This is a genomic window from Hymenobacter jeollabukensis, assembly GCF_005771675.1.
Classification (GTDB): Bacteria; Bacteroidota; Bacteroidia; order Cytophagales; family Hymenobacteraceae; genus Solirubrum; species Solirubrum jeollabukense.
This window is the reverse complement of sequence record NZ_VAJM01000018.1, coordinates 1-92784: the sequence shown is the minus strand read 5'-3', so window position 1 is coordinate 92784 and position 92784 is coordinate 1. Positions and strand designations below refer to the sequence as shown.

Genomic DNA, 92784 nt, shown 5'->3' with positions numbered 1-92784 from the left:
GGCTCCCTTAAAGGACGCCAACGGTGCAGCGATTATGTCCCCGCTTCTTACCTACGTGCAGGCCGCCGTGATGGCCCGCCCGGCAGCCCTCACCGAGCAAGCCACGCTGGATGAATTGCAGAAGCCCTACGTAGTGGTTGCCCGCTCAGCCGCAGCGCAGTTGTCGGATAAGGCCATGCTCCTGCGCTACTCCCAGGCAGTTGGCCAGGCCGTGAAGGTCTTCCGGCCCCAACTCAACCAGCAACAGCACGGCGTGACGTTGCAGCAGCCAATTACGCAACATGAACCAAAGGGTGAAAGGGCCTTGTCCAATCCAGCTCCTCCCAAACAACAAAAAGCCCCCGAGCCAAAGCGACGAGGGCCTAAATTAGGCTAAAGCAGGAGCAATACTTACTTATTGGTCCACCGGTAACCCCGGCTATAAGACCAGTCCATCAGGTCCGGGGCGCTATGCTCGGTGAAGCGGTAGCGGCCGAAAGCGAACAAGGCAAAGGCCAGGCCCAGACCCCATCCCCACAGCGGGCCAGCGGTAGGAAACGAGCTGATGACCAGTGACCGAACCAGCCAGCCCGGCAGCAGGCAAGCTACACTAACGCACAGTGCGAAGGGTAGCAGCCAGAGCCGGCCCGGGCGGTGCCGCAAAGCCACTATGCACCCCTTAAGCCAGTATAGACCCGCGAAAGCCAGGAAGGCTACCAGAACCATGCCGGTCACGCGCACGGCCCCGAGCATTGGACCAAGGAAGTCCAGCGGAGCCATTACAACAAAGCCGAGAATTAGAAACGGAGCTGCTACCAAGACTTCAACTGCAATCCGAGTGCCCGCGATAAATGCCCAGGCAATGAGAGTGCCTAAGCCTTTCCCGAACTGGCTGGAGGTTTGAGCAGAGTAACGCTGAGCAGAGCGGCCATCCTCGTAGCCTTGTTGGTAGTTGGGCATAGCAATCAGAATTATAATGGGGGTATCAAATTACTTGTACCACTCTATATTATCCTCGCTCCTACAGAGAACCTGCTTATCTACGTAAACGGAAAGCGTAGAGATGAGCTTGACAATGCTGCATTAATACTTTCATTTAAGTGTGACCTTCTACCCTATTTGGTACTCAAAGATTTAAGACGCTTTTCTACTTTGCGTTCAAAGTCACTCAGACTGTCGGCCGATTCACGGAACAAGGTAGACTCCTTCATGATTGTTGCGTGCCAGCGCTTAACCGTGTCCAACAAAATAGCGTCGCGGACCAAGAAGAATTCGGTAGCTGCGCACGCTAGCGCGTGCTGGCAATCAAGTGCAAGCCCCCCTGTTGGCAGTTTCCCTTTATTGAGAGTGCGTTCCATCTCGTTAAAAACAGCTGATGAATACAGCTTTGGTACATCCAAAAAGGGTGAAAAGCGTGCTCCTAGAGCTTTCAAGACTACATATCTATCGTTCCTGGTAATTCGGCCAGACGCGAAGGCAGCAGTGAGGGCTTGCGGAAGTGGCGTTGGTTGAAAGGCTGGATTTGTTGACTCGAGGGGATGCACGGTGGCCCATCCCCGAACAACCTGTTCAACACCAGCAAAACACACCTCCAGGTCTTCAGAATAGAGAAATACCTGGTAGATGGACGAGCGAAGCTCATCTTGTGCGTAGCCCTCAATAAACTCGGCTTTATTGTCCTTGAGAAACTTGATGGCTCTTTTATCGACCTCAAAGGACTCCTCCAACAGGCTGTCCTTAAGGTCAGTTAATTCGTCAAGGCTTTTGTTATCATATGCTGCGAATGCGTCTTGCGCCTGCACCGTTACCTGGCGTAATCCTGCCAGTCGTTTCTGTAGTTCAGCCAACGGGTTCCTGAATATTTCTCCCTGTATAAGCTGGCTGATGATTTTGGGGGCGATGATGCCCGCAAGACCTTTTGAGCAGTCGTAGTCTCTCAACGCCGCTAATTGACCTAGCAACGCTATATACGTGCGAGATGATTGCCTCGAAATCCTTTGAAACCGCGATTCATTAATGGTGCCCGGCCAGTTTCCATTAACATGGCGGAGTAAGTTATGAACGATGATAAATTCATAGGTGGGCAACATGCGATGCCCGCTGATAAGCGTATTGAGCGCCCGTGCCATGTTATGACGATGGTCCAAGTCCTTGGTCAGCGCGATTTCAAGGCAGTTGGTCGGGCTGGCGTAGACTTCTATGTGGCCTTTTTGAGTCTGGTCCAGAAGATAAGCTCCCCATTTGGTAGTGGTCCACTCTTGCTTAGGTGGGGCAACATCATTCAGAATGTTATGGTCAAGGTAAACGCTAATTGGCTCCAAAGTCGAGGGATAATGCGAGAGAAAGGGACTTGAAAGTTTAAGGATGAAACACAACCTCAAAGGCTACGCACTCATTACCATGAGTGCCACGTCAAGCATCAATACCAGGGAAATCAGACCTACAGTCACATACCAAAACGTGCGCAACAGGCCAGCATTGAACAAGCGTGATACTCCAAGCATGGTCAGCAGCATAACTGAGTGCACAATGGGTTCTGGTACGCGGTTTTCCCCAAACACAACCGTAGCGCCGGCTACTAGCACCAGCATTGCCATCAGCGCATAATTTGGGCTAGGATTCTCAAATAGGCTAGCTAGTAGGGCCGCTAATCGGGGCGATTGAGTGATTTTCATGGCGCGAAAAAGCATAAGGTAAAGCCGAACTTATTGGAACGTTCGGGCCTTGAGCAGGTCCGAATTCGCAAGGTGGAGCTTGACGTTACGCCCGCCCCCCTTCTCATAAACTTCGATGATGAGCTGCTTTTGGTCCGGGATGGTAAACTTCTTGAAAACGTACACCTGTTCCAGTTTGCCTTTTACGTCAATCTTCTTTTGGGAGCCGTTGTAAACGTAGATAGGGGTGATTTCAATGGCTTGCTCGGCTGTGCGCTTCGCTACTTTCTTATCCTGAATGTAGAACTTCACGAAGTCGACGTCATAAGTCACGTTCGACTTGTTGGCAACGTGCAGGGGGAAGAACAGCGTTTCTTGCTTGTAACCAACGTCGCCACACTTAACGGTGAGCTGGTTTTTGCTTTCGCCGGCCGACGAGCCGCCCCGTGCCAGTGCCTGCTTGGAGTAGGCATCCAAGTTGCCTTGGGGAATGGGCGAGTTTGATAGAATGGCTTCCCCTGATTCACTGCTGGTAACCTGCGAAGATGCTGCGCCCATGTCGAGGCTGAGCACCTTGGGGTCGTGCTGATAGTTCACCGTGAACATATACAGCTTGCCGTTCGAGGTGAGCACCGTGATGTTGGTCTCGGGAAAGCGGGTACCCGCTGATTTTACGCGCACGATATTCTCCGCGCCGGTAGCCTTGGCCGCGATGATGCCCGAGTTACCCAGGTCCACATAGGTAACCGGATAAGGAAAAACCAGGTGCGTTGTTTTCTGGTCGCTCACATACAGCGCCGTAGTGGGCAGCTTGCCCTTATCGGCGCTGCCATTGGCCGTGCCCAGGTCGATGCCCACCATGCGCGGGCTCCGCTGATAATTCACCACAAACGAGTAGAGCTTGCCGCCCGTCGTTAGCACGGTCATGTTGGTTTCCCCAAAACCCGCGCTGGCTGCCTTCACGCGAACGATGTTTTCCGAGCCGGTTGCCTTGGCGGCAATCAGGCCGGTACTGCCCAAATCGACATAGGTAACCGGACTGGGAAAGACCAGGTGGGTCGTTTTCTGGTCGCTCACATATAGTGGCAAGGTGGGTAGCTTAGTGGCTTCGGTCGCATTGGGTAGCTTCTGAGATGACGCGGTAGTTTGAGCCACCGCACTAGTGGGGCGAACGGTGAGCAGCACCAGGGTCAGCGCCAGACAGGAGGTCGTTTTCATAAGGAAGAGTTATTCTTTGTCCACTTTGAGCATGATATTGTAGCCAGCCTTCAGACGGACTTTCACCATCCGAATCTTGTTTTTGCCGAGGCCTTTGGCGGCACTTACCGCCACCCCCGCCGCGGCCATTGCCGGGTCGGCACTCATCGTCATCATATCGGCCGCGTCCATGCTGTTGGCGCCGGCCTGCTTGGCTGCGTCCCGCGTGATAGCGCCGGGAATGTGCAGCCCTTCTAGGCCGTCCACGTCGTACACCTCCAGCGAGGCCGGAAACACGTTGTTGCCGGATTTAAGCGTTTCAATGGCAATGCTGAGGCGTTCGCCGGCCAGGCTGCACTTGCCGTAGATAAAGGTGTTGGCCGGCAGCTTGTGTCCGTTAATGACGGCCGGTTCCGTCAGGCGCATCTTCACCAGGGACCCCGAAACGACCTCCTGCGATTCGTGGATGACCGCCGGCAGGGTGTTGGCTTCCGTACCCGCGTTGCCTTCCGAATCAAAGCCCTGGAAAGAAGCCGTGCGCTTCCGGCCAGTACTATTTGAGCCCAGACGCGACACGACCGCGTCCTCGTCAATGGCCCGCACCTTGGTGACCGGTTTTTTCTTTTTGGGAACTGCGGCCATCGTTCGAGGAGCTGCACCGCCACTGGCTGCGTTCGACTGCGCCATAAGCGTAGCCATCTGCGCCTGCGCCCGCGCTTCCGCTAATTCCCGCTCGTGCTCCGACCGCATCAGCTCCATTTTTTCCTCCGGGGTGAGTGAGCCAGGCTGCGAACCGGCCTGCGCGGTCGTGTTGGCCGCCATGCCCCCGTTGAGCTGCGCCTGCTGCGCGGCAATGAGCTGCGCTTGGGCCGCGGCGACCGAATTATCAACCGAGCCGTTCGGGCCGGCTTTACCGTCGGCCTGGATGCCATAGGAAAGCCCTCCACCTGACGCGGTATCAATCCTGGAATCAACCAGGCCCCGGTTGCGCATGGAGTCAACCGGGCTGGCGTAGGCTTCCAGCTTACTATCCGTTATCGTAGCCTTCTCAGCAGTCGGCAATTCGGTATTAAAGCCGGATTCGACGTTTTGCGCTTCAGCCGGGGTGCCTTTGCCACCGCCACCCAGGAAGAACATGACCGCCATAAACGGTACCCCTACGATGGGTAGGAAGGTCGCCATTTTACGGGTTCGTAAGAATTGCGCGTCGTGTGGTTTAGCAGGTGTTGCCATGAGAATAGGTACTAGCGGGGGGTAGTATTCAGGTCTTTGTTTTGCAGTACCCGCCAGTTTTCCATCAGGAAGCCGTGGGGATTGTTCTCCGAGCGCGTCACGTCGCGCAGCGAGCACTCCGAAATGAGATTGCGGTTGGTTATCGACGTGGCTCGGATAACGCGCTGATGCGCGAAGCAGCGGGCGGTAAGGGGCCGCGAGCCGCTTATTACCACGCTGTCCACAGTCGTTTCCAGGCTGATGTTTGCCGCTATCAGGTCGTTGTAAAAGCCCTTCTCTTTGAAGTTCTCATACTGCTTCTTCGCCGAGTTGTCCGCCAGGTACAAGGCCTTGTTGACGTTGTTGTTGATGGCCTTCTGGTCCGGGTCTAGGGTGAAGAACAACTCATGAAACCGGGTGACGTGGCTGCGGGCCTCGACGGGCCGGTTGGCCCGCGCATCCTGCGCGCCGGCGGTGAGCAGCTGGCCGTTCTCCAACACGTAAATGCGGTTCGCTGCCGCGTTGGTCGTTTTGAACGCGAAGTAGGCAATGGTGCCGGCCAGCAGCAGCACCGCGACAATGAAAATCAAGGCCAGCGTTTTGACCTGCTGAAAAGCAGAGTCGATGGTTTTAAGGGAAGCAAACATGAAGGATAGAGTTTGAGGTGAAGGGTAGAGCCGCCCCGGTTAGCTTTGCTTGCGGGGCGTAAGCCGGTCCCGCACGTAAGCGCCCGCCCGCTGACCAAAGGCTTCTCCCCGCGTCGCATTCTCGCCGGCACCTGCCCGGCCGAGTATTCCCTGACCAGCCCCTACCCCAGCGCCGAGTACATCCGCGCCGGTCCGAACGCCAGCACCACCCGCAGCACCGGCAACGGCCGCCGTCGTGGCCGTCGTGGTCGTAATGAACGACGTGGCAGCGTTACCCACGCCCGAGCCGTCAATGAGCATATCCGCTGCTTTGGGAACAAAAATGTAGCCCACGATAGCCAGCACGAGCATACACAGGTAGGCGATGTCGGCCGACTCCACACTGCCGCCGGCCTGCAACTGCCGGATGTTCTCATTGAGCATGGTTACCTGCACATGCGCCAGTACCGCCGCGTAGATGTTCGCGACGGGCACCCACAGGGAAATGGTGAGGAAGTAGCCGAACCACTTCATTAGTCCGCCCCCAAAACCGGGGATGATGGCAATGCCGAAGGCCAGCGGTCCGGCGACGCTGAGCAGCACCAGCAGGAAGGTGGAGATAAGGCTGATGGCCAGCTTTGCGGCTAGAGCGCCCAGTTCCAGGATGGATTTGGTCCACTCCCGGAAATTCTGGCCCACCGAGTACTGCACCTGGTTAAAGGCCAGGCTGGCCTTGCGGCCAACGTCCAGCGCCCCAAGCTTGCCTAGCTCCTTCTCGTATTCCTCGTTGATGGCCATATCCGACTTGGCTTTGGCGTCGGCGGCTAATTGGTCCCTGGTAGCGGTGAGCCGGTTGACTTCGGCTATCTGTCCCATCCGTATGTCATCGGTGCCGTGCGCCACGGCCATGGTTATGCCCCGCAGCGCTCCGCACAGGGGCACGAACAGCAGGATAGCCAGGCCGATAGCAAACGGCCTGAGCAGGGGAAATAAGTCGATGGGTTCAGCCCGGGCAATGTTGCCCCATACCCGGCTGCTGATGAACAACAGGGCTCCAATGCCGCCAACGGCGCGGCCCAGGTTGATAAACAGGGAGGTAAACGTGAGCATTTCCGTGTAAATGGCTTCAAGCTTTTGCTCATAAGCCGCCATGTTCAAATCAATAGCGGTAGGGTCCATTGGAGAGAAAGGAGAATTCAGGATGGGGGTAAAAGGGCCAGAGCGGGCTTATTGGGGCAGGTAATGCTCGTTGTGGATGCCAGCCAGCTTTTTCTTGGCCAGGTTCAGCACGCTGGCCTGCTTTTCGGCTATTTCCCCGACCAGGGCGACTTGCGCCGGGTCTTGGGCTTTGGCAGGGTCGAGTTGGTCGAGGGCGGTAAGATTGGCCTGGCTTTGTCCGATGAAGTAGGTGTAGTCCTCTTTGGACTTTTGCACCCGCTTCGGGCTCAACTTCTCGTTGCCTTTGAGTTGGCCGAGCTGCACCAGGTATTCTTGTTGGATGCTGAGCAGCCGCTGGTGCTGCTGGCGAACGGTATCTACGCGGGGGTCCGGGTTGGCACTGGCTGCAGAAACAGTATCGGCCGGAGCCGTCGTTGTTGCCGTGCTGGTCGTTGCGTCCGAGCCGCAGCCAGCCAATAGTATCCCAAGCCCCAGGATAAGGGAGGTTTTCATAACACAGAAGGAGATAGGTGGGTGAAGGACTGTGCCCTTAGCGGGCAGTCATAAAGGCACTCATGGCTTCGCGGTCCTGCACCTGCTGGGCCTGGTGCTGCGCGATGGCCCGGCACTTGTTGCTGAAGTAGTTCATCAAGTGGTGCTGCCTGGCGATGCGGTCGGCGATGTTGTCGATAAACTCTATCCGCTCCGGGTCCGTCATTTTGGCCCGGCTGGCACTGAGCACCCCGGACAGCTCCCCCAGCAAGGCTACGTTCTCTTGCAAAAGCGCCTGGTACACCGTTGAGGCTTCGCTAAGCTGCGCGGGCGAGAGCTGCTTGGTCCGCAGTTCCGGGATAGCGGTAGCGAACTGATTAATCATCTCGCTTTGGTGCGTGTAAATCTCGCGTACCCGGCGATAGTTGCGGACCCCGGCACTGATTTGCAGCAGGCTGCTATACCATTGGTCGTGCAGCTGCTGTGTTTTGTCAATGATGCCCTTAATCTTGCCGCTGACCACTTTCATGTCGTTGGCCAGCAGTTTGCCCTGTCCCAGTAGGGTGGTAGAAACGCCTTGGTGAACGACCTGCTTACGGGATTGGCTTTCCGCAATCGGCGCCGAGATAACTGATTGGGCATAAGCCGGAGCGGCAAGTAGGGCTAGACCCAGGGCGAATAACTTGGTAGTTGCTTTCATGGCAGTAGAGGGAAGTAAGGAGTAAACAGGACTAGCGGGCACCCATGAAGGCGTTGAGTGCCTGTGTGTCCTGCGCCTTTTGCTCAGCCATGTGCATCTGCACGAAATTTCGCTCCGTGTAATATTGAATTAGGCCCAACTGGTCGGATATTTTGGTGTCCAGCTTATCGATGAAGCGCATCCGCTCGGCATCCGTCATTTTGAGCATGGCCGGGCTGACGATGGTTTGCAGGTCAGAAAGTGTGTTGGCGCTTTCGGTCAGCATCTTGGTATAGGTAGCCGTCATGAGCGAGAGCTGTTCCGGCTGCACGTAGCGCGACTGCCGCAGCGTTTCAATGGCAGTTGAGTAGGTCTGGATGATTTTTCCCTGCTTCTCAAACACAGATTGAACGCGCCGGTAATTCCGAACGGCCGAGCTGACCTGCAGCAGGCCGTCGTACCAGGTCTTGGCCAACTGCAGGTTTTTCTCCGAGAAGACTTTGGTCAACTCCTGCTCCTTCACGCCGGCTTTCACCAGCACGTTAGCGGCTTTGGAAAGGCCTTTCATGGTGTTCTGCAAGCCGGTCTGTACGCCCGACTGGACTTCCAGCACCGGGGCGGTTACGACGAGCTGCGCGGAGGCTTTGCCAGCACTCAGGCACAGGATAGCCAGGCCAAGGATGGTGACTTTCGTTTTCATGTTTTTCCCCTTTTGTTGAAGTGAGACTTACGCCCGGCCTTCGCGGAGGTCGGCGGCAAACAACTTGATGGCCGTGGGCATGTCCCCGGTCTGTTTGAACTTCTCGAAAAGCTTCACCTTTTCGGTTTCCTCGGTGGTGTAGGTCACGTATTCCTCCTTCGACACCTCGATGGCATAGACCTTCGATACGACTCCGCCCAGGGAGATAAACACCTCCGTGTAGCGGCCCCGCGTAGACTTGTTATCCCGGTTGATGCTCAACACCAGGTCCTTTTCCTTGGGCGTCAGGGAGAGCAGCGCCTGTATCTCATCGAAGCGGTTGATGAACTTGCGCTGGTCGAGCAGAATCTTGCAATCCGAGTTGTTGATGATAGCATCCTTCACAATCTCGTTGCCGATGATGTCATCTATCTCCTGGGTTACCACGATGGCTTCCCCAAAGAACTTCCGCACCGTTTTGAACAGGTACTTGATGTAGGCCGCCATGCCCGGCGTGGTGAGGGCCTTCCAGGCTTCCTCAATCAGAATCATCTTGCGGATGCCCTTCAACTTCCGCATCTTGGAAATGAAGGTTTCCATGATGATGAGCGTGACCACCGGAAACAGGATGGGGTGGTCCTTGATGTTGTCCAACTCGAAAACGATGAAAGGCGCGTTCACCAAATCCAGCTCCTTTTCCGAGTTGAGCAGGTAGTCGTACTCTCCGCCCCGGTAATAGGGCTTCAGTACATAGATGAAGTTGTCGATGTCGAAATCTTTCTCCCGGACCTTGTCTTCTTCCAGCAGCTTGCGGTAAGGGCCCTTCACGTACTCGTAAAACGAGTTGAAGCTAGGCTTAACGGCCGGGTTGGCTTCCAGCATCACGTAGTAGGTGCTCACGGCCGTAGAGAGCGAGACGTACTCCGACTGGCTCACGCTTTCGTCGTCTTTTTTCCAAAGCGCCTGCAGCAGCGTTTTGATGGATTCCTTTTTCTCGACGTCCAGCTTGCCCGAAATCAGGAAGGGGTTGAATGCGATGGGGTCGTCTTCCTCGTAGGTGAAGTACACGCCGCCCACCAACTCACACAGTCCTTTGTAAGAGTTGCCGGTGTCGACCAGCAGGACGTGCGCGCCCTGCTCGTAGTACTGGCGCACCATGTGGTTGGTGAAAAACGACTTGCCCGAGCCCGAAGGACCGAGCACAAACTTGTTGCGGTTGAAGATGATTTGTTTCTTCATCGGCTCATCCGAGATATCGACCAGCACTGGTTTGCCGGTGAGGCGGTCGGAGAGCTTGATGCCCTTCGTGGCGCCCGTGGAGCGGTAGTTGGTCTCGCTGGCCCAGAAGCAAACAGCCTGCTCGATGAAGGTGTAGAAGGTCTCTTCCGAGGGGAAGTCGCCGGCGTTGCCCGGGATGCCGCCCCAATAGAGCGCGGCAATGTCCACGGTGTTCTGCCGCGGCTTGCAGTTCATGGCGTTGAAGGCCGCGTTCACCAGCTTGCGAACTTCCGTCAGCTGGTCCTCATTCTGGCCCCAGGTGAGCACGTTGCAGTGCACCCGCGCCGGGCGGCGCTTGGTAGCAATCAACTCGTTGAGGAAAGAGTTGTAGTACTCGAAGTTGATGGCGTTTTGCCGCGAGTAGAGGGACAGCGAGTTGAGCCGGTCCTTCTTCTGCTCAAACATCTTCACGGTCTTGGCCGTGTTATCTAGGAACACATACTGGTTCAGGATGTGGTTGGCCCCCAGCAGCAGCCCCAGAGGCGCGGCAAAGCTGATGGGAAAGTCCGATTGTTCGGTGCTGTATTGCTCGTAGCGAATATCCGTTTCTACGCCAATGGGTAAATCATCCAGGTTGGCGACCGAGAACATGTTGCATATCTCCGCGCCTACCTTGAGCCCTTCGGTCAGGTCCAGGTCCACTTGTACGGCCTGGTCGGACAGGTCCAGCGCCAGGTACTTTTCTAACAGCCCCGCCGCCTGCTCGGTGCCGGCCAGTTCGTCGGACGTGAGCCGGTGCGACTTGATGTAGGGAGCATTCGTGGGCCCCACTCCTTCCAGGGTCCGCACGAACTGGCCGACGCTGTCAAAGAAAGATTCCAGCTCCTTCGTGTCCAGCATTTCCTTGGGCACGATGTTGCGCCGGGCCAGCAGCCCCGAGGCACTTCCCCAATCCGGACGCTCCGAAGCGCACTTGGTGATGTAGATGTAGCAAAAGTGGTTGAGGAAGGGCCGCTCGTTGAAATGGCGCTCGTAGGAAGCCGAGAGCAACGTTCTTTCCGCCTCGAAGCCCGGCGCGTACTTGTCTTCCACGTACCAGTCCTGCTTGTGCACTACGGAGTGGTCCGGCAACAGGCGCACGGCCTTGACAAAGGCCGACTGCAGCTGCGCGTAATCTTCCCGGGAGAGGGTGAAGATTTCGGGCAGGTCCAGCCGAAAGGCTACCGTAACATCGGCGTTCTTCGAGATGAGGCAGTCCTTTTCAACCTTGTAGATGGGCTGCTTGGATTCCAGGGAAACGGAAGGCAGAACTTTGTTGCTCATGCGGTAGAGAGTAACCAAAACCGGGCGCTATGCGCGCCCGGTCCGGTCCTCGTTGAGATGTTGGAATAAGCGACTCTGCCGGTTCGTAATGAACTTGGGCGATGAGCGCCGAGCACTGGCTTTCATCAGGCCGTGCTCCCCATACTTGCGGTTGAGGGCAAATACCCCAGCCCACATTCCCCCGCCCACGGCGAAGGTTACCAGCATCGTAATCACTAGCGGGACACCGGCCAGGTACATGGCCACGAACAGAACGAACGTCAGGCCGATGCCAGCCACTAGGAAGTAAATGTTGCTTCCCACCAGCCCCTTGAATTCGACGGGCTTGTTAATGCCCCGGTTTAGGTCATAGGCAGGCATAGCCCAGGGCTACAGGAAGAACGAGCGGATGACCGTAGCCACAATAACCAGGAAAATCATCGAGCCAAACCACGACACGGCTGTTTTCTGCGTGTCCTGGTCGCCTGAGTTCCACTTGCTGTACACCTTAATGGCCCCAACCAGGCCCAGTACCGCGCCAATGGCATACATCAGATTGGTTAGCGGCTCAAAGTAGCTTGTTACTTGCGTCGTAGCATCTTGGATGCCAGCCGTGCCGTTGCCGCCCTGACCATACATTACGTGGGTAGCCAGTAATAGTATGGCGGTAGAAAGGGTGCGAACAGTGCGTTGGTTTTTCATAGAAGATGGTAAGGGAGATGGTGTTGGTAGGAAGGGAAAAGGAAGCGCTACGAATCGTCTTCTCCGAACAGGGCATTCAATTCCTGATTGCTTGCTGAAACCTTGTCTGCAATTAGAGTAGCCAGGGAAGTTTCATTCAATGCAACTGGTCCAGCTGGCCGGTTGCCAGCTCGCGCCTGAGCGATGAAGTCCACCACTGAAGTAGCCGAAAAGAGCTGTTCAGCAGCAGGTAATACATCGGCGGTTGAACCGATGGGTTCCTGAAACTCATAGAGCAAGTCTCCAGTGGTTGGAGAGCCATGCTCATAAGCTGTCTCGTCCTCTACGTGACTGAAGGTACTGATGGTTTCAATATCGCCTGTTTCGTTATTGTTTTTTTCAATAACGTCTTCCTCATCCACATTGGTTTCCTCGACCGGCATCTGAGCAGCTAGTTGCCGTGCCCGGGCTGCCAGTTCGGTATCTACCTCGTCCAGTTCCTCGGTGCGCTGCTCGTCGTATTCGGCGGCTGTGTCGGTTTCTGTTTCCGCTCCACCGGCTGAATCCATTGGCACCGCGGCGGACTCACCATCATCCAGGCCGGTAGCCGCTGCCGTAGAATCCGGCAGCGACCCGGTTACTTCCGCTACCTCCGGGCCATCAGGCAGGTTTGAAGCAGCGCCGTCCTCTACTTCCGGGGTTTCTACGTCGGCTTTCGATTCCGTTGCGGTAGGGGTAGCTACAACAAAAGCTGACTGAGTACGGACCAGCGAAGGAGGAACTGAGGCTGCAGAGGCAGCCCCCACCCCGGCGAGTTGTGCCCCTCCCCTACCCTTCCGGGTTAAGAAATCTGTCAATTCTTGCCGGTAATACAGGAAGCCGACCACTATGTAGTAGAGGGTGACCACTACCAGGACAAAAAGGGCAAAGTCACCCCAGGTATACTGATTAAGCATTTTGGAAAGGAAATGAAAGGTTGGGTTTTACTTTTTGGCCTGGCGTTGTCGCAGCTGCTTCGCGATGGCCTTCTGTATCTGTTGGTCGTTTTTGTCGATGAAGTGCTCGATGATGTTATGCACGATATCGGGCGCGGATGCCCCATTGCCTACGATGGTGCCTAGCAGTAGGAGATATTGGTAATGGGCATCTGTCAGCCGCATGGTAAATACCTTTTTGTCGGCTGAGGGCTTGAAAAGCGACGCCAACTCCACTGCCCCCACCTCTACGGTAGTCACTGAGTCAGGTATAGCCCCTGGCGACGGTTCTACGGCCGAGTCGTTGTCTTTAGTTGCGGCAGCCGCCGCTGGTGCGGGTGCTTTCGGTTCAGGTTCGGGTGTTGGCACCGGCGCCGGCGTCAAAGCCGTGGGCTCCGGAGAAGGGACTTCCAGCGCAGGGCTAGTCGCCGGCTCAGAAGCAGCCGGAACTGCGGCTTCAGGGGTTGGTGCCACCGAAGCATTTTCTCCCTTTTGTTCCTGATTATCTGGGGTAGTTGCCGGTGTAGGTGGTGTTTCCTGCACACTCTCTGACCCAGCATGTGCTGCAGGTGCTGCACTGGTGAGGTGATTTGTGGTTTCGGCTAAGCTGAGCATTTGAGAAAGCGCGGCTTTCTTCTCCTCGTCGCTTTTTGGTTTAGGTTTGGCCATGGGTCTGTAGGGCTTTTAGAGGGTGTGCGTGCACTAGGTGTTAAAGCGAATCATCCGAAGCCGCGGCCTCGACTGCATTAATAGCCGGCATCTCAATGGCTTTGCCGGAGGGTGTTGTTTTACCAGGCCCCAGGACGATATAGAGGATTTCCATTATCAGCTTGCCCAGACCCAGCTTTTCCAGTTCACGCTCAGGAAGCGCGAAGAGCGTCGAACGCTTCTCTTTGTAGCCAATCAGCAGTTCTACCCGGCTTTGCAGCAAGGGCAAGCCCTTCTCCTTGAAAAAGCTCTCTATGTTGTCGTAAGTGGCTTTTTTCTCCGCTTTTACATAGCGATTCCAGAAGGCGTAGTACCCGAGTAGGTTGGATTCGTCGGGGTCTGGTTGAGCTGACTTCAGGAAGCTCGCCAAAACCTGCATGTAGCCCACCGTAGATGCTACGGTGCCTTGGTCGGCTTCCATCGGCAGGAAGATGTACTGCACCATGCGGAGCAATTCGGGCAGGCCGGTGATGTTGATAGTACCAGGCGTATCTACCAGAATGAAATCGAAGCCCTGCTTTTCCAGCGCCTCAATGGAATCTACCGCCTTTTCCACGCTCGATATGCTGACCGGGTAGGGTGTGATTCCCTGATTGAGCAGTCGGTTACTGAACGACTCGTCCGTCTTGATTTTCTGTAACTCGTTGTTGCGGTATACCTGGACAGTGTTTTGGGGATAGTCACAGTCCAAAACAGCCACCTTGTAGCCATAGACATAGGCCAGGGCTGAGGCAACGTGTACGCCGATGGTGGACTTGCCCGCACCCCCTTTTTGAGTGGCAAAGGCAATTACTATTGGTTCGCTCATGGGTCAGTTTTTTAGTTAGGGAATAAACAAAGATAGACGGAACTATGAAACCTCAAAGCCTCATGGCCTCAAAGAAACTTTGAGGCTGCGCCCCATGATGCCAAGGCCTCATAGCCTCACATTATCACAGCGTCATAACCTCAAAGTATCATAGACTCAAAAACTCTTTGCGTCATAGCCTCAGAGCCTCAAAATATCATAGGCTCTAAGCCTCAAAGTATCGCGGCCTCAAATAGCCAAAACCCCAAAGCTCATTAGCCTCAAGGCCTCAAAGTATCAAGTGGGGCTCGTTGTTTTTAGTACGGGTATTAACCAATGTAGTTTCAGCCTCAAAGCCTCGCGTTATCACAGCCTCACGGCCTCAAAACATCTTAGCCTCACAGCCTCAATAAACCATTGCCTATAGCACTCACTTATCACCCAAGTAGCATACCCCTTCCCTCCTACTCGGAAGCCTAATTGAGATTGGCAAATGAGCCTCATAGCCTCAAAGTATCAAAGCGTCAAAGCCTCATTCTATCTTAGTCCTAGCCTCGTTCTGGAATCGTTCAACGGCCCCGTTCTGATAGCTCGTTCTTTCGTCCAGCAAGCCATGCCATTGTATATACAAACTTCGTTTGCATCTTACAATGGCACCGCCAAGTTCGCAGGCTCACTTGGCTTGGCTTGCTAAAGCAGACGACCTAAAAAGTAGCCTTAAAACTGAATTTGCCGTAGTTAGGCTCAACTAGTCTACAAAACAGAGAATGACTGTCGATAACGCGCCCGAACCAAAGGAACCCGCCCGCGACAAGATGATACCCGTTCGCGTCTCGGAGGATGAGAAAAAAGCAATTGAATTGAAGGCTAGTCTGGCCGGTTACAAAAGCGTATCCGCATACCTACGGGACTTGGGCCAGGGCACCGAGATAAGAGAGAAACTACCATTGGAAGTAAGGCGTCAGTTGGTCGGGATTGGAAACAACCTAAATCAGATTGCCCGAATGGCTCATTCCGGCAAGCCATTTCACAGCCACGAAACCCAGCTAAAGCAGGCCCTGTCTACAATCCTTGGCTTCCTAGCATGATAGCAAAGACAGTTACTGGCAGCGACTTTGAAGGAGCCCTGACTTACGGTGCCGGCTTGCGAAAAGGCAAAGCAAAAGAGCCAGGTGAAGTACAGCCCTTATACATTTCAAACCTGGTAGGAGCCACGCCGCAGCTCATGGCCCAGCAGATGCAAAGCGTAGCTTCCGAGAGCAGGCGCATACAGAAACCAGTGTGGCATACCGTGCTCTCCTGGAAGGCCGGAGAGGTGGTAACCGAAGCGCAAAAGGTTGCGGCCGTGAAGCGGTATTGTGAGCTGATGGGCGCTCCCGTGGCGCGGCACCAGGTGGTCGTGTATGAGCACAAGGATAAGCAGCATGCCCACGTCCACATCTACCTGAACCGGGTTCCGCTCGATGGAGGCCCCGCCCTGCGCACGAGCAACAACTTCTACCGGCAGCCGGCTATCACGAAGCAGATAAGCGAAGAACTCGGGATGCAGCCGCTACCGGAGCGCCGGCAGAGCATCAAGGACGTGGACCCGAGCAAGGAGTTAGCGCGGGAGGCCATCCGGGAGGCCGTGCAGCGCCTGTTGACTGAGCAGGGTAGGAGAGGGGAGTCCTGGTTCCAGGAACAGCTCCGGCGGCAGCAGATAGCCGTACGCTACACCCACGACAAAGGAGGAGTGCTTCGCGGGGTGAGCTTTGAACTGAACGGGGTAGCCGTAAAGGGCCAGGAGGTCGGCTTTAAAGGGGCCGAACTGCGCGAGGCATTGCAGGCCGCTCCAACCCCGGCCCAGGTGCAGCAGCAAGTAGCCCCAGTCCCCAGGCAGCCCACCCCAGAACCAAAAAAACGAGGCCCACGCCTCTAAAATGTATTTTCTACCTATCAACCTACCCCCACTACCCAGCAATGGAAGATGAAAAAGGACTAAAGAAGATAATGGAGTTCATGCGCCTACTCGCCATTGCGCTCCTGGTTGTAAACATCTACTACTTCTGCTTCGGCTACTTCAAGTCGATGGGATGGAGCCATAAAGTCATTGAGACGATAATGGGCAACTTCACCCGGAACACCTTTCTGTTCAAGGCTAGCTGGATAAGCAAGGCAATGGCAGCGGTCTTTCTGCTGCTGAGCTGCCTTGGCACCAAAGGGCGTGCTGATGAAAAGCTGCAAGGCAAGACGATTCTGGGCTATGCCGTGATAGGCGTTGCGCTGCTGTTTGGCTCCGATGTGGTACGCTCGATGAGCATGAGCCCAGGGCTGGCTACCATCATCTACGTGGCGGCCGTCAGCGGCGGGTTTCTGCTGCTGTTGAGCGCCGGGGCCTGGCTGAGCCGGTTGTTTAACAACAACCTGATGAAAGACATCTTCAATAAGGACAACGAGAGTTTCCCCCAGGAGGAACGCCTGATGGAAAACGAGTTCTCGGTGAACCTGCGCACCACTTACCAACTGCGCGGAAAGATGCATAAGGGCTGGCTAAACGTGGTAAACCCCTTCCGGGCCACGATGGTGCTCGGCACCCCGGGCAGCGGCAAGAGCTTCGCTGTCATCAACGAGTTCATTCGCCAGCACCTGGCCAAGGGCTTCTGCATGTACATCTACGACTACAAGTTTGACGACCTGAGCCGCATCTGCTACAATGAGCTACTGAAGCACCAAGACAAGTTCGATAAGCCGGTAGGCTTCTACGTTATCAATTTCGATAACCCACGCAAAAGCCACCGCTGCAATCCGCTGCTGCCGGAGATGATGACGGACATTGTAGACGCCTACGAAAGCGCCTCTACCATCATGCTGAACCTGAACAAGAGCTGGATTCAGAAGCAGGGCGACTTCTTCGTGGAGTCGCCCATCAACTTTGTGGCCGCTATCATCTGGTTTCTGCGCCTGTTTGAGAAGGGCAAGTACTGCACCTTCCCCCACGTCATTGAATTTCTAAGCCGGGACTACGAAGAAATCTTCCCCGTGCTGGCCTCTTACCCGGAGATTGAGAACCTGGTGAAGCCGTTCGTGTCGGCGTTCCAGAAGGATGCGATTGAGCAGCTGGAAGGCCAGATTGCCAGCGCACGGATTCCGCTCGGCCGACTGGCCAGCCCGCAACTGTATTGGGTAATGTCGGGCAATGATTTCACGCTCGACATCAACAGCAACGAGGAACCGAAGGTGCTTTGTGTCGGCAACAATCCCGAGCGGCAGGCCATCTACGGGGCCGCGTTGGGGCTCTACAATGCCCGCCTTGTGAAGCTGGTCAACAAGAAGGGCATGCGCAAATCCTCCATCATCATTGACGAGCTGCCGACGATTTACTTCAAGGGCCTCGATAACCTCATTGCTACAGCTCGTAGCAACAAGGTGAGTACCTGCCTTGGCTTCCAGGACTTCTCCCAGCTAGAGCGCGACTACGGCCAGAAGGAAGCCGAAGTAATTAAGAACACGGTAGGCAACGTTTTCAGTGGCCAAGTGTCCGGTAATAGTGGCAAGTGGCTGAGCGAACGGTTCGGCAAAATCTTGCAGCAACGCCAAAGCCTGAGCATCAACATGCGCGAGACAAGCACCAGCTTATCCACGCAGATGGACAGTATGATTCCTCCCAGTACCATTGCGAACCTGACCCAAGGCAATTTTGTGGGCGCCGTAGCGGATAACTTCGGGGAGGAAATCGACCAGAAGGTATTTCACGCCAAGATTCAGGTGGACGTGAAAGCCGTAACGGCCGAGGCCAAAAACTACCAGCCCATCCCGGACATTACCAGCTTCATTAATCCGGCTACCGGAGAGGATGAAGCCGAAGAAATGATAAAGGCTAACTTTAATCGGATTAAAACCGATGTGAAGGAGCTTTGCCAGCGGGAGCTAATCAGGATAGGGAATGACCCGAACTTGCAGCACCTCATCAAGAAAAAGAACGAATAACCATGACAAAGGATAAGACCAGTGGCCCTACGGAGCACCCCATGACGGCGCGGGTCGGTAAGCGACTGGTCACAATCCGGGAGGAACTAGGCCGGTTCCAGGGGGAACACGCCTGGAGCCAGGCGCGGGTAGCTCAGCGGACCGGCCTAACCCAAAACATCATCCACCGGATGGAAAACGGCAAGGGCGGGCAGATTGAAAACTGGCTGAAAGTGATGGCCCTCTATGAAAAGGAGGGCTATAACCTTAACTGGATACTAAGCGAGAATAACAGCCTTGTTAGTAAGCTTCAGCTTACGGAGGCGACCCAAGATGCCGGAGCGTGTGTTCGGGCCGAGCTGCTCAAGAAACTGGACCAGTACAACGAGGTACATATTCGGGAGTTAGCCGAGTTGCGGGCATTGCTGCTAAATGGCAAGCTTAATTGGTGAGGTCAATAAGGTAACCCATTTTCAATAATGGAGTAAATCCGTAGGTAGGAGCCGACTAGGCTCCTGCCTTTTTTATTGGAAAATCCTCCCACCAAATTCCTTTCTTAATGGCAGAACAAGCAGAAAATCCGACGCCGGCCCCCACGTCGCCTAGCATTCGCTACGTGAGTTCGGTGCCTACCAGCAACGGCAACATCAGCGGTCAGGACGTAACCGACCAGGCCGAGCACTACTCCTTGTATCAGCTTCAAATCAACCCCGACAATCCCAGCCAAGGCGCACTTCTCCCGGCCCCTGGTGCTGATGGAAAACTGGCTGCCAGCTTCAACGACGTGCTGGCACCGGCCTATCAGATAAATGGGCTGCCTAAACCCGGCCAGGACTTTATCAAGGTAGACAAGCCAACGATGGTTGAGCTGATTGAGGGCAATTGGAAAATCATTGACATGGGCAGGCTCAGGTTCAGTGACACGCCGGTGCCAGCGCTTAACGTATTTTGTGAGGCAGCGCCCCAGGCCCGCGAGCAGGCCGCGCAGACCGTCGAGGCCGAAGGCCTGGCCAGCGTGGTTGCGAATACCCAAGGCTCTACTCGCACCGAGGCTGCAGCGGATTTGGGAGTGGTAGCCAACCAAGCAGAACAAGGGCCGGATGCCGGAAAGGCCGCTTACGCCGACGAGCTGCGCGACAAGAGCCAGGCGCTACCCAGTGAGAGCACTGTGGTCCAGCAGCCCCAAGCCGCTACCGCAGCAGTCCCAGGAGCCACAGACGCGCCCACGGTAGACCCGGTAGGGGAGGTGCAAATCCAATGGAAGCAGAAAGGCGACGAAGTTGCCCCGCTGATGGAAATGCGCGCTTACCTCGACCAGCTCAAAGATGCCGGAGTTGCCGTCGGCACAATGAAGATGGAACGCGGCGAAGATGGGAAGCTGACCGGCAGCTTCGGCGTGAGTTACGACCCGGAATCCAACAAGCTGGCCCAGCTCGAAGGGATTTTGCAGGGTTTTAAACAGGTGGGCAATGGCTTGGAAGTGGTTGAAAAGCCAGCACAGGCCGCCGCTCGTCGGCAGGAAGTCGGCTACGACGACGACTACGAGCCTACGCGCAGCAAGCAGGTAAAAGAAGCTTTTGGCGCGAAGCAGTGGGACGCGCTGAGTGCCAACTTGGCCGACGTGCCGAAAACCGCACTCACCGTGCCGGAGCAGATGCAACAGAGCGCCGGAGAGAAGCGGGTAGAGCAACTAGCCGAGCAGCAGGGCAAGACTAAGGAGCAGGTGCTGAAGGAAGGGAAAAGCATCTTTGATATCGACACCAGCGGCAACCCCGCATCTGCCTTTCTAAAGAACTTCTATCAGCACCTGACCGGGAACCCCAAAACCCGCCAGACTTTGGAAGTTGACTATGATAAGACCCGTCAGGAGTTGCAGGCTCGCTTATTGAAAAGAGCTGGCTCCGCGCAGCTGGACCAGGGCGTCGAGCAGATTAAGCAGGCCCCCCAGGGCAACGTGCTCCCCGGCCCCGGAGCGCCGGCAGTGGCCGGCGCGTCAGCTGCAGCACCAGGTACCGAAGCTGCTCCCGAGCAGTCGGCCCCGGCCAAAGCCCCGGCACTGTTTCAGGCATCCGACGTGCCGCAAAAAGTACTGGCTTCACTTGGCCTGAGCACCGCTGACCTTGAGCAGAACGGCCAGCTGCAAAAGCTGCTGAATGGACAGAAAACCGACTTGCTGCCCATGCAGGTTGCCGGCAAGGATGGGGAGGAAGTCGTGAAGTTTGAGGGCAAGATGGTGCTGCACCGCGAGGCCGATGGTACGGCCACCCTCAAACTGGAACTGCCCCAGGAAAAGCTCGTGATACCGAACGAGATTGGCGGCCAGCCCTTCACGCCGGAGCAGCGCCAGAAGCTCGAAACGGAAGGGAACGCCGGCCTCATTCGCGGCCTCAAAGACGAGAAAGGCCAGGAGTACAACGGCTATGTAGCCGTGGATAAGGCAATGAACAAAGTTGTCATTCTGCCGGAGAACAAGGTTACTTTGCATGAAACCATCGCCGGCGTAAAGCTGACTCCTGAACAGAGCCACGACCTGAAGGAAGGCAAAGCGGTTGACCTGGCTAACATGGCCAGTGGCGACGGTGGTAGAAAGTTCGATGGGACCGTGCAGGTAAACGCTGCGAAGGCGTGTATTGAAATTCGGCCCGCCGCGCATGAGTTACAGCAGCGCCAGGCTCCCCGCGTCGAGCAGACGGCGCCGGGTGCCCGCCCAGCCGCTACTGTGGAAACGACCAGGGTAGAAGCGCCGAAAGTAACGAAGCGCGCACCGCGCCTCTAATGAGTTGGCCCCCCAGCAGGCCGTTTGAACCTCGTAGAAGCCCGGAAATCCTTTTCGGGCTTCTATCATTTTAACTTATCCTCCCCACCCCACCTAATGCCCCCTGCATGGACCACGCCCTGACTTTCCAGAAGATAAAGGAGCAAGTAGAACTTCCTGAACTGCTGACTTACTACGGCTATACCCTAAAAAAAGGGGAGGACTTAGGCAAGGGCAAGTGGCACGTTTTCGAGGGGGATGATACGCTCGTCGTGTTCAAGGGACGGGGGAACGACTGGATGTACTTCAACAGTCACGACGACCGCGATAAGGGGAGCGTCATCGACTGGATGAAAAACCGGGTCAACTCGGGACGTATCGTCGGTATCGAGCAGCAGCCGGGCCGCAACGTTTGGCAGACAGTGAATGACCATTTCCGGGCTTACCTGAATTTGCCCGAGGACCAGCGTCCTAAGCTGGAATTGCCCCCCATCAGCGAAACCGCGCCCGGCGAAAAATTCCAGAGCATCTACACCAAGGACTGCCGGCCGCTGGAAAATACCACCTACCTGGAAAGCCGGGGTATTACCAAAAGCACGATAGCAAACCCGCAGTTCGCCGGTCGTATCCTGAACCAGTTCCATACCGTGCAGAAGGAGGGGATGCCGGCCAAGACTTTTGTAAATACTGCCTTCCCGGCGTACCACGAGGGCCGGGTAGTCGGGCTAGAGTTAAAGGGCGAGGGGTACAAAGGCCAGGCCCCGGAGAGCGAATTCTCCCGCTCCCTTTGGCTCAGCAAACTGCCGGAGGGCCGGCCGGCTGCCAGCATGGTAGTAACAGAGTCGGCACTTGATGCGCTTTCCTACGCGCAAATGCACCCTGCCGAAAAAGCGCTCTATGCGTCCACGGCCGGTGTACTTACTCAAAACAAGATTTTTGAGATGAAGCGCCTGCTTGGCGAGGAGCGCATCTGTACGGTAAAGGCGGCTTTTGACAACGACACCCAGGGCCACCACTACGATACGCGCTTACTCGCGGGCTTCGCCAGCGGGCAGAACCCGATGAAAGTAGTTCGCGAGCATAAGCACCTCTTAACCGTCGAAGTCACGGCTACCAACCCGGCCGGGGTCCAGGCGCTGACGAATCACTTAAAAACGTACAACGACCAGACAGCCCGTCAGTATGGTCAGCAGAGTGGTGAAACAAACACGCAGGCCGTGAGCCAGACCTTACGGGACGAGTTGATTAGCTCGACCAAACTAGGTCCCCATACCTACCAGTTTCACGTTCCGATGAACCGCGAAGCGTTGGGGGCCTTCAACCAGGGCGCGTCGCAGCACCTGGCCTTTGAGCACAAGGTTGAGATTGTTAAGAGTCAGGGCAAGGATTGGAACCAGGACTTGAAAGAGAAGCAGATGCAGCAGGTAGTAAAGCGGGAACTAGGCGCGGCTGCAGTTGATGAGGACCAATACGGTTTTGGTATGGAGTACTGGAAAAATGACCCGATGCAGGGCATAGGCAAAATCGCGGCGCAGCACCAGGCGCAGGCCGAAGCCCGTGAAAGAGGGGAGCGCCTGCTAGTGGTAGAGTTCCGCGAGAGCCGCGACCAGGTATCACAACTGCCCATATTGCAGGAAAATATAGAGAAGGCTGGGCTGAGCATTGACCACTCGATTAACCGGCCAGCTGGTGTTACCCCCGGCCAGCCCGACAAGCGCGAGATAGAAACCGAGCTAACCCTACGCTACCGATTGGATTCGCCCCACCTCCCTGCCATTAGCGCGGCCCTTGACGCGCTGGCTACAAACCCCAAGGCTACGGTCATTGAAGGGAGGGCAGAGCAGGTTGAGCGCCGGCAACTCGCCGTTGAGCAGGAAGAGTTTCGGCAACAGAAACGGGCCGAGCAGCAGCAGATACACCCAAGTGAATCGCCCAGCCATGACCAGGCCCGGCGCGTGTTTATTGACGCTGCAGCGCCGCTAGCACAGTCGCTACGCGAGAACGGCGGAGGGTTACAGGCTGCCTATTTGCAGCAGGTCAGTAAAAGCTTGCTCAGGCAGCCGGAAATTAAAGCGATGGACCAGGAGAATCTAGCCAAGGTACTCACCAAGATAGACCAGGTGCCGGCACTTAAAGATAGTCCCAGCGTAGGCCAGCTTCGCCAGGCTATGCAGGTGCTCAATACTCCGACAAAGCAAGCGCAGGCGCAGACCCAGCAGCCAGAGCGCAGACGTGGCCCCAAGCTTACATAGTAAAGTTTGGATGACCGATTTATAGCCCCTATGCAGTAGTAGCTTCATAGGCAACGACATAGTCGGCGGTATAGTCCGATGCCGTTACTTGTTGTCCAAAGCAAATGAGACGCTCCCGGAAGCATAAGCCCCACGGGGTATGCATTTGCTGCAGGAACTCACTCAGTGCTTGTTTATAGTCATTTCCTAGCTCATACTGGTTTCCGTCCTCATCGAGCACTATGCCGCGCTGCTCGTCATAGGGGAATATAATCGGATTAGCGAAGTGCCCCTGCACGAGCTGCTGGCCAGCAGCTAACCGTCGCTGCACATCGGCAAAGAAGTCCCATTCATTTTTCATCGGTGACTGGAAAAGTATTCACAAGTGACAATGTACGCTGATTTTACGCCTAGCCTAAGACTAGCTTCAGCAGTAGCTAGTACCATCTAAGGAAGCAAAGTGCCCAATATTAGCTAGGCTATTAACCGCTGAAGGCTACCTTAAGACCCCATTCGCATCAAAATAGCACCATGTCCCAACCTTCTGCCCATCTTTATAATACCCGCTTTCTGATACGAACCCGTTATAATTGAAATTTAAATATATGCCATCTAGGGTGCCATTGTAATAGCTTTCAATCTCTCTTAAGGAGCCATATGAGAACTTGCATGATTGCCCATGCTTTTGCAGTTCCTCATTGCATGATTCTACCAAGACCTTATGGCCATCCTTGTCATAGCATTCCTTGATGCTATCTCTGATTTGAGTTATCAGCTCGCCCTTCTTATTTCTTGATTCAAAGTTGTGTAAAAGCCTTGGGTAAGGAGCAAAGTCAAAGTCATTGTTTACATAGTCATACAGCTTGTCGGAGAAGTAGTGGTCAGCATATGGAATGCCATACGTATTGCCAAGGTTGCTATAACCGTCTGGTGCTAACGGGGTCGCTATAACTCTCTTTTCGAGGGCATTGGAAAAGCCCCAGGCCTGGATATCCCCCTCTTGGCAAACTTCCCCACTCCTGTAGTAACAGATGCCATTCCCAACTCGGGAATCAGGAGGGAATTCTGCTTTTATGAATGGGCTTCCGTCTTCGTAATAGCATTCATAGTGACCTCGCAACTGTCGATTAACAATCTCTCCTTTTTCACAGAGTTTGCCATCCTTGTAGTAAGTCTCAAACTCCCCTGCTATATAGTTCTTGACAGAAAATATCTGTCCGGGCGCGACCTGTATGCGTTTGCATAACTGGCCGTTTTTGTAAAACTCCTTGAAGACGTTTGTTGGTACGCCGTTTACTACTTCTTCCTCCCCATGACTTTTCTCAAAGGGCGTAGAGGCGTATGAGTTCTCAACGTATTGAGAGAATACTAGCCCAGTAAATAAATCGCCGTTATAATATATCTTCTCATCGGCCGTGGTGAGTTTGGTATAAGCAACCTTTTGCATATAAGCTAAATGGGTCCTGTAGAGGCGGGATTACAGCTTGGAAACCAATTCGGTTTCTTGAAATTGGTATTCTTCCGACTTGTCCAGTGAGTTGAGCAGAAGCATATACCCGTTGCTGGAATTGCTCCAGGCCACCAAAAGCTTGTGTGTTGCACTACCGGCCTCGTCGCCCAACTTGAACTCCTGCATCTTCATTTCCTCGTTGTATTTAATGCCGAGGACCTTATAAGACTTGTTGATGCCCGATTGGCTCTCGATATCAACTGCGTCAGCCGAAAGAGAGAAATTGAAAACCGCTGTATCATCCAACGCCATTGCTTTGCCAGGGCGTTGGTGCAGCACTCCGGTGCTCTTTAGGTTCAAGGTTTTAAAATCCTTGTCATGGATGGCAGGCTTGGTGCCCGGCGCTACGTACTTTTCCGGGTTTACCGGAATCGTTAAATTGGAAACCACTGCCTTCTTTGCAGCGGCAGCAACGGCAGCTTTTTTCTGCGCAGCTGCAAGTTCCGTAGCACTCATGTTGTACTCGGTCAGTTCAATACTGGCCATGCAGGTAGCCACAAAGACCACCTCGCCCGCACGAAAGACAACTTCCTTAACACCGACATCTTCCGCCTTCTTCTCGTGTAGCTCATCCAGGCTGAAGCTCTTGTCTACGATGGCTACGGGTGTAATCGAGTAGGTGTATTCGTTCGTGTAGGGCACTTTTTCAAATGACTTGAAGACGACGCCATAGCTCACTGCATTGGGTACGTAGCCTTTGTTGACATTGAAAACCAGGCCCGGCCGCGACAGAAATAAGCCGTTGCACATAGTGCCCGAGCGCAGAGTGCCCTCGTGAAGCTGAACTTTCGTAGGGCGGTTGCATTGCAACTTCCAGACTTTCCCAGCAGGTACCGTTCTAGGGGAGGTGGTAATGATAACTTTTTTGGTGACTTGGCCAACCGCGGTCAGGGAGCAAATCAGCAGGAAAAAGGATAGAAGTTGTTTCATCGGCGCGGCTTGGCAACTGGTGCGAATTTGCTTACTGTCAGCGTATTTGTGTTGAAGCTTTTGGCTTGTGAGTTTGACCGAACAATGAAGTTGTCCCGCAGCTCACGAACGTCAATATCATAGCCTGACGTGTTATAAGCGACCGTAAATGCAAAATCCTGATGGGTGGCTTTAAGTAGAAGTGGCTCGTTTTTCAGCAGCTCATCAATCTGAGATTGCATGGAATTGAAGCTATTCAAAGAGAGATAGGTCCTGCCCATATTCTTGGTAATCGTACCCTCAATCAAATGGGTCGCGGGCTTATCACGAGTCAGGGTGAAGGGCAGAAGAACCGGCACCGGTTTAAGGTCTCCCGTCATGGAATTCATGTCCACTTTAGCCGTTACTTTCAGCTTGACCGCTTCTAATTGGGTTTTCTGCTCCGGGGTAAGTGGTAGCTCAAACGCCAGCAGCCCGACCTCTTTGATAGAACTGCCTTGCTGCTCTTTTCGGTGAGCAATGACATTGAGCTTGTCGGGCACTTGAAGCGTACCGTTGGCATCAAAAAGGAGACTGAACATCCAGCGGTCATCCTTGGCTAAATCAGCCGTGTCCTCTACCGCAAATCGTTTGCCCTGCGTGGCGTTGAGCTTGTCCAATTTGCCATCATAGTTGATGTCATAAAACGCATAAACTGTTTCTTCCGCAGCCTTAGCTGTAGAATGTTCCTGCGGGTTCTGGATTGCCGCCGCATAAGCCTCCAGGACCACATCGGCCAGCGCCTTCATAGAAGCCTCGTCGAGATAAGGTTTCTGCTTAACCTTATCCAACTCGTAGAAGGCCGGCTCAACAGGTGGGGCGGGAGCAATGGTCTTAGGCGCACTGCTAGGCTTAGGCTTGGAATAGCTGGCAGTGCCAGTGCCTGTGCTTTTTCGGACCGGACTTGCAGAACGGGTTTGAGCACTAACACTCAGGCCCAGCACACATAAAATCAGCGTAGTAGAAATTGCTTTCATTCCAGGACATTTCGGGGGGTATAGGTAGCAAAGCTAAGACTTAGTTAAGCTTTGGCAAGCCAAGAGAAAATGGCAAACAGTAGTGCTCAACTGAGCGTGTGATGGGCACTTTTGGTACTTGGTGAATTGAGTTTTGGGCGGGTGGCCGGGCTGTCCAGGGCTGCGCTGCGCTCCGGTCCTGACGGACAGCTCCCGCTGGTCGCTCCCTTCCCATCCCTACCGCGAACCAAAGGAATAAAGCACCGAAATACTGCTGGCGCTACGCCTAACTGCGCGCATGCATTATTGCTTTCGCCCCGATGTGGGAGCAGTGCCAGGTGATTGGTTACACAACCCTGCCCGGGGGCTACCTATCTGCAATTGCAAAAACGAACAAGAGGGAAAAATACCAACACTGTGCCAGATTATTGCCAAAATAATAAGATTATTATTGCTAAAAAAGCAACGTTAATGGGGGGGGTTGCGTTTAAATAGTATAAGTAACAAGCAAACAAACAGGCTCTTACTCATGGAAACGACCGCCGCCCCCGTTCTTGCCTCCGGTTATCTGCTCATGGTGTCATCAGCCCGCCGCAACCTTCGGCAAGTCCTGAACCACCCCGCATTTACCAAGGAGCGCCGCCAGAAAGCCGAGGCCCTGATTAGCACCAGCACCGACGCGGCCCGGCTGATGAAATGGAAAGCCCTGGCCATTGCCGAAAGCGAAGCTTGGGAAGATGCCAAGCTGAAAGCAGAGCACGAGCAGCCCGGACCGCCCGCCCATCCTGAGTACAACTACTAACCCGCAACCCTCACCCCTTAGTCCCTTCGATATGAAAGCTGCAACCACCTTCGCCCCCCGCACCGACGTTCAGGAGATTATCACTAACCGCATTATTCTGGCCCTGGAAAACGATGTTACGCCGTGGAAAAAGCCGTGGAACGCGGCCCACGGAGCACCGAGAAATTACCGCAGCAAGCACGTATATACCGGCGTTAATGCCCTTTTGCTTGGGATGCTGGACTACGTGCACCCGTACTACCTGACCTATAAGCAGGCCCAGGAGTTAGGCGGGCAGGTGCGCCGAGGTGAGAAGGGCATGCCCGTCGTTTTCTGGAAGGTGAGCAAGAAGGAGGACGCCAAAGGCAAGGAGAAGAAGGTAGCTTTCCTGCAGTATTCCACCGTCTTTAATATTGCGCAGATTGACGGGGTAGCGTGGACGTTCCCCGAGTTGCCCAGCCGCGAGCACACCCCCCAGCAGGCCGCCGAGCAGATAATTGCCGGTTATGCCGGTGGCCCCCGCATTGAGCATAAAGGCAGCGAAGCGTACTACCGCACGAGCACTGACACCGTGACGATGCCCGAGGCCAGCACCTTTCACACCGCCGAGGATTTTTACCTGACCACCTTTCACGAGCTGGTCCACAGCACCGGCCACAGCAAGCGCCTTGACCGGGCGACGCTGACCGAAAAGGCTTCTTTTGGTAGCCCGACCTATGCCAAGGAAGAACTGGTAGCCGAATTGGGGGCCGCGTTTCTGAGCAACACGGCAGGGCTCGACCTGAGCGTGACCGAGAACAACACCGCCGCCTATATAGAAAGCTGGTTGCAGGCCCTACGCAACGATAAGACGTTGATTATATCGGCCGCCAGCCAAGCACAGAAAGCCCTTAACCACATTCTAGGGATTGTGCCCAGCTACGAAGCCAGCGAGGCCGACAGCGAGTAGGGGAGGGGCCAACGGGCCGGCCGGGTGGTTCCGGCCGGCCCAGGGCCGCGACAAAATGAAAATTCCTTTCCCATTACAGGAGGGGCTTTTTTGGGCATATCCAGCCTCAATATCAACAAGAGGGGAAAATGCCAACAATGTGCCAAATATTGCTAAAATAATAAGATTATTATTGCTAAAAAGGCAACTTAAAAAGGCGCTCTTGCGTTTAATATGTATAAGCAACGAACAAATAACCAGCCATTTAGTCATGTTTTACGACGCTTTTGAACTAGCCCCCGGCGAAGTCCCCGCAGACCGCTATGACCCCGCCGACGAGCAGCCGCAGCAGTCTCCCAGCGCAGCCGCTGACGAGCTGACCGAGTGGGATACTAACCCTTGGTTTTAGTACAGTCTACCTCTTACCAAAAGCAGCCCTGCCATGAAAAGCACCAATCTATATCGCCCCGCTAGACGCATTCTCGCCGCCCGTTTGGCTGTCATTCGTGCCGCCAGTGCCGCCAAAGCTCAAGCCCGTGAAGATGCTTGGCAGGCCCGCCAGGATGCACAAGCGCAACTGACCAACCCCGTGCCCGAGTTCGAGGCCGCGCCCCGCTTAACCATGCTCCCCGGGGGCCTGCATTGGTCGAACCAAGCCCCGGTGCCCGCCATCGGAGCTACGGTAACGGTGAACCGCGACGGACACCAGGAGCGGGCCGAGGTGAAGGGATATACCCACGCAGCTGGCTTTTTGGGCCTAGTCACCGAAACCACCCACCACGCCAAGACCGCCAGCCGCAGGAAGCGCAGCACCCCCCGCGCCGGAGTGGTATTCGGCAGCCAGTTGGCCCTTGCCGCTTAGCCCCCGGCTCATCTTTTCACTACTCCCTTTTTCCTTCGATATGATAACCCCCGCCCCCGCCACGAAACAGCCCGAAATCAGCCCGCTTGTGTGGGCCGGCGACCCCGAGCAGTGCCCGAAATGGATTGGCTACCCTAGCCGCTTGTGCTTGCCCCAACTCATTATCTGGTCAGGTGCAGGTACAGTGCCCGCCATTGGGGAGCGCGTTCATATCTACATGAACAGCTTCGGGCCGGCCACCGTGCGCGCCTATTTTCACGCCGATGGCTATATGGGCGTAATATGTGAGCCGGACGAAATGCCCGAATGGTACAAAAAACAGGCCCCGGGCGTAACGTTAGGCCACTTTTTTGGCAAGGAGTTGGAACCCCGGACACCCGGCCCAGCCGCCCCGGCCCAAGTGCTCGAAGTGGTAGAGATTATCTCGCAGGAGTACCGGGTTATTCCGGCCCCGCTTTACTACCGCAACCTTCACACTGGCCGCATTACGGTGGTGTACGGCGGGCTGGCCGACTACTATGGCTTCTATGATGTGGAGGCATTCACCGGCAGCAACAGCCAGGACCCGGCCCAGCTTGCCGACCCGGCCAACTGGCAGTTCATGCCCGAGCACCATTACCTAGAGGTTCACGAGGACAGCCACGAGCGCAAGGGGCCGCAGATTTTCGCCCTTCGCGCCGGCACGGCTGACCAGGTAGACTACCTGACTACGCAGTTTCCCGGCCCGTTCCGCATCCCAGGCGAAGACACGGATACATTCAGCCAGTACGACACGCTGAGCGCACTTGCCGAGGCTATGAAGGAGCAGGGCGAGCAGTACCGGGGCCGCATCGCGGAGAAAAGCGAGTGGCGTACGTGGGTAGCGTTTGAGGAAGAAGCCCACGGCAGTGGAGAGTGCCCGTGGGAGCGCGTACAGCTCGATTTGGGCCAAATGCCGCTTGATTCCTACGCCTACATTTCGGGCCGTCGGGCCACAACTGAGGAAGGCGAGGGAAACGGGTGGGTTACACTTTGGCAGCAGTCCAGCGGCCAGTATTACGTCGAAACGGAGCCCCGTTTACACTACGGCCCCAATTACCCGACCCTGACTCCGCTAACGCTGGCCCAGGTGCAGGAGCAGTACGCTTTCGACTTCATCCCCAACGGCCAGGAGCCCGCCCCAACTGAGCAAGGCGATTGGATTCCTGAGTACCCGCCCCAGGGTGACGAACTAGCCGACGACAACCAGGACAGCACCGAGTACCCGGAGCATCCGGCAGACGAGCAGCGCGACTAAGGCATGCTCCCGGTTTTTCGCGTCCACGTCCACCGGCAGGGTAGCCGGTGGGCGTGGGAGTTGCGCCAAGGCCGAGGTCTCGCAGCCACGACGCGAACTGGCGCAACAGCCACCCGCGGCGAAGCGATGCGCGCCGCCCTTAGCCCCGCAGCCTTACAGGCCGTGGTGCAGCAGCCTTACCAGCACCAGCAGGCAGCCTAACTCTCTAGCTCAGCAGACCATTACCCAGACCATTTTCTCCCTTTTGTTAATCCGTTATGGCTTATCCCACCCCCCAGGAAATAGCGGCCAAGGCCGCTAAGAAAGGTTTTCGCGTTGGTGCCTACGTTCACATGAGTACCCGCACCGCCGACACGGCCGCGCCCATCCGGGAATTTTCCAGCATCAACGGCCAGGTGCAGGCCGTTTGGATGGGCGGCGCTTGCCGCAATTTGCTTGGCGAGTTGCGCCTGAGCGTGCAGCACCGCTTGCCGTATCAGTTCCCGGCCGGCTATGAGTTCCTTACCAACCCGCAACTCGTGGCCGAAGCTACCCGCCAAGCCGGCCGCACTACGGCCCCCGGCACCTACACCGCGGCCAGGGTAAAAGGCTACGGCACCGAGGCGCTGGATACGTGGGTAACCACCGACCCCGACCCAGAGCGCGAAGGTGCGGTTTACTTGAGTCTTAAGCCCCAGCCCGCGCCGGAACCCTTCGCTGAACTGAGCCCGAATATGGAATTTTTGTTAGCGGGCCAGCTTGTAACCGTCGCCGACGTGGCTCACTGGCTAGATGCCGACTCCAAGGAGGCCAGGAAGCTGTTTAAGGAAATGCAGCGAATCCACGGCCCTCAACCTACGATGCTGCACTTAGGCTTGTTCAGCTGCGCTACTGAGCTAGCTCCGATGGTGGGTAGCGTGATGCTGGCCAGGAAGCAGCCCCAGGTCAAGTAGCCCCCGCCCGCCTAAGTACCAAACAAAGCGTCCTAGTCAGCTGACCGGGACGCTTTTGCTTTTCAAATTGGCGGCCGCGAACAAGAGGAAAATTGCCGCTATACAGTTGACGGATTTACACCAGCAGGCACACCTTGGCCTTTTGCTTGAACGGAAACGTGGCCCCGGTTGCCATGAAACCCAGGCACTGAAACGGTCCCGGTTAAGCGCCAGTTCGAGTTGCTGAACTGTAAGGTGTAAGTCACGCCGGGTATACCAAAAGCAGAGACGCCTATTCCCATCTGCTCCATTTTAGCTGACCAGGTGAAATTGTTGGCTGCGTCCCGCTGCAAGACTATCAGTGCATTTTTATCGTGAATCAGGATGTTCCCCTGTGCGTCCATTATGCGGGCTTCGCCGCAGAGTCGTTTTGTTCCCATAGTGTAAGTTGGGCTATGATGTTGGATGCTTACGGAGCAAAGAGCCTACTGCTGTCCCTCATGCATGGGCCGTAGTAGTTCAAGCATCTTCATTGCTAAGGCATTAAAGTCGTTCTTACACCTCATCGAGGCGGTGATGGTTACCGTACTCTCGTCGCTTAGTTCGACCTTGTGGCTTCCCTTCGGCTCGGTTACAAACTGCTTGCCCTCGGTTAGCGAAAAGCTAGCTAGCGCGAGCCACCCGTTGAAGTTAATCAACCGCTCAGCTGTGGAAAGGTCGATGGTACCAACAAGGCGTAGCTCCCGGAGCCGCAGCTTGGCTAATTGGTCCCAATCGTAAAGATTGACTTCCATGGGCGTATTCATGGAACGGGGCATATCCCGTAAGTCGTATGTAAAGCTGAGTGCTTGCGGTTCCATCTAAGAGCGTGAGGTGGTCCAGTGCCAGGTATTAAAGCTTACAGGTTATCCCAGAACTCTTGGCTCTGTTGGTCCATATCTAGGTCGTCATTATAGTGTTCATTGTTGTCAATATCACCACCCCAGTCCCCATCATCGTCATCTTGGTAGTCTTGGTCATAGTTAATTGAACTCACGGGGGTGCCGTATGCTGCTGGTTCGTTGAATAAACGAGCACACCCACCCATGATGAAAACGAAATCCTGAAAGTCCTTTAGATGTTCACTGTTGCTGTATATGTCCGACCTGAAATCGTATTTATATCGGATGAAGGCATCATTGCCAGTTGAGCGTAACGATTCATCAAAACTTCTATAAGAGTTTGGCTGACGGGCGCCTTTTACTTCTTTGAACAGGGACCAAAAAGTAAAATTCAAGGAATAGAAAGAGCTATCATTAAACTGGCTCGCAAGAGTATTAGGCTTGCCAAGCACCTTTTCGGTTGGGACAGCTATTCCGCGCTTTACGACTGCGTAGTCGTGCAGATGTTCCCACGCACATACACTTGACGGGCTACTTAAGCACGCCTGATATAAGCCGTAGAGACCACTACTCGAATCATGCTCCCGTAGCAGCGACGCTCTGTATAAAGCCGGGGTGTTGACCTTTGACTTAAATGACAAGTCAAAGTGGGCAATAGCCTCTGGTCGCTGTCCTAAGTGCGATAAAACCCTGCCTTTAAAGTAGTACCCAAGGTGATTTATCCGATAGGATAAGTACTCATCAATATGCTTAAGTGACTGAGTTAACAAGTCCATGTCCTTGCCGCCTCCGTCCTCGCCGAGTGATATATAGAATAAGGCAAATGAAAGACAAAAGTGAAATTCTGGCTCTTCCATTTCGAGCGAAGCAAGTTGAATCACTGCCTCTCTCTGGTCATAGGTATCCGTGAACCAACTGCCCCTAGGGCAGTCACAGGTTATCAAATCGTATCCGTCGCTGATGTAGCTAAAAGCTGCCGCAAAGTTGCTTTTCAGGATGAAAGAACAGCCTTTGTGAAGCATCTGCTTCCCTAATTGTTCAACATTAGAAAGGACAATGTCTTTCCTGGTATCGTATTGCATAAATCAAAAAAAGCGAACAAAATGATGCCGTTACAGCGGCTTTTAAGCCAACCTGCCCAGCGATAGGTCTTGGTTAAAAGTTTGGTCCAAAGGCTGCATTTGCCAATATAACAATGTTAACTGACTGCCGTCCTGTCTGCCTGCAGCTGCTGAATTTGAGCGCGCAGGGCATCATTTTCGGCATGTAGCGAATCGCGCATTACAGATGATGATGGGTTTGACGACAGAGCCACCGGCGTTGGAGGCGCCCGTAAGATAAGAACTGCGTTACCGCGGCTTATTACACCACTAGCGTACTCCCTCTCAACAGCAGCAAACCAGTTTATTATATAGCTATGATTCTCATGGCTCTTTCCTAGTGGTAACAAGCTTTTAGCCAAGGCTACTTAGGGCCGAGCAAGCCAGGGAAATCTATCATTTTCTCCCTTGCTTCTCGCACAAAGTCTTCTACTTCGTACACTCGCTCAATCCCGTCAGCTTCGGTCATGGTGAAGCCATCACAATACGCCACTATTTTTTGGCAGGCATCTGCGTAATGGCCACCTGAAATGTGCTCGTTCCGAAGGATGCGCTCTGTCAACGCATAAGTCATCGTGAACTTATCAAATGGAACCGCTTCCATCGGGTCAGTGCTCCATATCAGCCCACTGGCAATAGTGAGGCCGATTCCATCGAGGGAAGACAGTCCATCAAGCAGAAAGTCATAATTGTCGCCCCACTTTCTGAAGCAACTCTCAATATGGGGCAAGATGCTGATACAATGCTGCTTGTGCAAACTGCTGGCGTGCATAGCAGGCCAAAGGTCATCGAAGAGCCGGTGGATGTCATTCGGGTATATCATACCGGCGAAAATAGCCGCATCAAACAATGCTGCAACTCAAGTTTTGGCTGACACCAATTTAGATGAGTTCTCCGAGCAGGGTACATACGCGCCCTATACTTTCCAAATTGCTACCCTGAATAATCAGGCTTTGTTAAACAAACTGGGCAAAACCTCCGAATGTTGAGGTATTAAACATGGTGCAACCAGGCACGGCCCGGGGTCCCAGCGCCATCTCCCGATGAGGCCAAGAGTAAGCGGCCAGTGGCCACAAAGCGAATGCGCCCGGGCTGCTCGTGCGGAGCCAGCGTTTGCCAATGGCCTCCGGGAAAGGGAGTGCGGTTGCGCAGGTCTACTTCGGGGCATTCGGCTTCAGCGCCGGGCAAGGAAGCAGGTGGGGCTGGAAACGCCCGCAAATCGACGTACAGCAGCGCTCCCCCGCAAGCCAGCACCAACTGATGGTCCTGCAGGGCTAGGTCAAACGGACGTTCATCCAGGGACGGCGACTCACCGGCTAGTTCCTGGTCCCAGATTTCAGTGCGGGACTGTTCAAACGCCAACACTACCACCGGGGCCCAGTCCCCTCGCCGCAGCACCGAGATGTAGACGCCCACCCCGCCCTCCCCGACGCTGGTAGAAAGCAAGGCGACGTAGCCGGCGCTCATTTGGCCTTTTACAATGTGTTCGTACACCCGACTGAAAGGCAGCTCCACCACCTGCGGGTCTGCAGGCAGGCCGCCATCCGACGGCCAGGGATAAACGAACAGGTACTTGGGGAAGACAATGTTGTCGACCAGGACTAGGTTCTGGTCATCGACTAGTACATCGTCAATCGCCTTGCCCGGCTCGCAGGGACCGGGCAGTACCAGCGGCTCCCATCGGGGCTGCTCTTCGCGCAAGTCCAGCCGCCCACCTGTCGCGCCGGCACGGACTGCTGACCGGCGGGGCCAAGCGAAAGCTCCGCCCACATAGAGATAAGGCCCGTGCAGGGCCAGGGCGCACACCTTCAGGTGGGGCGGCAAGACCAAATCGGGTAGGCGAATCAACGAGCCATCCTGTTTCAAACGGGCCCTGAATACCCTGGCCCGCGTCGCCCGGGCCGGCAACAGTCCCGCCACATAACTCGCGCTGATAGTAACTGGTTGGGCAAAGGCAAACCCGAGCCGCGCCCCGTATTCAATCCCATCACCCACCAGGTAGCCCAACCGGGCCCGGCCTGATGGGTCAGCTGCTGGCATTAGGAAAGGTGATGCACGCATAAGAAGCGAAATGAGGAGGGCCGAGGTGTGCTCCTCGTGGAAGACAGCCAAACGTTTAGAATCCGGTTGGTAAAGCTATTCTTCTTTCCCCATTGGTGACGGAACTGCTACAGAGACCTGAAAAGCTCCCCGGCTCGTCTCCCTCATCACGCAGTAAAGAGCGATGACATTTTAGCCAATTTTCAATAAGTGCTTCTGCAGGCTGGAAAGCCCCTTTTTAAAGGGGTTTTTTTCTGTCCTTTTTAAAAAGGGCTTCGAGTTGGAAGTTTGAACGATGGGAATTAGCCACATAACAGACCTCGCTGCTTTCTATAGGTGGAGCCACCTTAACCGTGCCCCTTATCCGTCCTGTTCCCATCCCCAGCAAGGGTTCCTCCCCACGCCTGCGCAAGCTCTTTGTGGTGACCGTGCGCGCACGGCTCCCCCTCCTTTTTTCTCCATCAGCTGTGATAACCTGCCCACGTTCCGAAGCCCAATTTTTCAGAAAAGCGCCTCTACGGGCTGGAATCGAGGCATTGCACCTTGTCCTATTATTTACAAACCCGGAATTCGTGCTTTGTGGCGCTTGCTAGTCTTGCACCGCCGCTTCAGTATCGGCGGTTTTGCCCGCCATTCTCCCCCGCCACTAAATCAACCAGAACTTTATGAATACGCCTACTGCTGCTCGTCCCTCCAGACTTCCCAACCCCGCACCGACCGGCCTGTGGAAAGTGCTCGCCATTATCGCGGAGCGCCTTCCTCAAAAACACCTGCTCTTGTTCACCGTCATCGTGTGTGTCTCGGGTCTGGGGTTCGCGGCCATTGCCTGCTTCGGGGTTAGCCAAATAGCGAGCAAGCCGGCGACTGCACTGGCTGGTTTCATCAAGCAACACAGCGTCGAAAAGTCTGCCAATGCCCCATTGTACGCTTCCCTAAATAGGGAGCCAGTTGTGAGTAGAGAAAAGCGTATTTTCACTACTTGACAACCGAGACATGAAAAAGGGACGATTCAGCGAGGCCCAAATTGTGGCCATTCTGCAACAGCAAGCCAGCGGGCAAACCGTCGCGCAGATTGTGCGCGAGCACGGCTTGAGCGAGGCGACATTTTATGCGTGGAAAAGCAAATACGCCGGTGCCAGTGTGGCGGAGCTCAGCCGGCTCAAACACTTGGAAGACGAGAATCGAAAGCTCAAGCAGATGTTCGCCGACTTAAGCCTAGAGAATCAGGCCATCAAGGAGATACTGCGAAAAAAGTGAGTAGCCCTGCGGCGCGGCGCCAGGCAGCGCAGGGCTTAGTGGGTAAAGGCTGGAGTCAGCGGCGGGCGTGTACCCTGGTCGGGCTCTCGCGGGGCAGCTATCATGGGGTGGCACGGGGACGTAACGATGAGCCCGTCGAGCAGGCGTTGCGGGCGTTAACGGTGCGGCATCCGGGCTGGGGATTCTGGAAACTGCACCATCGTTTACGCAAAAATGGACTGGTTATCAATCACAAGCGCACGCTACGTATTTATCGGGCTATGGCGCTGAACTTGCCCCGTCGCCTGAAAAAGCGCGTGCCGGTTCGCCTCAAGCAGCCCTTGGCGGTGCCGGCAGCGGCCAACGTGTGCTGGTCACTCGACTTTACCAGCGATGTGCTGACGGACGGGCGACGCTTCCGCACCTTGAACGTACTCGACGATTACAACCGTGAACTGCTGGGCGTTGAAATCGATTTTTCGTTGCCGGCCACCCGGGTGGTGCAGGTGCTGACGCGCCTGGTCGAGTATTATGGCCGCCCCGCCCAGCTGCGCACCGATAACGGCCCCGAATTTATCAGCACTCGTCTTAGCGAGTGGTGTGAGGCGCAGGGTATTGTCCTGCATTGGATTCAGCCCGGCAAGCCAACGCAAAACGCCTATATCGAACGCTTCAACGGCTCGTTTCGCCGCGAACTGCTCGACGCCCACCTCTTTCGTTCGCTGGCCCACGTGCGCCAACTCGTGGACGAGTGGATGCTCGATTACAACACCCAACGGCCGCACCAAGCCTTGAATTTTATGACCCCATTCGAATTTAAACAAGCTGCTTAACCTCTGCTTATTACTGGTTTACCGAATGGGGAAGCGTACACCATAGCACGGCCTCAAAAAGGTGTTGTTAAACAAATAGGGGTACACTTCGAGGTCAACGGCTAGTGATTCGCCCGGCTTTGCAGACAGCGGCCGCCACGCTGGCCACGCTCTTGCCCTTCGCTGTGCTCTCCTACCGACACCTGAACTTGCACGGAGAGTTTGACCCACCTGCGCTAGCGTTAATGTTTGTTACAGTAGGATTTTATAGCTTCGTAAGCTTCAGCATACCCATGTTCACCAGCCTTTGACCAGTTGGCACATGCTGATTCTTTATACTTGAGATGATAATCAGCAAGTCCTTTAAGGTAGTAAAAATATCCGCTGTCCCCCTGCGGGATTTGTTGCAAAGGGACCTTGTTTAAAAGCACCTTGGCATCAAGGTTCTCCCCTAAAGAGAGTTTGCAAGACGCTGATACTGTTAAGAGAAAATAGTCTGACACAGAAGTGATTTGCCGTTCGGTGATTAACAAGGCTCTCGAAAAATCTGATAAGGCACCCCGGTAATCTTCAAGTTCCCTTTTACATAGACCTCTGTGCCAAAGAACGTCTCTTTTATTCTTACTCGAATCGACCTGCATAGTATAGTACTTAATTGCTTCTGGATACTTATTCACTTTACTGTATGTGTCAGCTATATAATCCAGCAGTCTCAAATTGGGTCTCCCATAGCTTAAGCGCACGGCATTCTCAAAGTCAACCAATGCGTTCTTAAAATCCTCATTTGCAAAGCGCAGTCTCCCACGTAGTTCATAACTTTCGGTGTCCGGTACTTTAGTAACTAGTGACGTGGCTACACTGTCAGCAGTTTTTTCAAAGAGGGGAATTTCGCTGCTGCCATAAAATGGCCGGTTAGTATAGTGATTTTCAAGTATATAACGTTGATAAAAAGGCTCGTTAACGCGCCTTAGTGCCATAAGGTAATGTTTGGAAACTTTGGTTTTAGGTTTATACCTGGCCTTGGTTAAAAGTTTGGTACAAAAGTTAAACGAGCAGCTCGGTTTGGAGCTCTTATTGGAAGGCGATGAGCGTATCGAAGCCAACGAATAAGGCGTCTTTGGTCCCGCTTTCGCTTGCCCGGCCACGGCCGATTAGCTGGGGCGGCTAGGTGGACCTCGTTGGCGTTACTAAGGTTCTCGCTACAACCAGTCGAAATCATGTGTTGAGATGCTTCACCGCCTCGATGTGAACGAGCCCCTGTTAGTCTAATACCCTTCACTGCCAAGTCCCTTCGGCAGTTTGCCTCCTATATCAGTTCAAGTAGATTTGGTTTGGTAAAATTTTTTCCCTTATACTTGCATCATCTTAACCAAACGGTCAATCCATCTGGTCAACATGACTGAGCAGCCCACCAAGCTTTCCACCGAAGAGCAAATCCTCGAAGCGGCTCAGGCCGTGTTCCTGGAGAAAGGCCTGGCGGGCGCGCGCATGCAGGAAATTGCCGACCGGGCCGGCATCAACAAAGCCCTGCTGCACTACTACTTCCGCAGCAAGGAGAAACTCTCGGCGCTGATAATTGAACGGGCCATCAGCGTGATTCTGCCGCGCGTGATGGCTGTGCTGGACACTGACCTGGAATTGTTTGACAAAATCCGGCTCGTGGTCGATACCTACCTCACTTTTGTGAGCCGGAACAGCTTCCTGCCACTATTCATCGTGAACGAAGTGAATCGCAATCCCCACTTCTTCTTCCGGGCCGTGGTGGAAAAGGAGCGCACGCACCTCGACAAATTCCGCCGCCAAGTTGATGAAGCCGTGGCACAGGGCCGCATTCACCCCATCAGCTCCGCGCAGCTGTTCATGAACGTCATGTCGCTGGTCATCTTTCCCTTCCTGGGCAAGCCCATCATCCAGGCAGGACTGGGGCTGAGCGAGGAAGACTTTAAGCGGGAGATGGAAAACCGCCGCACCGAGGTAGCCGAATTCGTGATTCGGGCAATCCGGGCCTGATATTTTTTTGCCCACTCATTAACCAAGCAGTTAAATCACATGGATAAGAGAAAAAAGCCATTACTGCTGTTGCTGGTACTGCTCAGCCGCGCCGCGCTAGGGCAACCCGCTGCGCCGCCCCCGGCTGCCGCCGCCCTGACGCTGAACCAGTGCTACGAGCTGGCCGAAGCCCACGCCCCGCTGCGGCGCCAGGTGGCCCTAAATGAGGCCCAGGCCGCCAACAACCGGTCGCGACTAGCCGCGCAGGGGTACCGGCCGCAGTTGGCCGTCAACGGCCAGGCCTCTTACCAGAGCGAAGTGACCAAAATCCCATTGGAAGTGCCGGGCATCAGCATCCCCACTATCTCCAAAGACCAGTACCGCCTGACGCTCGACGCCACCCAGACCCTGTTCGACGGGGGCGTCACCCGCCGCCAGCAGGAACTGGAAACGTTGAATGGCCAGGTGAGCAACCAGCAGGTGGCCGTGGGCCTGTACCGGCTGCGCGAGCAGGTGAACGGCCTCTATTTCGGCGCGCTGCTCACCGACGAGAACACCCGCTTGCGCCAGGGGCTGCGCGCCGACTTGCTGCAGCGCCGCAAAACCTTGCTGGCCCGCCGGGAGGGCGGCGTGGCCACCGGCCAGGACGTGGCCCGCCTCGACGCCGAGGTGCTGAACCTCGACCAGCTGTTGCGCGAGCTGACTGTCACGCGGGCCGGTCTGTTGCGCCAGCTGGGGGAGTTGCTGGGCCAACCCTTGCCCCCCGATACCCAGCTGGAACCCCCGGCTGCGTTGCCGACCGCCAGCGCAAGGCCGGAGCTGCTGCTGTATGCCCAACAAAAAGCCTTGCTCACGGGCCAGCAGAAACTGGCCGACGCCCGGCTGGCTCCGCGCCTGAGTTTGTTCGGCCAGGTGGGCTACGGCCGGCCCACGCTGGATTTTCTGCGCAATGATTTTCACGGCTATGGCATTGCCGGGGTGCGCCTGAACTGGAATCTGAATAACTACTACACCCGCCGCCAGGACCGCGAGGCCCTCCGCCTCGGGCAGGAAGCCGTGGCCGTGCAGCAGGACGCCTTTGAGCAAATCCAGCGCGTGGCCCGGGCCGGCCAGCAAACCGCCATTGACCGCTACCAGGCCCTGCTTGAAACCGACACGCAGCTGATTGGCCTGCGCCAGAAAATCCAGGCCACGGCCGCCGTGCAGCTCGACCACGGCATCATCGGCTTCGGCGACTACTTCACCGAAGCCAACAACCTCACCCTGGCCCGGCTCAGCGAGCAGCTGCACCGCCTGCAGCTGCTCCAGGCCCAGGTCGATTATCAAACCACCGGGAGCGCCTCGTCACTCTCCCAGTAACGCCTACTCATGGAAGTTATCATCGGCCTGCTGTGGCCCTTATGGCTTATGCCCATCATCACCGGTTACATGGCCACCAGCCACGGCCGCTCCTTTTGGCGCTGGTTTGGCATTGGCTTCGCGCTGCCTTACCTCTCCCTATTCCTCATTACCTACGTGGTGTACCGCGACCAGCGCCGGGCCCGCACCGAGAACCCCAACTCTAATCCTGATTTGCCATGAACGCTCCCTTTAGCTTTGCCGGCGGCAAGAACCCCGGTTTGCTGCTGGCCCTGGCCCTGCTGGCGGCCTGCCAGCCCGAAGCGCCGCGCTTCGACGCCTCCGGTAATTTCGAAACCACTGAATATGTAGTGGCGGCCCAGGCCCAGGGGCAGCTGCTGCGCCTGGGCGTAGCCGAAGGCGACGAGCTGCCCGCCGGCCGCGAAGTGGGCGTCATCGACACCACCCAGCTCTACCTGCGCAAGCGCCAGCTGCAGGCCAGTCAGCAGGCTGTGCGCCAGCAAACGCCCAACGTGGCCGCGCAGGTAGGGGCCCTGGAGCAGCAGGTGGCCAACCTGCAGCGCGAGCGCAAACGGGTAGTGAGCCTGGTGAAAGCCGACGCCGTGCCGGCCAAGCAACTCGACGACCTCGACTACCAAATCGCCGTGGCCCGCCAGCAAGTGGCCGCCCAGCGCTCGGCCCTGGGTACGCAGGCCAGCGGCACCGCCGCCCAGGCGGCCCCGCTCCGGGAGCAGGTGCGACAGGTGAGCGACCAGCTGCGCCAAAGCCGGGTGGTAAACCCCGTGGCCGGCACCGTGCTCACGGTGTACGTCGAGCCCAGCGAGGTGGTGAACTACGGCCAGCCGCTCTACAAAATCGGGGACACGAAAACCCTGATTCTGCGGGCCTACGTGGCCGGCGACCAGCTCACCCGCGTCAAGCTGCGGCAAGCGGTGAAGGTATTGGTGGATGCGCCCGGGGACCAGCGCCGGGAATACGCCGGCCGGGTGCAGTGGATTGCCAGCAAGGCGGAGTTCACGCCCAAGGTGATTCAAACCAAGGAAGACCGGGTGAACCTGGTGTACGCCCTGAAAGTCGCCGTGCCCAACGACGGCAGCCTCAAAATCGGCATGCCCGCCGATGTGCTGTTTTAACCCCCCGCCGACCCTATGCCCGCCGTTGAACTTTTGAACATCAGCAAATCGTACGGCACCACCCCCGCCGTGCGCGACATAAGCCTGGCCGTGGAAGCGGGCGAGCTGTTCGGGCTCATCGGGCCCGATGGGGCGGGCAAAACTACGCTCTTCCGCATCCTGACCACGCTGCTGCTGGCCGATGCCGGCACGGCCACCGTAGCCGGTCACGACGTGGTGCGCGACTTCCGCGCCATCCGCAACGTGGTGGGCTATATGCCGGGCAAGTTCTCGCTCTACCCCGACCTGACGGTGCAGGAGAACCTGGAATTTTTCGCCGCCGTGTTCCGCACCACCGTAGCCGAAAACTACGAGTTGGTCAAAGACATTTACGAGCAATTGGCTCCGTTCAAAAACCGCCGGTCCGGGGCCCTGTCCGGGGGCATGAAGCAGAAGCTGGCCTTGTGCTGCGCGCTCATTCACAAGCCCCAGGTGCTGCTGCTCGACGAGCCCACCACGGGCGTCGACGCCGTCTCGCGGCAGGAGTTCTGGCACATGCTCGGCACGCTCAAGGCCCGGGGCATTACCATCGTCGTCTCCACGCCCTACATGGACGAAGCCGCCCTGTGCGAGCGGGTGGCGCTGCTGCAGGAAGGCCAGGTGCTGCGCATCGACACGCCGGCGGCCCTGCGCGCGGCTTACCCCTGGCCGCTGTACGCGGTGCGGGCTGCCCGCATGCACCCGCTGCTGCAGGACCTGCGCGCCTACCCGGCCGCGCACAGCTGCTACGCCTTCGGCGAAGCGGCCCACCTCAGCCTCCGCCAGCCGGCCCCGGATGCGGCCGCCCGGCTCACGGCCTACCTCACGGGCCACGGCCACACCGGGGTGGTGGTCGAGCCCGTCGAGGCCACCATCGAAGACACGTTTATGGACTTACTCGCCCAACGGCAGCCTTCCCCTAACTCCGCTCATGACCAACCCGCCCAATAACGCCGCCGCGGGCAGGGCTTCGGCGGCCGGCCCCGTCATCACCTGCCAGCAGCTCACCAAGCGCTTCGGCGACTTCGTGGCCGTGAATGGCATCAGCTTCGAGGTGGCCGCTGGCGAGATTTTCGGCTTCCTCGGGGCCAACGGGGCGGGCAAAACCACGGCCATGCGCATGCTCTGCGGCCTGCTGGGGCCCACGGAGGGCGCGGCCACGGTGGCCGGGTGCGACGTGTTCCGCGAGCCCGAGCGCATCAAGCAGCACATCGGCTACATGAGCCAGAAGTTCTCGCTTTACGAAGACCTCACGGTGCGCGAAAACATCCGCTTCTACGGCGGGGTGTACGGGCTGAAAACGGCCGCCATCCGCGAGAAAACCACGGCCCTGCTCCAGCGCCTGGGCCTGGCAGCCGAGCGCGACACGCTGGTGGGCAGCCTGCCGCTGGGCTGGAAGCAGAAGCTGGCCTTTTCGGTGGCCCTGCTCCACGAGCCGGCCGTCATCTTCCTCGACGAGCCCACTGGCGGCGTTGACCCCATCACCCGGCGCCAGTTCTGGGACCTCATCTACGAGGCCGCCGCGCGGGGCGTGACCATTTTCATTACCACCCACTACATGGACGAGGCCGAGTACTGCGACCGGGTCAGCATCATGGTCGACGGCCGGATTGACGCCCTGGATACCCCGGCCGGCCTTAAGCGGCAGTTCGGCGTGGCCTCGATGGACGAGGTGTTCCTGCACCTGGCGCGGGGCGCGAAGAACGTGGAGTAGAGGCCGCAGCCAGGCGGATGAAGGAGTAGGAACGCGCAAACAACTGACAACGAGGAATCGAAAACTAAAAAACAGCCATGAAATCCTTCCTGATGTTCGTGCGGAAAGAGTTCTACCACATTTTCCGCGACCCGCGCACGCTGCTCATTCTCTTCGGCATGCCCGTGGCCCTGGTCACGCTGTTCGGCTTCGCGCTGACCAACGAAATCAAGAACGCCGACGTGGCGGTGCTCGACTTTGACAAGGGCCAGCACGCGCAGCAGGTGCAGCACCGGCTGTTTTCGTCGGGCTACTTCGGGCTGCGCGACTACGCCACCAGCTACCCCGACGTGGCCGCCGCCTTCCGCCAGGGCCACGTGAAGCTGGCCGTCGTCTTTCCGGTGGGCTTCTCCCGCGACCTCGACCACCTGGGCCACGCCCAGGTGCAGCTCGTGGCCGATGCCTCGGACCAGAACACGGCGGTCAGCTTAGTGAACTACGCCACGGCCATCATCAAAACCTACGAGCAGGAACACACCAAGCGCCCGGCCGGCGCGGGCCCGCGCGTGGAGGCCGTCGCCCGGCTCTACTTCAACCCCGGCCTGAAGGCCGCCTACACCTTCGTGCCGGGTACGATGGCCCTGATTCTGCTGCTGGTCTCGGCCATGCTCACGAGCATCACCATTGCCCGCGAGAAGGAGACGGGCACCATGGAAGTGCTGCTCGTCTCGCCCATGCGGCAGTTGCCCATCATCATCGGCAAGATTCTGCCCTACTTCCTGCTCTCGTTTATCAACGGGCTCATCATCCTGGCGCTCGGCGTGTGGGTGCTCGACATCCCGCAGCGCGGCAGCCTGGCCCTGCTGCTGGCCGAGACGCTGCTCTACATTCTGGTGGCCCTCACGCTGGGCGTGCTGATTTCAACCCGCGCCGCCTCGCAGCAAACGGCCATGCTCACCTCCATGCTGAGTCTGCTACTGCCCACGCTCATTCTCAGCGGCTTTCTGTTTCCCCTCGAAAGCATGCCGCTGCCCCTGCAAACGGTCTCGCGCATCATTCCGGCGCGTTACTACATCGTCATTCTGAAAGGCATCATGATAAAAGGCTTGGGCCTGCGCGAGCTGTGGCGCGAAACGGCCGTGCTCGCGGGCATGGCCGGCGGGCTGCTCCTGCTGGCGCTGGGCTCGCTGAAAAACCGGCTGGCCTAGTGGGGGAATAGGCTGCTACGCGCCTGCCGTGAGCCTCACCCCCTGACCCAGCCAAAACATCAAATTAACCTCCCCATCTTACCCCTCACCGCCTATGCGTACCGTCTGGTTTTTGCTGGAAAAAGAAGTGCGGCAGCTGCGGCGCAACCGCTCGCTGCTGGGGCTGCTGCTGGTGGCGCCCATCATGCAGCTGGTGCTGCTCTCGTTCGCGGCCAACTACGAAATCAAGAACCTCAACCTGGCCGTGGTCGACCAGGACCACAGCCCGGCCGCACGCCGCCTGCTCAACCAGTTTCAGTACACGCCCTACTTCCGGCTGGTGCAGACGCGTCCCACCAGCCGGGCTGCCGAGCAGGACCTGCTCGATGGCCGCGCCGACCTGGTGCTGGTTATTCCCCCGCAGTTTGAGCGCGACCTGGTGCGCGGCGGCCGGGCGCGGGTGCAGCTGCTGGTCAATGCCCTCGACAACGTGAAGGCCGGCCTGGCCAGCTCCTACGCCAGCAGCATCGTGCAGGCCTACCAGGGCGAGGGCCGCCCGGCCACGGTAGCGGCCACCGTGAGCGAGGTGCGCGGCCTGGAAGTGGTGCCGGCTTACTGGTACAACCCGCTGCTCAACTACAAAACCTTCATGGTGCCCGGCATTCTGGTCGAAATCATCAGCCTGATTGTGATGATGGTGGCCACGCTCAACATCGTGCGCGAAAAGGAAATCGGCACCATCGAGCAGCTCAACGTGACGCCCATCCGCAAGTGGCAGTTTATCCTGGGCAAGCTGCTGCCGTTCTGGGTGGCGGGCTTGTACCAGTTCACCATCGGACTGCTGCTCGCGCGCTTCCTGTTTCACGTGCCCATGGTGGGCAGCGTGCCGCTGCTCTACGGCATCATGGCCGTATTTCTGGCAGTGCCACTGGGCTTGGGACTGCTCATTTCCTCAGTCAGCCAAACCCAGCAGCAGGCCCTGTTCGTGTCGTTTTTCTTCCTGATAATCTTCATCCTGCTCTGCGGGCTGTTCACGCCCACCGAGTACATGCCGGCCTGGGCGCGGGCCATCGACCGCCTTAACCCGCTCCTCTACATCATCGACATTGCCCGGCGCATCCTGCTCAAGGGCAGCACCCTGCGCGATGTGCTCACGCCCGTACTCACGCTGCTAGGCATGGCTGTGGTGGTGAACACGCTGGCCGTGTGGCGCTACCGCAAAACATCGGGCTAGCAACTGGCTAACCTTCTGTTCCACCACATACCCCATCCAACCCTTATGGCTTTGCTTTTATCGCCCGCGCAGGCGGGCTACCGGGCCGCGCTCCTGCTGGCAGCCACGGCCTGGCCCCTGGCCGCCGCCTCGGTCCAGGCACCCAACCCAGCGGGCATCTGGCTGCACGATGAAGGGCAGTACAAAATTCAGGTCAGCCAGCACGCCGGCCGGTGGCGCGCCACCATTCTGGTGATAGGGCCTGGGGTGCCTCCCAAGGACACGCAGAACCCCGACCTCCGCCTGCGCGGCCGCGACATCGTCGGCACCGACATGTTCTGGAACCTGCGCTGGAACCCCGGCGAAGGCAAGTTCACCGGCGGCACGCTCTACGCCTCCCGGTTCGGCAAGCACATTCCGGCCACCGCCTGGCTCGACGATGCCAACACCCTGCGCGTGCAGGGCCGCGTGCTGCTGATGACCCGCACCCTCACGTTCAAGCGCACGGCCCCCTGACGGCCTTCAGCCAGTGCTACCCATGCACACTCCTGATTCCCTACGCCCCGAACTGCTGAGCCTTACCATGACAGGCCGTTCAACCCCGTTGGCGCCCCGCCGCACGGTCCGGCGGCGCATTGCCCGGGCGTTGCGCCACGTGCTGGTCGGGCACCGCCGTTGGCAAGCCGGCTTACGCCTAACCGAAGACCTGCACCTGAGTTCGCTTGACCGGCAGGAGCTGGCGCTCGACCTCGAAACGGAGTTCGGGCTGGACCTGCCGAACGCGGAAGTAGCCGCCCTTGCTACCCTCGGCGACGTGGTGGCCTGCGTACGCCGGCACCTGCCCCGGGCGGCCTGAATCGGGCACCAAAAAGTCTGTATCGGCCTGCTCCGGCTTGCCCCACCCTTTTCGCCTATTCTCTCATGTTCACCGCCCCCCTGCTGCCCCAATTGCCCCGGCCCTCGGCGCTGGACCGTTACCGCTTTCGGGCCGAAGCCAGCGTGGCCCTGCTGTTCATGGCGCTGCTGGAAATCGGGGCGGCTTTAATCAGCGGTCCGAGCGTGCTGCGTGGGGTCGTGGTTCTGCTGGTGGGCTATCCGGTAGGCCTGTTGATTGGGGTGCTGGAGGTGCGGGTGCTGCCGCGGTTTCTGGCGCGCCAGCCCCTGTTGGTGACCGTCGGCCTGGCCCTGGGCCTGCACCTGGTGCTCTCGGCCGGTTTTGTGGTGGCGGGCCGCGGGGTGGTAACGTGGCTCCAGCAAGGGGCGACGGACGCGACGGCCCGGCTCGCGACGGCCTCGGCTGCCCGTTTTACGGTGGGCACGGGGGCGTTTGCGCAAATGCTCGCTTTGTATGGCTTGAGCTTGCTGGCTACCATTCTCGCCTACCAGGTCAGCCGCAAAATCGGCCCGCGGGTGCTGCTGGGGCTGCTGACGGGCCGCTACCTGAAGCCCGTGGCCGAGCACCGCATCTTTTTGTTTCTCGACGTCAAAAACTCCACCGGCCTGGCCGAACAGCTGGGGGAAGAACGCTACAGCCAGTTCATCAGCGACTTTTTCCTGGACCTGAGCGCGCCGGTGGTCGCCAGCCGGGGCGAGATTTACCAATACGTCGGGGACGAAGCCGTGCTGACCTGGCCCACGGCCGTGGGAGCGGCGCACGCGCGCTGTCTGGAGTGCTTTTTTGCCTTCACCCGCGTCATTGCGGCGCGGCAGGCGTACTACCGCCGCCGCTACGGCGTGGTGCCCGAATTCAAGGCCGGCGCCCACCTCGGCCGCGTCATGGCCACGCAGGTGGGCGACATTAAAAGCGAGTTGGTCTACCACGGCGACGCGCTCAACACCACCGCCCGTATTCAGGCCGAATGCAACGCGTTGGGCAGCCGCCTGCTGGTGTCGCAGGAGCTGCGGGAGCGGCTGGGCAACCTGCCCGCCTACGAACTGCGGGAGTTGGGGCAGATAACGCTGCGCGGCCGCCAGCAGCCCGTACGCCTGGTGGATGTGCGCGAGCCGACGTAGTAGTCATGCAGGAGGTCATTGCTCCATTGCGGGCCGAAGGCTACTCCAAACAAGACAAGCTATTGGTCTTGGTTAAAAGTTTAGTACAAAAGTATAACGGGTAGCTGTTTGGCAGCTTGGTGTAGAGGCATGCCGACGCCCGCTAACTGCGGCTGCGGGGAACCAGAAAGGTACACCTTGCTGGCCCCCATTAATCAGTGGCGGTTGAGTAGCAGAAAATGGAGCCAGAAAGTGGGGCCACCGGTGTCGCTTCTAGGCCCCACCTTGTTGACCTGTTCGGCCTTCATTGGGACTCTGACTGCATCTGGACTTCAGGCCAGCAACTCAGCAGCATGCCAGAGATGATAACGGCTTGCTTGTAAGCTGGCAGCTGTGCAACCGGCAAGACCAGTTTAACTGCTGCGGTGAAACCTTGGAAAGCCCTCTGTTATGACGTAGAAGCCTTGTATACATTTAATTGGGAGACAATTTCCAATTCCTCGTTTAACCTTTGTACCAAACTTTTAACCAAGGCCATACCTGAGCCAGTCCATCATACTGACTCTGATAACGCCCACAAGCTCTTGGTCGTTAGCATGAGCAAGACATAGAGAATCTATGACTTGCTCTGCAACATCTACCTCCTTGGTGCCAAGCAGGTCATTGACTTGGTAGGCAATGCTGAATCGTTTGGTTTGTTCGGCCCCAAGTTGATGCTGTGCAGATGCACAAAAACTGATAGAGAGCAGTAGTAGTAGCAGATTACAGAAAGCTAGCTTAACCATTTTAAAAGTTGTGCGAGGGGTTTTTGCAGCTAAAAGTACGGGACCTTTAGCCTTAAATACTCCCTCTAGGGCCTCCTCCAAATCAAATTCTTGTTCAGCACCATGCGGCCAAAGTGGCCTTGGCTAAAGTTTGATGCTGCGAACGGGACGGGCCGAACAAAAGGAATACCGACAATGCCGCGTAGGCCTGCTTACTGGCCAGACTGACTATCGGAGCCCTTGCATTTTCAGGAAAAGCCCTCCAGGGTTCTTGTCGGCCTTGATTTTATCGGTTTTGAGTTTATAAATGAAGCCGAAAAGGGCTTCTGTATGCTTGGGGCTCTGCAAAATCTCCTGCACCAATTTGGGCTCGACAATGCCCAACGACTCTAGGTGCTTGCTGGCCATTTGGGCTTTGGCATCATCGGCCGGCAACTCAAAGGGTATCAGCAGTTGCTTAGGCTCTTGCGCGTTGACATAAAACTTAATCCGGTCATAGGCACGGCTCGACTTCAACAGCTCGTAGCTGACCCGTAAATCGGTGTGCTCGTTTATTTGATTGATGGCTACCTTCAGCACGTCACGCTGAAAGTTGGCGATGGCGACGTATTGCTCCGGCTCTTTTCCTTTCGGGTCCTTCAGGTTGAGCATGTACTTAAACTCATCCAGGGTGTAGGTTTTCGTGTGCCCTACGTCTTTCCATTGCGAAACCAACTGATAGATACGCTTCGCAAATTTGCTCGTCAGGCTCAGAGCCGCTTGCAGGTGGTAGCTAGTAAAGTTGCTTTTCAGGTCGATGAGGTAGGGACGCATCTTCTCCGAGATTTCCAGCTCAATTACCCCTTTGCCTTTCAAGTACTCGGCCGAAGCCAGCAGACTTATTTGTAGCACTTTGGCCTTATCCTCGATATGGTAGATGCGGCTGTTGAGCTGCTCAGTCGAATCTAGCAGTTGCTTGTAGTTCCACTGGCGTCCCGTCAGAAGCTCCAGCTCGCGAACCCGTACCAAGTACATCGTGCCGGGCTTATCGTTACTGCTTAGTTTGGAGAGTAAGGCAAAGACAATGTCCATCTCGCAAGCGCTCATTTCATAGCGTGCGTTGGTGATGGCATTATGTTGTCGCACCTGGACAGAGGCAACAGTTTCAGCAGCAGTGGTAGACATAGCAGCGAGGGAAGGTTCGACGTCTCAAACATACGTCAAAAAAACCAAGTAGGAGGGAAGTAAAAATTTCTCCTACTTAGCTTATAAAACCTCCTGCTTCAACTTATAAAACCTCCTACTTAGCTTATAAAACCTCCTGTTCAGCTTATAAAACCTCCTGATTGGCTTATAAAACCTCCTAGTTATGTACTATAAGTATTTGGTAAATAAGCTGTTACGCCGCCCTACAAATACTGTTAAATACTTAAAATACCACAAGCTTGATGATGCCCCCTCTAAAAAAGCATTTAAGTATAGAAGGTGGGCGGCAGAACGAAAAAACAACAAAAAGGGAGGGTTTATAATAGCACAAACCGGGATTGCACTTTTCTACTATTTATTACTATTTTACTAATACAACACTCCTGGATGCCCCTTAGCCACTCAAAGATATGCTATGACCCCGACCCAGAGCGCTTCTAACTGACGGCATTATTGCCTCCTTTTTGACTGATAAAACCTCCTACTTAGAACTGCAGAAACTACTCCCCGACAGGTGAGAACGCCCTTATGGCTTATAAAACCTCCTACTTAGGGAGGCACTACCCCTCTTAAGCAGACAATTCATATCGTCTGGCTTATAAAACCTCCTACTTAGATTGGCCCCACGTCAAGCAAAAGGGACTTATAATTCCTCCTCTTTCGATTCAGAATCCTATTTAGGTGAACCAGGCAGGGTTTCGCAACTCGGACTACTGCTGGTCCATTCTCCATCAGTGCCCATTGCCGTTGGCTCAAAACGCTAAACGCCTCTGACCAGAAGAGCATCGGGTTGGACTTATAAAACCTCCTAGTTAGAGGAGTGGACGCCCACAGCAAGGCAGTTGGAAGACAATTGGGCGGGTGGCCGGGCTGTCCAGGGCTGCGCTGCGCTCCGGTCCTGACGGACAACTCCCGCTGGTCGCTCCCTTCCCATCCCTACCGCGAACCAAAGGAATAAAGCACCGAAATACTGCCTCGCTGCAGGCGTGCTTGCTACCCTACCTAGCCGGGTGATTAGTGCCCCAACCAGCTCAGAAGAACAAAAGGGAAAAAATCAACGGCTATGCCAAAAACGACTTTTTATCAGCAGAAAATAATGTAAATAATATTGCTAAAAAAGCAACAATAAGGGGGTGTTTTGCGTTTAAATACTATAAGTAACAATCACAAAAACAATGCTTTAGCTATGAAACGCACCTCCCAAACCCTCGACCATCTTCGCCAGTACTTTACCGAAAACGCCCGGCAGGTTCGGGTGGAGGAAGTAGCCGACACGGTAGCCGTTGGCTACGTGCGGGAGCGGGCCGGCTCTTTTTCCTATGCCGTGTTTTATGGCAAGCAGAGCAAGCCGGCTAAGTACTACAGCGCCAAAGACGAGGCGCAGGCCGAGCAGCGAATCATTGAGGCACTGACCCTGGCTGGCCAAGTGGCCCAGCGCCGGGCCGAGGAACACAAGACGGTGCGCGCTCCTTACCATGACCGCCAGGAGGACGAGGTTACCTGGCGCAGCTACACCGTCGCCGGCACCGCGCAGCTCATCCGGGAGGCCCTGAAAAAAGCATTCCCAGGGGTGAAATTCAGCGTAACATCGGACAGCTTCGCCAACGGCACCAGCGTTGATATTGCCTACATCGATGGACCGAGCCGCAAGCAGGTGGAGCAGGTGTACGCCCCTTTCATTAGCGGCCACTACAACAGCCAGGAGGATATGTACGAGTATCACCGGCAGCCCACGACCATAGACGAGAGCGGCAAGCTTTACCGCATGAGCTACGGGGCCAAGTACATCAGTGAGCGCCGCAGCTACTCGCCGGCTTACGGCTTCTTCCTTAACTCGCTCGACTTGCGCGAGGTCCCCAGCTTGGCCCAGCAGTTCGCTGCCTTCTACGACTGGCACCACCGCCAGCGCCACGCGATGCAGGCCAGCTACGGCCAGAACAAGGGCATCCACAGCGTCACCAGTGATAGCAGCTTTGGCGACCTGGAACGCTTTGCCGAGGCGCTGACTGCCCAGGGCCACACGCCCACGCTGACCAACACGGCCGAGGGCCTGGAACTGACCGTTGCCGAGCCACTGGCCGACGAGACAGACCGCCAATTTTACGCGGCTGAGCTAAGCTGGCTACAATCCTACTAGGAGCGACGGCACCTGCCCGGCCCCGAGCCGGGCGGGGCAGGCCCGGGGACAAAAGGAGAATGCAATTACAAAAACTACAAGAGGGAAAAAGTCATTTTCATGCCAATTTATTGCCAAAAAAATAATATTATTATTGCTAAAAAAGCAACATAAATACGCCCTTTTGCGTTTAATAAGTATCAGCAACGCATCAAAAAGCCCTTTTCTATGAGCAACGCCCCAGCCCCGAAGCCCGAAGTAGTAGAAGAAGCTTATATCATTTTGCAGCAGCTTGGCGGCAATAAGTTTCTGATGATGACCGGAGCCGATAAGCTGATGGCAGCTGGTCGGTCAGACAGCAACCCGAACCCTTGGCTTCGCATGAATTTGCGGAAGAACCAAGCCCAGGTCAACCGTATGAAAATTACGCTCATGCCCTCCGACACCTACAAAGTGGAATTTTACCGCCAGGTGCTCGTCGATTGGGAGCCGGTAATCAGCCACGAGCAAGTTTTTGAGATGGTGTACGGCGATGACCTGCAAGCCCTCTTTACGTCGGTTACCGGCTACGATACCCACCTCTAAGCGCCGCGCCATGAAAGCCCCCCGAGCCCTTTCCATCGACCTAGAAGGCCAGCAAGTGAAGGTGTACCGCAACCTGAAATACAAGGGCCTGTTTTCGGTGCAGTTCGCGGGGCTGGTAGTGGCCCACCTTGCCACGGTGCAACTGACCGGAGTAGTGTTCAAAGTGACGGAAACCGGCCGGCAGCGCGTCCTTACCCAGCGCCAGCGCAATGTTCACGCCTATGCCATCGGAACCTTCCGTAGCGCTCCGCAGCCCACAGCCACAGAGCCCATCAGCTACAACCCATACCACGCCGGCCATTTTTTTCGGGTCCAGGACCAAGCCCCCATTCACAGCGCCCAGGCGGTGGTACTCAGCCAGGGCAAAGCCTACGCCAGCGCCCAGCGCTAGGACGCCGAACTCGAATTTTTACCCACAAGGCAGGCCTTGCAATGGGCCGTCAAGTAATCTGCTCCCGCTATGAAAGCCAGCGAAGCCCCGACCATTCAAAGCCCGATGTGGAACCAGTACCGCAACCAGGTGATAGCCGCCATTGCCGACGTCGAGGCCCTGATGCAGCAACTAGGCAAAGGCATCAACAGCGAAGTGCTGGCCGAGGAAGTAGCGGAGCACATGGGTATGCTAATCGACACGCCCGAAGCTTACGAGGCGCTGCTAAAGCTGGTAAAAGCGGCCCGCCCGATAGCCCAGGAGGGCCTGCGCCGGACCCGCGAGGAACAAGGCGGGCAGTACTCCTTACTTCTACTCTAATTCCCCAGTCCCTTTTTTCCCTTTTGTTCTTTTCCCTATGAGCACATACCACCAGGAAGCCTACCTAGCTATTGAGATACAACCCGCCGACGCGGCCGAGAAGGAGCGTCTGATGGCCGTTCGCAAGTACGTGCAGGCCCACACCCGCCAGGACGATTTGCGGGCGCTGGCGCCCTACATCCGCGGGTTGATGGGCGAGGGCTACCAGGTCGTTTGCGGCAGCTCCCATATCTGGCTGAAGCGCGAGGGTACCCCCGAGCGGCTGGCCATCGTTGCCAACCGGCTTAACACGGCCTACCGCGACTGGTACGAGCCAATTATCCCTACCGGCCCGCGCCCCAGCATTCGCACCGAGGACAGTTTGCCCATTCCTGACCAAGTGCCCCTTGGTCCGAGCAGCCCTAGCCAATAGCTTGGCCTTGGCTTATAAAAGGTGGTTTTTCAACTTTTGCCATCCTGCAGTGGGCCGGCGAGCGCCAGACGCAGCAAGGCCACATGCTGGTATTCCTCGACCGTATCACCGAGCCGGACGGCCACCAGATAGTCTGCTACGACGTGTCGGCCTTGTTTGAATTGAGCAATGTGAGGGCATCAAATTGTCATTTTTTACGGTAAGCCGTAATGTTGACAAAAAAGCAGCCTTCTTTTGCTCCCATGAAAAGCCCCAAAGCCCCGACGGTCCCCAGCATTCAAGTTATGCCACTCCTTCAACCGACCAGCCCCGGCCCGGTAGCCTGCCATACATTGGCTGAGCTAATCCATGCGCTAGGCCCGCGGACGGAAGTCGCCCAGGAATTAGGCGTCGTTTACCGGACGCTCACGCTTCGGATGCAGAAGCCAGAGACCGCCACGCTGGACGAATTGCAGCGGCTGGCCGTGCTGGCCAAACTGGACTTGGAGCAGGTCTTTCAGTTGGCCGTTTACCAGATGCAGAACCCCAGCGAAATTCCGGCCTCGCAGCCCGGCCGGCCTTCCCGGCAACACTAATCCCTATTCCTTCCAGCGCCCGGCCTGATGGATATTCCCTTTGAATCAACTCCGCCAAAGCCAGGCGTCCGGGGGATGCTATATCAGATGGCCGAGCTGCTGCTGCGCTACCCCGACCCGGAGCAGCGTCTTGCCGCGGCCACTGCGCTCAACACCCCAAACGAGTTTCTGGCCGAAGCCCCGGACCTGACTACCGTAGCTGAGTGGCTGCAATTCATCGGGGAGGACACGTCGGCCGGCGAACTGCGCGAGCGTTTTCAGCGTCAGGGCTGGCTTGTACCCCTCCCCTAAATCTGCCTTTCCCTACCACTTACTTTCCTTTCCTATGAACAGCTTAGTCACGCTGGCCGGCGTTACTCATGCACTGCCATTCCATCTATACGACGACGTGAAGCAGGCCCCGACCCGTTGCGAGTTGGTCGTTCATCCCGAGCAGGGATGGGCCGTTGCAACCGAATTGGCCGAAGGTGGCGCGGCCGGCCTCGCGCAGTGCCAGGTAACACTGGCCGCCAAAATTTGCCAGGAGTACAACATCGACCCCCAGGCCCTTACGCTCTTCACCCGCTACGCTTACACTGGCAACTACGAAAACGTGTATGCCGTGCGCTTTGTGAGCGGGGAGCGGGACTTGTTCGATGGCATCCGGTTTCTAGGCCCGCGCCGGGATATGCTCAGCCCGGAGGAAGTCGATACGCTGGTGCAGCAGCTGAGCAGCGGCCAGGCTCCCGCGCCGGCGTGGCGTGCATTGCCCTACGCCGCATGAGATTCCTGCCTCGTCGCCGGCAACACCGGCCTTTACCACCGCTTCCCCTCGCCACAGACCCGTTAAGCCAGACGCTTTACGCGGCCAGCCGTCGCGGGGAAGAACTGCTACGCCAAGCACTCCCAAAGCTGGCCCAGGACCAGAAACGGTACAACCGCGCAGTGGCCGCCATCATCATCGGCGGCACTACAGCCATTTTTGGCTTGGCCTGGCTTTTCGGAGATTGGGTACAAGCCCAGTTCCCAGCACCGCCCCTAATCATGCGTTAGTACCCTTGCTTATGAATTCCAACCCCGAAATGCCCGACAAGCTGCTAGAGCAGCTGCTTGAGAATTCGGCAGCCCTTTGCCAAACTGACCTGAACCTAAGAGCAGCTTACCAGCGCGGCCAGGTGACGGACCAAGACATTCAAAAAGAATTAGCCTATGCCCGCCGTATGGAGCGAATCATTTGGGTGCTGATGCTGGGCGGCAGCATCAGCTTTGGCTACTTATGTCACAAAGTCTACCCGGAGTGGCTCCCAACTTATCTCGCACCTCTGATAGCCTACATTAAACAGCTATAAAGCATGGAAAAGGAAGAATGCCGGCAAGAAGTAGCGCCGCTCACCCTGCCGGACCTGCGTTTATCGGTGCCCTATGACGACGCACTACGCTATGCCCAGGGCCGCTTGAAAATGCTTGGTAGTGGGAACGTAAAGTCCTTTTGCGACGCGCAGCAGCTAACTTACACCAATGTTGTTGGCCTGAAAAACAACACCCTGAAAGGCCCGCAACCCCGCTTTCTACAACGGGTACTTAACTGTCTAGCCTTACCAACCGGATTGCTTCAGTACCCCCCCGGTAGCAAAATCCACCGCTTTGTTTTGCCATCGGCCGAGGCACTGGCTGCGTTTCAGGAGCAGCTTACCTTTCTCAAAGGTTATGAGTAGCTGCTTGTGCCCGAATGCAATTCGATTCCTTCACTCGCCAGTATGTCCTCAATCTCAACCCCTAGCCTTCTTCTGTTCCAATTGTCTATTCTTCCAATGAATCCCGAGAACACAAGCCAAAGGGAATGCTTCGAGCCATTCCCCAGGTCAAGTTCGTATTTGTAGGAGGTAGCACGATTAGTCTGCGCTTCGTTATTAGGAGGAAAGAACCCCATGACGGTGTAACATACCGGCGCACCATTACAAATAATCACTTTGGGCCTGAACCGGCGAATCTGTTCCAGTAGATGCGTGCTGCAATTAGTCACAACTTGCTTACTGTCAACTTCTGTTGGAGAGCCATTGACTAACACGACGGCCGGAAAGCTAGGAGAGAAGCATTTCACCAAGTCCGTATGAGCGATGCGACTGTTGGGACCTTTCCAATTGGCATACAGAGCCGGGGAGACTTTTCTGAAATCCCAGAAGTACGGATGGCAATCTGGGTCGAAAGCCGCGAACTCGGCTGGCGTTCGTTGCTCAACGTGGCCAATATCATGTTTTGGATTAAGCCCTACAATCCATATGTCCGCGCTCGTTTTGCCCTCTAAGTATTCAACTGGGCCAATAGTATCAGAATAAAAGCCTAAGCCCATATGGGCACACTTGCCACAAGTCATTGCCATTTTTTCCTCCTTTTCTCTCCTACGATGGAAGTATTCTTTGAAAGTCCCGGTTCTGGCTCCCACGCCACAACGGTAACCGTAATCGGCGCTGGCAGCTCCGAAGAAGCCGTAGAAGCGGCCCGCACCCGGATTTATGCCGAATATGCCACCGACCGCTACGAAATCGTTATCACCCCACCCAGCGGCGCTCCGGCTGAGGCGGACCGGTACGAAATGAGTGTAAGCATTACCGACACTCAACCGGACTAAAACAGAGCTTGGTGGTCTGCTGCTCACCCACTCGGTAACTCGTTACTCTCATCTTATGGAGTAGTGCAGCAGATGAAATAAAAGAACATTTTCTGCGGTTTGCTCGTGGCTCTGCTCCTTTGTTGAAAAGCCACACCATGGAACTGCATAATACCATCAAGAACCTTCGGAAAAAGCGGGGCATCAAGCAAAAAAGCATGGCTGATAAGCTTTGCATGGCTCCCTCTACCTACAGCAAGTTGGAGTCCGGGAGCACGACGATGCCCTACGATAAACTCGTGAGCATCGCCGCGATTTTACAAGTCCCGGTCTATACTCTCATTCAGGAGGACGGCGGTCTGTTTGTGAATTCGGTCTATGATAAGTTCTCTTTGATGCTGCACTTGGCTTACCATACGTTGGCGTATGAGCAGTTTAGTGCCGTGCCTTACGAGCAGTTGAACTTCGAGCAGTTAAGTCAATTGTCGGTGAAAGGATTTGCGAGCCAAGACTCCTATGAGAATACGCCGTTAGGAGGCCGAATATATGATTTTGGTCCAAAGAAGGCCTTCGCGAAAATGATAGAGCAACTTGGTATGCAGGTGCTTTTTGAGGAGAAGCTCGTTCGTGATGAGTACTGGCTGAAGATGTGGCACGAATACCAACAAGACCTCAACGCCAATCCTATGGAGCCAGGTTTTGACATGGACGAACAAGAATACTTCATCGTGTATATGATTTTACTCACGATGCCGGATGGCGAGACACAGATGGTTCAACTTGCGGAAAGGGACTTCCCGCAGGGTGTGGACGAACTCGGTGCGCTGGACCACTTAGTCAAACAAACCGGAGCTGATAAAGGTGATATCCTGGCAGTCACCGAAGAAGGGTACGCCCCCGTTGGAGAAATTGTAAAGTGCCTCTGAGAGGCCCCTCCCAACTGGCGGAGAAGGTTGCAGCAGTATGTTTGCAGCATGTTTTACCACTGAAGCGTGGGGTAGACGCGCAACAGCCGGTACAAACAGGTTGAAAGAGCCGCTCGAAAGGGCGGCTCTTTGTGTTCTAGCGCGCTGAGAGCAGCAACGGAATGAGTTGCACAGTATACATTGCCTAAAGGGCTTGGGTGTAATCCCATGCAGTGCACGCCCGACCACTAGACAGAAAGTAAAAGAAAGCCCGCCGCACCATTACAGTGCGTCGGGCTTTCGGAGCGCTCCTACGAGCACTGTAAATCTACGGAGCCAGCCGATTAGTAATCCATCGTTTCCTTCATATGGGCCTCCCATGACCAGCTTCGATACGCCATACCCTAACTACCGTAAGTCGCGCTCGGAGGAAAATGAATGGTTCAGCACCCCACTTTTTCTAGGTAAAACAAAAGAAGGATTGGCAGTCGTCGCATTGGGTCTGCACAAGACCCTGCAGCCGCGGACAGTGGAAGCACTTATCATCGACCGGCAGGCCGCGCCCGGGGAGAAGCCGGTGTTGCTTGGCCGGCTGTTAAAGTTTGACCCCTACTTTGATTTGGTGTTTGACCAGAAAGCCCTGCAATACCTGCGGCAAGAGCATGGCATGTGGGTAGGAAAACCCCGTCCTGCCCGCCGTTGGCGGACTGACTAAGCCCAGCGTAGGCTAACCTTGAACCGAAATTCCTTCACCTGGTACCATGAGTTTGACATATCCCAGCCTATTAAGGCCCACCACAACGGAAGCCCTTATGAGCGATGGCCGGGAGGTGACCGTTCCGAAAGTTGAGTTGCAGCTACGCCGGTGGGCTGGTGCCCCCATCAGCAACACCTTCGGCAACAAACCACTAATTGACTTCGGTGGCCGGCCGGTTTTTGCGGAACTCTGCGTGTACGAGTTGGTGCGACTATCCGGCTGGCAGGCCCGGTGGGTAGAAACCTATGGGGCTGGCGCAATGACACCTCACCACTTCACGACCTGGGTCGATGCCGGGCTGGCCGGCCAGCAGCACGAGCCCATCACTGACCCCAGGATTCAGGACCTGCTGCAAAAGATTGCGCAGGCCAACGGCAACAGCTACTCGGGGTGTTGGGATGTCGTCGGCTGGAACGGTGAGGCCATTGTATTTGCCGAACTCAAACGCCTTAAAAAAGACCGCATCCGGGCTACGCAGCCGCGTTGGTTGGAAGCGGGCTTGCAAATGGGCCTACAGCCCGAGAATTTCCTGTTAGTTGAATGGGACTATGCCCGCGAGTAGGGGGCTAACCGTTGCTTCACTGCTTGCCTGATAAGCTTGCCAGTCGGACGGCGAGAGCAGGATTTTCAGAAAATCGCTCATGCCAATGTCGTTCTTTTCCAACACGTAGCGCCGCAGTGGCAGCGAGTCCCGCATCTCTTCGTACCCCAACGCCCGCATCGTTGCCTGCGTCCTGGCGGGTAAACCTTCCAACCATTCGAGATAATCGGCTTCCGTTACATCGGCTTCGTGGTGGTGGTAGTAGCAATACGTGGCATTGCCCCAGCGCAGGAACTGCGCCAGGCGGGCGCGTTCCAGCAGGTTTTCTTCCAGCGTCAGCAACTGTACCTGGGCCTCGTGGCAACCCTCGTCGGGGTGCCGGGGGATGAGCAGCGCGTCAAGCATGTTTTACTGCGGTTGGTAGTTCATGCTTTCGTTCCGGGAGACAGGGATAAGCTGCCCCAGCACCCCCAGATAAGTAGCCTCACCGGTGAAGTTGTGTTCCGTGTCAGTAGGGTTTTTCAGCGGAAAGCTTAGCGGCATTCCAGCCCCGTTTATGGTGCCATGCCATCCGTACTTCAGATTGTAGAGTGACCCAATGAGGAAATTAACCCGGTTGAGTTTGAACTCTGGCATGTAGTACGTTTTCAGGCTAAGCATCATCGGTGTGGCATTTTTCATTGCCCTGGCCATTGACAGGTCCCCGACCAGCTCCGAGTTGGTTATTTTACTCTGCATTTCCGTTTCGGCAGGATTTGTAAAGACCATAACTGCGAGGAGAATGCCCAAGGCAATGAGTAGCTTATTCTTCATAAAGGGAGAGCTTTTGGGGGGCTGGTAAGGATTGAGAGGATGTAGCGGCATGGTGAACGAACATGATTATTTCCCATAGGAGCAGCGCCCACAGGGCCGGCGACCCAACTTGACGGCTGCTGCCCGCGTCATCGGTTTGACGGAGCGGGTGCACCATGCCAGGCCCTCACACCGGGACGACACATGGTAGGCATAGGAAGCCGAACCCTGACAGATGTAGATAGGTGCCGGGCGCGGCGGGGGAGGGCCAATGAGTAAAAGCGCAACCAGATAAGGCCACATGGCAGGGCTACTCCGTCTTTATCCTGTACTGCTCATACCCGGCCGCATCGACTTCGCGGATGCTGGCCAAGTCAAGCTTCAGTCCCAACTGCTTGCTGATATAATTTAGCAGCTGGGCCGCACTTTCCGCCTCATCCGTTTTCACGGCTACGGTGCGGCGAACCGCTCCATTATGATTCTCCCGTCCCTTCCACAGCAGGCCGGAGTAGTAAGCGATGCGCGTTTTGCCCGCGCACAGTTCGGGCATCCCCGTTTGGTCCCACAGAAATGCGGAGTCATCGAGGCCTGCGTAAAATTCTTCGGCCTTCCCATACTCCGTAAAGGATTGCTGCTGGTTCGTGCGCTGGCCATCAGGCAGCGTGACCGTGTATTTTACCTCAAAGTGGCCCACGGTGCGGCTTGGCGGGCCATCACCCCCATAGTATTCGGTTGGCATCGTGCGTTGAAAGATTAAATGTGAATCAGTTCTAAGTGAGCCCCGTCTTCGTTGAGCGCCAGGCGCCAAAAGGTCAGGAATTGAAGCAGGGCATACCCCGCTGGCCACGTTGTGGCATCTTCCGGGTCGTCGGTGTGGTCGCATGCCAGTTCCCAGACCAGTTCTTCGGCATCCGCCCAGAAATTGGCCTTGCCAAGGGCACAGTCAGGGAATAGGGCATCCGGGCCGTCATAGAATAGCTCCTTAAGGCCCTGCGCGTCGGCCGCTTGTTGCAAGGCATGGACTGAAGGAAAAACGAGGCATGGCGGCGATTCCCACGCCGCCAGCGGTTCGCCCATCGGGAGCCCCTGCGCGTGCCGGAAATGAAGGTGAATAGCCATTAATAGGAACCGTAATAGTCCCACTGCACGCCCATCGGGTAGCCCCCCACGGCTGCGCTCCCCCGAAGGGCTGTGTGTTGTTTTAGGATGGAGGATTCCAGCGCTGCTTCCAGCAAATCCCGCCCAAAAGAGCCATCGGCGTCTTTTAGCAGGACCGCCGCATCGGCCTTAGCCAGATTGCCCAGCCGGTTCCGGCCCTTTTCCGCCAGCAGCGATTGTTGCTCCGCATCCGAGAGGGCGGGCACGACCAACTGCACCAGGCCGGGAGGGACCAGGTATTTTGTCGCCCACTTCGCCACCTGCTGCTCAATCGCGGCCGAGGTGACCGCAAGGTAGCCGAAGGCCTGACAGCCGTTGGCCTGATAGTGCTGACAGGCGTACACCAGGCGCAGGAAGTCCAACTCCAGCTTCTGCCGTTTGGCGCCCAGCAGGTCGAGGCTGGACTTTGCCATGCCAAAGACGTGGGTCGTGCTCATTAGAGGCGCTTCATATAGAGTACCCGCGCTTCCTTGTCTGCTGGAAAGAACTGCTTGGCCCATCCGTCCAGCTTCCTCCTTCCCACGTCGCCCGAGGCAGCGTTGAGCGTCGAGCTATCAACGCGGGTTTTGATTCGTTCCTCGCGGGTGCCACCGCCGTTGCGGGTAACCATGAATAAAACTTCGACTTCTTGCATGAGAGGGGAGGTTGTAAAAAGAATCGGTGCAAACAGCGGCTGCTAAAAGTAGCACATGGGGCGTACAGCGGCGATATGCACGCTAGCGCACGATAAGTAAATCTTCCAGCCTGGTAGTGTAGGCCGGTGAACACCACTGTGCCTTCCCCTCCCAGGGTGCCCGAACGGGCCGCCCCCCTGTAGCAGGCGGCAGCACCGCCGAGGCCACGCGCACGGTGCCCCGCCCGAAGCGTTGGTTCAGAGCATCAAGGCTAGCCATCAGGCCGGGCCGCTCCGCCTGCAGCGACTTTTCTTCCCTTTTGTTCGGTATCGGTGCCGGGGAGTCAAACAAGGAAAGCTGCTGGCCGGTACCGGGTGGTTCCAATCCGTCGAGCACCACCCCCGCCTTGTGGTAGAGCGTGCCGGGCTCCCATAGCCGGCTGAGCATGGCGCGGGCATAGCTCAGGAGCACCGTCGTATCGGCCGTAGGCCCCGAAGGCAGGGTTAGGGTAGCCGAGCGCGAGAAAGGAGGGAGCACGTTGGTAGCAAAGCGGTTTTTGCTCAGAAACACCGTCAGCACATGGGCCGTGTCGTTTTGCCGGCGCAGTTTTTCCGCCGCCCGCGACAGAAACGAAGCCACCGCGGCCTGCACATCGGCAAATGCCGCCAGGGGCCGGCCAAAGGTTCGGGAGCAACTAATGCTTTGCCGGGCCAGGGTGCCATCTTCCGATGGATGCAACCCCGCGCAGGGCCGGCCTTGCAGTTCCTGCACCAGCCGCGCCCCGACCACGCCGCCCAGGTGTTTGCGCGCCCAGGTATCGGATACGCGGGCCAGGTCCGCCGCCGTGTCGATGCCGGCCGCGGTGAGTTTGGCCGCGTACTGCCGCCCGATGCCCCACACGTCGCCCACGGCCACTTGCCCCAGCGCCCAGGCCCGCCGGTCCGCGTTGTCGAGGTAGAGCACCCCGCCCAGGTCCGGGTTTTTCTTAGCGATGCGGTTCGCCAGTTTGGCTAAGGTTTTGGTCGGTGCAACCCCAACGCAGGTCGGAATGCCCGTTCGCGCCTTAACCCCGGCCCGAATCTTACGGGCGAAAGCATCCAGGCTCCCCAAGTGCTTTTCCATTCCGGCCAGGTCCAGAAATGCCTCGTCAATGGAGTAGATTTCAACGCCGGGAGCCGATTGGCCGAGATACCACATGACACGCCGGCTCATATCGCCATACAAGGCGTAATTGCTCGAAAATACGGTCACGTTGTGTTGTTGCAGCAAGGGCTTGACCTGAAAATAAGGGTCGCCCATTTGCAGGCCCAGGGCCTTTGCCTCAGCGGAGCGGCTGATGATGTTGCCATCGTTGTTGCTGAGCACAACCACCGGCCGACCCTCGTAGCGCGGCTGAAAAACCCGCTCGCAGCTCACGTAGAAATTGTTGCAATCGACTAGGCCGAACATAGCTAATCGAGGCTTTGGATTAACGCCGTCAATTTGCCGGGAATTAGCTCATGCACGACGTGGGTAACCACGCCCCAAATCCGCAACTCGTCGGTGTCGGTAATCTCGTAAGGCTGGTAGGCAGGATTTTCGGGTTTGAGCCACCACTTCTGTCCTTCACGCACCAAGCGCTTTACGGTGCATTCTCCGTGCACCACGGCTACCACAATATGGTTGTGGTCAGCTTCCAAATGCTTGTCCACGGCCAGTAGGTCGCCGGTATGGATTTCAGCACCCGCCATGCTCTCCCCGCTGACCCGTAGCAGGTAGGTAGCGTCGGGATGTCGCAGCAGCAGCCGGTTCAAGTCAAAGAGCCCTTCGAGGTGGTCCGTTGCCGGCGAAGGGAAGCCAGCAGGCACTAGATAGCTGAATAGGGGCAGTAAGGTTGGGTTTTGGCTAATTGCCGGAACAGGTATCAATTCAACGTTTCTCATACAGCGGAACTGTTAAGTAAGCCGCAAGTATACGTTGTTACTAATTAAATTAGTTTTGAATTGACTAAAAAAATTGGCAGAAATTGGTGAAATAGAATCTATGATAATTCAATTGGTATAGGGTAAGTGCCCTGCTTTCTATTGACCCAATCCTGATAAAATTCGATTCCGAATTAGCTCTATCTCAGATACTAAGCCCTCTTTATGGGCAGTTCGGCTATACTTACTGAATATGTTGTCTTTGATGTTGAATTCCAGCTGTGCGGCTTCCAATTCCAGCTTTTTTATCCCTTCGAGACCGAGACCAGTCTTCAACTCATCCAGTATGGATTGCCAGCTTGCGTAGTAGGAGTCTTCACAAATGACGTTGTGGATTATCGGGAGCAGTTTTGTTAGATAGGGGTCCCAGGTACGGTTAAGGAAGTAGTTGGTTGATTCAATGGCAATCCAGGCCTTGTCTTCTTTGCCAACTCTGGTAAAGCCCGAGCACTTCAATTCAACCCGGTATGCCTCGACCGCCTTCTCAAAGTCAAAGGTTTCAAATTCATTATCCAGAAAGCCGTTTATCTTTCTGATAGCGTATGCCTGATGGTAGTACGTGCTGTCAAGGTCGTTTTTTAGGATGAAGTCTACCGTGTCTAAATTGTGCCGGTTTGCTTTAATGCTGGCCCCTTGTCTACTGAAAATAGTCCGGTCCAACTGGTCATAGAAATCCTTGGTTGGAGCCTCCAATTCCGTTGCAATACGGTGAGTTTGTATGCCCCCTTGCTTGAAAGTATAGAGCATGCCGCTTTCCAAGTGCTTCATCGACTCATCAAGGGCAAAGGGCAGTTCTGGTTTTGACCAGTCCTCGCATATCTCCCGGATAAAACCCAGCCTTTCCGCATGGATGGCAGCGTAAATCAGCCCTAATTTTCTTGCCGTCATGTTCAATGCCGTATTAGCCAAGAGCGGAAAAGCTAGGATTTAAGTTTTCGCAACTCATCTGTGCTGATGAAAAACCCTTGCAAACGCTGAATCCGTCCCTCTATTTTGAGTAGCATGTCGCCGTAGCCTATCAGGTCTTCTGCCCCATTCTCATCCAAAATAATGCGGCTATCGATACCAGAAGTAAGCTGAAAAGCCACTCTGCAGAGCAGGTTAGCCTTAAGATTTCCGAAAATCACCTTCGCATCTGGCCGTTGCGTGGCAATGATGAGGTGAATGCCAACGCTCCGGGCTCGTTGGGCAACACGTCCCAGGAGCATATCAAAGGCTTCCCGCTGCTTCTTGTCCATGATGCCGGACAGGTCAGCAAACTCGTCAATAACCACTATCACATAAGGCATGACAATCTGTGGTTGGCTTCGGTGCAGGTCTTGAATATCCCGGCACCCGTGCTCCACCAGCACATCGGTACGGCGCTCTAACTCGATATTAAGCAGGTCCTGCAACACGTCCATCGCCTGCTGCTTATCAGTCAGAATCTCGCCGTTGTAGAGGTGAGGCAATGAACTGAAATAGTTGAAATCAGTCCGCTTGGGGTCAATCAAGACGATTTTCAACTCGTCCGGGGTATTCAACTTCGTTAGAGAAACAATGATGCTATAGAGGAACATTGTTTTGCCCGAGCGCGAAGTACCCCCAACTAGCATATGCGGCAGAAGCGGGATGCTCAGCCATGGCACGTCCCCGTCGGGAGCCACACCCGCAGGGAAAGAAATGGGAGCTAACTCCTGTTTCTTTTTGGCGCTGCTTGCCAGAACGTCCTTCAATAAAACGGCCTGTGGGTCAGGGCGCGGGATATCTACGGCGATGTACCCTCGCAGATTGTAAATGACGGGGGGCTTTTCCAACTCCATCTCCCGTTGCAAGTCCAATGCCCTTGCTTGAATCTTGTTGAGTTGCTGCCCTACGCGGGTTTCTATCTTGAAACGGATGACGGTAGGACCTACATCGGCAAGTTGCGGGTCAATGGGCTTCTTCGGGGTCTGCCCAAAGTTTTGCAAAGCGCGGTATAACGCCGCGGCCAGCGCCTCCAAGTCAGCCGTGGATTTGACGGACTGGGTGGGCTCAGCCGGTTCTTCTTCACCTAGTACTGCTTCCGGGGGAATCGGAGCAGAACTACCCCCACTGGCAGGTGCTATAGGGGCATCTGGTAGCGGGGTGGTGCCGGTCACCTCCGAATCATCCTCACCCTGCTTTTCAGGACCATCTGGTTTTTTAGGTGCAACTATGGGGTCTGCAACTATAACGGTTGGCTTTGGGGCTGGCGTTGCAGCTGCCTGCGCACCTTTTGGTTGAGCTTTTACGGGTGCCGGGACCGTAACAGTTGGCAATGTGACCGGAGCGGCCCAATCGCTGCCAAGCAACAGTTTTACATCCGATTCGCCCAAACGAACCCGATGTACAGGCAAGCGGTCAGCTGGATGTTGTGCGCCAGCATCAGCTTGCACAATGGTTTCGCTCCGTTCAATGTTTTCTTCAAAGCAAACCTCGATGAGCATAAGGTTAACTTCAATTTTCCCTTCCTCAAGGGATAATTCGCCATCCAGGGTATCATTCAGGAGTTGAATCCAACCACCCCATTCTTTGGTGGTAACACCTTCCTTGGGAAACGTAAGTTGACCCTCCCTGAATAGCTGCTCACGCAGTAGTTCTCGCCGGCAATCGGTTAGCAGGTCACCGCCTTTGCCTTCCAAGACAGGGAACAGGGCTCGCGCTACGGCGCGTAGCTGTTCGCCCGGATGTCCGTCGCCTTCAATATTAGCCCCAACCTTATAGGACTTGACCTCGATTAAGTCGATGCTCAGCCGTCCGTTTTCCAAGCGGCGCATGCCTAGCAAATCGTTGCGACGGTCAGAATCACGCTTTTCAAGCCAACGCTTCGCTAATTCTGAGTCCAGGCTTACGGTCAAATGACGTGGGTCATTGCCCGCGAGGGCCAGATACCAACCTAAAGCGACTGCCAACCCAAATTGCCCTTTCAGCTCAGGAGGGGAAAATCCGCCTACACCCGTATCGCTGATGGTTTTGAAAAGGCCGGTTTCGCCCACCGTTTCCAAACGCTTCAGCAGGCGCAGTACTCCAGCTGCATCCGGCTGGTAGTTCAGTTCCCGCAGCATGTACTCGACGCCTTTGACGAAGCGTTTAGGATAATGCGTTACCACTACGTCCCCGTCAATGCCTCCTTCACGGGCCAGCACTTGTGCCCCCTCGACGCCGGTTGCTCCCGCCAACAACATGAAAACAGCATGCGGCATCAGGATGGTCTGGCTCCCATTATTCTCCTGCTGAACGAGTGTGCCTGATAGCTCCTGCTGGGGTTGTCCTCCCAGCGCAGCGGCGAGGGCATGATAGGGGCCAAAGGGCTGGCTAGCGCCGCTGCTTGACCCTTGCTGACTACGAGGCTGCAGGCTGATAATCTTCTTAAACTGATTAAACTGAAGCAGTCGCGGCAGACTAAGCGGGTGGATGTTGCTTGCTTGACGTCCAATCCGGGTTGGCTGCAAATAGCGCTGCCCTGGCAGCACCAGTATGTGCACCGGATTGTCAACCAGCCACGGAACGATTTCGTCGGCGTCAACAGCTGATTTCAGTTCGGGAGTCACCAAACCCTCACTGATGAAGTTGTTCAAACCATCGAGTTTGATGGGTGTGTCTGGATGATGGCTGATGATTAATTGAACATGCTCGAATGGCGTATGCCCTTTTTTAGGGGCAAAAAGATGCCGGAGAACCTCGGTTACCCGCTCAAGGCTTTCTGGATGATGCAGGAAGAGGCGGAGGTGTTGACGTACCGGGGGGTATAGTATCGCAATTTTCTCAGCAGCCCGTTCCAGCAAGCGAATGCTTACCGTGACGTTTACCAGCCCCGCAGGACGATATACCGCCCAGGAACCCAAGCGGTCAGCATACGCTAATGCCGTGTCGGTGTAGGACTCGTCAACGGGGAGCATCAGGGCCCTTAAAGGCTCGGAGAAAAGGCTAAGCCGCCCAATCAACAAACGCAAGTCGGCTGCATGCCCAGCTAGCACCTCATCGGCCAACTCGATATTCTTCCACAGAATCAGCGGATGAAAAGGTGCTAATAACCCTGCTCGCCCACCCATGCCATCACGCACTTCCACCAAGTCTAAGCGCAGCAATAGTCCCCCTAAGAGCTGAGCACCATCTTCTTGTTGGAGTTGAGCAAAGTGGCTGCTAATATGCTCCATTAACCCCTCGTAAGCGGCTACTGTATCGCGGGCAGCTTGTAAGATGTCAGGCTGAGCCAGCAAAGTAGTGAGGGGGGCAGCCGTAAGCATATCGGCCACGGGAACGAGCCGTGCCCGGCAGTCCATGTAGTACTTAAGCCGCGCGATGCCTTCAAAACCGGGGGGAAGAAGTTCTTCAGCCGTTGTTAGGTATTCTTGCAACTGGCTTAGCCACGTTGCATCAAAAATGGGGTTTGCAGCGGGCAGGCCTTCGGATAAAGAAGCCAATGCTTCCTCTAAGGAATTGGCCTGCCCTACCGTAATGATTCCGCCAAAACGGTGGGTGTCTAGTAGTTCTTCGGTCAAAAGAAGGGCCCCAGGTTCCGTGCGATGGTCACACTCTGTCCGAATACCAATCAGCATGTTGCTCCCTTCAGGCTCCTTCCGCAAAGCAGAAAAAAGCTTGGTTACCTCCTGACCCCAGGTTTCGGCAAAACGGGGGTCAGCTGCGATTGCTAACACAGCCTCATCAAGTAACCCTTCTCGGAAGGACTCACGACTTGGCTTGCCACCAGAGGGGCCGCCTCCAGGGGGATTAGGCCGAATCGGTTCTGGCTCTGGCTCGGGTTCTGGTTCTGGCTCAGGATTTGGCCCTGGTCCCGGTCCTGGTCCTGGCCCGGGTTCAGGCTCTGGCTCTGGCTCTGGCTCCGGCTCTGGCTCCGGCTCGGGTTCAGGCTCCGGTTGAGGGTTGGGAGATGGTTTCACAGGAGGGAGGCTGCTCTCTCCGAACAGCATTCTCACCGCTTCAAACGAAAACCCCTCTAATTGAGATGGTAATTCAGCAGCCGGGTCCAATTTGCGAAATCGCCCGTAGCTCTCTCGTAGTAAGTCCGTTATAGGATTGGCTGCGTCTACCGCTTTGCGGTATGTCTCATATGCCTTGTCAACGTCCTCCGAGTCGCGCAGCAACAACCGCCCCGTCAAGGTTGCATTTAGCTCCAGACGCGGTGCTATTGCCCCAACAGTAGTGCGGTGGTCGTTGAATAAGGCAGGGTCTGGGAGCAATTCAAGAATGTGTAAAGCCTCCCGTGGCTCAGCACCTCCTTCTCTGTAGACCTCGTCATAAAACCGAATCAAGGCCCCGAGTTCGGTTGGTAACTTCGTGGTAGCCAATACATCCCAAAGGGCGCGTTGGGGCGAGTTCGGCGCTTTAGTACTGCCTTTACGGGCTATCGCCTGGACTATCTTCTCAACGCTTAGAATTCTATAATCCCGCAATGAATTCATGCGGGGCTCAGTCTTAAGCACAATAACCAGCCGCCGCGCATCGGCGGGCAACTCCAAGTCGTTGCGTATTTCTACTGCATGAGTTGCCGTTAGCCCAAAGTGAGGATTTACCAATGGCTGAAGGGCCAAGGTCTTTGTTTGGTCGGCTCCTACAACCGTTACATAGTACCGGCTATCATCTGCCAGCGTATGCAGTAACTCAGGTAACCAATCCGCAGTCGGTAACGGCAAATTAGGGAGCAGTAGCCCAGTTGGTGCTATAGCGAACTCTTGCTCTAGCAGTTCAAATAGGGTAGCGAAGAGTATATCTTTCGAGGGCATCACAGGCTCTATATAAGCGGGAAGGATAAGGGAAAAGCCAATCTGCTGGCTACCACATGGCGCTAATCAGCGTCACGTCATCGGCGTAAGTTCGAGCGTAACCCAAACGGGTCAAATCTTCAATGATGCCGCGGGCATTGGCAGCCAGCTGTGCTGATGTGACATTGCGAATCCCTAAGCGGGCAAGGCGTTCTCCATCGACTTCTGGCAACGCGCCGCATATCAGCCCAAACCGCTTGTATGCCAACTCCCAAAATACCTCCGCCTGTATCACGTCCTTATGATGCAGCAGGCTAGTCACCAAAGCATCATAGATAGCCCCAACAGGGAGCAAATAGCGCTCGCCCCGTCCATGCTTGCGGGGCCACTGCAAGCCGATGCGCCGACCGAGGTGTTTGCTACAGCCCTCTGGTGTGACGCTGTCCTGTCCCGATTTAGTTCTGCCAATTATGGCCATTGCCGGGCCTGTTAGAGCGCGGACGGCTGCTTCAAAGGGCGTTTCGCCAGCTAGCAGTTCCTGCTCAAATTCTAAGGCGTAACGCTGAATTTGGTTAGGAGTAAAAGATTCGGACGGGAGCCATGTAGATGCCCAGTCACGGTATTCTTGTTCTTTGAGTTTATCATCACCCCGCTTAATCAACTCTTTACGCAGTGATTCCCCAAATACCGTTCGCAGCCGCCTGCGGGCCAAGGCCAAGGTGTGGCGGCTGGCTTCTCTGACTGCCATTGGATGGTCAGAAGCACAAAGCAATAATGGCTGGCAGGTATCTGAATTTCCGTTGAACAGGTAGAGCAGCAATCCGAACCCTGCCAGGGTTACCGTTCGTTGCAACAAGGCGGTTTTATCCAGATACTCACTGTATTCTGCTAGGGTAGTAAAGCTTTCCTGAAGGCTTTTTAGAACACACGATTCTTGCGCTTTCTGTTGGATATCACTATCTGGTGCAGGAAACGCAGGCAATTCTTCCTCTTGGTTTCCTATTAGGGGAGCGGTCAGCCGGTAAACAGCGTCATTATTCTTGGATAAGGCTCCCCGGATTGCCAAGGCTGCCGCCCGTTCGGGGGCGCCTAGTAAAACGTGTGCAAGTAGATGCCCCGCTCGTTGGTCTGAGGGGTCTTTCGTGAGATGATGCCAGTGGGAGAGGGTAGGCGTAGAGGTTGAACCTTCATAAAATGCCCCATCTTGATTGAGCACCACATCGAGCGCCTTGCGTAACTGTGTTACTGCTCCCTCCGCTGCTGCGGTACTCAGCGGCAACTCAGCTGCGGCTCTGAAATCAGCGATTTCGATAATTTCTGTGGAAGATTTCTGCGTCTTGCCCCGCATAGTGGCCACCACCTTCTTCAACAAACCCAAATCCGGTTCTATTGGACCAGCAAGCGCCCGAAACATGCCGTTCGCTAAATGGACAGGCTTAATGTCACGGGCAGGAACGAAGCCCCAGGTAGCGTTGGCAACAAGTTCGGCTACTTCAGCAAGTAAAAGCTCAGGCATAGTATCAACTAAGGATTGGTCGAAACGAAAGTGGGGTGGTCTTAGAGCACGTATTTTATCTTGCTGTGCCCGTTTTTATCAAGCGGCTGTGCTTCTAAGCCAACTGCGTATGTGTGGCCTGCTTCAACATCATGGATTCGTATTTTCCCCGTTTCATCAGCCGTGCTAAAAGCGGCTAGCTCCGATAGAAAACGTCCCACTCGCCGGCCGGCTTCTTCCGACCGAAATTGCAAGGGCAATCCACGAGCAACCTGTCCTAGCGCAGTCCAGAGTTCTAAATCAAGCAATAAAGCGGGCGCATTTGCTTTACGACTTAGGGTTAACCGGACATGGTCAGGCTCGTAGTCCAGCAGACTGGCGAGAGCGGGGGATAAGGACGGAAGCTGCACGGCCACGTCTGTTTCCCGCAAACTTGCCGCCGCTATCAGGGCAGTAGCTGGACCAACCGCATCGTAGCGTAGCGATGTCCATAGGTATAGTTCTGGCGCAGTTGCGTTAGAACTTCCATCGTGATTTTTCGTGCCGCTCTCGATTTTCTGGTTAGCGAATCGTGCAAGGGCTGTTAACAACTTACGTCGTGCCTGGCCTGTGCCACCAGAAACTAGTTCGGCGAAACTTGCCCGGTCCGGGGGGATGGATTTTAGCAAGTCCTTGCCTTGCGAGGCTTCAAAATAGTATTGCCTTTTCAGTGACCGGAACCAGCGCACAGCTTCTTCTTTGTCAGAACTTGAACCTGGAGCAGGATGGGCCGGGCTGGTCAGCCATTGCCCAGCTGAGACGGGAGCATCCCAAAGTTTGTGGGTATCCAAATGCGCGTGGGGCGAACGCGCAGGGTCCAGTTCCCGAAGCGTTGCCGATAGTGCACTCCCCTCTATCTTCTCGAAAATTGTCTCGTAGTAAGGATGCGCGTTTTGTGCCCGCGCAGGTAAGGGTGACCCCCCGGTAATCATGCGCGACAGCAACCCCAGCAGTTGATGCATGGTGACGTGGGTACCGCCCTGGCTAACCAGTTTCAGCAAGTCACCGAGGCGTTGTTGAACCAGGTGATGGCCCAGAGCCTGCACATTATCTCTTACCCGTTGAGGAGCGCTATCATAATCTACTTTCCGGAGGGCAATTTGTAGCGCTTTTTCAATCAACTCATGGGTCAATACCTGCCGGGAGCCAAGGTGGACCAAGAGCACTTCCGGAATTTCCGGCTCATCGGCGGTGCCCGCGTCGTAGACAAATGGGGTTGCCAATTGCTCACGTAACATGCTAGCTTCGGACTCGGGTAGGTCAAGCAGAATTTGTCGCAAAGGCCCTTCGTTTACTGCCACCAGCACCGGCCGCTTGTCGCTAATGGCCTGTTTTAGCTCCGTCACGAGCTTTTCCTGATTCTCTGCGCTCGCATCCCAGTGGACGAACGTATTGCCCGGCCATTTGTCGTTGTCCTCAGACAATCGACGGATAAGGTGCGTCTTTCCGTCCCCTGGATTGCCAGTCAGGTAGATTCGTCGGTTCGAGTTAAGCAAGCCAATGATTCCGGCTTCCAGCTTTTTGGACTCGATATGAAAAATTTCTAGCTCCGCTGGCTTCAATTTCTCAGCAAAGCTTGTGCGTCCGCCGTTGAACAAGGCGAATACCGACCAGTCTATCTTGGGTGGCATATTATCTCCTAGAAAAAAAAAAGACCCCTGCTGTTTTCGGGCAGCCTCGGTTTCGTGGTCGGTGATTTGAGTTAGTGAGGCAATCTTTTCCGCCGTTAGCAGACGGGCAACGATTTCAGGGTTTTGAGCCCGCTTGATAAACCAGCGCTGTTTCCAATGCTCAACAATAGCTGCCGTTTCTTGGACATAATTGCCAAGGTCCGAATAAAGCCAATCAGGCTGCTGGTCTTCTCCTAATAGGTAGCGCTGCCAGTTCTTGGCCGTGGGAGTGAGATAGACCAGGCGAGGGGTAGCGTGTTTTTGCAGTTTCTGAAGGCCCAGCATGTTAAACGCCGAGGCAATGGAGCGCAACTTATAGTTTACTCCGGCAGCGAATGTATAACTCTGGCTGTTCTGCGCCGGGTCTTCGCGCAGCATGTCCTGGATTGCATCATAGCTCTGACGCGATAAGTGGACACTTCCAAACCCTTCCGTTTTCCCAATAAGCTTGTACTCGATTTCCCCTTTCGCAGTGGGAAACTTGATGCGGTTGTACTGACTGCTTCCAACGTGGTAAAGACTGCTGGTTCCCAGCAGGACAAGGTTAGCGTCACGGTTTACAATTTCGCCCCGCATACGGCTGGCAATCACGCTCGAGCTATCGGTATACCGTGCTTTATACTCGGCTACGACTTGAGGGCTTGCCATCAGCATTGCAACCAGTTTTCCACCCAGTAACTCGCCGTAGGGAGGTATAGCCCCGCACGTAGTGATTTCCATAATAGAAGCCGCTACATGACGCTTTTTGATGCTTTTTATGGCAACGCGCAATGCCTTCAAGCCCTCTGGCGAGGCTAGCAGGTGGGCTAACCGTTCGGGAGCAGGCAGGTGGTCACTCTGCTGAAACACTTGGCGGGCAGAAAGCAGCCCGCTTAGCGTTTCTGCCCGCTTACGACGATAAAGGTCTGAACGCGCCTCTACTTCGAGGTCGATTTTTAGTCCCCGGTGTGCCGTACGACTTGCTAGAGGCAAGTCCCGGGCAGCGCGGTCCAGATTGTCGAAGGTCGCCGCGGTGGGTTGAATTAGCTCTGCTAGCTCTAGTATACCTTCCTCAACAAAATCCTCCGCGAATATCTCATCTACTGCGCGGGCAAGTTCAAGGTCCAGAGCACGTAGTCGACTCGTTGGGTCAGCGCACTTCTGCAAGGATTTGACTGACCAGCCAACGTATTCGTCCCGCACCGTTATCTGAACAACAGCGGAGCCCAGGGCGCCAATACCAATAATGGGGTGCAGCGGCCGAGCTGCGTCGCGTACCAAGTAGAACATGCGCCGGCCCGGCTGGGTCTGAAAAGGAAGACTCCAGGTGTAGCGGCAGTAACGCCAGATGTCCAGCAGACGAAGTCCGGTGTGCTCATCGGTTGCTTCCGTGGCCAACTGCAAGTAGGGCTGTACCAATGAGCCAATCAACTCGGCGCGATTTGCTTCAGGGGCTGCCAGGCAAGTCTGCAATTCAGCAGCTAGAGTCCTTGGGTTTACCAGCAGGTTACGCACGTTCAACATGCGCCCTGCATGTCGGCGGGGCATCTCCATACGTCGTATGAAGCGCTGATTATCGGGGTCACGCAGTTGCTCATCGCGGTTCGCGACCAGCGACGCCCGTAGCACTTGCTTTACTTCAGCGGGCGAAGTGGCGCTTTGCCCAGGGCGTACCGTTGTATCCGGGGACAATGCGCGTAGAATGGTTGCATCTTCGCTGGTGCAGGAGAAGTGCCATCCCTGACTGGCAAGGTCCATGAGCACCCGGCCAAAAACCCGTAAGCGTAAGTAATCAGCGTGAGGCAGGGCCTCGTCATTCAACATACCCAGCCACCCACGCAGATAATCCGCCAACACTGTTGGCAGGGGAGCTTTAGCAAGAACGGCCCACAACCGGCGTATAGCGGCATTGGTGGGCAGTTTTGGAGTTAATTCGTACACAAGTAGGCGTTCGGGGGACTCAAAAAATCTACGAAGCTACAGCAAAGCTTTACGGTTTCAAACCAGAATTTAATGCTGTCGCTAGTCATTACCCCCACGATTCAGGGTTGAGCAAATGTAGCACCTATATTACCAAAATCAGAATAAAATTGCGCAAATTGTAATCAAAGCGACTAGATTTGCGTTATGGTTGTTTTAACCGAGCGGACCCTGCGTGAATTTGGCGAACGTCATGCTGACGCAAGAGAAGCGCTGCGGGTATGGTATGCTCAGGTCGAGTGCGCTGATTGGGCGACTTGGTCAGATGTAAAGGCTAGTTATCCGACCGCAGACTATGTAGGAAACGACCGCTACGTGTTTAACATACGGGGCAACCGCTACCGCCTTATTGCCAGGATACATTTCAACATTCGTACAGTATATATTCGATTTATTGGAACACACGCCGCCTACGATAAAGTGAATGCCTCAACCGTATAACCTGCTTAGTCATGACGTTGCACACCGAAGCTGAGTACTTGGCGGCTTTACGCCAGTTTGATGAGTTGCTTGATACTGATTCGGGCAACACTGCTGCGCTATTGCCCCTGCGGGATGCCATTCACGCTTATGAGAAGGCACAAGATTTCCACCCCGGGCCTCCCCAAACGATAGCTGGGCGCATTGAAGTAGAGATGTTTCGCCGGCGTATGAAGCAAAAGGAGTTGGCAGCCCTGCTGGAAATTACTCCTTCACGCCTCAACGAGGTGCTGAAGGGAAAGCGGCAAATCAATCTCGACTTGGCCCGGCGCTTGTATCAAAAGCTCCAAATACCCGCAGACTTTATTCTGGATGCCGCGTAAGGACCGCTGCTTCTAATTTGCTGACATACCCACTAAAAAAACGCTTGTGACAGCCTCCACGACAACTCACCCACGCATTGCCCTACGGGAGCTAGTTGTCGGGCTTGCTGACCCAGCTAATCACTACATAGTAAAGGCTCACTCCTATGAGTCAGAGGGGCGTACCTGGTATCTAGCGGTGCTACACCTTCATCAAGCCGTTGCATGGAACGTAGAGATGGATGACGATACCCTTACCTGTGATATCCTACTGAGCAGGCATCACCCCCAGTCTAAATCCCGCATTAGGGTTTCTTGCAATCAGATTTGGAGCATTGCAGCTGGTACAGACTTCAAATGTGACACGGAGGGCAGTCGGCTGTACTTCTGCGGGGAGACACGGGCTAATTACCCGTTGGCAGCTGAGTGTGTCTAGCATTCTCAGATTGCACCCATGAGTTTAACCTCAATTCTGCAAAGCCCCCTTCACAGCAATCTGACCGCATGGCTCAGGCATCATTTCCCCAATAATATACCGGTAGTGAGGGTGCCAATCACGGTACATAAGGAACGCAATGGCGACCTTAGCTACTCGCGTATCGGAACCGCCTTTGACTACCTCTTTCGATTCCAGCTAGAGCGAATCAACGCACAGTTCCGGCAGGAGCCGCGCCAATGGATTGCCGAACACGCATTGGGCATGGTTACCAGTTCGCAAGCCAGGAAAGCCAAGACCAAGCCGGAAGCAGCTGCTAAAACCCTGCCTTTGGTTGCTCGCTTGGAGAGCGACTTTGATGATGCAAAGGGTCAATACCAAGCTTTCCTCCGCAGTGGTGTTCTTACACCGGAGCTAATCCTTTCCTGTTTGTTGCTTGCAAAGCTTGACGTGGTCTACCGCACCGGAAGGCCCGAGTTTGCTTTTCGGGAAGTCGCATTTGACGACGAAGCAGCTGAAATCGACCAGGTTGAAAAACTCTTTCAGGCCGTCAATTGGGAGCCCTTTCTGGCACAGCACCACTGCGTTTTGAACCCGACCTTTGGTCGCGCCGGCATGCTGGTTGGAGGGGCGGACGCTGATATTATCATTGATGGGGTACTGATAGACCTGAAAGTTACCGCGACGCAGACCCTGCAGCGCTCGTATCTAAATCAGTTGATTGGCTACTATCTGCTGTCATTGATGCATACCAAAGACTGCGAGCCCATTTACCCTATCCATACGATTGCGCTCTATTTTCCTAGAGCAGACTACCTGCTGAAGATTCCCGTTGCTCATTATTTCGACCAAGCCGGTTACCAACAGCGGAAAGCCGAGTTTATCGGCCTGGTAAGGGATTATAACCTGGACTTAGTGGACTGGAATAACAACGAGTACTTATTCACCGATTCTTCTGCGGTTAAGTATCGGGTGGACCGGCATAGTTTCAAGTGCCCCTACTGCCAGGCTGACAAATACTCCATCAACGCAGCTGGTCAAACGCCTACGGGTAGATACAAATACAAATGCAAGAGCTGTAATAAGAGCTTCAGTACCGTTTTTTCTGAGGGCATGTCCATGCAATCAGTGATAAAGGTGAAGCTGTTTGGCTACAGAATTGACTACGAAGAGACAGAGTGCCTTGAAAAAGAGCTTCAACGAGCTGCTGAAGAATCAAGAAAGAAGCTAGCGCTCTACGAAAAATCGAGAACTGCCTGATTTACGTGGGCTCTTTTGCGCTATAGTCCCAGGGCCTGCGCCGCGTTGTAGGCTATCACGTCCGAGAGGCGGGTATAGCGGCTTATCATCTCGTCAGTTTTCTGCTTAGTCTGATTTTTGATGAATTCGTTGGATTGGCCGTTGAGTTTGGCCGTGGTGATGAAAGATGCCCGCAGCGAGTGCGCAGAGTACTCTTCGCCCAGGTGCTGCTTGACGAGCCGGTTTACCCGGACATCGGAGAGGCGCTTATCCGTTGGCACCGCGTCGCCGGCCGTCTTGCCTTTACGAAGCGACACGAACACCGGCCCCGACGTGCGCCCCAGCAGGCGCTGCCAGTCCTGGAAGGCCCGTACCGGGCAGAAAAGCGGGTTAGCGGCGTAGAAAACGGCTTTATCTTCGGTTTCGCCGGTCTGGTTGGTTTTGCTCTTGCCCAGGTGTAGCACCAGGGCCGCATCTTTCAGTTCGACTTGCTCCAAGTCGAGGGCCACCAACTCAGAGCGCCGGAAGGCGCCGGCGAACCCGAGCAGCAGGAGTGCCCGGTCCCGGATACCGGCCGCGGTTTCGAGGTCGAGGTTCTTAATAACGTTCTTGAGGTAGGCCACCGTGAATGCCGGGGCCTGCTTCTGCCGCTTGCCCAGTTCGCGGGAAATGCCTTTCATTACGACGTCTAGGGCGGGAGCCCCCACGGCCGATGGCAGCCCGAGCAGCTGATGCTTCTTGTTGATGGCAGCCAGGTGCCGGGCGATGGTGGCCAGCTTGCGCGGCAAGTCAGCCAGGTGGGTCACGTAGCCAGCCAGCGTAGTTACGTGGGCAGGGTAAGGCTCCAACCCGTGTTCGGTGCAATAGGCTTCAAACGTGGCCAGGTCGGTCGCATACGCCAGGCGGGTGTTATCGGCCCCTTCGAGGCCGCGCACCAGGTAGCGGCTCACCGCAGTTGGGACCGTACCTGAGAGGTCGGCCAGGGCCAGTGCCGGCACGGAATCGGTCACTACCGGTAGGTTGGCTTTTTTTTCCTTTTGTTTCATTCCGGTAGGCTCTTAATCAAGCTTTGCAGAGCTTGAACTTAATCGTTGGTACTCAGAAAGAAGGAAATTAGTGTAGCTGGTAATAAGGTTGCAATACAACTTGGCTTCACCCTCTGACGTGGCTACTCCTTCTTTCAGGTCCATCCCATGTCGAATGCCTCCGCCGGCCGGCGCAGACAAATACCCGTGCAGCGTCTTCAACCATCCGATGACCTGTTCCAGAGCCGTGCCTTGATTTCGCTTTCGCAGTTCGTCGACAATCTTATTGAAATACTTTCCTTGTATTGTCTCACTCTCGCTAGTGGACATCCCCTGAAAGGCAGTTGATACTGTTTCCAACAGCCATAGGATTTCCTGCACTGCGGGCCGATACCGGCCTTCTGCTAACAGCCGCTGCGATTCGGCGAAAGATGCGTGGATGATATCTTGTGCCTGTTGTGCTAATGACAGCGGTACCTCTGGTTTGGTTACCGGTTGACCGGATTCGAGCCGTTCCAGGTTGGGCGGCTTAATCTGGTACGGTTCACCGTGCTTCGCCAGAATGCGATTTATCAGCTCATGGCCGAGAACCGGGCCATCTTTGAATTCTTGACAAGCAGAATAAAACGCTTCGATGCACATGGGCGCATTATTAGCGGCTTCATCGATAGCGTGTTGCAAATCAGTATACGCCCAACTCGCATTGGAACTGCGTGAAGCCACAGTGCCTGACACCGAAGCAAGGTACGTTTTGAAGTGTTCGTATACCTGTTGCTTGCCCTGCGCTAGTTTACCGATGATTTCAAGGAATTCTTGGGAGACTTGTGGGTGCAGTGAACCGGGCGATTCAAAACGCCAAGCGTTATCGAAATGGAGCATACTTACCAATGATTTTACGGCAACAAATGTAGTGATAGTTTAGGTACGATAATGAAGGCTTATCGTACCTAAACTAAGTTTTGAAAAGCCGTGCTTGATAAGCACGGCTTTTTCGGTGAGAGCTACCAATCCTTGTTATCTCCCTTTTTCGTCAGTGCGCTTTGAAAGGAAGTCGCCAGCGCCAGCAGTTCGCTCGTGCCGGCTGCTTGCATTTCGTTCCAGTGCTTCGTCATCGCTTTCTTCCCGAGCGTGGGCCAGTTGGCCGGAAACGTGTCGGCCAAATCCGCACCCGAGGCCAGTATCATCGCATCCTTTAGCTGGCCTTTCTGATAAGTGATGTCTTCGATAATGAGTCGGCCTTTGCCTTCCTTAAAATCCAGCGTCATGTTATAGGTGAAGCCCCCGGCCGTGTTGACAATGCCTAGCCCGGCATTCCATTTCAATTCTTGCGTCCGGGCCTTAACGGCTATCCGTCCGGCAGCCTTATCGTCGTACTGCTCCACCGTCTTGCCCGAGTTATAGGTCTTGTACAGCCAATCTTTTCCTTTCAGAAAAAGGGCATCCTGTTCGCCGGCAGCTGATACGATAAACTCGATACGAGCCTTGCCATCTACTGTGGTTACTGTGGGGGCAGTAGTGGTTTGCGCTACCAGACGGTAACTGGTTAGAATAAACAAGAAGATGAGCGTAGTGAGACTTCTCATAGAATAAACAAATGAATGAGGCGGAGAGGTAGCGAAGTTATGGTCTTTCCGAAGACAGTGGAGCCCTTTCACTTACCGGGCTCCCTTGACAGCGTTTTGCTTTCGGGTCAGCAACTGCAGGTTCTCGAAGGTGGTCAGCCCCCCATTGCTTATCGCCGTGATGTGGTCCAACTGAAAGTCGAGCTTGTTTTTGCTTCGGTAATCGCCTTCCGCGCTTTGATAGTACCCTTCGGCATCGCGATGCTTCTCGTACACCTGGTCACTGAGCCATTTCCAGTACGCCGGGTTCTGCTCCCGGATTTCCCCCATCGGCAGTTCCTCTAGTCGGCGTAGCTCCTTCCGGTCGGTGGGGATAATGGTCGGGCGCTGGTAGAGGTCCGGGTTGCTGATGCGGCGGATGGCCAAGTCAACTTCATGCAGGAAGTAGCGCTTGTCGTGGCCAAAGAAGGTTTTCCACTGCGATTCGTGCTCGTCCCACAGCTGGCTTTTGTAGGCTTCTTCCTGCGAGCGACTGTAGTCGCCCGCCAGAATATCCTTGGCCACGTTGGTCACGTCAAACTTGGCCCGGTCCTGCAACTCGATGTAGCTCGGCAGCGATTCGCTTTGGTAATAGTACTGCACGATGTCCTTGACATCTTGCGGGCTGTACCCCGGGTACAGGTCGTGGCCGAAGAAAATCTTGCTCTCGATGGTCGCGCTTAGGTCCTGCAGCTGCGCTTCCGACAGGTAATCCGCCACCGGGGCCTTCAGGCCTGCTACCAGCGAGGGGAGCGCATGCATCAAATCGGCGTAGGGCTGCTTGAGGTTGCTGTACACGAGAACCTCGCAGTTCTTCTCCCGGGCTTCCTCCTCGAACTGACTCAACAGGGAGAAGTGATAGATGCCCAGCGGCAAACGCTCGATGAAGGGCATGTTTTCCAGCTTCTCTTTGTCGGCTTTGTCGATGTGGTCGTTCACCAGCACCGCGAACTCTTCAATCTTGCTGATGGAGATGAGCCGGACGAGCTGCTTTTGGGTGTTTTTCTGCGTGTCGTTGAAGTCCGTGTTCTCCTCGATTATCAACCGCTCGGGGTTGACCCAGGCAACCTTGTCCTCCCAGTTGTCAATGAAGCTGACGATGTAGGCTTCCTTGGTGCCACCGGCCTTTTCGCCGCGCAGCCCCCGCCCAATCATCTGCGTCATCAACGTCGGCGAGATGGTCGGCCGGGCCAGGAAAACGGTTTGGACATTGGGCAAATCCGTGCCTTCCGTTAGGATGTTGACGTTTATCAACACGTCCAGTTCACCGGCCCGGAAGCGCTGGATAATCTCTTTGTTGCCCTTGCTGGAAATGGTAACGCCGGTGGCTTGGTCCCGAATGGAGGAGAGCACGTACTCGCAGCGGATGTCCTTCAGCTGAAATAGCTTTTTCAGGGCAATGGCGTTGTCCTGATTGAGTGCAAAAACGAGGGTCTGCTTGTATTTGGCCTTGTTCTCGCAGTAGCGGTTGACAATGCACCAGTTGCGTTGGTCGTTTTGGGCGATGGTTTTGGCCGTTCCCTCGCCGATGCTGCCAATGTCGAAGTAGTTCAGCTTGTCCAGTTCCTGCTTGTTGAACAGGCTCAAGACGTTGAAGTCGGTTTCGACACTCTCAAAGACGGGCTCGGACAGGATGCCGCGGGTGATGAGCTTGCGTAAGTCAATCTTGTAGATGATGTCGTCCGGGAACACTTTGGCCAGCAGCCCCTGCTCTTCCTCGACGGTGCGGAAGGGCGTCGCGGTCAAGCCAATCATCCGAAACTGCTTGACGCTGCCGCGGATGCTCTCGATGAGCTTCCGGTAAGTCCGGGCCGTTGCGTGGTGCGCCTCGTCGATGATGAGAAAGACTTCTTCCTGGTTAACCAGCCATTTATCCAGCAGGTACTTGAAGCCGGCGTTCAGGCTGTCCTTGCTGGCAATGATGAGGTCATCGGTGGGCCGAATGTGCACCGGCTTGTCGTGAATGCCCGAAATGATGCGGTAGTTGAAGGAGGGCTTGGTACGCAGAATGTCTTGAAAAGCCAGCCGTTCGTGAAACGTCGCCTTGGCCTGGTCCAGGAGTTCGTGCCGGTGCGCAATCCAGAGGATTTTCTTGTTCTGGTTAAGCAGGTTGGTGCACAGCCAATGGGCCGCCGTCAGGGTTTTCCCGCCGCCAGTTGGCAAGACGAGCAAGCCCGCGAAGGGCACCTTCCCGGACTTGGTGATTTTATCATTCAGATGCTGCAAGGCCTCCTTCTGGTGAGGGTAGAGGGCGATGCCGCTGTCCTGCTTGGCGACCTCGATGGTCCCGGCGTTGTCGTAGCTAATCTGGTCCTGGCCGTTCTGCATGGTTTGGGCTGCCCCTTCGAGGCGGAAGGTGATTCGGTCGGTGGTGCGGCGGTCAAAATGGGCGATAGAGCTTTGCGACTCGCGCTTACACCACACGGTGATGTTGTTGGCTTGTAAAAAGGAGTCAATGATGGCCACCCGCTCGGGGTTGCGCCGGAGACCCATCCCGAACCAATCCAGGAAGTTGACATACTTCAACACCAGCAGCTTGCGGTCGCGCTCCTTTATCAACCCTAAGAGGTGTTCACAACCGGCGATTACTTCAGCCTCTTCCATATTAACAAGATGCGGGTGCTAAGAAAGGACACAAGATAGGAGTAGCATTTTCACGGATGGGCTTGGGCCAGTTCAACAGAAATAGCCTACGAACCATCAGCGATGGACCGTAGGCGCTGCAAGTGAACGAAGAAGCTGCTCGTGCCAAACTATCGCAATTACCTAAATCCGTTAGTCCTGCCCATTTAGGTAGTCCTGCCAGATTTCTTCCCACTCGCTCAGGTGGGCCTGCGCGGATTCATAGCTTGGGAAGTCGTAGGCAATGACATCGGCCAGGTATTCCTTCTCCCACTGCTTCGTGCCTGGGTGCAGCACATAGACTGGCCGGGTCTTGTACTCCACCAGCAGTTGCCGAGTGTCGTTGCCGTCGATGAGAAACGGCGACAGCTTGAAGCACTTGATTTGGGCCAGGTCGAGCGTCAGGCCCGCGTGCGTGGTAATGGCTGCCTTATTGTTCATGGGATGCTTTCTGGTTAAGGCCGTGGGCGCGGGAGCCGAGCTTTTTCATAAAGAGGTATTCGCGTTTGATGACTTCGGGCCGGGTCATGGTTTTGGGCAGGGTCATCAGGACGGTGAATTGGAAATGCCGGCCGTGCTGAGCGTCGGTGGCCAGGAGCTTGACCAATTCCACGTTGCCCCCATGGCCCCGCGTGGCCACGTAGTCTTTCCAGCGGCCCCAGATGCCTTCCGTGCCGGAGGCCGAGCCAATGTATTGCTTCCCGCTGGACTGGTCCAGTATCAAGTACACCCCGGCCGTGGCCGAGAGCATCCGGTACCACTCGTCGCGGGGCGACTGGTTGGTGACGAGTTGCGTCAGCTCCGCGAACGAAAGGGTGAAATCCAAGTAGTCGGTAAAGGGCTGGCTGAACGGCTTGGGCTGAATTTCCAGTACCGTCTTGCCCACTTCCGGCCGCAGCCATTGGTGCCAACTGATGGCGGCCCTGCCCCAGTCAAAGATGACCCGCTCTTTCAGGTCGGCAAAGCCGGGCACTTCGACCAGGTTGTAGTAGTAATGTTCTTCGGTTTCGCGCTCGATGCCCTGCACCTGAAACACCCCCACAAAGCGAGACTGGCTGCCCGGCTCGCCCAGGCAGGCCACGAGGAAGTCGCATTTGTCAAACACGCGGTTCCCTTGCTGGCGCTGGTAGTCGAGGAAAGCCGGCCGGTGGTTGCGGTAGAGGTCGTGGATGTCAAGTTTACCGCTGGTATCGCGGTGCCGCACCAGCTTCGTTTTGGCCGTGCGCGGGAGGCCGCGGGCATAGAGCAGTTCCTGCAAGGTGATGGGGTTACCGCGCCCGGCTTCATCCGGGGCTTCCTTATAATGATAGACGCAGCCATCGAGTACCCCTTGGTCCAATTCGGGGTAGCTGAATACGATTTCCCGCCCGTTGGCTTCCCGCAAAATGGTGCACAGCTGTTCCGGGCCAAACCCCATCATATAAGTTATGGGGCTCTCGGCCGCTGGAAACTGCTCCTGGTAGGCATCCAGCAACGCGGTAAGCTCGCTTTCCTGGTCTGAAAGTAGTGGGTTGGTCATTCGATTTGGGCCGGGGGATTAGCAGCCGGGCCTAATAAGAGCCAAAGAATCGGTCGGTGCAAATCGAAGATATCCCGAACATTTAGCTTAACCCCGGCAGCAATTCTCCGGCCCGGATGAGAACGACACGTTCTGTCGTCGTCTGCCTGCACCTTCGTATAAAATTGGCACCTCAACCCATGCAGACCTCACTCATCCCACCCCTCGCAAGCGGCCCAGCCCAGGCGGATGCCCTGTTCACGTCCTGGCTACAGGAATGCGCCGACGTGCCGGCCAAGCAGGCATTGACACCGGCCACAAAATCCGGCCTGTTGACCGTCTTGCACCACATCCTGGCGGATACCGGGGATATCAATGTAGACCACCAGGACGTTTGGGCACTGCTGGCCGGGGCTACCTGCCTTCAATTCGGCATGGCCACCGGGGAGGGCCACAACCGCGCCGCAGTTGTCGGACAGCAGCTGTGGACAGAATCCACCGTGCTCGGAGATGCTACACTACCGGCCCACCGGATTTTGCTGGCCATTCAAAGCGGAACGGCGACTGAATTGGAAATGGACGAGCTAACCTACCTACTGGAATACGTGGTGAGCCAGGCCGGCGACCAGGCCGAAGTTGTGTTTGGGCACGGCCTCAATCCGGCCCTCGGCGAAAGCATCCAGGTGATGATGCTCGTCAGCCGGCAGTAAGACAACTCCTACCCTTCTGAGTAACCCCATGCTACGACCGCTGCGCATTGTTAAATTGGAGTGTCAGACCGAGGAAGACCAGCAAGCCCGGGAAGAGGTGCTGAACACTCCGATACCTCCCGGCCTTCCACCGGACACCAATATGCTCCTGGTTTCCGTTGCCCGCCGCTACCGGGGGCGGGGCCTGAGCCTGGCTGAACTGGTCGAGGCCGGGAAAGAAGGCTGGCAGCAGGCACAGCGCTACTTTGGAGCCGATACCGACAAGTTCGAGCGGTGGGGTCTGCTGTGGGTGCAGGAGAGCATGTTGATGGCCCTTTACGACAATGAAAATAAGGCCGGCCCGCCATCATAAAGGGAGTTTGCCGGCCGCTACTTATCCTTACCTTGCACCTTGCTTACGCTTCTTCAGGAGAGCAGGTACCGTCCGTTTGCCTTCTACTCCAGGGGATGAAATAGGGCAGCGTATTCGGTTGAAATCCTGGACGAACGGAAGCCCTTGCTTTCTTCTGTGACGACCCACGCCCATTTTCTTCGTCAACTTTTAGTGGTCCTGCGCCTGCAGCACCTCAAGCGGGCGGTGCCTTTTGAGGAGTTGCGCGACTACCTGTTGGAGCAGTCCTCGCTGCGGGACCTGGCCGCTAACTACTCGCAGCGCACTCTGCAGCGGGACTTGCCCCAAATCGCCGAGCGCTTTGGCGTTACCATTGGGCACGACCGGCGAGCCGGCGGCTACGTGATTGTCTCGGCAGACCCGTTGCCGGAAGGCTACCAGCGACTGCTCGATGCCTTTGAACTGCAGGAGTTCCTGCGCCTCCCGACGGCCCTGAGCCCGTTTGTGCAGTGGGAGTCCCGTCGGCCCTTGGGCACGGAATGGTTGCAACCGTTGCTGCGCGCCATTCAACTGCGCCGGCAGGTCGCGTTTCAGTACCATAAGTTTTGGGAGGAAGCGCCCACCAACCGGACTGTTTCGCCCTTGTTGCTCAAAGAATTCAAAGGCCGGTGGTACCTGCTGGCGCACGAGCCGGCCCGCCAGGGGCTGCGGTGCTTTGGGCTCGACCGCATCCGGGCGCTGGAATCGACAGTTCTTTCATTTGAGCCCCCTGCGGACTTTGAGCCCAATACCTACTACGCCCACAGCTTTGGCATCATTCGCCCTGACCACGAGCCGCCAGCTGAAATTGTGTTGGGGCTGGAACCGACCCAAGGCCAATACCTCAAATCGTTTCCTCTCCATTCCTCGCAACGGATTTTGGTGGATACGGACGAGGAGCTACTGATTCAGCTGACCGTCTACAACACGCACGACCTGCTAATGGAACTGCTCTCTCTCGGTGACCAAGTGCAAGTATTGGCCCCGGCTTCGCTCCGGGCGCAGGTTAAGCAAATTCATGCCTCTGCCATAGCGTGGGCCTCTATGTAACACAGCCAAACGCCTCAGAGCACATAGTAGGGCGATTCACAAGCCGAACAATCCTAAGTACCACAATCAACCCAACTGAATGGAATCGTCCACTACCATCAAGAAAATGCTGAACGGCAACAAAATTGTCGTTCCCTCCTATCAACGCGCCTATTCGTGGGATACTGACCCGAAGAAAGAGAATTCCAATAAGCAGGTCAATGTGTTTCTCCGGGACTTGGAGGAGTACAATATCAGTTCAGCTAAAACGGCCTACTACTTTGGGCACTTTCTTTTTGAAGAAAAATCGGTTGAGGACTTCGCCGTCGTTGATGGCCAGCAGCGGCTCACCACCATTGTCATCTTTCTCTCGGCATTGTTTGCCCGTCTGAAGGCGTTGCGACCATTGACTGAGCAGGAAGAGACCAGCCGTGAGTCCATGCTTCGGGTACGGTCTACCTACCATTTTGAAACCGTGAGTTATGACCGGCAACTCTTCAAGGAATACGTCATTGACCAGGAACGGACTGATAATCGGGGACTGAAAACGACTTCTGCCAAACGCATTGTGGCAGCCTTCGATTTTTTTACCCGCGTTCTGGCCGAGAAGGATGAAGCCTACCTCGTGAAGATGCTGGCTACGGTAAGTTCCGCGACCTGTTCCACGCACCCGGTAAAGGATGAATCAGAGGCCATTCAAATGTTCATCTTTCAGAACAACCGCGGCAAGAAGCCTTCCAACCTGGAGTTGCTCAAGGCCCAGTTCATGTTCACCGTGCACCTGCAAGGCGGGGATGAAAAGGATGAACTCATCAATGTAATTAAAGAACGCTTTGAGAGCATCTACAAGTCCATCTCTTCGATTGAAAGCAAGTTTAAGGAAGATGATGTGTTGGGTTATACCGCGCAGGTCTACTTCAATTCGTTGGCGGAAAGCACACCACTCGAACGGGTCAACAAAAAGCTCGCTGGCTCAAATCCCATCGGATTCATCAAAGCATTTACCCTGTCGCTTTATACTAGCTTTCAACACCTAACAACTTTCTACACCGAGGACGAGCCACGCCATCATGAAATTCATTCGCTGATAACTCTCGGAGGGTTCAGCCTAGTAATCCCGTTTATCATCAAGGCCTATTCCTTCCGCCTGCCGGTCGAGGACATCTGCCAACTGTGTGTTTCCTTGGAATCAGTGGTCCTGCGCAGCCGTATTATCGGTACCAAGGCGGTCCTGACGTCTCGCCTCAGCGACGTATACGCCAAGTTTAAGCAAGATAATCCTCCTATCCAGCCGACTATCCAGCCGATAGTGAAGCAGGTCGATTTCTTAAAGACCACCACTGACTGGTGGTTTGCCTACTGGAACAACACGGAGTTGGAAAACGCGCTGCAAGGGTGGCTGCACCCCTCTACTGCCAAGTTCCTGTTATGGAAATACGAGAACCACTTGGCGAGCAACGGAAAGCGCGGGTATGCCCTAGCGCGATTTGACGCAATAGAGAGCCCGGAACTTGAGCATATTGCCCCGCAGACCCCTCCTAAAGGCGAACCGGTAGCAGCTGGTTATCCCCTGTACGATGATGACTTTCGCAACAAGTACATCGACTGCCTTGGCAATTACCTGCTTCTTTCCAAGTCACACAACTGTTCGGCTGGCAACAAGCCGTTTCAGGATAAGCGTGCTTCCTACACTCATTCTGCACAGCAGCGGGAAATACAGACCTTAAGCGAAAAAGCAGGCATATGGAGCAAAGAATTGATTAAAAGCAGAAAGGAGACAATCATCAAGTTCATCATGGAGACCTTGTAGTCGGCATGAAAAGGCAGGCTGCATCATCATTGACAACTGTGTCTTAGAGAGCACTTACAGGGAAGCCGAAAACTGTATAGAGTAGGCAATAACACTTTTTGTTAATATATAAATGAGCAACTTTTATTGTAAACATTGTGGCGGCAAGCAGTCGTCCATTTCCATGCTGACTTCTATCACATGCCCACGGCATCCCCTCGGTGCTAATAAAGGGAAGCACGCCTTATATGAAGGCTCTGAAAAGAGCCAGTATGCTTGCAAAAACTGCGGTAGCAAGCAGTCGTCCATCTCCATGCTGACCTCAATTACTTGTCCCAGGCACCCTCTTGGGGCAAACAAGGGCAAACACGAGCCAGCACTGTAATCACGGTGGGTGGGGTTGCAGAAGCTATCTGTATCCCCACCCATCGTGCTTATATGTGCCTAATAGGACTTCTGAGACTTGAGCTTTAAGGCGCATGAAGTAGGTAAGCGGAGCAGTAGCATGCAGGAAGGATTCTTTTAAAGTTTTTATGTAACGTGAAACGTTACAGGTTACATTTGCGTTGTATTTCTGAAACCAACCCCCGTTACCAGCGACAGATGACCAGCACCAGAAATCCTCACAACGCCCGCGTACCGGATGATACTTTCCCTTCAGAGCAAACCGCTCAAGCAGCTGTATGAAAAAGGCGATGCCTCCAAGCTCCCCGCAGACCATCTAGTTAGAATTACTAATGTGCTCACCCGCCTTGATGCCGTGAAACGGCCCGAGGAAATGAACACGCCCGGTTCCGATTACCACCAACTGAAGGGGGACCGAAAGGACTTCTACTCGGTGAAGGTGAAAGCCAACTGGAAAATCATCTTTCGCTTCGAGGGCGAGGATGCGCTAGACGTTGATTACCTGGATTACCACTGACCCACTCGTAAGAAAGCGCCCACCAACATGCCCATGTTCAATCCTTCCCACCCCGGCGATTTGATTCGCGAAACCATTGAGGGGCTGCGCGAAGAAACCGGGGAAAAACTGACCATAGAAGAAGTGGCCGAGGGGTTGGGCACCACCCGCAAAACCTTGTCGGCCATTCTTAACAAGCGCCAGGGCGTGACGCCGGAAATGGCCTTGCGCCTGGCCGCGGCATTCCGTAACACCACGGCCGAGTTTTGGCTGACCGTGCAGGAACGCTATGACCTTGCCTTAGCCCGCCAGCGGACCTCCGTGGCTAACGTGCGCGTATTTTGGGAGCCGGCTCAAGCATAGCATCCTTACCCTGCCATGAGCCTTTCCCTTTCTTCGTCTGCTTTGAAACGCAGGCAGCAACAGCGACAGCAGCCCCGGCAAGTTCTTAACTTGCCGGCCAACCAGCCCAAGTTAGATATGAGCCAGGCCCTCACAAAAACCGTCATTGCCCAGGATTCACCTAACGGCGGCGACACCGACCACTTGCTTCCCGTCATTGAGTTTCTGAAGGCCCAGGGCTACACCCCAGCAGCCGGTGACGAGTTCCAGTTCAACCGCGACGGTTTGGGTACCTATGGCTTTACCGAGCCCCTCGACGTGGAGCTATTGCGCAAGCACTTTGAATTTCCGGCCAGCATTACCCTCTCACCTGGGATGCTGCACGACAGCCGCCACTTTGTACGAATCGGCCAGGGCATCCCCAACCAGCCTGCCCGCAAGTTCTCATTTGAGGCATAAGGAGTGAGCGTAACCATTCCCCCAGCCGATACCGCCGCCCGCCAGGCGATGACCGACCAGGGCAACGCTCTTTACCCCGGAGTGGACCAGTGGGAACACCCCAAGAAAGGACTACCGGCCGGCAAGATGCTCGTGCAGTTCGACTTTCGGGATGCCGACGTCATCAGAAAGAGCCAGAGCACGGCCAGCGTGTACTTCACCGACGCAGATACGCTGATGAAGTACCTGACCGAGAAAGACCAGGTGCAGGCGCGGGGACTGGCCGAAGCGTTGCAGGTTGGCCCCTACCGCCCGGACCCGGACAGCCCCCATCTCTATAGCCAGAACGTTGCGCTTTACCAGTTGCAGCGGGAACTAAGGGCCGAGCAGGTGCAGGTAGCCCAGCCGGCCGAGTTTGGTGAAGGCCATACTCGTAACAATCTGCATTGGGGTGAGGGAGTCGGTAAGCAGTTCTTTATTGCCATCCCCCGCGACCAGTTGTTAGGCGGCGAGAATCCCTTGCTGAAGCTGAGCGGTGTCATGCCGTGCATTGACCGGGAGCACCGCTTGGATTGGATGAAGCAGGCCGAGCAGCAGAAGCAGCCCGACCAGGGCGTGAAAGAAGCCGTGGCCCGGGTCTTTGAAAGCCGTGTACAGCAACTGCTAAATGGCAATCCGGAGCAGCAAGAGCGCGGCCAGGAAATTGCCGAGTTGCTGAAGGTTCGCCGCTCCTTTGATACGCCGGCCCTCGACCACCCCAGCTTGAAAAAGTTGCCCACTCCCCCACTTACCCCCGCTACTTCCACAACAGACAAACAGCGCCGCCGAGGCCCCCGTTTCTAGCCCAATTACGTATCTTGTAGTATGGAAAAGACCCCGTATTTCTCCGACAACGAGCGCACCGAGCAGCAGCGCCGCGACGTAGTAAAGTTCGCCGTCGGTGTGTCCATGAGCCAGAACCGGCACCCATCGGCGCAACTCGTGGAGTTGCAGAACCGCTACATCGCCGGTGAGATTGACTTGGAGCAGTTATCGGCCGTCCTCGATGCCGAGTACGCCCCGGCACCAGGTCCTGACCCTTTGGCCAAGTACGCCCCCGGCGAAGGTCCCCAGGTGGAGCCCGCGCACGAGTACAGCCCGTATTTGCACTTTGAGGAACGCATCGTTAGCCTCTAAGCACCCATCCCATTAAGCCCGGCCACTTGCCGGGTTTTTTGTGCCCTTTTCAGGCATAGGTTTTTAAATATTTTTCCACCCCAGAGGCCATTTAACATACCGATGCCAGACTACCAACCCGGAGATATCTGCAAATTCACTACTCCTGAACAAGAAGCCCGTCATCCTTTCGCAGTGATTGGAAAGTGTGATAATGACAACTATTTAGGATGTATGATTACGCATGGAGACCCCAAGATTTGGGTGGATAACATGCCAATGAGTCCCAGCTATTTTGTCGAACGGGATGAGAACGGAATCGCTCATGAAGTCTTCTATTCAGTAGAAAACGGCGTTGGTTCGCACTTTCTGAAGGTTGGCTTAGAAAAATGTACTGGTCTCGATGTGTATCGAGCCGGCCGACTCACAGAAGAAGGTCTTAGGGAACTTACTAGAATAGTCAAAAAGACTGCCCCTGAACTTTGGGATGTCTACGTGATTTACTCAAGGGCTCAAAAGGAGCACAACATTAGAGTTGCTAGAAGCAGGGCTAGAAAACTGAGAGAGAAGAAGTTGTGATGGAATGGGGGAAGACGCCAGAAAACCAGCAACCGGTACGCGGATTCCGAAGTGAGGTTGGTATCTATCTCTTCAGTATATCATCCATGAAATAGACAGTGAAGTAGAGTGGTTGGCCACCTTCCAACTCCATATAATAGATGGCCTTGCCATTGGTTATGATGCCTCCCTTGGTAATGTCTATGTATTGCTTGCCCTCATAATTCCATTTCGTAATTCTGTTGTTTTCAACCAGGTAGCTGTTAGCCCCACAGTCATTCCCAGTCGTTGTAGACATAATGGTATTGTGCCAGCCATCAGATATTGACTGTGGGTAAGTCCCAGCACTTTCATACATCTCTTTGGTCTGCGAAATACACTCTTTTACCTGGCTATCATAAGCCGCTTGACCTGCTGCTCTCTGTTCTAGAGCCCTATTGGAATTGCGTTGGTTGGTGTTAGACCTTGTCTGTACCTTCTGCTCTGGCAGGGTGCTATACCGGCTAAGTTGGGCGTTGGCATGACTAGTAATCACTAGCGAAAGAAGGAAGAGTAAAAGGCCGTTTTTCATTGTCTTTCAGTTAAGGACCAACTGCTGTTAGCTAATAATTGGCTCAAAGTAACAGATAGTTTAAGCAGATAATCGTTTAGCGTGTAAATCCGCCCTGTTGCAACAAGAACCCCCTTTATGGCTGACCTCTTTACCAACCCGGCCGATGGCTTGCTTTATAACAACGTCCGCGCAACCAGCGAGACACAGCTAGACCGTCTGGAAGCCGACTTGTCAATAAAGCGGCTGATGTTCGTTCGGGCGCAGGTAGGCTTAGTCGCCCCCAGGCAGCCCTTAGAGCCCATCGTTGGCCCGTCCTATGTCATCCCCCCTATCCCGCGCTCCTTTGACGAGCAGCACTTACGGGCCATGCACCGCTACTTATTTCACGACGTGTACCCGTGGGCCGGCGAAACCCGCCAGGACCGGGGATTTCAGGGCTATAAGCCTGCGGTGAACATACAGGCCGACCACATGATGACCTACGCTAACCACCGTCGCGTGGGCGCCGACGTGGCCGCTATTACGGCGCAACTCACTGCCGAGAATAATCTAAGAGGGCTATCCAAGCCGCAGTTCGTGGAACGGGCCGCGTACTATCTCGACCACCTCAACCACGTTCACGCCTTCCGCGAGGGCAACGGCCGCACGATGCAAGCGGTTCTGATGCAGCTGGGCCACCAGGCTGGTTATCGCCTCGATTTCCAGAAGGTGCATAAGGAGTTTAACCTTGCCCGGGATACCGGCATTGTGGGCATCTCGACCAGCGCCCACGAGAACCAGACCCGCTTACGCTACCTGCTCGATGCGGCCACCGGTGAGCTACCAAGTGCCGCAGCCAAAGCAGCACGCCATCCAAGTCAGGCCCGCCCCCTGAGCGCTCCCACATTGGAGGTGGCGCAGCTAGAGGCCCTGCGCGAGTTGAAGGCCAGCAGCCAGCGAGTAGGCATCCGCCACGCTCAGGAAACCGGGGCTCCCTTAAAGGACGCCAACGGTGCAGCGATTATGTCCCCGCTTCTTACCTACGTGCAGGCCGCCGTGATGGCCC

Annotated in this window: 101 protein-coding genes; 54 read left to right on the top strand and 47 right to left on the bottom strand. The window is 55.6% G+C overall.

Annotated features, from left to right (window positions below; translation table 11 throughout):
* A partial coding sequence (locus FDY95_RS24495) for a hypothetical protein (RefSeq protein WP_212744952.1) occupies positions 1-376 on the top strand: 376 nt, incomplete at its 5' end.
* A gap of 14 nt (positions 377-390) precedes the next feature.
* Here FDY95_RS24495 and FDY95_RS24490 read toward each other — a convergent pair.
* From FDY95_RS24490 to FDY95_RS24415, 16 genes are all read right to left on the bottom strand, one after another.
* Positions 391-939 (bottom strand): hypothetical protein, encoded by a 549-nt coding sequence (locus tag FDY95_RS24490; protein ID WP_138082111.1) that lies wholly within the window; start codon positions 937-939, stop codon positions 391-393.
* Positions 940-1094: 155 nt separating this feature from the next.
* Positions 1095-2300, bottom strand: coding sequence for a hypothetical protein (locus tag FDY95_RS24485; RefSeq protein WP_138082109.1), 1206 nt, complete (start codon positions 2298-2300; stop codon positions 1095-1097).
* A gap of 63 nt (positions 2301-2363) precedes the next feature.
* Positions 2364-2654, bottom strand: a complete 291-nt coding sequence (locus FDY95_RS24480; protein WP_138082107.1) for a hypothetical protein — start codon at positions 2652-2654, stop codon at positions 2364-2366.
* Positions 2655-2684: 30 nt separating this feature from the next.
* Positions 2685-3851, bottom strand: a complete 1167-nt coding sequence (gene traN / locus FDY95_RS24475) for a conjugative transposon protein TraN (RefSeq protein WP_138082105.1) — start codon at positions 3849-3851, stop codon at positions 2685-2687.
* A gap of 9 nt (positions 3852-3860) precedes the next feature.
* A complete protein-coding gene (gene traM, locus FDY95_RS24470; RefSeq protein ID WP_138082103.1) occupies positions 3861-5063 on the bottom strand; it encodes a conjugative transposon protein TraM in 1203 nt (400 codons plus the stop codon).
* Between the two features lie 11 nt (positions 5064-5074).
* Positions 5075-5689, bottom strand: a complete 615-nt coding sequence (traK, locus tag FDY95_RS24465) for a conjugative transposon protein TraK (protein WP_138082102.1) — start codon at positions 5687-5689, stop codon at positions 5075-5077.
* A 39-nt stretch (positions 5690-5728) separates the two neighbouring features.
* Positions 5729-6847, bottom strand: coding sequence for a hypothetical protein (locus FDY95_RS24460; RefSeq protein ID WP_138082100.1), 1119 nt, complete (start codon positions 6845-6847; stop codon positions 5729-5731).
* 48 nt (positions 6848-6895) lie between these two features.
* Positions 6896-7339, bottom strand: coding sequence for a hypothetical protein (locus tag FDY95_RS24455; RefSeq protein ID WP_138082098.1), 444 nt, complete (start codon positions 7337-7339; stop codon positions 6896-6898).
* A gap of 37 nt (positions 7340-7376) precedes the next feature.
* Positions 7377-8018, bottom strand: a complete 642-nt coding sequence (locus FDY95_RS24450) for a hypothetical protein (protein ID WP_138082096.1) — start codon at positions 8016-8018, stop codon at positions 7377-7379.
* Positions 8019-8049: 31 nt separating this feature from the next.
* Positions 8050-8697, bottom strand: coding sequence for a hypothetical protein (locus tag FDY95_RS24445; RefSeq protein ID WP_138082094.1), 648 nt, complete (start codon positions 8695-8697; stop codon positions 8050-8052).
* Between the two features lie 27 nt (positions 8698-8724).
* Entirely contained in the window at positions 8725-11217 is a 2493-nt protein-coding gene (locus FDY95_RS24440) for a TraG family conjugative transposon ATPase (RefSeq protein ID WP_138082092.1), read from the bottom strand.
* 27 nt (positions 11218-11244) lie between these two features.
* A complete protein-coding gene (locus tag FDY95_RS24435) occupies positions 11245-11577 on the bottom strand; it encodes a DUF4133 domain-containing protein (RefSeq protein WP_138082090.1) in 333 nt (110 codons plus the stop codon).
* A gap of 9 nt (positions 11578-11586) precedes the next feature.
* Complete coding sequence (locus tag FDY95_RS24430) at positions 11587-11898, bottom strand: DUF4134 domain-containing protein (RefSeq protein WP_138082088.1); 312 nt, start codon at positions 11896-11898, stop codon at positions 11587-11589.
* A 47-nt stretch (positions 11899-11945) separates the two neighbouring features.
* Positions 11946-12833, bottom strand: a complete 888-nt coding sequence (locus FDY95_RS24425) for a hypothetical protein (protein WP_138082086.1) — start codon at positions 12831-12833, stop codon at positions 11946-11948.
* Between the two features lie 27 nt (positions 12834-12860).
* Positions 12861-13520 carry a hypothetical protein gene (locus FDY95_RS27025; protein WP_138082084.1) on the bottom strand — a complete coding sequence of 220 codons (660 nt, stop codon included), beginning with the start codon at positions 13518-13520 and terminating at the stop codon, positions 12861-12863.
* Between the two features lie 40 nt (positions 13521-13560).
* Positions 13561-14367 (bottom strand): ParA family protein, encoded by an 807-nt coding sequence (locus tag FDY95_RS24415; protein WP_138082082.1) that lies wholly within the window; start codon positions 14365-14367, stop codon positions 13561-13563.
* Positions 14368-15113: 746 nt separating this feature from the next.
* Between FDY95_RS24415 and FDY95_RS24410 the strand changes: the two genes are divergently transcribed.
* The 6 genes from FDY95_RS24410 to FDY95_RS24385 all read left to right on the top strand — a co-directional run bounded on the left by FDY95_RS24410 (position 15114) and on the right by FDY95_RS24385 (position 23298).
* Positions 15114-15434, top strand: a complete 321-nt coding sequence (locus FDY95_RS24410) for a plasmid mobilization protein (protein WP_138082080.1) — start codon at positions 15114-15116, stop codon at positions 15432-15434.
* Complete coding sequence (locus tag FDY95_RS24405) at positions 15431-16264, top strand: relaxase/mobilization nuclease domain-containing protein (protein WP_138082078.1); 834 nt, start codon at positions 15431-15433, stop codon at positions 16262-16264. The genes FDY95_RS24410 and FDY95_RS24405 overlap by 4 nt, the downstream gene beginning before the upstream one ends.
* 41 nt (positions 16265-16305) lie before the next feature.
* On the top strand, positions 16306-18312 hold the full coding sequence (gene mobC, locus FDY95_RS24400; protein WP_138082076.1) for a conjugal transfer protein MobC: 2007 nt from the start codon (positions 16306-16308) through the stop codon (positions 18310-18312).
* 2 nt (positions 18313-18314) lie between these two features.
* Positions 18315-18743, top strand: coding sequence for a helix-turn-helix domain-containing protein (locus FDY95_RS24395; RefSeq protein ID WP_138082074.1), 429 nt, complete (start codon positions 18315-18317; stop codon positions 18741-18743).
* Between the two features lie 107 nt (positions 18744-18850).
* A complete protein-coding gene (locus tag FDY95_RS24390; RefSeq protein WP_138082072.1) occupies positions 18851-21067 on the top strand; it encodes a DUF4099 domain-containing protein in 2217 nt (738 codons plus the stop codon).
* Between the two features lie 107 nt (positions 21068-21174).
* Positions 21175-23298 carry a toprim domain-containing protein gene (locus FDY95_RS24385; protein ID WP_138082070.1) on the top strand — a complete coding sequence of 708 codons (2124 nt, stop codon included), beginning with the start codon at positions 21175-21177 and terminating at the stop codon, positions 23296-23298.
* A 28-nt stretch (positions 23299-23326) separates the two neighbouring features.
* On the opposite strand, the gene FDY95_RS24380 is transcribed toward FDY95_RS24385, so the two are convergent.
* The 4 genes from FDY95_RS24380 to FDY95_RS24365 form a co-directional block, all read right to left on the bottom strand.
* Positions 23327-23638, bottom strand: coding sequence for a hypothetical protein (locus tag FDY95_RS24380; protein WP_138082068.1), 312 nt, complete (start codon positions 23636-23638; stop codon positions 23327-23329).
* A gap of 135 nt (positions 23639-23773) precedes the next feature.
* Positions 23774-24724 (bottom strand): toxin-antitoxin system YwqK family antitoxin, encoded by a 951-nt coding sequence (locus FDY95_RS24375; RefSeq protein WP_138082066.1) that lies wholly within the window; start codon positions 24722-24724, stop codon positions 23774-23776.
* Between the two features lie 30 nt (positions 24725-24754).
* Positions 24755-25717 (bottom strand): hypothetical protein, encoded by a 963-nt coding sequence (locus FDY95_RS24370; protein WP_138082064.1) that lies wholly within the window; start codon positions 25715-25717, stop codon positions 24755-24757.
* Positions 25714-26712 (bottom strand): hypothetical protein, encoded by a 999-nt coding sequence (locus FDY95_RS24365; protein WP_138082062.1) that lies wholly within the window; start codon positions 26710-26712, stop codon positions 25714-25716. The genes FDY95_RS24370 and FDY95_RS24365 overlap by 4 nt, the downstream gene beginning before the upstream one ends.
* A 508-nt stretch (positions 26713-27220) precedes the next feature.
* On the opposite strand from FDY95_RS24365, the gene FDY95_RS24360 reads away from it, so the two are divergent.
* From FDY95_RS24360 to FDY95_RS24335, 6 genes are all read left to right on the top strand, one after another.
* Positions 27221-27493: a hypothetical protein gene (locus FDY95_RS24360; protein ID WP_138082060.1), complete on the top strand. Its 273-nt coding sequence runs from the start codon at positions 27221-27223 to the stop codon at positions 27491-27493.
* 31 nt (positions 27494-27524) lie between these two features.
* Complete coding sequence (locus FDY95_RS24355) at positions 27525-28421, top strand: ArdC family protein (protein WP_138082058.1); 897 nt, start codon at positions 27525-27527, stop codon at positions 28419-28421.
* Between the two features lie 55 nt (positions 28422-28476).
* A complete protein-coding gene (locus FDY95_RS24350; RefSeq protein ID WP_138082057.1) occupies positions 28477-28809 on the top strand; it encodes a hypothetical protein in 333 nt (110 codons plus the stop codon).
* 84 nt (positions 28810-28893) lie between these two features.
* The gene (locus FDY95_RS24345) at positions 28894-29262 is read left to right on the top strand and encodes a hypothetical protein (protein ID WP_138082055.1); all 369 of its coding nucleotides are present in this window, start codon (positions 28894-28896) and stop codon (positions 29260-29262) included.
* 40 nt (positions 29263-29302) lie between these two features.
* Positions 29303-30538: a hypothetical protein gene (locus FDY95_RS24340; protein ID WP_138082053.1), complete on the top strand. Its 1236-nt coding sequence runs from the start codon at positions 29303-29305 to the stop codon at positions 30536-30538.
* Between the two features lie 257 nt (positions 30539-30795).
* Entirely contained in the window at positions 30796-31470 is a 675-nt protein-coding gene (locus FDY95_RS24335) for a hypothetical protein (protein WP_138082051.1), read from the top strand.
* Between the two features lie 98 nt (positions 31471-31568).
* Here the strand turns inward: FDY95_RS24335 and FDY95_RS24330 are convergent, their stop codons facing one another.
* From FDY95_RS24330 to FDY95_RS24310, 5 genes are all read right to left on the bottom strand, one after another.
* Positions 31569-31889: a PDC sensor domain-containing protein gene (locus FDY95_RS24330; RefSeq protein WP_138082049.1), complete on the bottom strand. Its 321-nt coding sequence runs from the start codon at positions 31887-31889 to the stop codon at positions 31569-31571.
* Positions 31890-31934: 45 nt separating this feature from the next.
* Positions 31935-32243, bottom strand: coding sequence for a hypothetical protein (locus FDY95_RS24325; RefSeq protein ID WP_171025839.1), 309 nt, complete (start codon positions 32241-32243; stop codon positions 31935-31937).
* A gap of 104 nt (positions 32244-32347) precedes the next feature.
* Entirely contained in the window at positions 32348-33412 is a 1065-nt protein-coding gene (locus FDY95_RS24320) for a hypothetical protein (protein ID WP_138082045.1), read from the bottom strand.
* Positions 33413-33794: 382 nt separating this feature from the next.
* Entirely contained in the window at positions 33795-34253 is a 459-nt protein-coding gene (locus tag FDY95_RS24315) for a hypothetical protein (protein ID WP_138082043.1), read from the bottom strand.
* Between the two features lie 170 nt (positions 34254-34423).
* Positions 34424-35470: a hypothetical protein gene (locus FDY95_RS24310; protein WP_171025838.1), complete on the bottom strand. Its 1047-nt coding sequence runs from the start codon at positions 35468-35470 to the stop codon at positions 34424-34426.
* Positions 35471-36135: 665 nt separating this feature from the next.
* Between FDY95_RS24310 and FDY95_RS24305 the strand changes: the two genes are divergently transcribed.
* On the top strand, positions 36136-36453 hold the full coding sequence (locus FDY95_RS24305) for a hypothetical protein (protein WP_138082039.1): 318 nt from the start codon (positions 36136-36138) through the stop codon (positions 36451-36453).
* A gap of 10 nt (positions 36454-36463) precedes the next feature.
* Positions 36464-37539 (top strand): IS3 family transposase gene (locus FDY95_RS24300; RefSeq protein ID WP_138082037.1). Its coding sequence is split into 2 segments (ribosomal slippage): positions 36464-36716 and positions 36716-37539, totalling 1077 coding nucleotides; the frame shifts between segments, so codons are not numbered across the junction.
* A gap of 221 nt (positions 37540-37760) precedes the next feature.
* Here FDY95_RS24300 and FDY95_RS24295 read toward each other — a convergent pair.
* Positions 37761-38495, bottom strand: coding sequence for a tetratricopeptide repeat protein (locus FDY95_RS24295; protein ID WP_138082035.1), 735 nt, complete (start codon positions 38493-38495; stop codon positions 37761-37763).
* 418 nt (positions 38496-38913) lie between these two features.
* On the opposite strand from FDY95_RS24295, the gene FDY95_RS24290 reads away from it, so the two are divergent.
* The 11 genes from FDY95_RS24290 to FDY95_RS24240 all read left to right on the top strand — a co-directional run bounded on the left by FDY95_RS24290 (position 38914) and on the right by FDY95_RS24240 (position 48123).
* On the top strand, positions 38914-39528 hold the full coding sequence (locus FDY95_RS24290) for a TetR/AcrR family transcriptional regulator (RefSeq protein ID WP_138082033.1): 615 nt from the start codon (positions 38914-38916) through the stop codon (positions 39526-39528).
* Positions 39529-39567: 39 nt separating this feature from the next.
* On the top strand, positions 39568-40866 hold the full coding sequence (locus FDY95_RS24285) for a TolC family protein (RefSeq protein WP_138082031.1): 1299 nt from the start codon (positions 39568-39570) through the stop codon (positions 40864-40866).
* Between the two features lie 9 nt (positions 40867-40875).
* Positions 40876-41088: a hypothetical protein gene (locus tag FDY95_RS26635; protein WP_212744951.1), complete on the top strand. Its 213-nt coding sequence runs from the start codon at positions 40876-40878 to the stop codon at positions 41086-41088.
* Entirely contained in the window at positions 41085-41999 is a 915-nt protein-coding gene (locus tag FDY95_RS24275) for an HlyD family secretion protein (protein ID WP_138082029.1), read from the top strand. Before FDY95_RS26635 ends, FDY95_RS24275 begins: the two co-directional genes overlap by 4 nt.
* 15 nt (positions 42000-42014) lie before the next feature.
* Positions 42015-42968 carry an ABC transporter ATP-binding protein gene (locus tag FDY95_RS24270; RefSeq protein WP_138082027.1) on the top strand — a complete coding sequence of 318 codons (954 nt, stop codon included), beginning with the start codon at positions 42015-42017 and terminating at the stop codon, positions 42966-42968.
* Positions 42949-43731, top strand: coding sequence for an ABC transporter ATP-binding protein (locus FDY95_RS24265; RefSeq protein WP_138082025.1), 783 nt, complete (start codon positions 42949-42951; stop codon positions 43729-43731). Before FDY95_RS24270 ends, FDY95_RS24265 begins: the two co-directional genes overlap by 20 nt.
* 77 nt (positions 43732-43808) lie before the next feature.
* Complete coding sequence (locus FDY95_RS24260; RefSeq protein WP_138082023.1) at positions 43809-44918, top strand: ABC transporter permease; 1110 nt, start codon at positions 43809-43811, stop codon at positions 44916-44918.
* A 94-nt stretch (positions 44919-45012) separates the two neighbouring features.
* Entirely contained in the window at positions 45013-46131 is a 1119-nt protein-coding gene (locus FDY95_RS24255; protein WP_138082021.1) for an ABC transporter permease, read from the top strand.
* 45 nt (positions 46132-46176) lie between these two features.
* On the top strand, positions 46177-46626 hold the full coding sequence (locus FDY95_RS24250; RefSeq protein ID WP_138082019.1) for a DUF2147 domain-containing protein: 450 nt from the start codon (positions 46177-46179) through the stop codon (positions 46624-46626).
* Positions 46627-46648: 22 nt separating this feature from the next.
* Positions 46649-46966 carry an acyl carrier protein gene (locus FDY95_RS24245; protein WP_138082017.1) on the top strand — a complete coding sequence of 106 codons (318 nt, stop codon included), beginning with the start codon at positions 46649-46651 and terminating at the stop codon, positions 46964-46966.
* Positions 46967-47031: 65 nt separating this feature from the next.
* The gene (locus FDY95_RS24240; RefSeq protein WP_138082015.1) at positions 47032-48123 is read left to right on the top strand and encodes an adenylate/guanylate cyclase domain-containing protein; all 1092 of its coding nucleotides are present in this window, start codon (positions 47032-47034) and stop codon (positions 48121-48123) included.
* A 971-nt stretch (positions 48124-49094) separates the two neighbouring features.
* Here FDY95_RS24240 and FDY95_RS24235 read toward each other — a convergent pair.
* A complete protein-coding gene (locus FDY95_RS24235) occupies positions 49095-50030 on the bottom strand; it encodes a replication initiation protein (RefSeq protein WP_138082013.1) in 936 nt (311 codons plus the stop codon).
* Positions 50031-51237: 1207 nt separating this feature from the next.
* Between FDY95_RS24235 and FDY95_RS24230 the strand changes: the two genes are divergently transcribed.
* The 10 genes from FDY95_RS24230 to FDY95_RS24190 all read left to right on the top strand — a co-directional run bounded on the left by FDY95_RS24230 (position 51238) and on the right by FDY95_RS24190 (position 56184).
* Positions 51238-52188, top strand: a complete 951-nt coding sequence (locus FDY95_RS24230) for an LPD29 domain-containing protein (RefSeq protein ID WP_138082011.1) — start codon at positions 51238-51240, stop codon at positions 52186-52188.
* A gap of 207 nt (positions 52189-52395) precedes the next feature.
* Positions 52396-52752 (top strand): hypothetical protein, encoded by a 357-nt coding sequence (locus FDY95_RS24225; protein ID WP_138082009.1) that lies wholly within the window; start codon positions 52396-52398, stop codon positions 52750-52752.
* A 10-nt stretch (positions 52753-52762) separates the two neighbouring features.
* Positions 52763-53143, top strand: coding sequence for a hypothetical protein (locus tag FDY95_RS24220; protein WP_138082007.1), 381 nt, complete (start codon positions 52763-52765; stop codon positions 53141-53143).
* A gap of 69 nt (positions 53144-53212) precedes the next feature.
* Positions 53213-53503: a hypothetical protein gene (locus FDY95_RS24215; RefSeq protein ID WP_138082005.1), complete on the top strand. Its 291-nt coding sequence runs from the start codon at positions 53213-53215 to the stop codon at positions 53501-53503.
* Between the two features lie 37 nt (positions 53504-53540).
* Positions 53541-53915, top strand: coding sequence for a hypothetical protein (locus FDY95_RS24210; RefSeq protein ID WP_138082003.1), 375 nt, complete (start codon positions 53541-53543; stop codon positions 53913-53915).
* Between the two features lie 416 nt (positions 53916-54331).
* A complete protein-coding gene (locus tag FDY95_RS26505) occupies positions 54332-54490 on the top strand; it encodes a hypothetical protein (protein WP_171025837.1) in 159 nt (52 codons plus the stop codon).
* 87 nt (positions 54491-54577) lie between these two features.
* Complete coding sequence (locus tag FDY95_RS24205) at positions 54578-54781, top strand: hypothetical protein (RefSeq protein WP_138082001.1); 204 nt, start codon at positions 54578-54580, stop codon at positions 54779-54781.
* Between the two features lie 34 nt (positions 54782-54815).
* Positions 54816-55253 (top strand): hypothetical protein, encoded by a 438-nt coding sequence (locus tag FDY95_RS24200; RefSeq protein WP_138081999.1) that lies wholly within the window; start codon positions 54816-54818, stop codon positions 55251-55253.
* Positions 55254-55533: 280 nt separating this feature from the next.
* Positions 55534-55818, top strand: a complete 285-nt coding sequence (locus FDY95_RS24195) for a hypothetical protein (protein WP_138081997.1) — start codon at positions 55534-55536, stop codon at positions 55816-55818.
* Positions 55819-55821: 3 nt separating this feature from the next.
* Positions 55822-56184: a hypothetical protein gene (locus tag FDY95_RS24190; RefSeq protein WP_138081995.1), complete on the top strand. Its 363-nt coding sequence runs from the start codon at positions 55822-55824 to the stop codon at positions 56182-56184.
* Here FDY95_RS24190 and FDY95_RS27175 read toward each other — a convergent pair.
* Positions 56175-56819: a uracil-DNA glycosylase family protein gene (locus FDY95_RS27175; RefSeq protein WP_394348402.1), complete on the bottom strand. Its 645-nt coding sequence runs from the start codon at positions 56817-56819 to the stop codon at positions 56175-56177. The two genes, FDY95_RS24190 and FDY95_RS27175, sit on opposite strands and share 10 nt — an antisense overlap.
* 54 nt (positions 56820-56873) lie before the next feature.
* Between FDY95_RS27175 and FDY95_RS26495 the strand changes: the two genes are divergently transcribed.
* From FDY95_RS26495 to FDY95_RS24170, 4 genes are all read left to right on the top strand, one after another.
* On the top strand, positions 56874-57098 hold the full coding sequence (locus FDY95_RS26495; protein WP_171025835.1) for a hypothetical protein: 225 nt from the start codon (positions 56874-56876) through the stop codon (positions 57096-57098).
* Positions 57099-57220: 122 nt separating this feature from the next.
* Entirely contained in the window at positions 57221-58003 is a 783-nt protein-coding gene (locus FDY95_RS24180) for a helix-turn-helix domain-containing protein (protein WP_138081991.1), read from the top strand.
* A 358-nt stretch (positions 58004-58361) separates the two neighbouring features.
* Positions 58362-58697: a hypothetical protein gene (locus FDY95_RS24175; RefSeq protein WP_138081989.1), complete on the top strand. Its 336-nt coding sequence runs from the start codon at positions 58362-58364 to the stop codon at positions 58695-58697.
* 46 nt (positions 58698-58743) lie between these two features.
* On the top strand, positions 58744-59301 hold the full coding sequence (locus FDY95_RS24170; protein ID WP_138081987.1) for a hypothetical protein: 558 nt from the start codon (positions 58744-58746) through the stop codon (positions 59299-59301).
* On the opposite strand, the gene FDY95_RS24165 is transcribed toward FDY95_RS24170, so the two are convergent.
* The 12 genes from FDY95_RS24165 to FDY95_RS24105 form a co-directional block, all read right to left on the bottom strand.
* Positions 59272-59685, bottom strand: coding sequence for a hypothetical protein (locus FDY95_RS24165; RefSeq protein WP_138081985.1), 414 nt, complete (start codon positions 59683-59685; stop codon positions 59272-59274). The genes FDY95_RS24170 and FDY95_RS24165 overlap by 30 nt on opposite strands.
* A 3-nt stretch (positions 59686-59688) precedes the next feature.
* A complete protein-coding gene (locus tag FDY95_RS24160) occupies positions 59689-60093 on the bottom strand; it encodes a hypothetical protein (RefSeq protein ID WP_138081983.1) in 405 nt (134 codons plus the stop codon).
* A 289-nt stretch (positions 60094-60382) separates the two neighbouring features.
* A complete protein-coding gene (locus tag FDY95_RS24155) occupies positions 60383-60811 on the bottom strand; it encodes a hypothetical protein (protein WP_138081981.1) in 429 nt (142 codons plus the stop codon).
* A 14-nt stretch (positions 60812-60825) separates the two neighbouring features.
* The gene (locus FDY95_RS24150; protein ID WP_138081979.1) at positions 60826-61191 is read right to left on the bottom strand and encodes a hypothetical protein; all 366 of its coding nucleotides are present in this window, start codon (positions 61189-61191) and stop codon (positions 60826-60828) included.
* A complete protein-coding gene (locus FDY95_RS24145) occupies positions 61191-61667 on the bottom strand; it encodes a hypothetical protein (protein ID WP_138081977.1) in 477 nt (158 codons plus the stop codon). The genes FDY95_RS24150 and FDY95_RS24145 overlap by 1 nt, the downstream gene beginning before the upstream one ends.
* Positions 61667-61864: a hypothetical protein gene (locus FDY95_RS24140; RefSeq protein WP_138081975.1), complete on the bottom strand. Its 198-nt coding sequence runs from the start codon at positions 61862-61864 to the stop codon at positions 61667-61669. Before FDY95_RS24140 ends, FDY95_RS24145 begins: the two co-directional genes overlap by 1 nt.
* Before the next feature lie 82 nt (positions 61865-61946).
* The gene (locus FDY95_RS24135) at positions 61947-63293 is read right to left on the bottom strand and encodes a Y-family DNA polymerase (protein ID WP_138081973.1); all 1347 of its coding nucleotides are present in this window, start codon (positions 63291-63293) and stop codon (positions 61947-61949) included.
* 2 nt (positions 63294-63295) lie between these two features.
* Positions 63296-63766 carry a LexA family protein gene (locus tag FDY95_RS24130; RefSeq protein WP_138081971.1) on the bottom strand — a complete coding sequence of 157 codons (471 nt, stop codon included), beginning with the start codon at positions 63764-63766 and terminating at the stop codon, positions 63296-63298.
* A 138-nt stretch (positions 63767-63904) separates the two neighbouring features.
* Complete coding sequence (locus tag FDY95_RS24125; protein WP_138081969.1) at positions 63905-64714, bottom strand: hypothetical protein; 810 nt, start codon at positions 64712-64714, stop codon at positions 63905-63907.
* Positions 64715-64725: 11 nt separating this feature from the next.
* Positions 64726-68307 (bottom strand): DNA translocase FtsK, encoded by a 3582-nt coding sequence (locus FDY95_RS24120; protein WP_212744950.1) that lies wholly within the window; start codon positions 68305-68307, stop codon positions 64726-64728.
* Positions 68308-69598: 1291 nt separating this feature from the next.
* Positions 69599-71044, bottom strand: coding sequence for a hypothetical protein (locus tag FDY95_RS24110; protein ID WP_138081965.1), 1446 nt, complete (start codon positions 71042-71044; stop codon positions 69599-69601).
* Between the two features lie 41 nt (positions 71045-71085).
* The gene (locus FDY95_RS24105) at positions 71086-74652 is read right to left on the bottom strand and encodes a Druantia anti-phage system protein DruA (RefSeq protein WP_138081963.1); all 3567 of its coding nucleotides are present in this window, start codon (positions 74650-74652) and stop codon (positions 71086-71088) included.
* A 186-nt stretch (positions 74653-74838) separates the two neighbouring features.
* On the opposite strand from FDY95_RS24105, the gene FDY95_RS24100 reads away from it, so the two are divergent.
* The 3 genes from FDY95_RS24100 to FDY95_RS24090 all read left to right on the top strand — a co-directional run bounded on the left by FDY95_RS24100 (position 74839) and on the right by FDY95_RS24090 (position 77169).
* Positions 74839-75132 carry a type II toxin-antitoxin system HigB family toxin gene (locus tag FDY95_RS24100; protein WP_138081961.1) on the top strand — a complete coding sequence of 98 codons (294 nt, stop codon included), beginning with the start codon at positions 74839-74841 and terminating at the stop codon, positions 75130-75132.
* An 11-nt stretch (positions 75133-75143) separates the two neighbouring features.
* On the top strand, positions 75144-75494 hold the full coding sequence (locus FDY95_RS24095) for a helix-turn-helix domain-containing protein (RefSeq protein ID WP_138081959.1): 351 nt from the start codon (positions 75144-75146) through the stop codon (positions 75492-75494).
* 433 nt (positions 75495-75927) lie between these two features.
* Positions 75928-77169, top strand: coding sequence for an IS1 family transposase (locus FDY95_RS24090; RefSeq protein WP_138081957.1), 1242 nt, complete (start codon positions 75928-75930; stop codon positions 77167-77169).
* Between the two features lie 20 nt (positions 77170-77189).
* Here FDY95_RS24090 and FDY95_RS24085 read toward each other — a convergent pair whose 3' ends face one another.
* The 6 genes from FDY95_RS24085 to FDY95_RS24060 form a co-directional block, all read right to left on the bottom strand.
* Entirely contained in the window at positions 77190-78194 is a 1005-nt protein-coding gene (locus FDY95_RS24085; protein WP_138081955.1) for a tyrosine-type recombinase/integrase, read from the bottom strand.
* Positions 78195-78206: 12 nt separating this feature from the next.
* Complete coding sequence (locus FDY95_RS24080; RefSeq protein WP_138081953.1) at positions 78207-79052, bottom strand: hypothetical protein; 846 nt, start codon at positions 79050-79052, stop codon at positions 78207-78209.
* A 122-nt stretch (positions 79053-79174) separates the two neighbouring features.
* Positions 79175-79756 (bottom strand): DUF4468 domain-containing protein, encoded by a 582-nt coding sequence (locus tag FDY95_RS24075; protein ID WP_138081951.1) that lies wholly within the window; start codon positions 79754-79756, stop codon positions 79175-79177.
* A gap of 72 nt (positions 79757-79828) precedes the next feature.
* Entirely contained in the window at positions 79829-82378 is a 2550-nt protein-coding gene (locus FDY95_RS24070) for a DEAD/DEAH box helicase family protein (RefSeq protein ID WP_138081949.1), read from the bottom strand.
* 171 nt (positions 82379-82549) lie between these two features.
* Complete coding sequence (locus FDY95_RS24065; RefSeq protein ID WP_138081947.1) at positions 82550-82837, bottom strand: hypothetical protein; 288 nt, start codon at positions 82835-82837, stop codon at positions 82550-82552.
* Positions 82827-83915, bottom strand: coding sequence for a GIY-YIG nuclease family protein (locus FDY95_RS24060; RefSeq protein WP_138081945.1), 1089 nt, complete (start codon positions 83913-83915; stop codon positions 82827-82829). The genes FDY95_RS24065 and FDY95_RS24060 overlap by 11 nt, the downstream gene beginning before the upstream one ends.
* 179 nt (positions 83916-84094) lie before the next feature.
* Between FDY95_RS24060 and FDY95_RS24055 the strand changes: the two genes are divergently transcribed.
* The 10 genes from FDY95_RS24055 to FDY95_RS24005 all read left to right on the top strand — a co-directional run bounded on the left by FDY95_RS24055 (position 84095) and on the right by FDY95_RS24005 (position 91207).
* On the top strand, positions 84095-84604 hold the full coding sequence (locus tag FDY95_RS24055; RefSeq protein WP_171025833.1) for an FtsZ/tubulin family protein: 510 nt from the start codon (positions 84095-84097) through the stop codon (positions 84602-84604).
* Positions 84605-84632: 28 nt separating this feature from the next.
* The gene (locus tag FDY95_RS24050; RefSeq protein WP_138081941.1) at positions 84633-84956 is read left to right on the top strand and encodes a sigma factor; all 324 of its coding nucleotides are present in this window, start codon (positions 84633-84635) and stop codon (positions 84954-84956) included.
* Between the two features lie 156 nt (positions 84957-85112).
* Positions 85113-86024 carry a helix-turn-helix transcriptional regulator gene (locus tag FDY95_RS24045; protein ID WP_171025832.1) on the top strand — a complete coding sequence of 304 codons (912 nt, stop codon included), beginning with the start codon at positions 85113-85115 and terminating at the stop codon, positions 86022-86024.
* A gap of 79 nt (positions 86025-86103) precedes the next feature.
* Complete coding sequence (locus FDY95_RS24040; RefSeq protein ID WP_138081937.1) at positions 86104-87813, top strand: DUF262 domain-containing protein; 1710 nt, start codon at positions 86104-86106, stop codon at positions 87811-87813.
* 622 nt (positions 87814-88435) lie between these two features.
* The gene (locus FDY95_RS24030; protein WP_138081933.1) at positions 88436-88714 is read left to right on the top strand and encodes a type II toxin-antitoxin system RelE/ParE family toxin; all 279 of its coding nucleotides are present in this window, start codon (positions 88436-88438) and stop codon (positions 88712-88714) included.
* A 33-nt stretch (positions 88715-88747) separates the two neighbouring features.
* Positions 88748-89056: a HigA family addiction module antitoxin gene (locus FDY95_RS24025; RefSeq protein WP_317129515.1), complete on the top strand. Its 309-nt coding sequence runs from the start codon at positions 88748-88750 to the stop codon at positions 89054-89056.
* 15 nt (positions 89057-89071) lie between these two features.
* On the top strand, positions 89072-89494 hold the full coding sequence (locus FDY95_RS24020; RefSeq protein ID WP_138081929.1) for a hypothetical protein: 423 nt from the start codon (positions 89072-89074) through the stop codon (positions 89492-89494).
* Positions 89495-89497: 3 nt separating this feature from the next.
* Positions 89498-90316, top strand: a complete 819-nt coding sequence (locus FDY95_RS24015) for a hypothetical protein (RefSeq protein WP_138081927.1) — start codon at positions 89498-89500, stop codon at positions 90314-90316.
* A gap of 21 nt (positions 90317-90337) precedes the next feature.
* A complete protein-coding gene (locus FDY95_RS24010; protein WP_138081925.1) occupies positions 90338-90649 on the top strand; it encodes an antitoxin VbhA family protein in 312 nt (103 codons plus the stop codon).
* Positions 90650-90751: 102 nt separating this feature from the next.
* Positions 90752-91207, top strand: coding sequence for a hypothetical protein (locus tag FDY95_RS24005; protein WP_138081923.1), 456 nt, complete (start codon positions 90752-90754; stop codon positions 91205-91207).
* 64 nt (positions 91208-91271) lie between these two features.
* Here the strand turns inward: FDY95_RS24005 and FDY95_RS24000 are convergent, their stop codons facing one another.
* The gene (locus FDY95_RS24000; RefSeq protein WP_138081921.1) at positions 91272-91757 is read right to left on the bottom strand and encodes a hypothetical protein; all 486 of its coding nucleotides are present in this window, start codon (positions 91755-91757) and stop codon (positions 91272-91274) included.
* A 117-nt stretch (positions 91758-91874) separates the two neighbouring features.
* Here FDY95_RS24000 and FDY95_RS23995 point away from each other — a divergent pair.
* On the top strand, positions 91875-92784 hold a 910-nt coding region (locus FDY95_RS23995; RefSeq protein ID WP_138081919.1), incomplete at its 3' end, for a Fic/DOC family protein.

Coding starts and splice junctions, on each gene's coding strand:
- FDY95_RS24490 (WP_138082111.1), bottom strand. CDS start 939: ATGCCCAACTACCAACAAGGCTACGAGGATGGCCGCTCTGCTCAGCGT.
- FDY95_RS24480 (WP_138082107.1), bottom strand. CDS start 2,654: ATGAAAATCACTCAATCGCCCCGATTAGCGGCCCTACTAGCTAGCCTA.
- traN (WP_138082105.1), bottom strand. CDS start 3,851: ATGAAAACGACCTCCTGTCTGGCGCTGACCCTGGTGCTGCTCACCGTT.
- traM (WP_138082103.1), bottom strand. CDS start 5,063: ATGGCAACACCTGCTAAACCACACGACGCGCAATTCTTACGAACCCGT.
- traK (WP_138082102.1), bottom strand. CDS start 5,689: ATGTTTGCTTCCCTTAAAACCATCGACTCTGCTTTTCAGCAGGTCAAA.
- FDY95_RS24460 (WP_138082100.1), bottom strand. CDS start 6,847: ATGGACCCTACCGCTATTGATTTGAACATGGCGGCTTATGAGCAAAAG.
- FDY95_RS24455 (WP_138082098.1), bottom strand. CDS start 7,339: ATGAAAACCTCCCTTATCCTGGGGCTTGGGATACTATTGGCTGGCTGC.
- FDY95_RS24450 (WP_138082096.1), bottom strand. CDS start 8,018: ATGAAAGCAACTACCAAGTTATTCGCCCTGGGTCTAGCCCTACTTGCC.
- FDY95_RS24445 (WP_138082094.1), bottom strand. CDS start 8,697: ATGAAAACGAAAGTCACCATCCTTGGCCTGGCTATCCTGTGCCTGAGT.
- FDY95_RS24440 (WP_138082092.1), bottom strand. CDS start 11,217: ATGAGCAACAAAGTTCTGCCTTCCGTTTCCCTGGAATCCAAGCAGCCC.
- FDY95_RS24435 (WP_138082090.1), bottom strand. CDS start 11,577: ATGCCTGCCTATGACCTAAACCGGGGCATTAACAAGCCCGTCGAATTC.
- FDY95_RS24430 (WP_138082088.1), bottom strand. CDS start 11,898: ATGAAAAACCAACGCACTGTTCGCACCCTTTCTACCGCCATACTATTA.
- FDY95_RS24425 (WP_138082086.1), bottom strand. CDS start 12,833: ATGCTTAATCAGTATACCTGGGGTGACTTTGCCCTTTTTGTCCTGGTA.
- FDY95_RS27025 (WP_138082084.1), bottom strand. CDS start 13,520: ATGGCCAAACCTAAACCAAAAAGCGACGAGGAGAAGAAAGCCGCGCTT.
- FDY95_RS24415 (WP_138082082.1), bottom strand. CDS start 14,367: ATGAGCGAACCAATAGTAATTGCCTTTGCCACTCAAAAAGGGGGTGCG.
- FDY95_RS24410 (WP_138082080.1), top strand. CDS start 15,114: ATGACTGTCGATAACGCGCCCGAACCAAAGGAACCCGCCCGCGACAAG.
- FDY95_RS24405 (WP_138082078.1), top strand. CDS start 15,431: ATGATAGCAAAGACAGTTACTGGCAGCGACTTTGAAGGAGCCCTGACT.
- mobC (WP_138082076.1), top strand. CDS start 16,306: ATGGAAGATGAAAAAGGACTAAAGAAGATAATGGAGTTCATGCGCCTA.
- FDY95_RS24395 (WP_138082074.1), top strand. CDS start 18,315: ATGACAAAGGATAAGACCAGTGGCCCTACGGAGCACCCCATGACGGCG.
- FDY95_RS24390 (WP_138082072.1), top strand. CDS start 18,851: ATGGCAGAACAAGCAGAAAATCCGACGCCGGCCCCCACGTCGCCTAGC.
- FDY95_RS24385 (WP_138082070.1), top strand. CDS start 21,175: ATGGACCACGCCCTGACTTTCCAGAAGATAAAGGAGCAAGTAGAACTT.
- FDY95_RS24380 (WP_138082068.1), bottom strand. CDS start 23,638: ATGAAAAATGAATGGGACTTCTTTGCCGATGTGCAGCGACGGTTAGCT.
- FDY95_RS24375 (WP_138082066.1), bottom strand. CDS start 24,724: ATGCAAAAGGTTGCTTATACCAAACTCACCACGGCCGATGAGAAGATA.
- FDY95_RS24370 (WP_138082064.1), bottom strand. CDS start 25,717: ATGAAACAACTTCTATCCTTTTTCCTGCTGATTTGCTCCCTGACCGCG.
- FDY95_RS24365 (WP_138082062.1), bottom strand. CDS start 26,712: ATGAAAGCAATTTCTACTACGCTGATTTTATGTGTGCTGGGCCTGAGT.
- FDY95_RS24360 (WP_138082060.1), top strand. CDS start 27,221: ATGGAAACGACCGCCGCCCCCGTTCTTGCCTCCGGTTATCTGCTCATG.
- FDY95_RS24355 (WP_138082058.1), top strand. CDS start 27,525: ATGAAAGCTGCAACCACCTTCGCCCCCCGCACCGACGTTCAGGAGATT.
- FDY95_RS24350 (WP_138082057.1), top strand. CDS start 28,477: ATGAAAATTCCTTTCCCATTACAGGAGGGGCTTTTTTGGGCATATCCA.
- FDY95_RS24340 (WP_138082053.1), top strand. CDS start 29,303: ATGATAACCCCCGCCCCCGCCACGAAACAGCCCGAAATCAGCCCGCTT.
- FDY95_RS24335 (WP_138082051.1), top strand. CDS start 30,796: ATGGCTTATCCCACCCCCCAGGAAATAGCGGCCAAGGCCGCTAAGAAA.
- FDY95_RS24330 (WP_138082049.1), bottom strand. CDS start 31,889: ATGGGAACAAAACGACTCTGCGGCGAAGCCCGCATAATGGACGCACAG.
- FDY95_RS24325 (WP_171025839.1), bottom strand. CDS start 32,243: ATGGAAGTCAATCTTTACGATTGGGACCAATTAGCCAAGCTGCGGCTC.
- FDY95_RS24320 (WP_138082045.1), bottom strand. CDS start 33,412: ATGCAATACGATACCAGGAAAGACATTGTCCTTTCTAATGTTGAACAA.
- FDY95_RS24315 (WP_138082043.1), bottom strand. CDS start 34,253: ATGATATACCCGAATGACATCCACCGGCTCTTCGATGACCTTTGGCCT.
- FDY95_RS24310 (WP_171025838.1), bottom strand. CDS start 35,470: ATGCCAGCAGCTGACCCATCAGGCCGGGCCCGGTTGGGCTACCTGGTG.
- FDY95_RS24305 (WP_138082039.1), top strand. CDS start 36,136: ATGAATACGCCTACTGCTGCTCGTCCCTCCAGACTTCCCAACCCCGCA.
- FDY95_RS24295 (WP_138082035.1), bottom strand. CDS start 38,495: ATGGCACTAAGGCGCGTTAACGAGCCTTTTTATCAACGTTATATACTT.
- FDY95_RS24290 (WP_138082033.1), top strand. CDS start 38,914: ATGACTGAGCAGCCCACCAAGCTTTCCACCGAAGAGCAAATCCTCGAA.
- FDY95_RS24285 (WP_138082031.1), top strand. CDS start 39,568: ATGGATAAGAGAAAAAAGCCATTACTGCTGTTGCTGGTACTGCTCAGC.
- FDY95_RS26635 (WP_212744951.1), top strand. CDS start 40,876: ATGGAAGTTATCATCGGCCTGCTGTGGCCCTTATGGCTTATGCCCATC.
- FDY95_RS24275 (WP_138082029.1), top strand. CDS start 41,085: ATGAACGCTCCCTTTAGCTTTGCCGGCGGCAAGAACCCCGGTTTGCTG.
- FDY95_RS24270 (WP_138082027.1), top strand. CDS start 42,015: ATGCCCGCCGTTGAACTTTTGAACATCAGCAAATCGTACGGCACCACC.
- FDY95_RS24265 (WP_138082025.1), top strand. CDS start 42,949: ATGACCAACCCGCCCAATAACGCCGCCGCGGGCAGGGCTTCGGCGGCC.
- FDY95_RS24260 (WP_138082023.1), top strand. CDS start 43,809: ATGAAATCCTTCCTGATGTTCGTGCGGAAAGAGTTCTACCACATTTTC.
- FDY95_RS24255 (WP_138082021.1), top strand. CDS start 45,013: ATGCGTACCGTCTGGTTTTTGCTGGAAAAAGAAGTGCGGCAGCTGCGG.
- FDY95_RS24250 (WP_138082019.1), top strand. CDS start 46,177: ATGGCTTTGCTTTTATCGCCCGCGCAGGCGGGCTACCGGGCCGCGCTC.
- FDY95_RS24245 (WP_138082017.1), top strand. CDS start 46,649: ATGCACACTCCTGATTCCCTACGCCCCGAACTGCTGAGCCTTACCATG.
- FDY95_RS24240 (WP_138082015.1), top strand. CDS start 47,032: ATGTTCACCGCCCCCCTGCTGCCCCAATTGCCCCGGCCCTCGGCGCTG.
- FDY95_RS24235 (WP_138082013.1), bottom strand. CDS start 50,030: ATGTCTACCACTGCTGCTGAAACTGTTGCCTCTGTCCAGGTGCGACAA.
- FDY95_RS24230 (WP_138082011.1), top strand. CDS start 51,238: ATGAAACGCACCTCCCAAACCCTCGACCATCTTCGCCAGTACTTTACC.
- FDY95_RS24225 (WP_138082009.1), top strand. CDS start 52,396: ATGAGCAACGCCCCAGCCCCGAAGCCCGAAGTAGTAGAAGAAGCTTAT.
- FDY95_RS24220 (WP_138082007.1), top strand. CDS start 52,763: ATGAAAGCCCCCCGAGCCCTTTCCATCGACCTAGAAGGCCAGCAAGTG.
- FDY95_RS24215 (WP_138082005.1), top strand. CDS start 53,213: ATGAAAGCCAGCGAAGCCCCGACCATTCAAAGCCCGATGTGGAACCAG.
- FDY95_RS24210 (WP_138082003.1), top strand. CDS start 53,541: ATGAGCACATACCACCAGGAAGCCTACCTAGCTATTGAGATACAACCC.
- FDY95_RS26505 (WP_171025837.1), top strand. CDS start 54,332: ATGCAGAAGCCAGAGACCGCCACGCTGGACGAATTGCAGCGGCTGGCC.
- FDY95_RS24205 (WP_138082001.1), top strand. CDS start 54,578: ATGGCCGAGCTGCTGCTGCGCTACCCCGACCCGGAGCAGCGTCTTGCC.
- FDY95_RS24200 (WP_138081999.1), top strand. CDS start 54,816: ATGAACAGCTTAGTCACGCTGGCCGGCGTTACTCATGCACTGCCATTC.
- FDY95_RS24195 (WP_138081997.1), top strand. CDS start 55,534: ATGAATTCCAACCCCGAAATGCCCGACAAGCTGCTAGAGCAGCTGCTT.
- FDY95_RS24190 (WP_138081995.1), top strand. CDS start 55,822: ATGGAAAAGGAAGAATGCCGGCAAGAAGTAGCGCCGCTCACCCTGCCG.
- FDY95_RS27175 (WP_394348402.1), bottom strand. CDS start 56,819: ATGGGCTTAGGCTTTTATTCTGATACTATTGGCCCAGTTGAATACTTA.
- FDY95_RS26495 (WP_171025835.1), top strand. CDS start 56,874: ATGGAAGTATTCTTTGAAAGTCCCGGTTCTGGCTCCCACGCCACAACG.
- FDY95_RS24175 (WP_138081989.1), top strand. CDS start 58,362: ATGACCAGCTTCGATACGCCATACCCTAACTACCGTAAGTCGCGCTCG.
- FDY95_RS24170 (WP_138081987.1), top strand. CDS start 58,744: ATGAGTTTGACATATCCCAGCCTATTAAGGCCCACCACAACGGAAGCC.
- FDY95_RS24165 (WP_138081985.1), bottom strand. CDS start 59,685: ATGCTTGACGCGCTGCTCATCCCCCGGCACCCCGACGAGGGTTGCCAC.
- FDY95_RS24160 (WP_138081983.1), bottom strand. CDS start 60,093: ATGAAGAATAAGCTACTCATTGCCTTGGGCATTCTCCTCGCAGTTATG.
- FDY95_RS24155 (WP_138081981.1), bottom strand. CDS start 60,811: ATGCCAACCGAATACTATGGGGGTGATGGCCCGCCAAGCCGCACCGTG.
- FDY95_RS24150 (WP_138081979.1), bottom strand. CDS start 61,191: ATGGCTATTCACCTTCATTTCCGGCACGCGCAGGGGCTCCCGATGGGC.
- FDY95_RS24145 (WP_138081977.1), bottom strand. CDS start 61,667: ATGAGCACGACCCACGTCTTTGGCATGGCAAAGTCCAGCCTCGACCTG.
- FDY95_RS24140 (WP_138081975.1), bottom strand. CDS start 61,864: ATGCAAGAAGTCGAAGTTTTATTCATGGTTACCCGCAACGGCGGTGGC.
- FDY95_RS24135 (WP_138081973.1), bottom strand. CDS start 63,293: ATGTTCGGCCTAGTCGATTGCAACAATTTCTACGTGAGCTGCGAGCGG.
- FDY95_RS24130 (WP_138081971.1), bottom strand. CDS start 63,766: ATGAGAAACGTTGAATTGATACCTGTTCCGGCAATTAGCCAAAACCCA.
- FDY95_RS24110 (WP_138081965.1), bottom strand. CDS start 71,044: ATGCCTGAGCTTTTACTTGCTGAAGTAGCCGAACTTGTTGCCAACGCT.
- FDY95_RS24100 (WP_138081961.1), top strand. CDS start 74,839: ATGGTTGTTTTAACCGAGCGGACCCTGCGTGAATTTGGCGAACGTCAT.
- FDY95_RS24095 (WP_138081959.1), top strand. CDS start 75,144: ATGACGTTGCACACCGAAGCTGAGTACTTGGCGGCTTTACGCCAGTTT.
- FDY95_RS24090 (WP_138081957.1), top strand. CDS start 75,928: ATGAGTTTAACCTCAATTCTGCAAAGCCCCCTTCACAGCAATCTGACC.
- FDY95_RS24085 (WP_138081955.1), bottom strand. CDS start 78,194: ATGAAACAAAAGGAAAAAAAAGCCAACCTACCGGTAGTGACCGATTCC.
- FDY95_RS24080 (WP_138081953.1), bottom strand. CDS start 79,052: ATGCTCCATTTCGATAACGCTTGGCGTTTTGAATCGCCCGGTTCACTG.
- FDY95_RS24075 (WP_138081951.1), bottom strand. CDS start 79,756: ATGAGAAGTCTCACTACGCTCATCTTCTTGTTTATTCTAACCAGTTAC.
- FDY95_RS24070 (WP_138081949.1), bottom strand. CDS start 82,378: ATGGAAGAGGCTGAAGTAATCGCCGGTTGTGAACACCTCTTAGGGTTG.
- FDY95_RS24065 (WP_138081947.1), bottom strand. CDS start 82,837: ATGAACAATAAGGCAGCCATTACCACGCACGCGGGCCTGACGCTCGAC.
- FDY95_RS24060 (WP_138081945.1), bottom strand. CDS start 83,915: ATGACCAACCCACTACTTTCAGACCAGGAAAGCGAGCTTACCGCGTTG.
- FDY95_RS24055 (WP_171025833.1), top strand. CDS start 84,095: ATGCAGACCTCACTCATCCCACCCCTCGCAAGCGGCCCAGCCCAGGCG.
- FDY95_RS24050 (WP_138081941.1), top strand. CDS start 84,633: ATGCTACGACCGCTGCGCATTGTTAAATTGGAGTGTCAGACCGAGGAA.
- FDY95_RS24040 (WP_138081937.1), top strand. CDS start 86,104: ATGGAATCGTCCACTACCATCAAGAAAATGCTGAACGGCAACAAAATT.
- FDY95_RS24030 (WP_138081933.1), top strand. CDS start 88,436: ATGATACTTTCCCTTCAGAGCAAACCGCTCAAGCAGCTGTATGAAAAA.
- FDY95_RS24025 (WP_317129515.1), top strand. CDS start 88,748: ATGTTCAATCCTTCCCACCCCGGCGATTTGATTCGCGAAACCATTGAG.
- FDY95_RS24020 (WP_138081929.1), top strand. CDS start 89,072: ATGAGCCTTTCCCTTTCTTCGTCTGCTTTGAAACGCAGGCAGCAACAG.
- FDY95_RS24010 (WP_138081925.1), top strand. CDS start 90,338: ATGGAAAAGACCCCGTATTTCTCCGACAACGAGCGCACCGAGCAGCAG.
- FDY95_RS24005 (WP_138081923.1), top strand. CDS start 90,752: ATGCCAGACTACCAACCCGGAGATATCTGCAAATTCACTACTCCTGAA.
- FDY95_RS24000 (WP_138081921.1), bottom strand. CDS start 91,757: ATGAAAAACGGCCTTTTACTCTTCCTTCTTTCGCTAGTGATTACTAGT.